The following is a 115,343-nucleotide window of genomic DNA, read 5'->3' as shown; positions in this document are numbered from 1 at the left end:
CGAGAAAGGCCATTGAAACTGAAATGGCAAGTATTAATCCCAATTAAAAATTATTGTTATGCCTAGCGGTAAAAAAAGAAAACGTCATAAGATGTCGACTCACAAGCGCAAAAAACGCTTGCGTAAAAACCGTCACAAGAAAAAATAAGCTTGAGATCTTAGGATCCCAAGATAACCGTAGCACCCTTATTCGAGGTGCTTTCGGTGTTTATACAATATAGGTTTGTTGACATGGCCTCTTTTATCCTTTAGATAAGAGGCCCTAATAACATTTAAGGTGAGTACAGAATTAGTAATTAATTCGCGTACTGCCGATTCTGTAGCGGTAGCGCTACTCAAGGAAGGTAGACTTTCGGAATTGCACTATGACAATACCGATGAGTTTGCGGTGGGGGACATTTATATGGGTAAGATCAAAAAGATCGTGCCCGGCTTAAATGCAGCATTCGTGGATGTAGGCTATGAAAAAGATGCCTTTTTACATTACCACGACCTTGGCCCTCAAATTAAATCGCTTCTCAAGTTTACCCGCAAAACGCAAACGGGAAAACAACGTTGGTCCTTGACCGATTTTGAACCCGAAGCGGATATAGATAAGAACGGCAGTATCGATAAGGTTCTGCGCGAAGGCCATAATATCCTGGTCCAAATCGCCAAAGAACCCATCTCTACGAAAGGGCCGCGTATTACCTCCGAGCTTTCCCTGGCCGGACGTTATGTGGTACTTGTACCTTTCTCCAAGAGAGTAAGCGTGAGCAGTAAGCTCCGCGATAAAGACGAAAAGGATCGCCTGCGCCGTTTGGTGAAGAGCATCCGTCCCAAAGGTTTTGGGATTATTGTGCGTACCGCCGCCGAAGATTGCCAAGTGGCAGACCTCGACAGCGATATTCAGGAGTTGATAGAAAAATGGAAACAACTCCATCGTAATATTCAAAGAGTACGCGCCCCTAAGCGTGCTTTGAGAGAAATTAACCGCGTATCAGCCTTGCTGCGCGACGTTTTAAACGATTCCTTCAATTCGATTGTGGTCGACGACATGGAACTTTTCAATGAAGTAAAAGAATACATGCGCAGTATCGAACCCGAGAAGGAAAAGATTGTAAAATATTACCAGGGCAGAATACCCGTGTTTGAACACTTTGGCGTGGAACGCCAAATTAAGTCAAGCTTTGGCCGCTCTGTAAGCATGGGCAAAGGTGCTTACCTGATTATTGAACATACGGAGGCCATGCACGTTATTGACGTGAATAGTGGAAACCGTACCAATTCATCCGAAAATCAGGAAGCGAATGCCTTGGCTGTAAACCTTTCTGCTGCCGAAGAAATTGCTCGCCAATTGCGCTTGCGCGATATGGGAGGAATTGTGGTAGTAGACTTTATCGATATGCACCGCAGTGAAAACCGTAAAACTCTTTACGAAAAGCTGAAGGAAGAAATGGCGACTGATCGCGCCAAGCATAAGATATTACCCCCCTCTAGATTTGGATTGGTTGAGATCACCCGCCAGCGTGTACGCCCGGAGATGGCCATTCAAACTCGAGAGGAAAACCCCGACGGAAACGGCGAGGTTGAAGCCCCCATCCTGATTATTGATGAGATCGAGAATAAACTCGAACTAATCGCTAAGCAAGAAAAAGACAAGACTATTTACTTACACCTCCACCCCTTTATTGCGGCTTATCTAACTAAAGGCTTGTTAAAGTCGATTCGCCGTAATTGGTCTAAGAGGTTTAAGCGGAATATTAAAGTGATTCCTCGTGACTCCTTTAAGTTCCTCGAATATCACTTTTTCAATGATAAAGACGAGAAATTCGAGTTTAATTAGAATCTATAAGGTTTTTCGCTTTTCTATTTATTGGTAGTTTTGCAACAATTAATGACTGTGATGAAAAAGGGAATTTTAATTTTAGGAAGTGCTTTAGTTCTGAGCTCCTGCGTGAGCAAGTCTAAGTACACCGCTTTACAAGATCAATACAATGAAACCAGCGATGAGCTGAGTAAAACGCGCATGGAGTTAGCCGCTTGTTTGGATAACAAGAAAAACGCGTCTAAAGAAATTGATTATCTGAAAAAGACCAATTACCAATTGTTGAAGAACATTGGCAATATGTCTACCCTCAGTAAAAAAGAAGCCGAAAACCTCGAACGTTCTTTAGAACAAATCAAGGAAAAGGACCTTACCATCCAAAGCTTACAAGACGCCATCAACAAGCGTGACTCCGTAACTTTTGCCTTAGTAACCAGCCTTAAAGGTGCTACTGTAGGTATTGATGATGAAGATATCAGCATCAATGTTGAGAAAGGAGTGGTTTATGTTTCCATCAGCGATAAGCTCCTCTTTACCAGCGGTAGCTCTAAGTTGAGTAAAGAAGCATTAGCCGTTTTAGGTAAAGTAGCTCAGGTATTGAAATCTCAGCCCGAACTCGAATTTATGGTAGAAGGCCATACGGATAACAAAGCCGTTCGCCAAGGTGCCTCATTCGAAGACAACTGGGAATTAAGTGCCGAACGTGCTGCCTCTGTAGTCCGCGTATTGGAAAAAGACTTTAACATTAAGCCCGAGCGTATGACCGTGGCTGGTAAAGGAGAATATGCTCCTGTTGCCAGTAACGACAGCGCTGAAGGCCGTGCACAAAACCGTCGCACACGTATCGTTATTCTTCCAAAATTAGACGAGTTCTACAGCCTGATTGAAGAAGGCATGGAAAAAGCGAAATAAGCTTTAAGCAAGAAATTGAAAAGCCTCTTCGGAAACGGAGAGGCTTTTTTTATGCTCGGAAGTCCTACAGCACTTCAAAAGAAAAACTACATGAGGCAGTTTTCATAATTAACAACTTGATGCCAGCAATTAAAATCTACAATGGAGCTAATAAGGCTCCGGCTAATCAAGTTTAACCACAGATTATGAAAAAAACACTTATCCTCAGTTTCTGTTTTCTTTGCGCTATTGGCTTAAAGGCTCAAATTGAAAAAGGTAATTTCTTAACCGGCATTGGCTCCCAAATTGTTTCAGGAGGAGCCCAAACTAATAGCATTAGCTTTACTACTTATACAGTTCGCTATTCAAATCCTGATCAAGATCTTTCTGATCAGGATAAATTAAGCAGCTTTCATATAAGTCCGCGAATCGGCTACTTTATTTTCGACCATTTCGCAACTGGTATTAATTTCAGCTATTACTATGCTAAGTCTGAAGTTCCTGACTGGTCAACAACTAAAACAAATCAATACTTAGTTGGGCCATTTGTACGATACTATTATCCCTTCGAAAAATTCTGGCTTTTCAGCGAAATTGATTGCGCCTTTGGAGGGACTAAGACTTCTTTTCAAGTCATTAATTATAATGAGCAAGAATACAATAGTACTTTATTCAAATATCAATTTGCGCTGGGTATAGCTATGCCTCTGCACGAAAAAATTAGCCTGGACTTAGGTTTCAGCTACAGTTCCAGCACTGCCGATGAACCTGATTTCCTTCCTTTATATGATAAAGTTCAAACCAGAGGCTTTGGTTTAAATCTGGGCCTAAGCATATTTCTAGGCCGCTAAAACTTCTCACCATTTTAAAACTAAGCCAGTTGTATTTCGAGCTGGCTTTTTCATTGGTACTAACCCGAATTCCATTATTGTATCAGAAGTTTTGCCATTTATCCAATACCTTCACAGCCACAAACAAATCCAATCATGAAAAAATATATCAGTCTCTTTCTTTTGGCTGGCTTTGGCCTGATGGGGCAAAATGAAGTGATGACCCCCAAGAAACTTTGGGAGTTGGGGCGAGTAAGCCTCGATGCCGTTTCACCCGATGGCAAAAGCATGGTCTATGGCGTGAGTCGCTACGATCTTGAGGCCAACTCTGGTAACCGCGATCTTTATTTAATGGATATCAAATCCGGTAAAATCACCCAATTAACCGATTTGGCAGGTGGTGAGTATGGAGCGCATTTCTTTAATAATGGAGTGGCTTTTAATCACCGTGGCCAATTACACTGGGTAGATCTAAATGGTCAATCTCAAAAACCTCTCACCAATATTGAAGGCGGAATCTCCGGCGCAAAGGCCTATAAATTGGCCGATGGCAGCGTGAAAATCCTTTTTAGCAAATCTTTTAAAACCGCTGAAACACCAGCCGAAATGTATCCGGATTTACCCAAAGCTGAATTCCGGGTAATGGACGATCTCATGTATCGCCATTGGGATTCCTGGGATGATTATGAGTCTATGCAAGTATGCATCAGTGACTACGAAAACGAAGCGGTTAGCAGTTTCAAAAACCTTATGGATGGCTCCAGCTTTGATTCTCCGGTTCCTCCCTTTGGTGGTTCGGAAAGCTATGTATTAAGTCCTGATGGCAAATACGTGGTTTATGAAAGCAAATACCTTAACGGAAAAGACTTTGCTGAACAAACCAATAGTGATCTCTACCTGGTAGACTTAAGTACCGGGCAAACCAGTAATATTTCGGATGGTATGATGGGTTACGATAAAAACCCTCAATTCTCTGCCGATGGAAGTAAAATTGCCTGGTTAAGCATGGCTACTAATGGTTATGAAAGTGATGTAAATGATCTGATCATTTTAGATCTAAAAAGCAAAGAAAAAACCCATGTGCTGAAGAGCAGCGGTAATTACGACACTTATACCTTAAACTCTTTTGCCTGGAATGGCTCCAATGAATTTGTAGTGGGTATCCCAACCATGGGAAGCAATCAAATTTTTGAACTAGAGCAGAAAGGTAAAAGCTGGAAGTTTGAGAAAATCAGCCAGGGCGATCACAATTACAATCACTTCGAAATCGCCAAAGGTGGTTTAGTGGTAGATCGTCAGGATATGAACAATGCCACCGAAATCTATTTCTTGAAGGACAATGGCAAGGCTACACAGCTCACCCATATTAATGATGAGCTCTACAGCAAGATTGGCAAGAGCAAGATTGAAAAACGCATGGTGAAAACCAGCGATGGCAAAGACATGCTTACCTGGGTTATTTATCCTCCCGATTTTGATCCCAATAAAAAATACCCTACCCTTTTATATTGTCAGGGGGGACCACAATCTCAAGTTTCACAATTCTACAGCTTCCGTTGGAACTTCCAGTTAATGGCTGCTCAAGGTTATATCGTAGTAGCACCAAACCGTAGAGGATTACCAGGCTTTGGCCGCGAATGGAATGAGAAAATCTCCAAAGATTGGGGTGGTCAACCGATGCGTGATTACTTAGCGGCTATCGACGATGTAGCTAAAGAACCCTTTGTAGATAATGACAATTTAGGTTGTATCGGCGCAAGCTACGGTGGCTATTCCGTTTATATGTTAGCTGGTATTCACGAAGGTCGCTTTAAGAGCTTCATTTCGCACTGTGGCTTATTCGACCTCGAAAGCTGGTACCTAAGCACCGAAGAAATGTTCTTTGCGAATTACGATTTAGGTGGCCCTTATTGGGATGAGGCCAATGCCGAAACCTACAGCAGTTTCGATCCTAAAGACTATGTGCAAAATTGGGATTCTCCGATTTTGGTAATTCACGGTGGAATGGATTTCCGGGTACCAATTAATCAGGGCATGGAAGCATTTCAGGCAGCTAAATTGCGCGGAGTACCTTCTCGCTTCCTTTACTTCCCAAATGAAGGCCACTGGATTTTAAGTCCACAAAATGGATTGGTATGGCACGATCAATTCTTTGGCTGGTTAGACCAATGGCTTAAGCAATAAGCATTCTTAAAAACAGAATACAAGAGCCGCTTCCAATGGGAGCGGCTTTTTTGTTTTGAAAAATGCCTTCCGGTTTATCCAGAAGATATTACGGTTCATCCTCCCCAACTACGACTCATCCAGATTCAATTTTCCTGGCCAGCCAGCCCCCCTAGTTTAGCTGGCAAATCAAGGAATCATGTATCGTCTTCTTCTTTTAGTAACTCTTTTAAGCACCAGCCTTAGCGCCCAAAACAAGCTCGAAGGTTGGGTTACAGACCCCCATGGGGAAGCTCTGGCCGGAGTAAATATCTACCTCAAAGGCAGCTTCATAGGCACCACCTCCGATGCGGATGGTTATTTCAAATTAGCTGACTTAAAACCCGAAGGCATTTTAGTTTTCAGCATGATGGGCTTTGAAAGCGTTGAACTGGCCCTTCAAAATCTGGACTTTGCCCAAAAACAAAAAATTCAACTCAAAGAGGCCTTTAATAAACTGGCTGCGGTAACGGTAAATGCCGGCAGCATTGAAGTGAGCGATAAAAAGCAATCGGTTGTCTTACGTCCACTAGATATTGTTACCACCTCCGGCGCGCTGGGAAATATAATCGGTGCCTTAAACACCTTGCCTGGTACCGCCAATAATGCCAATGATGGGCGCCTTTTCGTTCGTGGTGGCGCAGCCGATGAAACGGCTATTTTTATTGATGGCCTTCGCCTGGGCAATGCCTATGGCAGCAGCCTTAATGGCATTCCTACTCGTGGTCGCTTTAGTGCTCAAATATTTAAAGGCAGCTTTTTTAGCACCGGAGCTTATTCGGCTGAATATGGGCAGGCTCTATCCTCGGTTCTTTCCATGAACAGTCTCGACTTCCCCCTACGTCGTCAAACCGATCTGGGCATCTCCACTGTTGGTGGCTCTTTAAGCCATACCGAAGTGTGGGATCGTCAATCCATCACTGCCAGCCTCAACTATACCAATCTTAGCCCCTATATGGCGCTGGTACCCCAAAATTTAGAATTCACCAAAGCCCCTCAAGGCATTAGCTCCGAAATTCTCTTTCGCCAAAAAACCGGGAAACATGGCATGTTCAAAGCCTTCTATTCCTTCCAAAACTCTGATTTGGGAATACTACGCAGTCAGCCAGACAGCAATGCCCTGCAAGCAACCAAGCTGAAAAACAATTTCCATCACCTCAATCTTAATTACCGTCAAAATATTGGTAAGAAACATTTGCTCGATGGCGGTCTAAGCTTCACAGGCAACCTCGACGATATCCAATTGGATAGTCTGGCCATTCAACAGAAAGGGCAATTAGTACATGCCAAAATTCGCTATCAATACTTCCCCGCTGCCCGCATCAGTATTAAAAGTGGTCTTGAATTCTTCGACCAGCTTTATCGTGAAAAAATTCAAATCGGAGCTCGCCAGCAGGATGATCTTTTAGGGGCCGCTTTCGCGGAATGCGATTACCATTTTAGTAGCGACTTCCTGATTAAAGTGGGTCTCCGCTCATCTATCAACCAAAGCAGCTCCTACCTGATGCCTCGGGCCTCTGTTGCCTATCGACTCAATTTGAAATCACAATTTTCCCTAGCCTACGGCGACTATGTACAAGAGCAAGCTTCTAATATCCGTATCCAGGATGTGGATCTGCGCGCTGCCAAGGCTCAGCATTTAGTACTAAACTATATGTACAGCACTCCTAAGCTGACCTTCAGACTTGAGGCCTTTCAGAAAAATTACCATGAACTGCTTCGTAGCAATGCAGGCTACAACACTAATGGAAAAGGCTATGCTCGAGGTTTTGATTTATTCCTCCGCGATCGTAGCAGCATCCGCAATTTAGATTATTGGATCAGCTACTCCTTTGTGGATAGTAAAAGACATTGGCAAGCCTTCGAAGGCCAGGTTCAGCCACGCTTTGCTCCTCGCCATAATGCCTCTATTGTCGCCAAATACTGGCTCGGCGGCCTTCAATCCCAAGTAGGGTCCAGCTTTAGTATCAATGATGGATACACTTATGACAATCCTAATCTGGCTGGTGAAATGGAATCTCGTACCAAAGCCTTCCACAGCTTAAACCTCAGCTGGAGCTATTTACCACGTCCTAACCTGATCATCCATTTTGAAGTTACCAATCTATTGGGACGAGAAAATATCTTCAATTATCAATACAGTTCCAACCCTGGAAATGACGGACAATACAGCAGCATGGCCATACCTCAATCGGCCACCCGCTTCATCTTCCTGGGCATATTCTATACCCTGTCTACCGATAAAAATGCTAATCAACTCAACAATTTATAATTCCTAAAAATTCAGAATCATGAAAAAGTTAATTGCCCTTTGTTTCATCGCCATCATCAATTTTAAAGCCACTGCTCAAGATGCCGAAGCCTATCAAAAATATATGCAAGAAAGCATCGCCCTCTATGATAGCGTTAAAACCCTGGCCGACTATCAAGAAATTGCCAATCGCTTCGATCGTATATCGGCTACTGCCAGCTCGGAATGGCTACCCTTATATTATGCAGGCTTAACCCATATCTATATGAGTTTTGTAAAAGGACTCGAAGACGATACCCGAGATGAGCATATCGACAAAGCCCTGGATTATATTGATCGCGCCGAAGAAATAGCCGGTGAAAATTCCGAAACTGTAATCTTGCGTGGATACGCCTATATGGCCAAGGTGAGCGTTAGCCCGGCTTTAAGAGGCATGACTCTTTCCGCAAAGGTTACCGGACTATTCGAAAAAGGCTTAGTGATGGAACCAGAAAACCCCAGAGCCAATTTAATGTTGGGTCGTTGGAAATACGGCAGTGCTCAATTTTTTGGTCGCTCTACTGACGATGCTTGCGCTTACATGCAAAAGGCCTTAGCTATCTATAAAAATCAGGAGAAAGGCAATGGACTGGAGCCTGCCTGGGGTGAAAATCAAGCTCAGTCTATGTCCAAACGTTGTCAAGGAAAAAGTTAATTTCAAAGCATGGAAAGTACCTCTCCCTATTCGCGTCAAGAAATACTTCGATGGATAGGCATCAGTGCCTTGCTGGGCATAATCCTGCCAGTCTTTTACAGCTTCGAAAGCTATTGGACCTTGCAGGGCCTGAGCAAGATTTGGGATGATATGCTCTACTCCTTTATGATGTCTTTGGGCATCAGTCTCTCGGTAGGACTTAATGAGCATTTACTAGATCGACGTTTCCCCTGGTTAGAGCATCCGGGCAAGCGCTTAATTCTGGAAATCCTTGGCATTAGCCTCTTCGGTTTTAGCGCTTCCTTTTTGATGAACGTATTGTTCTTCACGCTCTTTGGCATGATTGATTACAACAATTTCCCTTGGGAGACAATGTTGAATAATGCCCTGATCCCACTCTATGTCGGCTATGTGATATCCGCCATTTTCATTAGCCGAGGCTTTTTAGGACGGGCAAAAGCCGAGGCGGTACGAGCCGAAAAACTACAAACCGAAAAATACCGTAGTGAAGTGCGGGTTTTAAGAGATCAACTCAATCCGCATTTCCTTTTTAACTCCCTAAATATCCTCACCAATATGGTTTATGAGGATGCCGATCGCTCCGCGGCTTATATCCGCCAATTGAGTAGATTCTATCGCTATGTTTTGGAAGTTCAAGATGAAGATACAGTTGAGCTAGAACGCGAGTTACAATTCATTCGCGATTATATCCAATTGCAGCAAGAACGCTTCGGTGGAGATGCTTTGCAATACAGCGAAAAGCTATTTCCAAATCCTGATTTCCAAATCCCTCCCCTGGCTTTGCAATTACTTCTGGAAAATGCGCTGAAGCATAACCGCTGTAGCAGTGCAGAACCACTTAAAATTGAAATCATCCAAGAAGGAAATAGCTTAATTATCCGCAACAACATTCAAAAGAGGTCCGTGCAATCCGAGCATTTAGGCATTGGGCTATCTAACTTAATTAGACGCTATGAGCTTCTAAAAGCCGACTTACCACAAATTAATAGTGACGAAGCCCATTTTACCGTAAAAATCCCTTTACTCCTAAAGGCATGAAGATCTTGATTATTGAAGATGAAAAGCCAGCCGCTCGCCAATTAGAACGGCTATTACAACGCAGCGAGGAATTTGAAGGCAGCATTCATGGCCCCTTGGAAAGCATCGCTCAAACAGTGGATCATTTAAGGGAGCACAGCAATTATGACCTTATTTTAATGGATATCCATCTGGCAGATGGACCGAGTTTTGAAATCTTTGAATCCGTTGATCCTTCTACCCCGATTATTTTTTGCACGGCTTATGACCAATATGCTTTGGAGGCATTTAAACTCAATAGCATCGACTATCTACTCAAACCCATTGAGCCCGCCGATTTAGATCGAGCCCTGCAGAAATACAAGAAACTACATGCCCAAAGGCAAACTCCTGAATTATCAGCGGCCGAAATTTTAAAGGCCCTTCAAAAACCAAAGGAGGAGTCTAAAAGCTACAAAGAACGCTTTATGATCAAGTTGGGGGATCGCATCATTAGCCGGGAAACCCGTGAGGTCCAGTTTTTCTATTCGGCCGAAAAAGCCAGCTTCCTTCAGGATCAAGATGGACGATCCTATCCGATCGAATACAGCCTCGATCAGGTCGAAGCTTCTGTTCCTAATCGGGACTTCTTCCGCATTAATCGCAAATACCTGATTCGTTTTGAAGCTATTCGTGAAATGCATAGCTATTCCGGCAGTCGTATCAAGCTTCACTTAATGCATTGTGATGACGATGATATCCTGGTAAGTCGTGATCGCACCGCCGAATTCAAGCATTGGTTAGATAGCTAGCCAACTCGCTTCCAATGCTTAGCTTTGCAGGCCCTTTAAAAAGCGCTATGCAGTTGGACATCTTCACCTTAAGTAATGGCATCCGAGTAGTACACCGCGAAATCAATCGTCCGGTGGCCCATTTGGGTTTATTGATTGCCGCCGGTTCGCGTGATGAACTGGAAGATGAACAGGGTTTAGCCCACTTTATTGAGCACTGCTTGTTTAAGGGCACTCAAAAGCGAAAAGCCTATCATATCCTCAGCCGCATGGAAGATGTGGGTGGTGAATTAAACGCTTTTACCAGCAAGGAAGAAACCGTAATTCACAGTAGCTTCTTAAGTGGTGATTATGCCCGAGCGGTAGACCTGATCTGCGACATTGCTTTTCGCAGCACCTTCCCTCCCAAAGAATGTGAGAAGGAAAAGGAAGTGATTATTGATGAAATCAATTCCTATAAAGACAGTCCATCCGACAGTATTTTCGATGACTTTGAAGAATTGGTATTCCCAAATCATAGCTTAGGTCGCAATATCCTGGGCACCCTGGAAAGTGTGAAGGGATTTGGCACCGAGGACATCCATAAATTCCTGAATCGCAATTATTCTGCCGATCGCATGGTATTTAGTTCGGTGGGGAATATAAGTGCCGCTCGCCTACGGAATCTCCTGGAAAAGCAAGTGGAAGACATTCAATTCCAGGCGGGAGAGAAAAGGGAACTGATTATGCCCGAGCCAACCCAGCCCATAAGGGATGAGCAAACGCGCAGTGGGTACCAAACTCACGTAGTTATGGGCAGTCCGGCCTATGCCGCGCGCCATGATCATATGCGTCCCCTAGCCTTGCTCAACAATATTTTAGGTGGCCCTGGAATGAACTCAAGGCTCAACCTTAATATTCGTGAACGTTACGGCTTCACCTATCATTTAGAGTCTTTTTACCATCCTTATTTAGATACCGGCTTATTCGGAATTTATCTGGGCACCGACCCTGGCACGGCAGATCGAGCCATGAACTTGATAGATAAGGAACTCAAAAAGCTACGCGATCAAAAATTGGGTGTATTACAACTCTCTAAGGCGAAAAAGCAAATCTTGGGTCAGTTTGCCATGGCACAGGAAAACAATGGGGCTTTGATGCTTTCCTTTGGTAAATCTTTGCTCTTGCACGATGAAATTGAAAGCTTCGAAGAGATCGTGCAAGATGTAGAAGCCATGAAAGCCGAAACCCTGCTCGAAGTGGCTAATGACATTCTGGTACCGGAAAAATTCAGTCGCTTAATCTTCCGGAACACGCAACCTTAACTTTCGGCAGCGGGATAATTTCCCTTTCTTTGATGAATGAGTCAAACGGATAAGATTGCTCCTGGTCCAGGTAGCTCCAAATCTCCTTCCGGATTCGGCACTTTTGCCGGAGTATTTACGCCCAGCATCCTAACTATTTTAGGGGTAATCATGTACCTGCGCTTCGGCTGGGTATTGGGTCAAGTGGGCCTGATGGGCACTTTGCTTATTGTTACCTTATCTACTTGCATCACCTTCTTTACGGCCCTAAGTATTGCCTCAATAGCCACCGATCAACATGTGCGTACTGGCGGAGCCTATTATATGATTAGTCGCTCCCTCGGCATTGAAACCGGTGGTGCAGTTGGCATTCCTCTATTTTTAGCTCAAGCTCTTTCCATCGCTTTGTATACCATCGGTTTTGCGGAAAGTGTATCCAGCGTATTTCCACAATTTGATTCGCGCTGGGTGGGTATGCTCACCACCTTAGGGGTAGGTGCTCTAGCCCTGTTTTCTGCTAAGATTGCCATCCGGAGCCAGTTCTTCATCATGGCTGCAATAGCCATTTCTTTAATCTCTTTAGTCTTTGGCAGCCCGGTCGAAAACGCGGATTTAAGCATCTGGCATGGCGAGGGCGAAGTTGGTTTCTGGAAGGTCTTTGCTGTTTTCTTCCCCGCGGTTACTGGTATTATGGCCGGGGTAAATATGTCGGGAGATCTTAAAGATGCCAAGCAATCTATACCGCGTGGAACCTTTATGGCCATTGCCGTGGGTTATCTTATTTACATGGGCTTACCCATAATTTTAAGTCAGCGCGCATCGGCCGAAAGCCTGATCAATGATCCTTTAATAATGCGGAAAATTTCCTTCTGGGGAGATGCCATTTTATTAGGGGTTTGGGGTGCCACCCTTAGTAGCGCTATCGGCAGCATTTTAGGAGCTCCACGAGTTTTGCAGGCCTTAGCTCGGGATCGTGTTTTACCAGCTTCCTTAAGTTGGCTGGGAAAAGGGAAAGGCGAAGACGACAACCCTCGGGCGGGAACCCTCTTTACCATAGGACTGGCGCTCCTGGCCGTTTACTTTGGAAATTTAAATCTGGTAGCTCCCATCCTTACCATGTTTTTCCTTACCACTTATGGTGTTCTAAATATCTCAGCCACCCTTGAGAAACTCCTGGGAAGTCCCTCCTTTAGACCCACCTTTAAAGTACATTGGATCTTCTCCTTGTTAGGAGCCCTGGCCTGTATCGCAGTGATGCTTTTAATTAATGCCTTTGCCACTACCATAGCCGTCATCTTCATGTTCCTACTTTTTATTTGGCTGCAAAGACGTGAACTGCAAACTACCTGGGGTGATGTAAGGCAGGGCCTTTGGATGGCAATAAGTAGAACAGCTTTATTGCGTATCCGTCGTACTGCTGATCCTAAAAACTGGCGTCCCCATTTATTGGTTCTTTCGGGAGCCCCAACCAAGCGTTGGCATTTGGTAGAGCTAGGTCATGACCTTAGTCAGAATCGAAGTTTAATGACCGTAGCCACAGCCATCACCAAAACCGATTTACCCATAGGCAGGCAAATTAAGATGGAGGGGAATATTAAGGACTATTTACTGCAAAGAGGCATCAATAGTCTGGTTAGAGTGTACTATGCCCAAAGAGTTCTGGAAGGAACTCAATCCCTGATTAGCACCTATGGTCTAGGGCAAATCACCCCCAATACCATTTTGATGGGTGCTTCTGAAAACCCGGATAATTTAGATGAGTACTGTCGCTTGATTGAATACTGTTATGCCTTGCGTAAAAATGTGCTCATTGCCCGAAATGCAGATCAACTGCATGAACAGAATTACAGTCGGATTGACATTTGGTGGGGCGGTTTAAAAGCCAATGGTGGATTGATGATTGTATTAGCTCATTTACTGCAAAGAAGCATAAACTGGAAGGGCACCCAGGTGAATGTGAAAATGCTATCTCGTAGTGAAAAAGCGGCCGATGGAGCTAGCCATAATCTATCCTCCTTACTCAAGGAAATGCGGGTAGATCACAATGAAAAAGTGATCTATGAAGCAGACAAAGATTTTTACGAAGTATTGGAGGAACACTCTGCCGGTGCCGATTTAATTATGCTGGGCATGGCTGTACCCCGTGAAGGCTTTGAATATCGTGCCTATTATGAGCAGCTATCCCAAAAAACAAAAAACCTCCCAAGTACACTATTTGTATTAGCGTCTCAGGAGGTGCAATTTGGTGAAGTACTGAGCTAATCGCTTAGCGATCTGCGTACATGTCTTTGTAATAGTTTTGGTAATCTCCAGAAGTAACACTGTTTAACCAATCTTCATTCTGTAAATACCAATCAATAGTTTCTCCCAAACCTTGCTCGAAGGTTACTGAAGGTTCCCATCCTAACTCTTTATTGATTTTAGTGGCATCAATGGCATAGCGGCGATCGTGACCAGGACGGTCCTTTACATAGCTAATCAAGCCCTCCGAAGTCCCTGCCGGACGACCGAGTTTCTCATCCATTTGCTTGCAAAGAACCTTGATCAAGTCTATATTTTGCCACTCATTAAAGCCCCCAATATTGTAGGTCTCCTTATTACGACCTTCGTGGTAAACGAGATCAATGGCGCGAGCATGATCAATCACATACAACCAATCGCGGGTGTACTTTCCATCGCCATAAACGGGCAAAGGCTTTTCATTGCGCACATTATGAATAAAGAGCGGAATCAGTTTCTCCGGAAATTGATTCGGGCCATAATTGTTAGAGCAATTGGTAATCACATAAGGCATTCCATAGGTCTCACCATAAGCCCGAACAAAATGATCGGAACTAGCTTTAGAAGCCGAATAAGGTGAATTCGGATCGTAGGAGGTAGTTTCCTCAAAAAGGCCTTCTGCACCTAAAGTACCATATACCTCATCAGTACTGATATGGTAAAAACGCTTACCCTCGAAATTATCCTTCCAGGTATCTCTAAAAGAATTGAGTAAGTTAACAGTACCAATTACATTGGTGCGAACAAAGGCTAGTGGATCAGTAATACTACGGTCCACATGACTTTCTGCTGCCAAGTGTAAAACCCCTTCGAAACGATGCTCCGCGAAAAGCTTGTTCATTGCTTCTGCATCAACAATATCAGCCTTTACAAAGTGATAATTCGGGGCATTCTCAATATCCTTCAAGTTCTCTAGGTTCCCTGCATAAGTAAGAACATCAAGATTGTAAATTTCATAGTCCGGATACTTATTCACGAATAGGCGCACCACATGGGATCCAATAAAGCCTGCTCCTCCGGTAATTAATATTTTCTTCGACATGGTTATTTTCTAATCTATGTTTCTGATTTTCTTTTCCCAGCGCCATGCATCCGCCATGGCATCGTCTAAGCTTTTTTCGGCCGTCCATCCCAAAACGGTATTGGCCTTGGTTGTATCAGCATAAGCTGCGGTAACATCACCAGGCCTACGCTCCACTATTTTATAATTCAGTTTGCTATTAGAAACGCGCTCAAATGATTGAATTACTTCCAATACGGTTGAACCGGTTCCGGTGCCTAGGTTAAATACTTCGTAGGCCCCCTCATTCTGGCGATTCAATAAGCGGTTTAAAGCTACCACATGTGCCTTCGCTACATCCACCACATGGATATAATCTCTTTCATTGGTGCCATCACGAGTTTCATAATCGCTACCAAAAACAGCTAATTGCTCACGAACCTTTGCTGCAGTTTGGGTTACGTAGGGCACCAAATTAAGAGGTACGCCCAAGGGTGATTCGCCAATCATAGCACTAGGATGAGCACCAATAGGATTGAAGTAACGCAATGAAATAGCATTAAATCCGTGGGCCTTTATAGCATCTTGGATTATCTCCTCTCCTACTTGCTTGGTATTTCCATAAGGGGAAATTGCGGCCTTCACCGGGCTATTCTCTGTGATTGGCAATTCATCTGCCTCACCATAAACTGTGCAACTACTGCTAAAGATTAAATTATCAATCTGCAGGTCGCGCATTTCCTGTAGCAGGTAAACCAAGGAGCCTAAATTATTCTCGTAATATTCTAAGGGCTTGTGAACCGATTCACCCACCGCCTTGAAAGCAGCAAAGTGAATGATTCCATCCAAAGAACTATAGCGACCAAAGAAATCTCGTACTTCAGCTTTCGATTTTAAATCGACTCTTTCAAATACGGGACGATGACCGGTTATTTCTTCAATTCCATCAAGAACCGAAGCGGTAGAATTACTAAGATCGTCTATCAGTACCGGCTCATGTCCGGCTTTGATTAATTCGACTGCAGTATGCGAGCCGATAAAACCTAATCCGCCGGTTACCAGAATCTGAGCCATATTTATTGCTTTTGGCGAATGTAATCTTTGAAGTCTTTATGCTCCTTTTTATAGAGTTCCTCAGTGGGTAAAGACTTGAAATATTCGTAGGTGATTTTTAATCCTTCAGAACGACTAACCTTTGGCTCCCAGCCCAAGAGTTCTTTGGCTTTGGTGATATCGGGTCGTCTTTGTGTAGGATCATCTTTTGGTAAGTCTTTATAGATCACCTTTTGATCCGTTCCCGTAAGCTTGATGATTTCCTCAGCAAATTCGCCAATGGTAATTTCATCTGGGTTACCAATATTCACCGGCCCGGCATAATCACTCATTAATAAGCGGTAAATACCTTCAACCAAATCGTCTACATAGCAAAAGGATCGAGTTTGCGATCCATCACCAAATACCGTTAAATCCTCGCCTCTTAAGGCCTGACCAATGAAAGCCGGTAATACCCGACCATCATTCAAGCGCATTCTGGGACCATAGGTATTAAAGATACGTACGATGCGAGTTTCTAATCCATGGTAGGTATGATAGGCCATGGTCATCGCTTCCTGGAATCGCTTGGCTTCATCATACACCCCCCTGGGGCCTACAGGGTTAACATGCCCCCAATATTCCTCAGTTTGCGGATGCACTTGTGGATCACCGTATACTTCTGAGGTAGAAGCAATGATCAGGCGGGCTCCTTTAGCCATTGCCAATCCCAAGCAATTGTGAATTCCTAAAGAACCTACTTTGAGGGTTTGAATCGGAATTTTCAAGTAATCGATAGGGCTGGCCGGAGAAGCAAAATGAAGGATATAATCAAGCTCTCCTGATACGTGAATGAATTTGGAAACATCGTGATGATAGAACTCAAATTCTTCTTTCGCAAAGAGATGCTCAATATTCTTAAGGTCACCTGTAATCAGGTTATCCATTCCTACCACTTGAAAGCCTTCAGCGATAAAGCGATCACATAAATGGGAACCTAAAAAACCGGCTGCACCGGTGATTAGAACTCTTTTCATAGAAAATTAGGATTTTACCCCAATACAGTGGTACTCAAATCCTAACTCAGCCATGCGGCTAATTTCGAAGATGTTTCGACCATCAAAAATAAGGGGGCTATTTAAGGAGTCTTTAATTTCCTCGAAGTCAGGAACTCTAAATTCACTCCATTCGGTTACCACTAAGAGGGCATCTGCACCCTTAATGGCCTCATATTCATTCTCAGCATAGGTGATGCGATCGCCTAAATCGTGCTTAGCTTCTTCCATAGCTACGGGATCGTAAGCAGATACAGTTGCACCTTCTGCCAGTAATTTCTCGATAATTACTACTGATGGTGCTTCACGCATATCATCAGTATTAGGCTTAAAAGAAAGACCCCATACGGCGAAATGCTTACCCTTTAGATCGCCATTAAAACGTTTCAATACCTTTTGGAAAAGAACTGATTTTTGGTCTTCGTTTACCTCTTCCACCGATTGTAAGATGCGCATTTCGTAGCCATTTTCACGAGCAGTGCGCACTAATGCCTTCACATCTTTAGGGAAACAGCTACCGCCATAACCAATTCCTGGGTAGATAAATTTGTTTCCAATTCGAGGATCAGATCCGATACCACGACGAACTAAGTTTACATCAGCACCCATAATCTCACAAAGGTTGGCTACGTCGTTCATAAATGAAATCTTAGTTGCCAACATCGCATTAGCAGCGTATTTGGTCATTTCGGCTGATGGAATATCCATGAAAATTACCGGGTGACCATTAAGGGTAAAGGGGTGATATAATTTTTCGAGAACCTTGCGAGCGCGCTCCGATTCAACTCCCACCACAATACGGTCGGGTTTCATAAAGTCATTTACCGCTGCCCCTTCTTTAAGGAACTCGGGGTTAGATGCCACATCAAAATCAATGCTCACACCACGACGATCTAAGGCATCTTTAATTTCCTTCTTAACTTTTGCAGCAGTTCCAACCGGCACAGTAGATTTGGTGATAATCACACCATAATCATTCATGTTTTCCCCGATCTCACGAGCTACGGTTAATACATATTTTAGGTCAGCGCTTCCATCTTCTCCGGGAGGGGTTCCAACCGCAATAAAGGCAGCATCAGCACCTTTAATGGCTTCTCCTAAATTGGTAGAAAACTGAAGACGATTTTTTTCATAGTTGCGATGTACCAGTTTATCCAAACCGGGTTCGTAAATAGGAAGAATTCCTTGCTTAAGGTTTTCGATTTTCTTTACATCGACATCAACGCAGGTCACATCAATACCTACTTCTGAAAGACAGGTACCTGTAACTAAACCTACATATCCTGTTCCAACTATAACTATTTTCATGTTTAATGGTTCTTGATGAAGTTAAGTACTTCGGAGGTTATATGTTCTAATTGATCTTTTTCTAGCTCAGTGTGCATGGGCAGCGAAAATACCCGACTCACCAAACGGTTGGTTATCGGAAAATCATCTTTTTGATAACGTTCGTCCTGATAAGCCTTTTGCATATGCAGTGCTACCGGATAGTAAATCATGGCCGGAATATCTTTGGTTTGGAGATACTCTACTAATTTATTGCGATCAATACCTTCTGCTAACTGCAGTGTGTACTGATGAAATACATGCTCAGATTTCGAATCGCGCACTGGTGTTTTTAATTCAGGGGTATTCGCAAAAGCCTGATCGTAATAATCAGCCACTGCTTGCCTGGCTTTTATGTACTCATCCAAATGAGGAAGTTTACATCTTAGAATTGCCGCCTGAATGGAATCCAACCGTGAGTTCACCCCTATCATATCATGGTAGTAGCGTACGGTTTGCCCATGATTGGCGATGATGCGGATTTTAGAAGCCAAATCATCATCATTAGTGAAAATCGCTCCACCATCTCCAAAGCAGCCTAAATTCTTGCTGGGAAAAAATGAGGTGGTTCCAATATCACCGATAGTACCAGCTTTAGCACTGCTTCCATTCTCAAAATAATAGCTAGAGCCAATGGCCTGAGCGGTATCTTCTACCACATACAAATTGTGCTCTTTGGCAATCTGCATAATGGTCTCTAAATCGGCACATTGCCCAAATAAGTGCACTGGAACAATTGCTTTGGTTTTAGGGCCAATTGCCTCACGAACCTGATCGGTATTTAATCCAAATGTATCTTCATCGACATCTACTAAAACCGGAGTCAGGCCTAAAAGCGCAATTACCTCAGCGGTAGCAACGTAGGTAAAAGTTGCTGTAATCACCTCATCTCCTGGCTTTAAACCCAGAGCCATCATAGCTATTTGCAGGGCATCGGTTCCATTAGCACAAGGAATCACATGTTTCACTCCTAAATAGCTTTCCAAATCACTTTGAAAGGCTTTAACCTCGGGTCCATTGATATAAGCAGAGGAACGCACAACATCAAGGATGGCCTTATCTACTTGATCCTGAATTTTTTGATATTGGCTGACCAAGTCAACCATTTGAATTTTTTTCATGGATTTTTTTATATCCTGATATGGGGTTTAAAGTAACAAAGATAAAGACCACTATGCAATAGGCGACCTAATTACAGTGGCAATAAAACAAATTAAAGTATTGGGTATTCCATCTCTTTAGGACTCCCCTTTTTTTTCTGAAAAAAACGAGATCGATTAAACAAAAAAAGCCCGGTATAAAACCGAGCCTGGAGAGAGGAGATGGAGAATATAAATTTTTAATTTTTTCCTATTTAAATCTTTTCTAGGATGCCACTATTTCTCTTGTCACCCTAAAGAATTTCTTCTTAAGCGAAGGTGTTAAAACCTCTTACTTCATGTAGACGATTAGAACCCATCCAAACTGTTACTGCACCTCTTTCACCGAAGAGTCTCACAACAGCACCGAAGCCAAATTTTCCTTTCACTCGCACCTTGACATTAGACCCTATAACGGTGGAATACAAACCGTTTGAATGCACCAAATTACCATCCTTATACACCAATATTGGATTATACCATTTGTAAACTAATTGCCACATAAACACAGAGAATAATACCGTCAATGGCACATAAAAATAAACCGTATCTACATCGAATGAATCCCAAATAAGAAACAGAATCATTCCAATTAAAAGCAAAGCCATGCTTTTCAAAATAAATTCCAATAAAACGAAAGAAAAACTCCTATAATGCATCATCACTTTTCCGATTTTGTTTAATTCGACTTATCCCTAATGCCGCTCCCCCAACTAAGAGGACTTCCACAAAGCCTATTGGGGTTGGAGCTCCCGGACCACCACCACTTGGTTGAGCAGAAACTTCCGTTAGGATCAAAATCATCAATATTGCAAAAGCAAAACCAATTTTCGATTTCATAAAATCAAAGTATTTTTATTTAAATTCCTTTCCTCTTAAATCATTAATCATCCATTTCCCCCAAGAATAAATGATAGTAATTATTAGCTATCAGCATTTGTTAATCACTTTAACTTCAAGGCTTAATAACTGTAACAAATTAAGAGGATAAACAAATCAAGACCCGTAACACTTCATGCCTATTAATTGTAGAACTTCGCCATCCAAGTGTAGCTTTAGTTCTACAAATAGTCTCAATTCGCCTCAAGGCTTGAAGACTGTAAAGGAAAATTCGATCCTGTTCCGAGATCTACTTGCTAGAAAGTCAAGGGATTGTAAAAGGAGAGGTAAAGGCCCTAATGAAAAAAGCTCAAAAGCTCAGATTTTGATTATTCATTCAGTTCGGCATAAAAGGGCAGACAAACCCTTACCTGGAGACCTTTTCCGGCAGCATTTTGAAATAGGAGTGTGCCGTTTAGCTGACCAATAATTTCTCTAACCATAGGCAGGCCTACCCCTAAACCTACTGCACCACGCTGACCACCTTTACTGCGCACCGCTACTCCACTATTAATGGCGTTCAGTCGCTTTTGATCCTGAATACCCGGCCCATCATCCGTCACCTCAAGACAAATCCTTTGATCTTCCTCGAAGATTCGAATCCAAATTTTATGGGCACAATATTTTATGGCATTCTCAACAATATTCTCGACTACTATTTCGAGAGCTTTGGGTCGTGTAGCAATTAGAAAGTCCTGTTTTAAATCCCAATCCACCAAAATGCGGTACTTCATTAATTCGGCTGCCTTACGATCCAGAACTTGATCTACGGCCTTACCTAATGGAAATTGATTTTCTGAATCCTTTAAATCCTGATTACGAATCCACTCCAAGATGGTATTCGCCGTTTCGTAGGCTCCCCGAGTAGAAGTACTTAATATCTCTAAATCTCGACTGAGATCTTCCATTCCCTTTGCCTGGGTTTTTTCCTTTATATCAAAGGCCACATCCGCCATAAAACGCAAGGGCCCCCTAATATCATGAGAGAATATAGTGATCATTCGGTCCCGAAGTCCAATAGCGCGATTCAATTGTTGCCGAGATTCCTGCAAATCAGCTACCGTATGGGCTAAACTCACATTATTCCGCGCTATTTCTTCGGTTCTTTTCTCAATTTCATCTTTTAACCGCTGTTGATAGGCTCGGTTTCTTCGCTGCACCAACTCAAACAATCCCAATATCAGGAACAAGGCTACCAAGCCCATGATTAAGAAGAAGGCCAATGTTTCATGAAAGCGAGGACCGACAGAAAATTGCCAAACTCTAAATATTCGAGCCTGCTTAGGCATAAAGGGCATATATATTTCGAGGCTGTAGCTACCATTGCTGGGTAAGCGATCAAAGAGCAATCCTTTTTCAAAATCTATTTCCCGCCATTCGGAGTTCAGTTCTGGCACCCGATAATAAACCGGACTATTCTCTTCATCCCCATAATAAGGATTCAAAAGCTTCACCATTAAATTCGAAAACAGAGGTGGTAATTCAGCGTTCTCAATAATGGACAAATTTTGACCATCCACATAGACCTCCTCTAAAATCAATTCGGCATGATATCGCGGCATAAAGCTTTTAAAATCCCCATCTAAATAGGTCACACCATCGGGATTAGGTATCACAAATTTTCCGTCTAGATTGGAAATTATTGGCTCAGAGGTACCACCACCATTAAACTCAAAATTCCTCAAGCCATCATGCGCACTAAAAGCCGTAAAAGTTGGAAAAGGAATCTGATCATCTAAATAGGCCTCAAAAAGCTCCTTTGGACTTACATACAAACCTTGATTAGTACTGAATAGCAAGCAATCTCCAACTTGCCTTATACCATGACAGGCCTCCATAGCCAAGTTTCCTTTCAAATCTAATTTGGACCAATGTTCATTTTCCCAAACATAAATTCCTTTTCCATAGGTCGTTAACAAGACCTTATCTCCTATTCGATACAAAAAGCGGGAATTAAAATCTTCACGCTCGCTAATTCTTACAACCCTGCCCTCTCGAGTTTTTAAATCGAAGATGACCATTTGCGCTTTAAAACCGTAGAGCATCCAAACGGTAGAATCGTTTAGAAAGAATAATTGGCCTGCATAATTCACTTCTCCTTTATCTGCGGGCACGGAAGCCAAACAAACCAAGCTATCGCCCTCCAAGCGCATTAAGCCAATCGATTCGATGAACATATACACATCTCCTCTTCTTTGAATAATATGCCCAGTTCGAACATTTGCCGAATCCACCGGCACTTTTAAATACCTGCGATCTCCATTCTCTAGGTCTATTAATAAGGGCCTCGAAGGCTCCTCCACCGCATAGATTTGCTTCAAACTTGAATTAAAACCCAGTAATCCGCTATAGGCACCATAGAAGGCCTCACATTCCACCTTGGAATTAGAATACAAAATACCCAAGGTTGATAGCACTGAATCCCGCCCGATAGCGGCCAGGGTATAATTGGGAACTCCTGCCGCACAAGTACTATCCGTAACCACTTGCCGAATAAATAGTGGAGACATTATCATCAATCCTTTTTTGCGGGTGCCCAGAAAAATACGCGCATCCTCTTTACTATACACGCAGGCAGAGTATTCTCCCTTCGGAATACCTCGGGCAATTAATTGCAAGTGCAAGCCCTCCTTCTCATTTGGGTAAAACTGATATAACTCTCCCTTTCGGTAGAGATAAGCTTTATTCTCCGCCGCATTCCAAAGCATCTGACTCAGGAGCGGATCTTCTGTCCATTTTTGAGGCCGCACTAAATCAGGCACAGAGCCAATGGTATCTACTAAAAGTCCGTTAATTCGGATAATTGCACCATCATCCTGCAGTACATACATGCTCTCTCCAAAAACCATTAGATGCTCACGGCTAAATACCGTTAGCTTATATGGCACTTCCTCCATCCCATATCCATCATTGTAATACAAGGCACTGGATTCCCCGTCATTATCAAAATAATACCGATTGGAGTCCACCAAGTATTGATGATACCCATGCCAACGAATCAAGTCGCTCTCCCCCACGCTACCATGGCGGAAAAACAAATAACCTCGATTATCTTCATTTTGATTGGTAAGCGTTCTTTGATCTTCTGACAATAATGAATATTGATAGTATTCATTCAAGGCTAGAATCCGATTGGATCGGGTACGGTAAAAATCCAAGATCCGCACCCCATTCATCAAGGAATCATTCTGAGGAAGAAAAGCCTTAAGCCGCCGACCTGAATACCGAAACAAACCCTGTTGGGTCCCTATCCAAAGTAAATGCTCCGGACTCATGTGAAGGGCGGTAACCTCATTCTGCATCAACCCGGAAGTATTGTCGATATATTCGATAGAGTAATTGAGGATTCGTAGCGGGGCTTCAACCCGAAGTCTCACTATTTCGGCATGAATAGGCATGCATGCTAAAAAAAGTAAGGCGTTTAAGAACACGCTATAGAAATACCTCTGTTTCAAAAAACTAGCAGTCAATTTAATAGAACTCCTTATTATTCCCCAAAGCTTTCTGCTGTAAAACCAGGGTCAAAAGCTTGGAAAAAATGCTCTCAAAAAAAACACAATTCTGAAGAGCAAAGAGTAGTACGAATAATATTAAATGTCATGTATGTTCTACATAACATTCTTATTCTGACAATTCCCCCTTTGAAAATACAAAATTCCCATCTATTGATTTTCAGAGGTAAAAACAAAAAAAGGCCCCGATCTTAATGACCGGAGCCTTTTAAGGCTTTAAGCATAAGAAGGCTATGCAAAGGTTTCGCTAATAAGCCGTATCAGATTTTCGTGCTCAGACTGTCAGATCGTAGGTCAAGAAAATTAATTGGAATATCAGCGCACTACTAACCACCATGGCTACTAAGCTTTTATTGTGCTTATTTGTCACTTCTCCTTAACCTTTTCTAATGAATTCAAGTCCCTTTTTAATTCTAAACTCCTCATATTGAGGCCTTACAACTTCAGCACCTTCTTGGTTAATAAATCCATACAGCCCATTTAACTCAACTAAGGCCCATCCATCGTGATATTCTCCAAAATTGAAAATTCTATCATACTGAGGCTTTACAACTTGGGCTCCATCTTTACCAATAAACCCATACAGCCCACCTACCTTAACTAAGGCCCATTTACCATGATATTCTCCAAACGGTGATATTTTATCATACTGAGGCTTTACAACTTGGGCTCCGTCTAGACCAATAAACCCATAAAGACCACCTACCTTAACCAAGGCCCATTTACCGTGATATTCTCCAAATTTGAAGATTTCATCATACTGAGGCTTTACAACTTGGGCTCCGTCTAGACCAATAAATCCATAAAGACCACCTACCTTAACCAAGGCCCATTTACCGTGATATTCTCCAAATTTGGAGATTTCATCATACTGAGGCTTTACCACTTCAACTCCATTTTTGTCAATAAACCCATACAGTCCACCTACCTCAACCAAGGCCCATTTACCGTGATATTCTCCAAATTTGGAGATTTTATCATACTGAGGCTTTACAACTTCAACTCCATTTTTGTCAATAAACCCATACAGCCCACCTACCTCAATTAAGGTCCATTTATCGTGGTATTCTCCAAATTTGGAAACTTTATCGTATTTATATTGTCCGTTTACCAACAATGAAATCGACATAAAAACAAATAACAATTGTATCCTTTTCATAGTAATCAATTTTAAATGTTAAAAATTAAATTTTTTCGATAATTAGCACAAATCCGATTTACCTATGCTTGAATACTTTCAAATTTTCGTTTAATTCCTGAGCACCATTACTAGCTTCGAGAGCAAGCACATAAATCCCAGAATTCTGATTTTGAAGAATTTGAAGATCTTGCTGAAGATTTTCCCATTTAAGCTTTTGCACCAACTTTCCACTTAAATCATAAATCTTAAGATTCATTTCAGTATTCGACCTTAAGTCAGACAGATAGTTTAAAAATACCTTTCCACCTTGATTATAAAATGAATAGTTAGAGATTTGTTTATCGACAACCGGTAATTCTCTTTGCCCTAACCTACCAGCAAACTTCAATCGGAATCGTCCGAGTTCGGTACTATCATGTACCAATGAATAAGAACTCTTAATTCTTAGATCCTGTCTAATGTCAAATTTCAAATCTTCCAGGTACACCTGGTCAAATGACATTAGTTCAGCTACATTGAAATCAAGATCAAGGGTATCACCTTGTTGGGCTACTAATTCCAAATCAACATAATAAGTGGAATCTGGATTAAAGGTTGCAATACTTAGGTTTCCTTCTGGACCGGGTATCGATACTCCGGGTTCTGCAAGACCTATCTCCCAAGCATCAAACTTCCGATCAAAGGCCTGACTTGCATCTTGGTGAAAGCCTACCCAAGCATCATCTTCTAAAGGAATGCTATCTCTTGTACTTAGCTTTACTCGAATTCCATCTGCTCCCGAATTGGCATTTTTAAAATATCGACCTCGATTCGCTCCTACTGCATTCCAAAGCGTCTCTTTATTAAAAGTCAAATTAGGATAGGTCAAAACATCATTCTGATCCAGTTGAATAAAAAAGGCTTGACCCGGAGCAAGATAGGGCGTCCCACCAGAGGTCGAAACGTCTGTAAAGGTGTTATAGGCAGAATAGCTTGAGCCGTTCCATAAGTATATGGACTTACCTGAGAGATTAGTTAGAAGATCACTAATCTTAATACTGTGGGTAAATGGATTGGCCAAGAAGTTCCATCCTTCCGTTGCTACCTGCGAGGTGCCTCCAACCCAGTTAATCGAACTACTTTGACCATCATTATAATGTATTGCTCTGCTGGGATTTTTAGTAGTGGGCAAGGCCCCTGTCAAAGTAATTACGCCGGATTGCCCGCTTTTGAGTAAGAAACGATCTGATGCATTGGTTCCTGCATATACGGCATAACCTCTACCTGGTTCAAATGGATCGGTGCTAGCCGGGCTTATCCAAGATGCATTGGACGCATCAACATACCATACTGTATTGTAGGAAGGATTAGTTCTTCCGGTGCGAATGGTGGTGTCTGCCGCTGAAATCAAATTAGCCATAGTTGCATCTTTAAACACATTCCCAAAGTGCACATATCGTCCATTTATTGCCGTATTCTCCAAATGGATATAATACTGCATACTTACATCGCCATTTACCGTCCCCAGGTTAACCAACTCGGCGAATTTGGCAGGACCTGCAGCTTTCAGCTTGAGGTAGTTGTTGGTGTTCAAAGTAGTTTGCGACTCTACAATTAAAATACTATCCAACTCTAATAAAGCGCCTTTAATGGTGGAAGTACCATTTCGATTAAAGTGTATTCTCCCGGGATTGACCAAGGCCCCATAGTTAAATAAATCCCCTGCGATGCTTATATCTTGGGCATTCATATTAAGGCTATGATTTGCATCTATAAGGAGCGATTTAGCTTGAAACGCAGCATTGGGACTGGTTGCTGATAAAACCTGTACGTTCTCCGACTTCGTTGTAGGAGCACCATTAGACCAAATCGCTCCATTCCAAATATTTCCAGGATTGAAGGCCCAGATATCATTCAGAGATTGATCGCCAGTTAAATTTGCAGTCCCCAATCCTGTTGCCAGATACGCAGTTTTGCCATCCCGCCAACTAATAGCATTGTATCGTGGTGCCGGTAAATTATCATAATCAAAATCCTTAGCCGACTCGTAAATTGGACTTTGATTATAACCAAAAGCATTTTGAGCACCTTTGAGCCAAGCCCAATTAGAACCATTCCATTCCCAGAGATTATTCGAATTGGTATAGGTAGAACCTCCCAAATGCTGTCTTCCTCCAAAAACGTAAAAAACACCATCGACCATCCAGGCTGTTGCACCTCTCAAATAACCCGGACTTACCGAGGAACTATTGAAGGTAGCAGCCCCATAACTTTGGGCAGGAGCACTGTTAACCGAAAACGTTTGTCCACTCATATAAGACCATTGATTTAGGCTAGCATCAAAATGCCATAACTGATTCGTATTTTCTAAAGCAGTGGTACCGAAATAGCCTTCACCACTAAAAACGAAAAATCCATTAGCATCTCCTGCCATACAGAAATTCGATCGACCGGAAGGAGTATAAGTGGATTGGTAATCGCCAGGAACACCAAAGACGCTATGCAAAGCCAAACTTGAATTGGTTCCATTTATCCAAACCCAATTGGTTCCGGTAAATTTCCACAAGGTATTTTGCGATACTAAGGCTCCGGAAGTATGCTGAGCAATACCACCAAACATATAGGCCTTACCAGCACTGTTGACCCAAACTCTCATCCCACTTAAACCCGGAGGATTATTTGTAGCAGCACCTGCGCCCTGACTGCCATAGACCCCTGTTTGGTTCACTAATTTAGAACCTTTGATCCAGGCCCATTTCCCATTAACGTAACAGAAAAGATCATTTAAGCGACCTAAACTTCCATTAGAATCATATCCATAACCGCCAAAGAGCCATAAGGTATCGCCCGCTGTATTAAACCACATTACAGACCCCATGCGAGACCCTGGTGTATTAGCAGTTGCCGACACACCTTGGGTACCATGAACCGGCAAGGTAGCGCTAGAAGCCCCCGCACCCGTTAACCAAACCCATTCTCCACCAGTATACTTCCATAAATTTGAAAAAAGCCCAGCTTCTTGATTATCACCGCCATACATATACAATTCTTTGCTAACTGAATTAAAGGCAGAAGCAGCTGAATAAAGGCCACCCGGTTTTGATATGGTCGAAGCAGTACCATTGCGATAGTTTCGGGCAGTATTACCCATTGTACTTACGAAGGCGAAATCTTCACCATCAAATTTGGATAATAATGAGGAGAACTCATTAGCCAAGCCTAAACCACCATAAAGGTAGATCTCATCATTCAGCTTTACCGACTTAATTTCACCCACCAAAGAACCCAAACAGGCCGTGCTGGAATATTCGGTACTGCTAATATTGTTGTAGGTTGATGCACAAGTTTTATAGGAAGACCAGGCAGAGCCATCCCACTTATAAATAGTTGAATTCGCCCAATAGCTAAATGGAAATAAGTTCACACTGATCATCCCACCAATCAGATAAATGTTTCCATTCGCTTCTGCCAAACTCGCGCCCGTTAGACCTCCGCTTAAACTGCCATTCGCATTGGACACACTACTGGGATCACCCGAAAGTACTGACCAGTTGATCCCATCAAACTTCCAGAAAGTTTGAGATCGAGCAACAACACCGGAACTCGTTACAGTCCAACCTCCATAGAAATAATGATTGCCATCACTTCCTAATACATGAGCAGCACCTGATTTTGATTCAGGATAGGTAAACACAGAGCCACTGGAAGTGGCTAGTGGATTTACCCCACTACTTCCCGAAATCCAAGACCATTGACCAGTTGAAATATTATAGCGCCATAAATCATTTTTATTCTGGGTAGGCCTGAGTGTTGGTCCCATCCAACCAATGTCAACCGCACTGGCCCCTCCGAATAGATACAAATAACCATCTTGATACCACATAGTGGCATTAGCTCTGGAACCGGGAGTAAAACTTGGCCCTTCCTGACCCAGGGTACCATAAACCCCACTTTGAGCTACCGAAACTGAATCCATCAATGAAACCCATTGACTTCCATTATACATCCACAAATCCTCCAGAGCGCCGGTTATTTTAGTACCGGAACTATTATAACCCAAGCCAAAGCCACCATACATAAACAATTGCCCGCTTGGGCTTTGAGCGGTCGCTGCCCCAGTACGGGCTCCAGGTAAATTTTTAGATGCAGCCACTCCCTTTTGACCATAAACCAATGAGGAAGTCCCGGATACATAGGGGGGACCATAACTGGTAGCAAATCCCGTGGATCCTGAAACCAAGGTCCATCCGGCAGCAGGAGTATAAGTCCACAATCGGTTATTGGCTCTTACCGTAAAATTATTGCTACTCGGATCTTTTGAAGAACCGCCAAACAAGTAAATGGTGCCATTATAAGACCACATGGCTTGTCCGGCCAAAGATTCTGGATGCGGGGTATTCACGACATTCTTCTGATAAAAAACCCCACTTTTATTGGCGGTAAAATCCCCACCAACATAAGCACTGGCCAATTGCTGAGCTTGAGCTTTAAATAGCCCCAATATAAATACGAGTAGAATAATCCTTTTAAAGTGCATAAATCAAGAATTTAGCTTGTGTTTCTTTGTAAACAATCAGATTCACCTCAGACTTAAACCCCTGAATAACAAGTCAGTCATGCGGCGAATCCCATTTCAATTTCTCAACACAAATGAATTACAGCCTAAATGCTTGATGAGTAAAACATTAGCAGATTAGTTGTAGAAAAGCAACTACAATTGTCGATCTATATCCACATTTAATTGAAATTCAAAACAGCAACCTAGAAGCCAAAGACATGAAGCACAATTACTTGAACCTTAAAAAGATGTATTCCAAAAAGAAATATTTCCTAAAGGAAGAAGAATCTTGCCTCCCAAACGTTAGTCAATAATCCGAAAAGAGAAACCTAAATTTTGATTCCAAGCCTATTCAAAGCAGGAATTCAATTCGATAGCGGAAAGATCATACTATGATGAAATAAAATACTTTTGCTCTTAATGAAAGCACTGCACTACTTACTGCTCACTTTATTTCTATTCAGCGCTCCTAAGCTATCGGGGCAAAACCAAAAATCTAAGCAAGCTGATCGCATGTGGCTCTTGGGAGCTCAGGCCAGTCTTAATTTTCCGGCAGGCGATTGGACTGATCGCTATTCTCAAAGCTTTAGTATTGGTGCTAATGTTGGACGTAAATTCCGCTCTAATCTCATTTTGAGTTTAGAGGGGGAATACCTTTTTGGAGGCGAAGTGCCAAACCGTCAAAATGCGCTCCGCAATGTTTTTACCGATAATGGAAATTTAATCAACACCACTGGAAATTATGCGGTGGTAAATATCAACCAGCGCGGCACCCATTTTCATTTAAGCTTGGAAAAGATTTTCCCTAAAACAGGCCCCAACCTTAACAGTGGCTTGGGTTTAGGCTTGGGCGCAGGTTATGGATTTTACTGGCTCAATATTGATAATGTCAATAATGACTCCCCCCAAATTTTAGATGAATACAAGAAAGGTTACGATCGCTTATCCAGCGGTTTTAGCCTGCGTCAAAACATCAGTTACCTCTACCTCTCACCAAATCACATGATTAACTTCAAACTATCCTTTGAAGTATCCGAAATCTGGACCCAAGATTTACGTAAATACTATTACCCTACCGGACTCCTGTCTTCTGAGCCCCAGCTTAATTTCATGTACAGTTTAAAACTGAAATGGTATATACCCATATATCTGGGTGGCTTAAAGGAGGAGTACTATCTTGACTAGCCTTCAAAGAATACTGTATCCCATTGTAATTAAGACTTATAAAGCCTTAATTCATTTAGCCGCCTTGCAATCTGATAAGGCTAAAAAATGGGTGGATGGCAGGCACTTATGGCGCGAAGAGCTACAGAAATTAGTAGATCCTGAAAAAAAGCGAATTCTGATTCATGCCGCCTCTTTGGGTGAGATGGAACAGGGAACCCCGGTATTGCGAAACTTACGTAAACAGTGGCCAGATCATCAAATTTTCGTGAGTTTCTTTTCCCCCAGTGGCTATGAGTATTTTAAAGAAACAGAGCTCTGTGACGCCATCATTTACTTGCCTTTGGACGAGAAAAAAAATAGCGCCGATTTTGCTGAGATCCTAAAGCCAGAGCTAGCACTATTTATCAAATATGAGATTTGGCCATTTTTACTTTCGGCATTAAAAAAGGTTAACACTAAACTAATTCTGGCTCCAGCCGTTTTCCGTGCTAATCAAATTTATTTCAAGGGTGATCAAAAGGCCTTTTTTCGAAAAGCCTTGCTGAAATTTGACCGAATTTTAGTTCAGGACTCCCCTAGCCTTGAAATCCTTAAAAAGGAAAAAATCAAGGGAATTGGCCTTTGTGGGGATAGTCGATTTGAGCGAGCCCTCGAAAACAAGGCAAAAGACTATGACACGACCTTTCTGAAGACCTTTATTAATGAAAAATTTTGCCTGATAGCCGGTAGTTCCTGGAAAAAAGAAGAAAACCTCCTGCTTAATTTATTGGAAGAGCATTCAGATTTCAAACTCATTTTGGCTCCGCACGATATTAGTGAAGGTAATATCCAGAGCATCCTTCAACGCTTTAGCAAATTTGGAATATCACCCTACAGCAAGAAGGAGCTCAATAGCCAAGACAGGGTCATTCTTATCGACTCCATCGGACAATTAAGATATATCTATCGAACTGCAGATCTGGCCTTAATAGGAGGAGGATTAGGCAAAGGGGTACACAATACTATTGAAGCCATTGTTTATCAAATACCCGTTCTATTTGGACCCAAGCGAAAAAAGTTTCCGGAAACCGAAGAAATGATTCAATTAGGTCTTGCGGCAGAAATTGAAAATTATCCGGATCTTAAAAAAGCATTTTTATCTTTCCAAGAGCAGACACCGGCATCCACTCGATTTGAAGATTATATCCAAACCAAATTGGGGGCCAGTCAAAAAATTAATGAAGCTATAAACGAGCTCCTAAGCAACCGTGAAAGTATCTAAGCAGCATATCCGATCCGAAATTTTAAATAAGCTACAGAGCTTGGATTCCCATCTTAAAGAAAAATGGGATCACGAACTGCAGAAAGTGCTTTTTAGCTTCATCGAGGATATTCAACCTCGGACTATTCACAGCTTCATCCCCATGGACCATGAAGTAAACCATTGGCCGGTTCTGGAGACCTTACATCAAAAAGGCATCACTATTATCATCCCCCAAATTGCCCCCAATCGGGTGCTAAAGCCAATCATTTATGAAGGGAAAGATCAATTAAAGCAAAGCAAATGGGGAACCTGGGAACCCTTGAAAGGAGAGTTATACGAGCAAAGCATCGATCTGATTATTTGTCCTGGCCTCGCTTTCGATCCTAAAGGGGGGAGATTAGGTTATGGAGGAGGATATTACGACCGGTTCCTAAAACTTCACCCTGAATCTCAAACACTTGCACTTTGCTACCCCTTCATGCTGCAAGCAGAAATCCCCACCGAAGCCCATGATATTCGCATTAAAACCATCCTGTGTAAGCCCTAAAATCTATTTACTCATCACTTTAATCACTCATTTTGAAGCGCTTTACTTTTTTGATTGGCGGTATAGTGATATTTTTAAAAGAATTTGAAATTAGGCTATGGCAGGCAATATCTTAATCGTTGACGATCATCCGGTAGTACAAATGGGAATGAGCTCTTTTATGGAGCGGAATAAATTATTCAGCCAAATTGATGTGGTGGGAACCGGGAAGGAAGCGGTTAAAAAAATCAAAGAGCATCAGTCAGATCCTGACTTTTACCAAATGGCGATCGTGGATATTAACCTACCGGATTACGAAGCTTTAGCCCTGGTAAAATTCATGCTTGATCGAGCACCGGAAATGGCCATCATGATGTTTTCTATGGAGCCACCCAAACTCTACATCAAGCGTTTGATCAAATTAGGGGTGAAAGGTTTTCTAAATAAAACCTCTACGGATGATGAAATGCTTTTTGCTATTCGCAGCATTATTTCCGGCAAATCCTATTTTTCCAGCGACATCTTAATGGAAGTGATGAACGATAAGGATGATGCGGATGAACTTAGCAACATATCCAACGATCTATCCGAAAGAGAATCGGAAATCTTGGGTTTGATGATTCGCGGTAAATCACCTAAAGAAATTTGTGAGCTATTGAATCTGCATAAAAGCTCTGTCGCAACCTACCGCACACGTATCTTCGACAAGATTGGTGTTAAGAGCAATTTTGAGCTCTATCAATGGGCCTTAAAAGAAGGGCTGATACATCCCTAAAAGAAGTGCCGGCATTTTTACCGGCACCATTGCTTCGGAAGGGAGGGATTCGGAGACATTGAGATCGAATCTAAAAGATCCCGAGAGCAATTCCTTTCCTGTTTAGTATTTGTTTTTTTGTTGGGTCAGCCTCAGCTAGCTTATTGGAGATGCTGTACTTGAATTATTGGCTTTGAGAAATGACAAAATTTCCGTCTTAATAAGCATTAGCCACTTGCGATTATTTTTACTGATATAGGACCAGTTCTTTAAACCTATATTCTCTTCCACCTCCATCAATCGTTCAAAGTCCGAGCTTACCACCACAACCTTAGTTTGTGGATACTTACGAACCTCTTTGAGAAAATCTAGACTGGTTCCCTGCTCCATATGAATATCTGAAATCAAAATGTCCGGTATTTGCTCTTTGAAGTACTTTTCCGCCTCGAATTGGTCCTTCACAATTAGCAATTCAGACTCGCTACTTTTTAAGGACGCAGTAATTATTGAGGCTATAAACTGGTTGTCTTCAAGAACTAATATTCGCACGACTTCATTTTTTTAATATCACAAACCTCATTAATCGGCGACTAGGATACTGTGGCTTTCGTTCGATTCTGCTGTAGAACTTAAACTAAAAGCACTGCTGCACCAAGTCCATTTTGCGACATGTAAAACATGTTCTACAATAAGAATCAGCTTTTTCTAAAATCTGAAAAGATGGAATTCTATTCCTTGCCGCAAATTCAATTCATGGGTAAACTTTTAATTGTCGATGATCACCCCGTAGTTCAAATGGGAGTTAAGTCATTTTGCGAGCGCAATAAGCTCTTCGACTCTTATCAAATTGCTGCAACAGGAAAAGAAGCGGTAAGCACCTGTCAGGAAATGGCCGATGCCCAAGATTTTCCGGATTTGATTTTGATGGACATCAATCTTCCAGATTTTGAAATCATCTCCCTGGTGCGCATTATCCGCAATTTGATTCCTAAAAGTCCCATTCTGATGTTCTCCATGGAACCCGCTAAGCTTTATATCAAACGTTTGGTAGATATTGGAATTAATGGCTTTATCGAAAAAACCTCCCCCGATGAAGAATTGCATTTTGCCATCATCAACCTCCTCAGTGGAAAGAATTATTTCTCCAGTGAAATATTAATGGAAAGTATTGCTTCCGGCTCCGACAACCGACAAACTATTAATTGCCTTTCCCAAAGAGAGTCAGAAGTACTTTCCCTTATGATTCAAGGCAAAACCTCTCGTGAAATAGCAGAAATCCTCAAGCTCCATAGTAGCTCCGTTGCCTCCTACCGCGCGCGAATTTTCCAAAAACTCGAATTAGAAACCAGTTTAGATCTTTATAAATGGGCCCTAAACGAAGGGCTTATCCTACCTAATTAGAATCAAAATTAGCTTCGCGCATTCTATGACAATTCAGCTAATAGCGCCTTTGTATCTTTAGGTCGGTCATTGGCCATTCGATTTACCCTAAGCCTGCTCCTTGAGCAAGATTTTCATGCCCTTTCATGAAGTTTAGCGCTCTATTCCTATTATTGACCTTTAGCTATCCAATCATTGCCCAGGAAATTCCATTGGAACTTGAGGCAAATTACATCAGTCAGTTTGGTTTGGAGAGTGACCTAGTCAGTTTTGTCCCCCTTTTTAAACTATCCAAAAATCAAATCAACAATCAGGAGCAAAGTGCTGATATTAAGCAACTCCCAAAGGGCATCAAGACCGAAAACACTGCCTATGGTTTTCTTTATTTCACCGGTCTAAAGCATTCTTCTTTTCCCAGAGAAATCTGTTTTCTGATTGAAGGCTATCAAGACTCAGTCGCCACTATTTACCTAGACCGAAATGGCAATTTAGATTTTAGTGATGATGGCAAGGCTATCTCCTATAAAAACAAGGAGACGTTTAGCCTGGCTAATGAAAATCATCAAAAGGCAATTCTTTACTATGAAATTGGCCGAAGTCAAATTTCCCCCAACAATGAATCCGCGCTCAAGTCTCGGTATCAATCCAAATATCCTAAAAGTGAAATCATAGGTCCAAGATTTTGGCTTACCGCCAAACGACTAAATCTACGACTGAGTCAGAATAGCTTGGAGGGGAAAGCCATCAGTATTTTACTTCTGGATAATTCGGCCGACGGTTGCTTTAGGATGGAAACGCATTCCCAAGGAGATCGCATTCTAATTTTAGAGGGAACATTTCAAGGTAATCAAGACTTTAGTTCCTTACTAAGACAAGCTCAGGTATTGGACCCCAATGCTGTTTTCAGTCTCTACAGCCAAGCATATTACTTAAAGAGTTTTAGTCCGGATGGCAGACAAATTTCCTTAGCCAAAACCAGCACTAAACCTGAGCCGGTTTTCATTGAAGGTGAAGATATATCTGACTTTTCAATTCAGCTTTTAGATGGCAGCAGTGCTAATGTGGGAAGTTTCCTAAAAGATGGGAAACCTCTAATTATTGATGTAGGTGGCACCTGGTGTGGGGGCTGCCTCAAGCAAGAACCAGAGATCAAAAAGATTTACGCCAGCACCAAAGTGGAAGTCATCGGAGTATTCGAGCACGACAATCAACAGAGTGTAGAGGTCTATCGCAAAAGCCATGATTTGCCCTGGACTTTAGCTTTAGCTGATGCTAAATTTCGGAAGCATTTCAATATCACTCTCTTTCCAAGCTATATTCTGGTTTCTCCAGAAGGAAAGATTATCAGCGTAGTCAATAATGCCAGGGACATATATTCTTCTTTAAGCCTTTAAGAATTTTGAAACAGGCGCTTTTCCTTCTGGATCAAATTCAACCAACAAACATTAATACCTGAAAATCAAAGCCCTAAGACTTTTCCGCACATTACTTAAATTTACAAACCCTTATTCCCGCTGCTGCAATGGAACCATTCTGGTATTGGTTGTATAAGGATTTTTAGCAACCCTATTTAAAACCCCATGATTCGCTTTATTAAACCGCTACTCCTATTAGCTTTCAGCTTAAGCCTTTTTTCTTGTACCAAACCGGATGATATCATCAATGATTTTGATGTGCATGTAAACCCCACTTTTTACCGCTATATTGCCATTACCGATTTGGTAGACGCCAATGATTCCACTACCGTTTTACCGGCGAACCTGCGTATTAAACTTAGTGGTCCCGATGCCAGCAAGATCTACGCTTTAGATGGAACTCAAAACATTCAAAACAGTGGTAAGCTTGTGCAATTAATGGTTCCCACTGAGCAGGAACCTGTTGCAGGTTCTCCCCTTCGATTTAGTATAAATGCTTCAGCCCCGGGCTATTTAGGCAGCAACCTCTCCTATGAGGTGAAAGAAGGCCAATACTATCAAAACAAGGAGTTAAGGTTATTGAACACTGCAAACCTTCCTTCCAATATTGCAGTGGGCACAGCTGGCTTCAGCACCAATCCCAGCACCGGAGAAACCAGCGACACCATTCAAGTTTCTGCCCAGAAAACCAATAGTAAAGTGGCCTTAACTATACCTCCAGGCACCAAGTTTTTAGATGAGCAAGGAAACGTTATCCTTGGCAAGAAGGCTAACCGTTTTGAAATTGAAATTATTGACGGCTCCGTTTTTATTGCTGTTTGGGATGGCGCTATAGACCTAGTCGTGCCAACAACAGGAGATGGAGGTGTTAGCTTGGGTGAAGGTGAAGATTTCTCATTTGCCGCAATTAATGAGAATGGCGGTTTAACCGAAATCCTGACCCCTCCGGGCCTCAATGCTACCGTTCGCTTGGATATAGATCCTAATCTCTACAATCCCGAAACGCTACAGCCCTTTGCGGTAGGTGATCGTGCTGGCGTAAAATACTTTGAACCCGAAGAACAGGTTTGGAAGTTTATGTCGAACCAGGATTTAGTGGTGAAGAAAGATGACAATGACGTTCTCTACATCGACATTTCAGTTGATCCCTTAAGCTATAGCACGGAAAGCAATGCTTACAGACTTTGGTATTCCCCTAAACTCACTCCTTCATACGAATATAGCATTAGCAGTAATTTAAAGAGCGCCAATGTACCGAGCGCTACCGGTAACTTAGAATTGGTTTTTGAAATTCTGAATACTAATATCCAATATGTGGTTGAGTTGGGAGGTTCTTTTAATTATGAGTCACCAAGCATTACTTCCTCCAATCCTCAACAAGATATTAAAGCCTTGCAACCCTTAGTATTAAAAGAGGTTAGAGCGAAATCCGGTAGCCTGAAAAACAGCAATTACAGCTTCAATGCCAGCGAAACCAGCAATGGCTGGAAAATTGAAATTGACTACAACAGCGCTATTGATCCGGTAACCTTAGCTTATCGCTTGCGCTGTGATGGCGCTTTCATCCAACCTCCAGTAGGGGTAGTGATGTACTACCGTGCTCATGATCCCAGCGATGAGGCTCCTTTTAGCGAACTCTATCGCTTTGTAAATAATACTGTAACCCAATACAGCTTTACCAGTCTGGAAGATGGCGCTTATTATGACTTCCGCGCACAGTATGGCCAAGACCAGATTGACACCATGAATGTGAAGGTGATTGATGGTCACACCTATGATATCAATCTACCACAATCCGTTTGTAATAAGATTGGATTCTAAAAAGGATTAAATATTATTTTTAAAGCAGGCTATTCAAGATTTGAGTAGCCTGCTTTTTTTTTGCTTAGTACTTAACTGGACTGATACTCATCAATGGTAAGCCTATAAACTTCCAGCGGCACCTCATTTACAAACTCCTTCCGGTAAAAGCTAAAGCCCAGCTTTTTCATAAGTCTTCTTGAAGCGAGGTTATCCCTTTCAAAAACCCCATGTATGCAGGGCAAGTCCCTTTCCTCGAATCCATACTTGATCATAGTGCTTAGCAATTCAGTGGCATAAGACTTTCCCCAAAAAGCAGATCTCAAATGACAACCAATATGCGTAATGGCCAAAGGTGCATAGGTATTGAGATTAACTGTACCTATAATTTGATCTGAGGCTTTCTCAACTGCCACCCAGAATCCCATTTCCTTTTGATTTTGCTGCTGCTTAGTCTGCAGGAAAATCAGATAAAACTCTGGCGATCGATCTTTAAGGGGAGCGATATATTTATTGGAATCGGGCTCTAAGTACATTTCTAAGAGCAGCTCAAAGTCGGAACTCTCCAAAGGCCTCAAATAAGCTCTTTTCGTACTAAGCATGGAACTAACTAAAAAGCTTTCGACTTCTGGCGTAGACCTTAAATCGCCAATACAATCCTACGGTTAAAATGTACTCTACCGCGATAAACCAAAATCCCGGATCGCTAAAAAAGCTAATATGATCACCTCCTTCAGGAATAATAAATAGGGGTACCGTGATAAGTGCATCCAATAGCATCGCGATGAAAAACATCCCAGTACCTAGCTTAAATCCATTAGTCTTGAGTCCACTCCGATAGTACAATTTAGCCCCCAAAATAGCACTGGGAATCAAGGCGAATGTGAGGACCAAATTGGCTTGTAAATTAGGATCTGCCATGAGATGGATAAAGAAGGATCCTGTATAAGCGCTTACACCTAATACCCATATTAAAACTGCCGAAAGCATTGCCCTTTTCAAATTCATGATTGTGTTTCTTTAATGATGCGGCAAAGATTGGCAGAAGCCTTAGCACCCATTGGTTTCAAAGGCACGATGATTGGTTCGAAAGGGAGCGTAAATGAGAAGACTTGATTTTGAAACTCAAAAGAGTTCACAGAAAGGTTTACCAACAAAAAAAGCGTCAACTTTCGTTAACGCTTTTTTCTGTTGTGCCCCAGGCGGGACTTGAACCCGCACGGCCGTTGCTGGCCACGGGATTTTAAGTCCCGCGTGTCTACCAATTCCACCACCAGGGCGGCTATGAAGAATTCAAATTTACATTCGAATTCCAGAACCATTTTCTGCGTTTCTAGGAAGCGCAAAAAAAAGCCCTCTTCAGGAGGGCCTCTGAGCGGGAGACGGGATTCGAACCCGCGACCCCAACCTTGGCAAGGTTGTGCTCTACCAACTGAGCTACTCTCGCAATTCTATTCTGTTAAAGAACTCCGCTGCTTTCGCTTTGGGTCGGCAAATATAATATCATTTCTTCAACCTGAGCAAGCCTAAGCACCAATTTTTTTCTTGATTTCATTAAGCTTCATCAAGGCCTCTACCGGTGTAAGGGTATTAATATCCAGATTCTCAATATCCTTGCGGATTTCATCCAAAATCGGATCATCCAATTGGAAGAAACTTAATTGCATTTCCTTAGCCTGATCATTCAAAGTTTCCGCCTCTCTGCCATTGGCTCTACTGGCCTCCAGCTCCGTTAAAATCTTTTGCGAGCGCGAAATCACCAATGCAGGCATCCCAGCCATTCGGGCTACATGGATACCAAAGCTGTGGGCACTACCTCCCTCACTCAGCTTGCGCATGAAGATGATCTTATCCCCCATTTCCTTTACACTCACATTAAAATTGCGAATGCGCTCGAAATTGCCTTCCATTTCATTCAATTCATGATAATGGGTTGCAAACAAGGTTTTCGCTCTGCTAGGATGCTCGTGTAAATACTCGGCAATGCTCCAGGCAATGCTTATCCCGTCATAAGTGCTGGTACCTCGACCAATCTCATCCAAGAGGATTAAACTTCGCTCAGAGAGGTTATTTAGAATGCTGGCGGTTTCATTCATCTCCACCATAAAGGTCGATTCCCCTTGTGAGATATTATCTGAAGCCCCAACTCTTACGAAGATCTTATCCAAATAACCCAGTTTGGCTGTACTGGCCGGAACAAAACTTCCGATCTGAGCCATCAGACTAATTAAAGCGGTTTGCCGCAATAAGGCCGACTTACCACTCATATTCGGACCGGTAATCATTAGGAGCTGCTGACTTTCACGATCCAATGTCACATCGTTGGCGACATATTCATCACCCGCCTTCAGGCTCTTTTCAATAACCGGATGCCGCCCGTCTTTAATCTCAATCTCATCACCCTCATTCATTTCAGGTCGATGGTAATCATTGCGTTGGGCCAGGTAAGCAAAGGCACTCAAACAATCCACTTCTGCTAATACTTGGGCATTGGATTGAATAAGCCCTAATTGAGCCAGTAAATCTTGTAGGAGTTGCTGATAAATCTCCTGCTCGAGAGAAACGATCTTTTCTTCGGCCTGCAGAATCTTTTGCTCATATTCCTTGAGTTCCTGTGTTATATAGCGCTCCGCACTTACCAGGGTTTGTTTGCGAATCCATTCTTCCGGAACCTTGTCCTTATGTGTATTACGCACTTCCAAATAGTACCCGAAGACATTATTAAAGGCAATCTTCAGATTGGCAATGCCAGTTTTTTCCGCTTCCCGCTGTTGTATCTCCAGCAATTTATCCTTGCCATTATACATCAACTCGCGGTATTCGTCTAGCTCTTCAGAAACGCCTTCCCGAACATACTCGCCCTTGGCCATATTGTTTTGAGGCTCATCCTTCAGGGTGCTTGCAATACGAGCAATTAAATCCTTGGCGGGATGGATTTTCCCTACTAAGGAATTGAAAGCTTCATCCTTCTCACAAAGGGCCTTAATATCATTGGCCAGCAACAAAGCACGCTTTAGTTGCACCAATTCCTTAGGCAATACCTTAGCAGTACTCACCTTAACCGCTAAACGCTCCAGATCATAAATCTCATTAAGCGCTTCACGCACGGAGGATATCAAATCAGGATTGCGATAAAAGGCTTCCACATGATCATGTCGCTTGCCTAATCTTTGCATATCTACCAGAGGCATAGCCAACCAGCGCTGCATTAATCTGGACCCCATGGGAGAGCAAGTCTCATTGATCACGCCTAAAAGGCTTTGTCCGCCGCGGCTATTGGATTCGAATAATTCCAGATTGCGAACGGTAAAACGATCCATCCAAACATATTCTCCATTATCCAGACGATTGATCGACTGAATATGGTCTAGGCGATTATGATGGGTTTCCTTTAGGTAATGGAATATGGCTCCCGAAGCAATTATGGCCTCTTCCATAGCCTCAATTCCAAAACCCTTTAAGGACTTTACTTTAAAATGGTCGAGTAAACTTTGCTCTGCAAATTCGAATTGGAAAATCCACTCATCCAAAGGGAACGAATAGGCCTGACTGGCGTATACATCTTCAAATACCCTGCGCTTACTCTTAGAATACAGAACCTCGGTGGGTCTTAAACTTTGCAGCAGTTTATCTACCTGCTCATGATTCCCTTGGGCCACCATAAACTCACCGGTAGAGAGATCGCAAAATGCCACCCCTTGAAGGCTAGCTCCCATATGCACCGCCGCCAGGAAGTTGTTTTCGCCGCTATTTAAAACCTGATCATGAGTGGTTAGACCTGGCGTTACCAGTTCAGTAATCCCACGCTTAACAATGGTCTTAGTTTGTTTGGGATCTTCTAATTGATCACAAATAGCTACCCGTCGTCCGGTTCTTACCAATTTAGGTAAATAAGTATCCAGAGAATGATGCGGAAAGCCCGCTAATTCAATTTCGGACGCTGAGCCATTGGCTCTTTTGGTTAATACTATTCCAAGGATACGACTAGCTGCAATAGCATCTTCCCCGAAGGTCTCATAGAAGTCCCCCACACGAAACAAGAGAATAGCATCGGGATGCTTCTGCTTGATCTCGTTGTACTGTTGCATTAAGGGGGTCTGAGTTTTCTTTTTAGCGGCCAATTTGAAGTAATTTGCGAGCGAGCTAAAATACAAAGGACAATGAGAAAGCTTCGAATGAGTGAGCTTAATAGACTAAGCGTTTCTGAATTTAAAGAGGAAGACAAATTCCCCTTTCGAATTGCTTTAGATGAAGTGCGAAGTTTACTTAATGTAGGATCCGTTTTCCGCACTGCTGATGCCTTCCGCTGTGAGAAAATCTATTTAGGCGGATTAAGCCCAACACCATCAAAGGAAATGCGAAAAACCGCTTTGGGAGCCACCGAATCGGTTAATTGGGAAAGCTTATCTGATGGCTTAGGCTCGCTTGAAACCCTGAAGAATGAAGGCTATCAAATTTGGGCCGTAGAACAATGTGAAGGCTCTGTTGATCTCCGCCATTGGGAACCGGACTTAAAGCAAAAGCAAATCTTTGTTTTTGGAAATGAAGTTAGCGGAGTAAGCGATGAAGTGCTCGCCTTCTGTGATGGCGCCATCGAAATCCCCCAATTTGGCACCAAGCATTCACTAAATATAGCAGTCAGCGCCGGAGTCGTACTCTGGGACTATGTACGACGCATCAAGGCATAAAAAAAGGCCTCCTTCTCAGGAGGCCTTTTTTATTGTTTTATATCGGCTTATTTAACCGCAACGTCTACACGACGATTGATGTTATTGTGACCTTTTGCTAAAGGATCACCTTCGCCTTTAGAGCTGGTTTCGATACGAGAAGCATCGATTCCGAACACTTGAACCAATTCTTGTTTTACTTCATCAGCACGACGCTGACCTAAAGTCTTGTTGTAATCTTCTGGACCGGAAGCATCAGTGTAACCGGTAAGAACGATTTTAACATTAGGATTAGACTTCAAGGTGCTAGCAATAGCAGCTAAACGCATGTAGTTAGCATCAGTTACAGTAGCACTGTTGAAGTTGAAGAATACTGAAGGTAAGTAAGCACCTACACCACCACCAGAAGAAGCACTGGCTACAGAAATACCTTTGAAGTTAACTAAGGCACCTTTAGGAGTATTAGGCTCTTGATCCATGTGATCACCTACACCGTCACCATCAGAGTCAACCATACGACCTTCGCCGTCAACTTTAGCTCCTTTAGGAGTAAATGGATCAGCATCTAAGTAATCAGGAATACCGTCACCATCAACATCAAGAGGAGCACCGTTAGGACCAACGTTTACGTCAGCTGGAGTGCTATTATCTTGATCGAAAAGGTTACTTACTCCGTCACCATCGTCATCATTAACTAATTTCTCATAGTTCTGCTTGATCTCGGTCATATCAGCAAATACGCCCTCGAAAGGACTGTAGTATACGATAGACTCTTTATCGTCAGAACCGAAGTTATAGGCAGCACCTACACCGAAGTAACCGAAGAAATCAGCAGTAGGAGGAACACTAAGACCATCTGCACCATCGATACCGGCAAAAGTGTGCTTATAAAGAATATCTAAATCCCAAGTTTGATTCAATTGACGCTTATAAGTCAATTGCAATGGAATAGTAGTAGTAAAGGCACGGTCAGGACCACCTGCACTCGAAACCAATAGACCTGCTTCATTATAACCGTCAGCTTCCAAAGAAGTAGCACCTAAACCAATGCTAAATAATAAAGCGTGCTTACGATCATAATCCTTTCCATAAAGGAACATGTTGCTTAAGTTGAAGTTCAAGCTTAAGTCAGCATCAATATAATTTCCTTCGAAATAGTAGTTCACATCTGTACCAGAAGTACTATGATACCCTGCAGATCCAGTTAAACCAATTGTTGGGCTAAACCAATAGTTCAGGTTACCGCGTAAACCAATTTCGAAACCACCTACACCAGAAGGCATAGCGTCAGTTTTTTCACCAAAGAAATAACTAGCAGCATCACCTAAAGAGGCTGTAGCTCCTACGTTCAGTCCAAGAGACCAATGTTTGAAATTGCTGCGGTGAGCTTCGGAAAGCCGAACCTCATTATCCTGGGCATTCATTCCACCAGCCATTAAGACACATCCGAAAAGTAATCCTAATCTTTTCATACAATTATAAAAGGTTAAGTAGTTGCTCTTATACAAATACTAGGCAAAAGTACTAAAAAGGGGGTAACAGCAAATAAAAATGAATGCTCGAAGAAAAATTAATAGCCCCTAAAATCTATTCAATTTCTAACTAAAGGCCTTTAATTCGATCTATGAGAGACTGGACGTCGGATTCGGAGTGTAAAAAATCCTGCAAATCAGCGTCAATTCTTAAAATATTACCGTCCCAGAAATTTTTTAAATACACTCCGTAACGCTCTGTTAACTTTAAAAGGTAATCCTCTTTCAAATTTTGTTCATAGCTGCGACCACGCTTCTTGATGTTTTGAATCAAATTTGGATTACTTCGATGCAGGTAAATAATCAGGTCCGGTTGACGGATTTTATTAAAGGCCATTTGCCAAAACTCACGGTACAAGCGGAACTCAGCCTCATTGAGATTATTCTGAGCAAAGATCAAACTCTTAAAGGGCGCATAATCTGCTATGATATAAGGCTGAAACAAATCGCCACTGCTTGGCAATTCCGATAATTGATGATAGCGATCCGCCAAAAAGGCCATCTCCACCGAAAAGGCATAACGCTCCGGATCTTTATAAAACTTCTCCAAAAAAGGATTGTCCGCAAATTCCTCTAAAATAAGGCGCCCCTTCAATTGCTTGGCTAAAAGCTTGGCCAGCGTTGTTTTCCCAGCCCCTATATTGCCCTCTATGGCGATGTACTTAATATCCTTCAAGCTTCTTGATCTTTTGACGCTCCTCATCTAAGCGTTCTAAATAATTCTCATAGGGAATATCGGTTCCGGGCTCTAGACATTTCGGCTGAAGCTCCAATAAAGGCATTAAAGCAAAAGCCCTTTGATGCAGAAATTTATGAGGCACCTGTAAGTCCGCACCTTGATAAACCTGACTTCCAAATAATAAAATATCAATGTCTATCAACCGGTCTTCATAACCTTGCCCTCCCTTACGCAAACGTCCTAAATCCCCTTCCACATCTAGGATTAATCTTAATAGCCCATCCGGATAAAGCTCGGTTTCCACTTCTAAAACTTGATTGTAAAACCAATTTTCACTCTCCATTTTCCAGGGCGCTGTAATAAACAGCGAGGATTTCCTACTAATAGTAATGGAAGAGTTCAGCAATTGGATTGCCCGCTGGAAGGTCTCTGGAGGATTTCCCAGATTCGCGCCTAAGAGCAGATAAACGCCCTGAACAACTTTCGACAAATCTCAGTATTACTTAATATTGCTAATGCAACGCAAAACTAAATTTCTAAAATGAAATCTTTCCTCAAAATGTTGGTGGCTTCCATCTTAGGTGGTGGAATCTTAATTTTTATCATTTTCATCTTCTTTGCCTCCCTGGCCTCCATTCAGAGCCCGGAGCTAGAAGTATTGGATAACACTGTTTTACGTATCGACATGAATACTCGATATGTAGAAAGAGCACAGAACAATCCCTTTGACAGCTTCGATCCCTTTTCGGGTGAACTGGAATCTGCCGTGGGTCTCGACCATGTAATCGCAGCCTTAAAAGCAGCTAAGGATGATCCGAAAATCAAAGGCGTATTCCTGGATGGCGGAATTCCCATGGCTGGAAGTGCTACCTTAAAAGATATCCGAGAAGCGATTCTGGACTTCAAAAGCAGTGGCAAATTCGTGTATGGCTACTCTGAAGTTCTCACTCAAAAAGGATTATACCTTGCTTCGGTTGCCGATAGCTTTATGGTAAACCCAGAGGGTATCATCGAATTCTCAGGAATGAGTGCAAATGTTACCTATTACCGCCAAGCTTTGGATAATATCGGCGTTAAGCCTGTTGTACTTCGTGCTACCGGAAATAAGTTTAAATCGGCAGTTGAGCCCTTCCTTTCTGATTCCATGAGTACGGCGAACCGCATGCAATTAACCGAATTACTTGGTTCCGTTTGGGGGCAATACCTTTCTGATATTTCGGCCAGCACCGGTATCTCTGTTGAGCAACTCAATTCTATGGCCGATAATCTTCTAACCGACCCTAAAGTGGCTGCGGAAGCTGGCTTAATCCAAGGCCTAGCTTATCAAGACCAGGTAGATGAAATGTTGAGCAAGGCCGTGGCCGTAGATAAAATCTCATCCGTTAACTTCATTAAGCCTGCTAAATATGCCAGTAAATTAGATTTGAATGGCAATTCCGGTTACAATGATAATCGTGTTGCGGTAATCGTTGCTCAAGGGGAGATTCAAAGTGGCGAAGGTGATGAGTACACCATCGGATCTGAACGTATCGCCCGAGCCATTCGCAAGGCGCGCGAAAGTGATAAGGTAAAAGCCATCGTTCTGCGGGTAAATAGCCCTGGAGGTAGTGCTTTGGCATCTGAAATTATTTGGCGTGAAATGGATTTAGCCCGTCAGGTTAAACCCGTAATTGCTTCTATGGGTGATGTGGCTGCCAGTGGTGGATACTACATCGCTTGTTACGCTGATACGATCTTAGCCCAAGAAAACACCGTAACTGGAAGTATTGGTGCCTTTGGACTTTTCTTTACCGCTGAAGAATTACTACACGATAAATTGGGTATCAATATCGAAACCGTTGCCACCAATAAGCACTCCGATTTAGGAGTTATGGATCGCGATCTCACTCCTTCCGAGAAACGTATTTTGATCGCTCAGGTAGACCAAATTTATGGCACCTTTAAAGAAAGAGTGGCTACAGGCCGTGGCATGGACATTAGTTATGTAGACAGCATTGGTCAGGGTCGCGTTTACTCCGGGCAACAAGCTTTAAACCTAGGCTTAGTAGACATGATGGGTGGTTTAGATGAAGCCGTAGCCTTAGCGGCAGAAAAAGCGGGAATCTCTGCCGACTACGGAGTTATTAGCTATCCTGAACTTGAAGATCCTTTACAAGCCTTCTTAAAAGAATTGAACCAGGGATTTGGATCGGCTCAAATCAAAAAGGAATTAGGTCAATATGCCTACTACCTCGATTTGATTCAGAATGCTGAAAAACGTCAAGGTTTCCAAACTCGATTAGAGTTCGACTTGCAAATTGATTAATGAGCGAAACACTCAATAAAAAACAACATAAGCACGCCGGGATCATCTTCGTGGTCCTGGCGGCTTTGTTTATTGCGGCCCTGATTACTTGTAATCTAGTGGCTAATAAATTTGTGGAAGTTGATTTAGGCTTCAAAACCTTTATCGTTTCTGCCGGGGTAATTCCCTATCCCCTCACCTTTTTAATTACCGATATCCTCAGTGAGATATATGGCCGCCGTAATACCGGCTTAGTAGTATTAAGCGGTTTTTTCGCTTCCCTGCTGGTTTTACTAATCCTTTACCTGGGGCATATCTTTCCTGCCATTGATGGCTCACCAGTAAGTGATGAGTATTTCGATACCGTATTCCAAAACTCCTGGCGCGTTATTGCTTCCAGCATGATCGCCTACCTGGTAGCCCAATTTGTGGATGTGCGTATTTTCCACCTCATCAAACAAAAAACCAAGGGCAATCACCTTTGGTTGCGGAACAATTTCTCGACTATCTTCTCGCAATTGGTAGACACCGTTCTGGTAATCAGTGTAATCTTCTGGGGATTGAAAAGCTTTGATGAAATGCTACCCTTAATCGGGGATGGCTGGTTATTCAAAGTTCTCTTTGCCGCTGCCGACACTTTGGTCATTTATCCTCTGGTTCTTTGGATTCGCGCCCATTTTAAATTGCAGCGCGGAGAAGAAATCGCATTATGGTAGGCAAGGCTTTCTTCTGGTCCCTAAAAGTCCTGCTCCTTAGCTTGGCCTTTTACTTTTTATATTTAAAACTCGACTCCATTGAGCTCGATCATTTACAGTGGAACTGGACCCATCACAGTCTTTACTACCTATCGGGCTTCCTTCTTTTGTGGTTTCTAAATCTGCTTTTTGATGCCCAGGCCTGGAGTATCGTTCAAAGTATATTACATCCCATCAGCCTCAAAACAGCCCTGGTTCATAATTTAAAATGCTACGGCTTGGCATTTATATCACCTATGAATAGTGGCGAAATTGCTGGGCGTTACCTTATTCAAGAAAAACCTTACGATCGAAAGAAAGCCTTATTTCTCACCTTCTGGACTCATGCTCCTAAGCTCTTTTCCAAGGCCATTGTAAGCTTTGGGATTTTAGCCTTTATGTTACCCAATCAAGGCTTAGGATTGCAATACAGCCTTTTAGCCCTTTTAGCAATTCTGATTAGCCTGGCTCTATATCTACGCTTGGAAAGGGTGATCAGCCTTTTGCATGAAAAGGAATTGTGGAATCGTCCCTTAAAGGACTATCTCATTAAAGGCAAACCCACTATCCAGCAGAAGCTAGCCGTATTAGCTATCAATGCCTTGCGTTTTCTGCTATTCTCCTCCCAAATGGCATTGGTGTTATTGGCCTTTAAACCGGAACTCCTCACCTGGCAATTGTACTGGTCTATACCGCTGTATTATTTTATTTCGGCCTTAATCCCCAGTTATACAGGAATCGACTTCATCATTAAGGGCACCTTGGCCTTGTATTTCTTCGATGTATTTGAGACCGATGCCCTAAGCTTCACTTTGGCCAGCACCGCAGTATGGTTCTTCAACTGGGCCATTCCGGCCATTGTTGGCCTAAGCAGTCTTAAAAAAGTAGAGATCGATCGACTTAAGCGAAAGAGAGCTTAACGCGATAGCCTGTATTGGCACGCACATTCAGCACCCGTCCCCCTTCAAAAATGAGGTACTGCCCGCGTATGCCTTTGAGCACTGCTTCAATTTGAGGTTCCTTATCCAGATTTATGGATTTCACTTTGGTAGGATATTCCAGCACTGGGTAATCTATCTTCCAAAGCTGATCATCACTGGAATAGAATTGCGCTAAATCGCCTTCCAATTTTGATTTCAAGTTTTGCTTTTCTTCCAGCAGATTAATTTCGGGAATCTCATTTTTCAGCATTCGCTGCCAGGGAGTTTTATCCCCCAAATGCGATTTCATAGCTACTTCAATTTGCCCGGCTTGATAGCGATTTTCGGTCTCGGCAAAAACAATGGCCTCCGAAGCCCCTTGATCAATCCAGCGGGTAGGTCTTTGTCCCATGCGCGTAACCCCTACCTTAATATCACCACTATTGGCTAAATACACCAAATGGGGCTGTAGCTGATAGGATTTTTCAAATTCCAAATCGCGATCTTCAATCCCTTCGTGGGCACGACTCAACTCTGGTCTAATAATGCTTTCGCCCGCCTGTGGCGAGGTAAAGAAACAATTCTGACAAAATCCCATCCGGTATAATTGCTCAAAGCGATTCCCACAATTGGCGCAATACTTCTCATTCACGAATTCTATCGTAATTTGCTGCCCAAGGAGGCGTTGTAACTGAATGAAATCCTGATCGGCCTTTAAGATGTAAGTGGCTTGCCCTTCATCATTTAGCCAGGCCGGCATTTTTTCCAGAGTTAGCGTTAATTCCATAGCTGTAAATCTAGTACAAAACAACCGCAACCCATGAAGCTCGATCTGGTAAATTCCTTCTTAAGCTGGCGCATGAAAAAACGCTATCATCAGTTGGAGTTATTCATGAAATACCCGCATGAAGTGCAGGCCGAAGTGCTGCAAAATCTATTGGGTACTGCTGCGCAAACCGAATGGGGAAAACGCTACGATTTCAAGTCGATTGGCAGCAATGAAGAGTTTCGCGATCGTATTCCCCTGCATCGCTATGAAGATATTGAACCGGAGGTGCAACGCATTCGCGATGGTGCGGATAATGTAATGTGGCCCGGTGATATTCGCTGGTTCGCCAAATCAAGTGGCACCACCAATGCCAAGAGTAAATTCCTTCCGGTAAGCAATGAGCATATCGAAGATTGCCACTTTAAAGGAGGCAAAGACCTGCTCAGCATTTATTGCAACCTCTATCCCGAAACCACCATTTTCAGCGGCATGAACCTGCGATTGGGTGGTAGCACCTTTGTGGATAATGAAGAGATCAACTCCTATTACGGAGATGTATCGGCCATCATCATCGAAAACCTCCCCTTCTGGGTGGAAATGCGCAGTACGCCCAGCAATAAAATTTCTTTGATGCAGGAGTGGGAAGCCAAAATCGAGGCCATGTCTACCACCTCCATGCGCGAAGATGTAACCTCATTAGCAGGGGTCCCATCCTGGATGATGGTTTTACTCGAAAGAGTGCTCGACATCAGTGGCAAAAAACACATTATTGATGTATGGCCCAATCTCGAACTCTATATGCATGGTGGCGTTAGCTTCGCCCCCTACCGCAGTCAGTTTAAAGAACTGATAGGCAAAGACATCAACTACCTCGAAACCTATAATGCTTCCGAAGGCTTCTTTGGCATTCAGGATCAGAAGGAAAGTGAGGATATGCTCCTGATGTTAGACTATGGCATCTATTATGAGTTTATCCCCATGGATCAATTTGATGGCACCAATTCCAAAACCATTGGCCTGGAAGAGGTAAAGCTCAACACCAATTATGCGGTGGTAATATCCACCAATGCCGGCTTGTGGCGCTATCTGATTGGAGATACCATCCGCTTTAGCTCCATTAGCCCCTATCGTTTCCGCATTAGCGGAAGAACCAAGCATTTTATAAATGTTTTTGGAGAAGAATTGATTATCGAAAATGCCGAATCTGCCCTAACTGCGACATGCAACGAAATGGGTGCACGCATTCATGAATACACCGCCGCGCCCATCTTTATGCAGCGCAAAGAAAGTGGTGCCCATCAATGGCTAATCGAATTTGAACAAGAGCCTAATAGTCTGGAAGAATTCGCGCAATTGTTGGATCAAAAGCTCTGCGGCCTCAACAGCGACTACGAAGCCAAAAGACATAAAGGCATGGCCCTAAAACCCCTGGAAGTAATCTCCGCTCGCAAAGGACTATTCTACGATTGGCTCAAGCAAAAAGGCAAATTGGGCGGCCAAAACAAAGTGCCACGTCTCAGCAATAGTCGCGAGCATATCGAAGAACTTTTAGCCCTGCAAACATGAAAGCTATCCTCTATATTTTAAGTATCCTGCTGTGCTTAAACTTAGAGGGCCAGGAATTAGAAAGGCTAAATAGCATCCCGCTTAAAGCTCAGGCCGACTTCATTCAGGTAGACCAATTTGGAAGCATCTATTTGGTGTTGGATAATGAACTGCGCAAGCTCAATAATAAAGGTGAGTATCAGGCCAGCTACAGCGACCCACTGCAAGGAAGCATATCCGATGTAGACCTGCTCAATCCCATGAATCCCATTGTTTATTTCCAGAATTCGAATGAGCTACGGATTCTGGATAACCGCCTTAATCAAAGTCGGGAGCTAAACCTAGCTTACACCTTTAACGACCCCAGCAGCATTGCCGCAGCGGCCGAAAACAGTATCTGGCTCTACGATCAAAATGCCGATCAAATGATTCGCTATTCCTTTGTGGAGAATCGCATCCTGAATCGCAGTCCCATCATTAGTCAGATATTGAATGATGATCAAGCAGAGGTACTCAGTTTCAAAGCAGGCTTTGATCAATTGGTAGTTCACATCAAACAAGCGGAAAAAGAATCCTTCCTACTTTTCGACGCCCAGGGCTCCTATCAAAAAAAGCTTTCCTTAGATACTAGCCTGAGCTCCTATTCTTATTTCAACCAAAAGCTCAGTGTATTGCTAAGCAATGGCCTCTTGCGCATCTACAATTTAAACCTCCAAAATCATTGGGATTTAATATGCCCGGTCGAATCCGCTCGCCAGGTATTTTACTTTCATCCCCAATTGTATTTATACGATGGTGATAAGCTCCATCAATACCGTGTCCAAAGCCCAAGTAAAAGCCCGAACAAGCCCTAAAATATTTTAGATTTGTGGGCTAAAATTAGCAATCATGCATATTGCCGTTTCCGGAAACATCGGATCAGGAAAAACCACCTTAACTCGTTTGCTTGCCAAACACTATAAGTGGACCCCCCATTTTGAAGACGTTGAGGACAATCCTTACCTGGACGATTTTTACCGCGAAATGCAACGCTGGTCCTTTAACCTGCAGATCTACTTCCTAAACAGTCGTTTTCGTCAGGTGAAGGAAATTCGCGATGGCGGTCAGGATATTATTCAGGATCGGACTATCTACGAAGATGCCCACATCTTTGCACCCAACCTGCACGCCATGGGATTAATGCCCAGCCGCGACTTTGAAAATTACATCTCGCTTTTCGAATTAATGGAGTCCTTCGTGGAGCCACCCGATTTACTCATTTACCTCCGTGCCTCCATCCCTACTCTGGTAGATCAAATTCAGAAGCGCGGTCGCGATTACGAGAACAATATTCGCATCGATTACCTCAACCGACTCAACGAGCGCTACGAGGCCTGGATTTCTGGATACGACAAAGGCAAATTACTGATCATCAATGTAGATGAAAACAAGTTTGCCAACAATCCTGAAGATTTAGGAAGCATCATCAATAATATCGACGCCGAACTCAACGGTTTATTTTAATTAAGCTTCTTTAGGCTGCCTTGCGGGCTTTACGCTGCAAGTCCTCACTGCAAAGCATGCTTCGCCTAAGCTTTTGCGGTGGCTTCCTGTGGTCGCCCCTCAAAGCCTGGCTGCGCAATGCTTTTCGCTGCGGGCTTTACGCTGCAATCCCGGGCAGAAAAAAACCCCGACCTTATTCAGATCGGGGCTTCCAAAATATCTAAAGCTTAGTCTAGCCAAACATGGCTAAAGAAGCACTGATTTTATTCTTACCTAATACGCTTACACGTAATTGAGCTGGAATGGCATTACCATCTAAAATCAGGTAAGCACGGCCACTAAAACGACCATCCGCATTTAGTCGCATTTCCTCAGAACGTACTACGGCTTCATTTACTTCAGACTGAAGGATATTACCTAATTCCTCATTGTTCAATAACATTTGGAAGTCGATAATCATCTCACCTTCGGGGAAGTCGAAACGAAAAGCACGTGCATTCAAAGTGCCACCAAAGTTCTCTGGTCCTAAAAAGTCAATAGTCCCTACTGTAGTTCCTTCGGCGGTCATTACATTATCGCTGGCCAATTTTGCCATTTCCTCTTGACCTAAAGGCATATCATTAGCTGCATGGTGACCACCACCTACATGAATGTGAGGAGCGATAACTAAAGAAACGATCGACATCAATTTGATCAAGATGTTCATAGAAGGACCTGAGGTATCTTTAAAAGGATCACCTACAGTATCACCAGTTACTGAAGCTTTGTGAGCATCAGAACCTTTGTACTCCATCTTACCATCGATCTCAACACCAGCTTCGAAAGATTTTTTAGCATTATCCCAGGCACCACCAGCATTGTTCTGGAAGATTCCCATCAATACACCACTTACGGTAACACCGGCTAATAAACCTCCTAACATTTCGGCGGAAGAAGTTCCTTCGAACACTCCATTAAAACCGAAACCAACTAATACCGGAGTAATTAAGGCGATCGCACCGGGTAACATCATTTCGCGGATCGAAGCTTTGGTAGAAATTTCCACACACTTCTCATACTCAGGCTCCGCTTTGTATTCCATAATACCTGGAATCTCTTTAAACTGACGACGTACCTCATGTACCATCGCCATGGCCGCGCGACCTACCGCCGAAATAGCCAAAGAAGAGAAGATAAAAGGAATCATACCACCGATGAACAACATCGCTAATACGGGAGCTTTGTAAATATCAATCGCATCGATACCGGCAATACCTACGAAGGCGGCAAATAAAGCCAAGGCAGTAAGTGCGGCAGAAGCAATCGCGAAACCTTTACCGGTAGCAGCAGTAGTGTTACCTACGGCATCCAGATTATCGGTACGACCACGAACCTCTTCAGGCAACTGGCTCATCTCAGCAATACCACCCGCGTTATCCGCAATAGGACCGAAAGCATCAATTGCCAACTGCATTGCAGTAGTAGCCATCATACCGGCAGCAGCGATAGCCACCCCGTATAATCCAGCGAACATATAAGACAAGATAATACCGGCAGCAAGAATAATGATTGGGATAACAGTAGACTGCATACCCATTGCTAAACCACCAATAATATTGGTCGCATGACCAGTTGAAGATTGTTGTACGATAGAGTTAACCGGCTTCTTACCCATAGCGGTATAGAACTCGGTAATCCAGCTCATTAAGGCACCTACTACTGATCCTACTAAAATGGCCATGAACACATCCATAGCACCAAATTCGTAGCCACGTAATACCATGCTCTCGGGCAACATCCACATACTTAATGGATAGGATACGATCACTACCATAATGATAGAAGACCAGTTACCCATGTTTAAGGCTTTCTGTACCGAGCTATTCTCATTGCTAATACGTACTAAAGCCATAGAGATAATGGAGAAGATCAAGCCTAAACCGGCAATCACCATTGGTAATAAGATTGGAGCCATACCACCGAATTCATCGAGGCTGTTAATCTCCTGACCCAATACCATAGTAGCTAAGATTGTCGCTACATAAGATCCGAAAAGGTCGGCACCCATACCGGCAACATCACCTACGTTATCACCTACGTTATCGGCAATAGTAGCAGGGTTACGGGGATCATCTTCTGGAATACCAGCTTCCACTTTACCTACCAAGTCAGCACCTACGTCGGCAGCCTTAGTATAAATACCACCACCTACACGGGCGAATAATGCGATAGATTCTGCACCTAAGGAGAAACCTGCCAATACTTCGATTGCAGTTTTCATTTCGTCGCCAGTAATGGCAGCACCCTCGGGCACGAACATATTGAAGAATATGATAAATAAGCTACCTAAACCTAAAACGGCCAGGCCGGCTACACCTAATCCCATTACCGAACCACCGGTAAATGAAACTTTAAGGGCAGCTACTAAACTGGTACGAGCGGCTTCGGTAGTACGAACGTTTGCTTTGGTTGCAATGCGCATTCCGATATATCCTGCCAAGGCAGAAAAAACGGCACCAATAACAAAGGCCACCGCAATGATGGGGTGAGAGTGCTCTACCAAGGTTCCGGAGAAACCTAATAATAAGGCGGCGATCACTACAAAGTAGCTCATGATCTTCCATTCGGCTTTCAAGAAAGACATTGCACCATCTGCAATGTGTCCTGCAAGCTCAGACATTTTCGCATCTCCTGAGCTTTGTTTGCTCACCCAGGAAGACTTCGCCAACATGATCAGGATTCCAATAAGGCCAAGGCCTGGAACCGCATACATTAACCAGTCGTTCATAGTTGTATTGATTGATTTGTTCTCTTAATAAGGGGCGCAAAAGTAATCTAAAATGCCAATCAGCCAAAGGCATAGCCCCTGATTATGAGCACAAGCAAGAAAAATAGGGACAAAAAAAAGTCCCGACTGAGCGGGACTTTAATGCTGAATTAAGCAGCTATTATTTTTTGTACATCACTTCCTTAACGGCAGTAATTACTCTGGCAGCATTCGGAAGGAACTCTTCCACCAAGGTAGGCGCATAGGCCATTGGGGTATCTGCAGTGTTGATTCTCAAAATAGGAGCATCCAAGTAATCAAAGGCGTGCTGCTGGCAATGCGCAATAATCTCTGTTGAGATATTTCCCAAAGGCCAAGCCTCTTCCAAAATTACCATACGATTGGTTTTCTTCAAGGAGTTCACCACCGCGGCATAGTCAATCGGACGAACTGTGCGCAAGTCGATGATCTCACATTCGATGCCATCCTTCGCTAATTCTTCAGCGGCTTTATCCGCTTCTTTAATGATCTTACCAAAGGAAACGATGGTTACATCTGAACCTTCACGACGAATGGAAGCTTTTCCAATTTCGATTAGGTATTCCTCTTCCGGAACCTCAGCTTTATCACCATACATCTGCTCACTCTCCATAAAGATCACCGGATCATTATCACGAATGGCGCTTTTCAATAAACCTTTTGCATCGTAAGGATTGCTAGGTACAATCACCTTTAAACCCGGACAGTTGGCATACCAGCTTTCAAAAGCCTGGCTGTGTGTTGCCGCTAGCTGACCCGCAGAAGCGGTTGGCCCGCGGAATACGATAGGTACATTAAATTGACCACCGCTCATCTGGAACATCTTGGCGGCATTATTAATGATCTGATCGATGGCTACCATCGAAAAGTTGAAGGTCATAAATTCTACGATCGGACGTAAGCCGTTCATAGCAGAACCCACACCAATACCGGCAAATCCTAGCTCGGCAATAGGGGTATCCAAAACGCGCTTCGGACCAAACTCATCCAGCATGCCTTTAGAGGCTTTGTAGGCACCATTGTATTCGGCAACCTCTTCACCCATTAAATATACGCGCTCATCGCGACGCATTTCTTCACTCATGGCCTCGGCAACGGCCTCACGGAACTGTATAATTCTGCCCATCATTCAGATTTTGCAGGGCCAAAAGTACTAAAGAGCTTGCAATATGCAGACTAAAATGCACGCATACCCTGAAAATGAAATTAGTATGCATGCATAATATTTTGACCGCGGCTTTTTTTAGGCTATTTTCGCGGCATAGACAATATCACTCTCAGAATAAACACATATGAAGGTACTAGTTTGTATTAGTCACGTACCCGACACAACTTCTAAAATCAACTTCACTGCCGATAACAGTGCTTTTGATAAAAACGGAGTTCAGTACGTAATTAATCCCTATGACGAATTTGGCTTAACCCGTGCGGTTTGGCTTAAGGAAAAGCAGGGTGCTTCCATCACCGTGCTTAATGTAGGAAACAAAGAAACCGAGCCCACTCTGCGCAAAGCTTTAGCGATTGGAGCCGATACGGCCATCCGCGTTGAAGCTGAACCCACCGATGCTTATTTCGTTGCCCAGCAAATTGCTGCTGTAGCTAAAGAAGGTGGATATGATATGATCATTGCCGGTCGTGAATCGATCGACTACAATGGCGGTCAGGTGCCAGGTATGGTAGCCGCTTTATTAGGCTGGCCTTTTGTAAATGCCTGCGCTGGAATGGAAGCCAATGGCGATACTTATGATTTCGTGCGTGAAATCGATGGTGGTAAAGAAAAACTAAGCGCTTCTGCTCCTTTTGTGGTAGCAGGACAAAAAGGCTTGGTTGAAGAAAAAGATCTTCGCATCCCCAACATGCGTGGTATTATGCAAGCCCGTACCAAACCATTGGAAGTTAAAGCTCCGGTAGAGGCGGCCAACAAGACGCAAACCGGCGCCTTTAGCAAGCCTGCTCCTAAGAGTGCAGTGAAAATGGTTGATGCCGAAAACATGGCCGAATTGGTTCGCATGCTCCACGAAGAAGCGAAAGTGATCTAATCAAAAAAATTGGAAGAATGTCTGTATTAGTATATCTAGAATCCTGGGAAGGGAAATTTAAGAAGAACACTTGGGAAGCGGCCACTTATGCGGCCAAAACCGCTTCAATGTTAGGTACCGAAGCCATTGGTTTATGCATTGGCAAATTGGACGAAGACGCTAGCGAAGCCGGTAATTACGGTCTTTCCAAAGTTTTAAAGCTCGAAGGTGATGCCTTCAATCAATTCGACGCCAATGTTTACGGTGCTGCAATTGCAGAAGTAGCCGCTGCTCAATCTGCCAATACGGTAATTGTAAGTGCTACCTTCAATGGCAAAGCCCTAGCTCCAGCTTTGAGCATTCAAGCAGATGCTGCACTTTTAAGCAATGTTGTAGCCCTACCTGAAAATGCCAGTCCATTTAGCGTGAAGCGCGGTGTATTCTCTGGTAAAGGATTTAATATTTTGACTAGCGATGCTGCCAAGCGCATTGTACTCTTTGTTCCTAACTCTATTGCTCCAGAAGCTACCGGCGGTAGCGCGAGTGTAGAAGGAACCTCAGCTGGTCAAGGTTCTATAAGCCCTGTAGCAGTTAAGGAAGTTGACCGTGTTAAGGGTAAAATTCCATTACCCGAAGCGGAGCGCGTAATTAGCGGTGGTCGTGGATTGAAAGGTCCTGAGAACTGGGGCATGATCGAAGAACTTGCCGAAGTATTAGACGCAGGTACTGCTTGTAGCAAGCCTGTTTCGGATATGGATTGGCGTCCTCATAGCGAGCACGTTGGACAAACCGGCATCGCTATTAAACCAAATTTATACGTAGCCGTTGGAATTTCGGGCGCAATTCAACACCTTGCCGGGGTGAGCGCTTCAAAAACCATCGTGGTAATTAATAAAGATCCTGAAGCCCCCTTCTTTAAAGCCGCAGATTACGGCGTGGTGGGCGATGCTTTTGAAGTTGTTCCTAAATTAACTGAGGAAATCAAAAAATTCAAGGCGGCAAATTAATGCAGCAAATCAGGCTTTATGTAAAAGGGCTTTCCTACAGCCAAACCCAAAGTGGTGCTTATGCTTTGGTCTTGGGAGAAGAAAGCGGAGAACGGCGTTTGCCCATTATCATTGGGGGATTCGAGGCGCAAAGTATTGCTATTGCCCTCGAGAAGGATATGAATCCGCCCCGGCCTTTAACACATGACCTATTTAAGAATTTTGCCGATCAGTTTAAGATCACTTTAAAAGAAGTACTGATTCACAAATTACAAGATGGAGTATTTTACTCCATCTTGGTTTGTGAACGCGAGGGGGAAACCCATAGCCTGGATGCCCGGACCTCGGATGCAGTGGCACTGGCTATTCGTTTTAAAACCCCCATCTTCACCTACGAAGAAATACTGGACAAAGCCGGGGTTATCCTTGGCGAAGGTCAGGCGGATACCGAAAAAGGTAAAAGCAGCAAAGCAAAGTCTACTGAAAAAAGTAGCAGCAGCCCCGGACTCCTCTCTACCCAAAGTCTGGATAGCTTAAAAAAACAAATGGATGAAGCGGTTCGTAATGAAGACTACGAGCGCGCTGCCCGACTCCGGGACGAAATTGAAAAACGGGAAGGAAATAAAGACTAATTCAAGGTCTTAATTACCTATTTTCACCAGCCGAGATGAAGCAAAAATCAACACTATTTGGGATCCTGTTCGCTCTCGTGCTGTTCTGGGGCCATACCACCAAGGCACAAAGTGCAATTGGAAACTGGGCATTTCATGAAATCCTTTCTGCAGAAGGGGAAAGTCTCTTCCCAATTGCCGCTCAAGATTCTTTCTTCATTTTCCCAAATGATAGTTTCGCTTATCAATTGCAAGCCAAATCTTTGCAAGCTTATGGCAGCTATGTTCTTCGCAATGACAGCTTACATTTCCACTATTCAGCCCCAAACGATGGTCTGCGCTCTTACGCCATTCATATCCTGAATGACAGTCTCTTAGATATTGAAGAAAAAGGTGTGCATTATCGTTTTAGCCGCAGAGATAGCGATAGCAGCACTGCCCTAATAGCGATGCAAGAAAGCGGTCCACAAGGCCTGCCTTTGAATTACGATTTTAGTCAGAGTGAATTTAAACTAGCTTCCCTCGCCCGCGGTCTATTAGGCCTAACAGTATTACTAGCCCTTACCTTTTTAATGTCTTCCAAGCGCCGATCCATTAACTGGCGCCAGGTTTTTAGTGGCTTGTTGATTCAGATCATATTCGCCTTTGCCATTTTAAAAGTTCCATTTATCCGCGGGGCCTTTGATTGGATCAGCGAGAAATTTGTGATCCTCCTGAGCTTTACCAATGTGGGCGCCAAATTCCTCTTTGGAGAGCTTATCAACGACTCCTCTTCCTTGGGCTATATTTTTGCTTTTAAAGTATTGCCCACGGTAATCTTTTTCTCGGCCTTAACCTCTCTTCTATTCTATTATGGAGTGATGCAGAAAATCGTTTATGCTTTTGCCTGGGTAATGAAGCACACCCTGCGCCTTAGTGGTGCGGAAAGTCTTTCGGCGGCAGGGAATATCTTCTTAGGTCAAACCGAATCCCCTTTATTGGTGAAACCCTATATCAATAAAATGACCCGCAGCGAATTGCTTTGTGTGATGAGTGGCGGTATGGCAACCATTGCCGGTGGGGTTTTAGCCGCCTATATTGGCTTTTTAGGAGGTGGTGATATTATGCAACAAACCTTCTTTGCCAAGCATTTAATTGCGGCATCGGTAATGAGTGCACCGGCTGCAGTGGTAGCAGCAAAAATTCTCCTCCCTGAAACCAAGGAGGTGAATAATGAGATGCATATTGAGTCGACCAAAATTGGCGGCAATGCACTGGAAGCGATCACCAATGGAACTACCGAGGGCTTAAAACTAGCCGTAAATGTTGGAGCAATGCTCCTGGTTTTCATTGCACTGGTGGCGATGTTAAATGCTATCCTCACCAATTTTATTGGCGATGTTACCGGATTAAACGCCTGGGTATCGGATCTTACTGATGGTCAGTATGACGGATTCTCAATGGAGTTCATTCTGGGTTATACGCTGGCCCCTATTACCTGGTTAATGGGTGTTGCAAAGGAGGACATTTTCTTAGTAGGGCAATTGCTGGGAGAGAAAACCATTCTTAATGAATTTGTGGCCTATGTTTCTCTTGGCGATCTAATGCAAGGCGGGGCCTTCAAATCCCAGAAATCGATTATTATCGCAACCTACATTCTTTGTGGTTTCTCCAACTTTGCCAGTATTGGTATTCAGATTGGAGGTATCGGCTCCTTAGCACCATCGCGTCGTGGAGACCTTTCCAAACTCGGCTTTAAGGCCTTGATCGCAGGTACTATGGCCAGCCTCTTTACCGCGGTGATTGTAGGGATGATTATCTGATTTAATTACCTTTTGGCAAAGCAAATTCCCTTGTCTAAATCTGTCTATCTAGTCCTTGCCCTTTTCGGCTTTACGGCCTGCCAGAATTCAGGGGCCGACACTGAGCTGCCTAGCAGTCAAACATCCGCCGAAAGGCAAGAACCAAGCCCTGAAAAAATAAGCAGTCCGCCCCCACGCGATACCCTTTGGCATTGGGAAGTACCTAGTTCTTATGCGGATAATCTAATTTACCTCAGCGACAGCGCAAATAGCTGGAAACTCATCCCTATCAATAAGTCAGACTTTGAACGCTATGAAAAGCTTTATAAAAGTCAGAACTTATTTAAGGCGGAAGCAGCCCTTTATGAGGAGTACAACAATTTCTGGATTCCCACTCAAAAGCACTTTGTGCACTACGACAGCCGGGTTCAAAATCCAAATTGGCACTCCAAGGATTGGTATTACTACTATTTTGGCTATGCTCAGAACTTAAAACTTCACTTTGCAGCCAGAAGCAGGATTGTTGCGCAAAGCCTGATCCTTGATAGCATCAGCGGAAAGCAATTTGTGTTAAATGGCAATTACGATGGGGCCTGGACTCAGTTAATCCCAGCCCCGGGAAAGGATCAATTTATGCTATTAGGTGAAGACACTTATAGCGGCCAGGGCTTTAGTTTAGTGCAGGCACAAATGATCAGAGCTGGTGATAGCCTGCAGTTTCGCAAAGCAGGGCAATTTCAAACTAATCAATTCTATCCCTTGGAATTGGTATGGATCAATCGCAGAGACTGGGCCCTAAAATGCTTGGAATATCAAGCGGATATGTATCCTGATAAAAGCGATCCTGATACGCTCTATTTTAAATCTATCCGAAACTAGGCTAGGGCCTTCTGATAAGCCTTTTCATATTCGGGCAAGAGTTGTTTCCAATCAAATCGCTCAGAAAAATCTTCAGCTCGATTTCTTTGGATAATGCGATAGCGCCGACTTAATTTCACGAAGTCGAGCAGGTAATTGGCCAAATCTTCGATCGACTGAGACTCCGTACGACCTTCCCTCCGCAATACATGCACCCCATGATCTACCCCACCGGTATCTTGAGCACTTACATAGTTTCCAAAACCGGAAAGGTCGGAGGTTACGGTGGCCACTCCTCTTGCTATGCATTCTAAAGGAGTATAACCCCAGGGCTCATAATAAGAGGGGAAAATTCCGAGATGACAACCGCGCACAAAATTGCCGTAATCGATACCAAACAAGGGATTAGTGCTATTGATAAACTCTGGATGGTATACCACCTTTACTTTATCCTTAGGACTATTGAATAGCTTTTTAGCCCGCATCTCATTTAGGATATCATCATTTTGATCATCCTTTAAATTATGAGTGGTGATATAGGGCCATTCATCACTTTTCCAGGATTGGATGGTACGACGGTAGCGTAGTTTCCAATAATCATCGACCATGGCCGATGTATCCGGTAAACGATGATCATCGTCAGAACCTACGGCCGATTCATAAAGCCGCTTTCCAATTTGCTTTTGAATTTCACCTACGCATTTCTGGATTTCGCGCAGCACCCCATTGGATTGTAAGACCTTAGGGTTGATAGACCAGGTTTCTTTATTGGTCACAAAAAACATCACCACCGTTACGTCCAGCTTCTCTTGCTTCATACGCTCATTTAACAAAGCCAAAGCTCGCAGGGTAACATCATAACCCTTATTACTAAACTCATAGCGCCCAGAGGTAAAAAAGTAGAGGGTCCGATCCAAATCAAAATGATAACTGGGAAAGAAATGGCCAATGGTGAAATCATGCAATACATCTTTAAACTCCTGATGCTTTACCTGGACCTCATGCATGGCTACATAGCGCTTAATATTCAAGCCGTTGGGAGTAATAAGCTCCGGCTCTTTCCCTAAAAGGTATTTACATTCTTTAGCGGTAATTTCACTAACGGTACTAAAGCAATTACTGTACTTAGCGCTCAATCTTTCTATTTGCACCATAGGCAAAATCCCAAAATGCCGGGCTTCTTTCTCCCAATCATAACTGGGTAAACGCTTGTAAAAAGAGGCATAGTTTGAGGCGAGATAGCGACCCAATAAAGTTGCATGGGTAGTAAATACTGTGCGTATATCCGGATGATTTTTATTCAAATCCAAAATCGGCAAAGAAGCCATCCATTCATGGAAATGGGCAATCATTTTAGCGCCATTACCCAATTCTTTATTCAAGGCTTCCAGAAAACGATAGTTTAAGCGCGACCATACGATCATTTCATTGAGGAGATCGTTTTTCGGATCCTTCTCTATCCCATAAAGCTTTTGGTAATGCTCCTGATATTGCGCTAATTTCTCTGCTCCCAAATCAGGCTTTATTAGTACTACTTTGGGGCGACCGGTAACTAACCAACGGGCGTATCTGACCTCGAGGCCCTCCTTTTGCAAAAGCTTTACCGCCCGAGCTATTGCATCATCCGCATCGTGAATATCTTCCAATTCAGCATCAATACCTTTCGCCACCAATGGCCCTAAAAGGGTATAATCATCCCCGTATTGTTCGATCATCGCGGGGACCTTAGACCGTAAAACGGTGTAGATTCCGCCAATCTGATTACATACTTCCCAGGAACATTCTATCAGGGGGACATTAAGCTTAGGCATAGTGTAGATTTTACAGCATTAAAGTTGCCCATTTTTAGGGACAATGCCTGAGCCAGACAAAAGAAATTAACAAGCTTCTTTTTTCATCCACAGGCTTTGAGGTCTATCGACAGAGAGCCCTTATTTTTACTTCAAATTATCAGGCCATGCAGCAGTATCACGATTTGATGCGTCATATTTTGGATCAAGGAACGCTTAAAGAAAACCGCACCGGGATTAATACTATTTCCGTTTTTGGTTATCAGATGCGTTTCAATCTTCAAGAGGGCTTTCCTCTGGTAACTACCAAAAAGGTGCACCTCAAATCGATTATTCATGAACTGCTCTGGTTTATCGCAGGCGACACCAATATTCGCTATTTGGTAGAAAATGGAGTGAATATCTGGAATGAATGGCCCTTCCAAAATTACCTGAATGAAAAAGGCTTAAGCAATAAACTGCCTAAGTACAGTGATGCCTGGAAAGCGGAATTGCAAAATTTCAAAGAGCAAATTATTACCGATGAGAGCTTCGCTAAAGAATGGGGGGAGCTAGGTCCGGTTTACGGACGCCAATGGCGAAACTTTGAGGGAATTGACCAAATGGCACAATTGATTGAAGATATTAAGCGCAATCCTAATAGTCGCCGACATATCATTTCTGCCTGGAATCCTAAGGATATTCCGGTTATGGCCAAATCAGGTTTACCGCCCTGCCACACCCTATTCCAGTTTTATGTAGCTGATAATAAATTAAGTTGCCAGCTTTACCAACGTTCAGCCGATGTATTTTTGGGAGTACCCTTTAACATTGCCTCTTACGCTTTACTTACTATGATGGTAGCTCAGGTTTGTGATCTAGAATTAGGAGATTTCGTGCACACCTTTGGCGATGCCCATTTGTATGAAAACCATCTGGATCAGACCAAGGAGCAATTAAGTCGCAACTTCCGAGCCCTTCCGCAAATGAAGATTAATCCCGAAGTAAAGGATTTCTTCTCCTTTAAGTTTGAAGATTTTGAATTAGTGAATTACGATCCGCATCCTGCCATTCGTGCACAGGTGGCGGTTTAAACCCAAAGCATGAAAAAGACCCTTTTAATCTGCCTGCTAAGTATCGCATTCCAAAGTTGGAGCCAAGCACAAGTGTTTCCCATCAGGGGCTGTGCTGATGAAGCCTGTAGTGAACAACGTTATCAAGCTCTGATGAATAGCGTTGCTCATGGCATTTATCAAGGAACTGGTTTTGAATACAACGACAGCATCAGCCTTAGCTTAAAGGTTGATGAAAACAGACAGCTTGAATTAACAAAATCTTTTGCCTGGATTAACGAAGCAGCTCCTATCCGCTATTTTAGTGCCTTGAAAAGCTTGGCCGATAGTGCCGCTCTCATTCCTGGACAAGAATTTCAATTGCACTGGAAACAAGAATTCAATTCCAAAGACCTTACAGTTCCCGAAATTGATATCAACAGCGCATTTCCAACCGCTAATGCCTGCAGTCAATTCAATCGAAAGGCCCAATTGGGCTGTGCAAAATATGTAATCTCTTATCAATTGGATGAAGCCACTAAGATTACTATTCCAGAAGATGAATTAAAAGCAGAACTGCATTACAGCAGAGGAAGACTACGGCGCGTGTTTATCAGTAGAGCTCCCATTTCACAAAAAAATGTTTTAACTGCCTTTCAAGGTTTCCCAGTATATGATACGGTAAACTTTAACAAGCACAGTTTGCCTGGTGCAGGCGAATACCACATCAAGTACTCTCGTCCCTTTCAAATAGATCCCCAAAAGCTTAAAGCCCATATCCAAGATAGCTATGGCTTTTACATTCAAAACCAATTATGGTCGCAATTGCGATTGGCTATTGACCCTAATCATCAAATTCCTGAAATCGACACACTGTCTTTTAATAAGAAGTACACAATTGCTTTACTGGAATACCTTGAAGCTGAATTACAAAATGGAAGTATCCCTTCTCAGATGTGGGCTGTGAAGAAAAAAAAGGAGCTTAATGATTCTTCTGAGGAAAAAAAAGATATTCCAATATACTCTGGATGTGACCCAGATTTGGAGCGTGACAAACAAATAGTTTGCTTTCAAAGAGGCATTATGGGATTCATCACGCAAAACTTTGAATTCCCTGAAATTTGCAAACAAAACGGCCAGGGAGGAAGAATTTATGTGGAATTCCGAATTGAAGAGGATGGTTCGATTTCTACCATCGAAGTAAATAAGAAATCCTTTCCCTTATTAGATATAGAAGGTATAAGGGTAATATCCATCTTACCCAATTTTAGTTCTCCGATACCAGGCGGTAAAATCACACCATTTGATTTTATACTGCCAATAAATGCAAAATTGCAATAAAAGCTTAAAGGGCTAAATTTGAGTAATGAAGCTTCAGTTCCTCCCCCTTCTATTCCTCGTCTTTCTTTCGCCAGCTCAGGTAATTCCATTCAAAGGATGTTCGGAACCGGAATGCAGTCAAGAGCGCTATTTTGCCATCATGGCTGAAGTAGAAGCCCAGATCTATGCTCAATACGGATTTGAATACAATGACAGTCTTAGCTTTGATTTCAAACTTGATGATGGAGGAGAATTAAGTCTTCTGAAATCCTATGCCTGGATTAATGAAGACGCAATCAGCGTTTATGCCAAGGCTCTAAAAGAGCAGATTAATACGGCAGAAATGGAAGCCGGACAGGACTTTAGCTTAAATTATCGGCAGGACTTTAGTCCCGAGGAACTTTCTGCACCGGAACTCAGCCTTTCCAGTCCCCATCCCGAAGCTCGGGAATGCCGCAAGTTTAATGAAGCTGCTCAATTGGCCTGTGCGAAGTACTTTATCTCCTACGAGCTGGATCAAGCGCTGGACTTCGACACTTTTAAAGACGACCTCTCCGCTGATTTGTTTTACCAATATGGAAAATTAAGTCGCGTGAATATTAGTCGAGCTCCATTAGTAAACAAGAGGCTAATCGACGCATTGCAGCAATTCCCCCTTTTTGATGATCAAAACTTCAAAAAGAAGAGTCTCGAAAAATCAGGTGAATTTATCTACCATTATAAGCACATTGGCCTCACAGACAGCGCCCAAGCTCCAAGCTATTTTGATCAGCGCTATGGTGAATATATCCGCAGTGAAAATTGGTCACAATTAAGAAGGGCAATTGATCCTACTCGTGCTACCCCGCTTATAGACACCTTATTGCAATTGCACTTTTACAATGAATTCTTGCTCCGCTATTTGGAAGAACAATTAAGCGCAGGGAATATTCCCCAAAGAATGTGGACCACCGAACGCTATCCACAGGCCGATAATTCTTCTTCCGATGAAAAGGCGACAAGTTTAAGCAAGGAACAGTCTGCGGAATTGGAAAAGGTCCCCGTTTTTAAAGATTGTAATCCAGAATGGAGCAATGAGGTATTAAAAACCTGCTTCGAATACCAGATGGTGAAATACATCTCAGAATCTTACAACTATCCTCGTAAAGCTATTTTCCTAGGTTTAGAAGGTAAGGTCTATGTGTACTTTGTGGTTGAAAAAACTGGTGAACTAAGTGGAATTGAAGTTCGAACCAAAACTTATCCTTTATTGGACCTGGAAGCCATTCGGGTAATCTCAGAAACACCTAAGCTTAGGCCCGCCACGCAAAAAGGCAAGGCGGTTCGCATGAGTTTTACCCAGCCGATAAACCTCAAGTTGAATTAGAATCTATAATTCTAATATCCTCTATCTTCGCCGCATCGCGAATTCGCCTCAGCAAATTTTAACACAGAAAGTCCAGGATTATGAATCTAACTCTTATTGCCGCCATGGCTCAAAATCGAGTAATTGGCAAAGACAATGATTTGATTTGGCATTTCCCGGAAGATCTTAAGCGTTTTAAAAAGCTGACCAGCGGCCATGCCATCATTATGGGCCGTAAAACCTATGAGAGCCTGGGGCGCCCTTTACCCAATCGCAAGAATATTGTGATCACCAGACAAGCCGACTATAAAGCAGAAGGCTGCCTAATGGCTTCCAACATGGAGTCGGCAATAGAACTGGCGAAGGAGGACAATCAACCTTTTATTGTTGGTGGTGCTGAGATCTATAAACAAGCTTTGCCTTTCGCAAAGACCATTGAGCTTACCTTAATTAAGGCCGATTACGAAGGCGACACTTATTTCCCTGAATTTGATCCGGAAGTTTGGAAATTGGCTCGGGGTGAAAAAAAAGAGGCGGACGATAAACACGCCCACCCCTTTGAATTTCAGACTTATAAAAAAATCAAGCTCTAGCTAACGGCCTTAAGGGCATTCATCGACATTTTATCGATGCGTTTCTTGGCATAGGCTTGATCTACTACCAATTGATGGTTCTGCTCTACCTCACCGGGCAATTCGAACATGGCATCGGTAAGGATGGTCTCGATAATTGAGCGTAAACCTCGTGCTCCTAATTTGAACTCCATGGCCTTATCTACTACATAGTCGATGGCCTCTTCTTTAAAATCAAGGCTAATATCGTCCATGCGCAGTAATTCTTCGTACTGCTTGATAATGGCATTCTTTGGCTCGGTTAAAATCAGTTTTAAGGCATCTGCATCCAGAGGATTTAAATGCGTTAACACTGGAATACGACCAATTAACTCAGGGATTAAGCCAAAGCTCTTCAGGTCTTGAGGTGCTACATACTGCAGCATATTATTCTTATCCAAAGCTTCACGATCCTTAGAAGAATGGAAACCTACGGATTGCGTATTTAAACGATTGGCAATATTGCGTTGAATGCCATCAAAGGCACCACCGGCAATGAATAAAATATTGCGAGTATCTACTTCAATAAATTTCTGATCGGGATGCTTACGACCACCTTGTGGGGGAACATTCACCTTGGTGCCTTCCAATAATTTCAAAAGGGCTTGCTGTACCCCCTCACCACTCACATCACGAGTAATGGAAGGGTTATCACTCTTACGGGCAATTTTGTCGATCTCATCAATAAAGATGATCCCGCGCTCTGCCGCCTTCTGATCGTAATTGGAAGCTTGCAATAAGCGAGTTAAAATACTTTCCACATCCTCACCTACATAGCCGGCCTCGGTTAATACCGTGGCATCCACAATGGTAAAAGGAACGTTTAGCATTTTAGCGATGGTGCGCGCCAGAAGGGTTTTACCAGTACCAGTTTCACCAACCATCATGATATTGGATTTATCAATTTCGATGGCATCTTCCTTCAGCTCGCTTTTATCAGCGCTTAAGCGTTTATAGTGATTATATACTGCCACAGAAAGGATACGCTTGGCTTCATCCTGACCAATTACATATTGATCGAGGAATTTCTTAATCTCTCTGGGCTTAACGATTCGCATGGAACGACTAAGTTCCTTGCGCTCTTTCATGTCCATTTCCTCTACCACAATGCCATAGGCCTGGCGAATACAATGGTCACAGATATGTCCATTAATACCGGCGATCAGAACATTGGTGTCCTTTTTTTCACGCCCACAAAATGAACAACTTAAACTTTCTTTATTACTGGAACTCATAGCCTTATTCTGCTGCAAAAATACGGAATCCGTTTCAGAGCATACTGAAACGGATTCCAAATGATTGACTCTTACTAGAGAAACGTTCTTAAGCGGGCTTGCGTTTGGTATCTAAAACCTCATCGATCATACCGTAATCTTTCGCTTCTTGAGAATTCATCCAGTAATCACGATCCGAGTCTTTTTCTACCTTCTCGAAATCTTTACCACTGTGGTTAGAGATAATCTGATAAAGCTCTTTCTTCATCTTCAGCACCTCTTTTACTGCGATTTCCATATCGGAAGCTTGACCTTGGGCACCGCTCATTGGCTGGTGAATCATCACGCGACTATGCTTTAAGGCGGAACGCTTACCATCGGCTCCAGCACATAATAATACCGCTCCCATTGAAGCTGCCATACCGGTACAAATAGTAGCCACATCAGGCTTTACTAATTGCATGGTATCGTAAATTCCTAAACCGGCATATACCGATCCACCAGGGCTGTTCAAGTAAATTTGAATGTCTTTGGTAGAGTCTGCTGATTCTAAGAAGAGCAACTGAGCTTGTACGATATTGGCTACCTGGTCATTGATACCGGTACCCAAAAAGATGATACGGTCCATCATCAGACGTGAGAACACATCCATCTGGGCCACATTCATCTGACGTTCTTCAATAATGTAGGGAGTTAAGGAAGATTGAAGGTAATTCCCCACGTGCATGGAGTTTAAACCTTGATCCTTAACCGCGTATTGCATAAATTCTTTTCCGAAATCCATTAGTTACGTTTTAAGGGAGATAATATTAACAAAAAAAGGCTCGACAATGATCGAGCCTTTTTTTGTTTTATGACAGTATTGCAGTTAATTCCCGTAGAAGGATTTAACGAACTCTCCATAAGTCACCTCTTGCTCATCAAGCTTGAAGGTATCTTTAAAGAACTGCAATAATTTTTGCTGGAACAATTGATCATTAATACGCTGAGCTTCCTCGCGGTTACCCAATACATTATGAGCAATCTTATCTAAGTCCATTCCTTCTGGGAACTGACCGTATTGTGCCATTTGCTGAAGAACCATTTGCTTGGTGTATTCCACCATTTCCTCATGCTCCACTTTAATATCGTTCTCACGAATCACGCGGTTCTCGATAATCTGCCAACGCATATCATCTTTCATCTGAGGGAATTTTTCTTCGATCTCCTCTTCTGACATTGGCTCTTCAGTGGCCGTTTTCATCCACTTCTTTAAGAACAAATCAGGTAATTCGAACTGATATTTATCTAAAAGCTTATCGCGAACATCCTGATAGAACTTGCGATCTGAATCACCCACGAATACACGCTCAGCATCAGCTTTAATGCGCGCACGGAACTCTTCTTCGCTACTTACAGTGCCTTCACCAAATACCTTATCAAAAAGCTCTTGGTTCAATTCGGCCGGATCTAATTTGCTCAATTCAGTGATCTCAAGCTCGAAGCGGTAGCTGGAATTCTCCAAAACCTCATCTTCCACTTTCAATACACCTGCTAAACGGAAATCATCTTTAAAATCCTTTTTAGCGAGCACTACTTTATCGCCTACCTTCTTACCTAAAACAGATTTAGCTGCTTTATCAGTAAGGGCCTCAAGGGCGATGGTGCTTTCGGCTTCAATTCCACCTTCTACTGCAAGATCCTTTTTGTCAACCTCAACAAATTTGGCTTTAAGGATGGCATTTTCTTCTACAGTTTCAGGATAAGACATAGTGCCAAAACGACGGGCATAATCAGTCACATAGCGATCGATCATCTCATCATCGGCAATTACCTTATTAAAAGGAATCTTGGTACGAGCATTCAGCTTTAATTCAAATTCTGGCGCCAAGCCTAATTCGTAATCAAACTGGAATTCCTTCTGCCCATCCCAATCGATATCGCTCTGCTCCACTGGCATTGGATTTCCAAGGATATCCAATTTCTCTTCCTGAATATGGTCATAAACCGCATGCTGAAGAATATGGTTGATCTCTTCAATCAAAACCGACTTTCCAAACTGCTTTTTGATCAAACCGGCAGGCACATGCCCCGGACGGAAGCCAGGAATGCTTGCTTTTTTACGGTAATCCTTTAAAGTCTTATCTACCTTTTCACGGTAATCTGATTCCTCGATAGCCACTGTCAGTACGGCATTCAAGTCATCTTTCTTTTGGACATTAACCTTCATAAATTCCTTCTATTCAGTATGTTCTTAAAAAGGGAGCGCAAAAGTAGACATTATTCCTTAGCTGAGAAATCAAGAAGTGAAGGTTTCGAATTATTAACAAGCTGATTTAGCATTTTTGAAATGAAAAAAAATCGCAAATCATTAATTGTTCTATTTTTACGGGAAATTGGATAAAGTCTTTATTTATAATTAACTCGCTTTATGAAAAAAATTACTAGCCTTTTCACCTTAGCGTTTCTGGCAGGATTGAGTTTAAATGCTCAAAACAAGTTTTCTGCCAATATTGAATTCGGCTTAGGTATTCCATTTGTAGAGCTCAATCAAAATACCTACCCTGGCTACAAACCCAATTTGGGGATTAATGCTGGTATCGGTTACCAATTCGATAAAGCTTCTCGCTTACGCGGTGATATAATGGCTGGGCAATTTAATGGCAACAATGCAACGGCCTATTTCCAAGCCAACTCTTATGAGGGTAGCCTTTCTTATGAATACAACCTCCTACATATTTTCGGCCCGGTTAGCAATAACTTTAAATTGAACGCCCGTATCGGTATTGGAGCCGGAATGATGAACTCCTACCTATATGATATTACTACTCGTCGTCGCTTAGCCGAAGTACCTAACTCTGCTGTATCTGGCGATGCGTTCTCGGTTCAAACCTTTATTCTAGGTGGCGCCAATGCTGGTATTCCCATTAACAAGAAAATGGATATTAATATTGGGTATGCCCATCGTTTGTTATTCTTCCAACCTTGGGTAGATGCCTACGATCCCAATTCATTCGATACTTATGGTTATGTAACTGCTGGTGTAACATTCTACTTAAAATCCGATAAGGATGAATCCAAAATTGAAGTAGACCCTAAAAAATTCCAAGCTCTTCAAATGAAAGCCGATAGCAGTGATGCATTTGCAGCCCAAGCCAATCGTAACAATGAAAAGGTGGCACGTTTAGAAATGAGCAATCAGGAAAAGGACATGCAATTGGAAATGATGCGCTCAGAATTAGATAGTTTAAAAGCCAATCCGGTTGTGGTTTCTAAAGAAGTGAAACCCGGCAAAGGTGAGCGTATGGTAGTTCGCGAAAGTGGCTCGGATCAAGGAGCCGGCGCTGCTAATGCCGATTTAGGTCCCGTAAGATATAGAGTAGTAGTAGTATCATCACCCACCCAAGCCGGTGCCCAGCGTTTTATCGATCGCTGTAAACTGGATAAGAGTGAAATGATGATTGCCTATATCGAAAAACTGGATACCTACCGAGTAATTTACAAATCAAGTGAAAGCCTTGACTCGGCTAAAAAAGCTGCTCAAGAAGCCCGTCAATATTATTCAGATGCTTGGATTGCTAAGTTCTAAGTAACTGAATCTGACTAAGAAATAGAAAGCCCGCTGGTCGGGCTTTTTTTGTGGTCTCGATTTTTGATGATAATTTTGTAAAATGAATTTCCGCAAAATATTTGCTCTTCTTTTAATTCCAGCGCTCTTATGGGCAGGCATGGGCTTTTCACTCAGCCGCCATTTTTGCATGGATTTATTGGTAGATGAGTATCTCTATTTTGCCAAAGATTCTTGCGACATGGCCTTTATGGAGGCCGAAGAATGCGAATCTCCGGAAAATGAGAATTCATGGGGCGAAAAAGATTGCTGCCGCAATGAATGGATTCAAATCTGCCCGGTTGACACGCTTAACCAAGAGCAGAAAGCCAGCCAGCTTATTCTTATCTCTCCCTTGCAATTTAAGAATCAGGAAAGCCTGGTTTTAGTTTGGAACTCTACCGAAAACGAACCAGACTCTGAGATTTTTTCAGATCCACCGGATCTCTATCAGGCCCGGAAATTCAGAGCTCAAATCCAACGCTATCAGATTTAGGATTTACTAATAAGCCGTTCATTTTTAAATTATTAGTAAAAAATCCAAAATCATGAAAAACAGCATTTTAATATTAATTCTCTTAGTAAGCGGATTCAGCTTACAAGCACAATCCACCACCGATACCACCATTGTTGTAAACGGAGTTTGTGGCATGTGTAAAAACACCATCGAAAAAGCCGCCAAGATTGAAGGTGTAAGCTTTGCCGAATGGAATGTGGAATCATTAGAATTGAAACTAAAATTCGATCCCGCATTAACAGATCTCGAAAAGATCAATAATTCGGTTGTAGCATCAGGTTACGACACTGAATTTAAAACGGCTAGCGATTCCAGCTACTACAGTCTATCGCCTTGTTGCTATTATCGGGACCCTAACAATTCCCATAAAAAGCAATAGCAGCCATGAGACATTTTTATTTTGTATTAGCACTCCTTCTTGGAAGTGCTAATTTACTCGTGGCCCAAATCGATGGTTACGTATATCTCTACGAAGACAATGTACAAGTACCTGCACCCAATGCTGCGGTTTATTGGGAAGGTACTTCAACCGGAACTACTACTGATGACAAAGGATATTTCAGCCTGGAAAAAGTGCCGGGTCATAATACCTTAATCGCGAGTTTCACTGGATATCAAAATCTTTCCAAAGTAATTATCTCCCGGAAGGGAAGCACCAACTTTGTATTGATTCCTGAGTCTACCGAATTGGAAGATGTAACGGTTACCGGTGAAGCCCTAGCTACTCAGGTGAATGCCAAAGCGGCTGGCTTGCATTTTGAGATCAACAATAAAGAGCTGCGCAAGGCGGCCTGCTGTAATCTTTCGGAAAGCTTTGAAACCAATGCCAGCATTGACGTTTCCTTTAATGATGGAATTACCGGTACCAAGCAAATCGAAATGCTAGGACTGGCGGGGAAATATGCTTTGATTCAAAGGGAGAATGTTCCTTTCGCCCGTGGCCTTAATGCTCAAAATGGCCTATCCTATGTACCTGGTCCCTTTATCGAAAGTATCCAGGTTACCAAAGGCCTGAGTTCTGTTCTTAATGGATATGAAAGTATCACTGGGCAGATCAATGTAGAGTATTACAAACCGGAAAATGCCCCCCGCCTTTTGATCAATGTCTTTGGCAATACCGGTGGTCGTAATGAAATCAATGCCCTTATTCGCGATAGCTGGAGTGATGCCGCCAAAGCTCACAACAGTACCATGCTACACTTTAGCAGTGTGCCCTATGCGCAGGATCGTAATGGTGATCAATTTGCAGACCTTACCATGGGTCGCCAATTTAACGCTATGCATCGCGTCCATTATAAACTTAATCCCAACTGGGAAGGACAATTTGGTTTGGTACTGGTAGATGATTTAAGAGAAGGTGGCCAGATGAGTGCTTTGGAAAATGTGGATCCTTTTGGCTGGAGCTTTAGCAGTCGGGACAAACGTTATGGCTTCTTTGGTAAAAATGGCTATATCTTTCCTGATAAAGAAATCCGAAGCATTGGCATTATCTACAATGGCAGCTACCAGGAACGAAACAGTACATACGGGAACCGTGGCACCAAATTGCATCAGGGTAATTTCTACTTGAACACCATTTTGCAGGATTATATCGGAAACTTAGAACATCAGTTTAAAACCGGTATCTCCTTAAACGTAGATCAAGTAAGTGAGCAGTTATACCTGATCGGGCGAGACAGTAGTTTGTACCAGCATCAAAGAAATGAAATTGTGCCGGGTGCTTATTTCGAATACAGCTATGAGCCTGCCGATGATTTTAGTTTGGTAGCCGGAATTCGCAGCGATTACAATAGCTATTTTGATAAACTCTATTTCAGTCCTCGATTACAAGCGCGTTATCAGCTTTCTCCAAACACCACCTTTCGCTTAAGCGGAGGACGTGGACAACGCAGCCCCAATCGATTGGCTGAAAGCAGCTCTGCCTTGGCTTCTTCCAGAGACCTTCAATTTGTGGATACTTACCGTTTCCCGGAAATCGCCTGGAACGCAGGTTTTAGCTGGAGCCAAAATATCATTCTTGGCGAAAATGTCCTGCGCTGGAATACGGACCTCTTCTACACCTGGTTTGAAAGCAAATTGGTGATGGATCTGGACTATGACCCTCTAAAAGCCTATATCCTAAATCGAAGTGGCTCTCAATCTTGGTCCTTACTCAGTCAAATGGATTATAGTTTGGGTAAAAACTTCGATATCCGTTTAGCCTATAAGTATTTGAATAGTCAAGATAAGTTCCTGGAAGGCTTGGATTTAAGCTATCAGATCCCAGTGCACCGAGCCTTTTTAAACCTAGCTTATGCCACAGAAAAGGAATGGAAGTTTGATGCCACCCTGAATTGGTTTGGCAAAAAACGTCAGCCTAATACCAGCTTAAGTCCCGCTGAATTTCAACAGCTAGACTGGTCGCCTGACTATTTCACGGTCAATCTTCAGGTGAACAAAGTTTGGCGCCGATTTGAATTCTTCGCCGGAGTGGATAACCTATTTAACTACAAACAGGAAAACCCTATTGTAAATCCATCACAGGCCTTTTCAAATTACTTTGATAGTAATTTTGTGTGGGGTCCGATTTTCGGGAGAAACATTTACGCAGGCCTCTATTATCGCCTGCCTTAAAACAGAAAAGCCCTGCAAATGCAGGGCTTTTTTTTTAATCTTCTTCTTCGTAATACAGTTTGTAAAACTGCCTACCGTCTTCATCCACTCCCTTTTCAATTTTAGAGCGATCACCATGAACATAGATATGGAAGTTCTTATCCAATTTGATCACACTTTTAAAGACGCGACCTTTCTTTTTCACCGCCTCTTCTGAAACCGCGAAATTTTCATCCAATTCCAAATTTTGCAGATCACGGCTGCGCACGTATTCGCGAAAGCGATCGGCCACTGCCTCATCTTCAAACACCTGTTTGCTATAGGTTTCCGGATTATACTCTTCTTCCAATTCGAAATAATCTTTGGAGCGTCCGATATACTCCATGCTTTCGGTCTTCTCCAATGGAGTTTCATCACCCAAATCCTGATCGATAAAGCTTTTGGTCACTTTAATGATCTCCGAAGTTTTGGTAAATTCTGTGGAGCGCATTTGTATCCGCAGGAACTGCTCAAACCAAAATTTAGCTTCTTCTCCTTTATTGATATTATCAACGGCCATTACCTGATATCCTTCAGATTCCTCCTGGGCAAAGATGAGTGCTGCTTTATCCACTTTAGAAGGATTGATACCCTGATAGCTATAAAGTTCGATGTTCTGAGCTTCCTCCTCGGTAAATAAAAAAGGCTGCTTCTTTTCGGATTTAAACAGGGCTAAAGCTGGTCCTTCAACCTGAGCATGCCTTAAATGACTAAAATAGATCACCAGCAATTCACCAGAGCGCACCTGTGGATGATCAGATACTTCATATAAAAGCTGGGCCACCTTTTGAGAGGCCGACAAAAAACTCTGAGGATTATTGAAGAGAGACTTAGCTACCTGAAACACGGAGTTAAACTCCAAACCACTGGGATGGTGAAAGCGATAAAAATCCAGATCGCGAAAGGCACTTTGAAGATAGTGCCAGATAATATTGATGGTTGGTTGATCCAAGCCACTTTGGGAGGCACTTAAAATCAATTCCTCCTCCTTGCTTTTGTTCCCTACCAAATGCACCGCGAGATGCTCCAAATTGCTTAAAGTCTTTTCGAACATGCTATAAAATCTGCTCCAAAAATATTGAATACTTAGACCTTAAACAGCAAGGCCCCCTAAATAGGAGGCCTTAAAAAATATTGATCAATGAAAACTAGCTCCAATGTCTTTGCAGGCTCATCCAGCCTCCGCCGTTCATACATTCGATTCCTTGACTTTTCATCATAGCAGTAGCCTGTCCGCTACGCATTCCTGATGCACAGCAGAAAACTACTGGTTTTCCCATTTTTTTGATTTCAGCAACTTTGGAAGACAATCCTGGTAAAGGCATATTCTTCGCATTCTTGATATGGCCACCGCGAAATTCTTCCTTGCTGCGAACGTCAATCACCACCGCTCCACGGCTTTTAAAATCTTGAATTTTATCACCCTTCTTCGTGAGAAATGAAAATAATCCCATATTGTGTTTTTATTAGGCTGGCAAAGCAAGCACTAATTGTAAATATAAAGAGTGACTGCCATCACGACTTAAGCCGGCTGATCATAATTAAAGTGAACGGAGGCCTGACGGTCCTCAATTTTGTGGGAAGCTTCATTATACACTTCCCAATGTCGAATCTTATCGGCATAGAAATGCAAGATTACCGTGCGTCCTTGAGAGGTATTCTTAAAACGATGAAATCCTAAATCATCATTTAAAAAACCTTGGGATCCACCAGGGTAATCGTAACTAAAGCGCAGTTTAGGTTCGCCCTTTTCAAGGTTAAAGTGTTCGATCTCTATCGCACCTTGTAAAACCTTAAACCAACCCAGCGAATTATGAAAGTCGTGAATTTGACCAATTTGTCCTGGCTCCCAACAGGTGAGAACCGCTTCAACTACATTCGTATCATAGAGGCGCACCCTTTGATAGGAATGGGGATCGAAATGCAGGAAAGGCTGCAGGGCTTCTTTGTCTAAATCAACCGCTTTCAGCAGCTCGCTATAACCCCCGTAACCCGGGCCCAATGTCAGATTATAGCGAAGTCTTTCAACCGATTTTATAGTTTCCATTTTACTTCAATATTAAAGATCAATGTAAACTATAGCCCTGATTTAAAGTATGATATTTATCACCTAAAAGTCAAGAAGCTCAACTTTATTCCGCATTAATCGCACCTTACCGATTTTCTCCAACTGCTTGAGCAAACGGGAAATAACTTCTCGTGAAGAATGCAGCTCTTCGGCTAATCGCTTGTGAGTTACCTCAACAGCGGTACTACCTAAAGCAATACTTTTATCACGCAAAAGTCCGATCAAACGTTCATCTAACTTCTGAAATGCAATGGCATCAATGGTAGCCAATAAGTTTTCGTAGCGCTCATTGTAAGATTCGAGCGTAAACTGACGCCATTCTTCAAATTCGAGCATCCATTGTGGCAGGGCTTTTCGAGGAAGGCCAATAAATTCGGTACCGGCTTCTGCGATGGCTCTAACTTCACTGGGTTTATCGACCATACAGCAGTTCAAAGTCATGGCACAGGTTTGACCTGGATAGAGGTAATACAGGAAAATTTCGCCTCCTTCGGTATCAGCACGACTAATTTTAATCGCCCCTTTTATCACCAAAGGAATCCATTTTGGAAAATCGCCTAATTCCACTACTACGCTTTCTTCATCATTGTGAAAAACGCGTGCCTCCTTGGCGATTCTATCCAACAATTGGTCATTGTGGAAGACCGGGAAGTTTTGCTTTAAGACCTCCTTTATGCTTTGTTGGGTTTCCTGATTATCTGCCATGTTACTATTTGCTCTTGATTGCCATTTTTTGAAAGGCCTGCTAATTTACGAAGGAGGTGATGAATTTCAGCTATCGCTAGTTAACAAAGCCCAATATTCAAGAATAGCAAATACTCCCCTCAGGCTCCATAATTCCAGCAAATCAACACATGAATTCCCTAAAAAACACCAATTGTCGAGATAGGCAAATCAGCTACTAATTCAAACCTCACTTTTAATCAATTTCAAGACCGGAATTAGCAGATTATCAGGAAACAACGCTATTTTAGTAACGAAGAACCCAAGATGTAGATTCTAATGAAAGGAAAATTACTCCCCGTCCTCCTTACCCTGATACTCGGCTTCCTGACTTTGAATCTTCAAGGACAGTGCAATACCCCCACTAATGTGAGGCTGGTTGCCTATGGTCCAGATTTCATAACTATCGACTGGGATAACACCACAGCCGGTTCCTTCCAATACAGATATGTAACTCAAGGAGGGAGTTTAGTTACCGCTACGATTAACACCACTAGCAACAAACCACTCACCATTAGTGGACTCAGTGCAAGCACTTTTTACGTAGTTCAAGTAAGGGAGTTATGCTCACCCGGTCCAAATCCTTGGCCCGCTTTTTTGGCCGCCGGTACCAGTTGTGCGGTGGTCAACCCTCCTTTCAGCTCCAATTTTAATGGTGCCGCCTGGACAGTGGGTGCCATCAACACCGCCGGGAGTATCAATGCTTGCTGGCAAAGAAATGCGACAACCGGTTATATCTGGAAACCCGGCCCACCGGCCTTTGTGAGTAATTTCACCGGTGCCAGCAGTGATAAATCTGGGAACGGAAAATACGTTCAGATTGATCAAATCAGCTTCCCAATCAATCCTACCGATTCGGCAGATTTTGTTTCCCCACTTTTCGATTTAGGTACTTTAACCAATCCACAAATGAGCTTTTGGTACCACATGTTTGGTGCCGATATTGAAAAGCTTAAAGTGTATATCAGTACAGATTTTGGTCTTAACTACAGCCTGCTACAAACGATTAGCGGTCAACAACAAAGCTCCAATACCGATGCCTGGAAGGAAAGCATTTTAAACCTTAGTGCTTATGCAAATGATACGGTTCGGATTCTATTCCGCTCTGTGGAGCAAACAGTAGGTTTTCAAAATGCGATTTGCATCGATGATGTGAGTATTGAAGAAGCCCCCAGCTGCCCTAAGCCTTCCAACCTTCAACTGGTGTTTGCTGGTTTCAATTCAGCTCGATTATCCTGGACCAGCGGAGGCGCCAGCGACTGGGAATTATCCTATGGAACGCCAGGCTTTTCTCCCAATAGCGGAACCATCATTCCCCAAAATTCCAATCCCGGTGAATTAACCGGATTAAGCCCAAACACCAACTATCAGGTATATGTGCGAGATAGCTGTGGACCCGGAGATGTATCGGACTGGTTTGGCCCAATCGCTTTCCGCACAGCCTGCAACCCAGTTGCCACTCCCTACTCTGAAAATTTTGACGCCAATGGATTTGTCACCAGCCCTACCTTTAACGGTTTAGGCAACATAAACAGCTGCTGGCAAAGAACCCCCACTACTATTTACGCCTGGAAAACCGGACCACCCCAATTTAGCCCTACAAACACTGGCCCCACTGGTGACCATACCACAGGAAGTGCTCAATTTATGTACACCGAAGTAATCGCAGGTGGCAGCTCTGACTCTACAATTCTTCAAAGTCCCTTAATTGACCTTAATGGCTTAAGTGTACCCGAATTAAAATTCTATGTACACATGTTCGGGGCTAATATCAGTCAGCTTAAAGTGTATATCTCCAATGGAGGAGCCTATCAGCTTCTAAACACCCAAAGTGGGCAACAACAAAACAGTAAAAACCAAAGCTGGAAAGAGGTTATAGCGCCTTTGAGTGCCTACCTAAACGATACTATTCAGTTGCGTTTTGTTGGTTTCCGCTCTGCTAATGGCTTCGCTGCCGACATTAGTATTGATGATATAACCATTGATGAGGCACCCAGTTGCCCTCGTCCCCAAAACCTGGCTGCCATTAGTATTGGAACCACCACAGCAAACCTAGGATGGACCACCGGCGGAGCTACTAACTGGAATGTTTCTTACGGGGCTCCTGGCACTGCCGCTAATGCAGGAACTATTGTAAATGCCAGCTCAAATCCATTTAATTTATCCGGACTTAGCGCTAATACCTCCTACGACATTTATGTTCGAGACAGTTGCGGTCCTGGAGATGTTTCCATTTGGACCGGTCCTCTGCGCATTCAAACTGAATGTAATGCCGTTGCCGCACCCTATTTTGAGAACTTCGATGGTACTGATTTTGTACCCGGTGCCTTTAATGCTCCCGGCACGCTAAATAGTTGCTGGAGTAGGGACACCGCGGTTAATTACCAATGGTCGGTAGAAGACGGCCCTCCCGGAACTTTCAATTCTGGGCCTAATGCCGATCATACTACCGGATCCGGGCAATACATTTTTTCACAAGCAATATTTACTGTTGGTATCGGCCAGGTAACATCCACAGCGGTGGAGTCACCACTAGTGGACCTAAGCCCATTAACAATCCCAGAATTGCGCTTTTGGTATCACATGTACGGTCAAGGTGTAGATTCTTTGGGAGTGGAAGTAAATAATGGCAGTGGCTACCAGCATGTTTGGAGCATCAGCGGACAGCAACAAACGGCCAGCAGCGACCCTTGGGCTGAAGCTATTATTCCTTTAGCCAACTTTGCGAATGACACCATTTCTGTGCGCATAATTGCTTATCGGAACTCCCCTTTTAGTAACCAGGCACCAATTGGCGTAGATGATTTCCGCATTGATGAGCAACCGAGCTGCCCACAACCAAGCAATTTAAGTATCACTGCTGTGGGATCTACCAGTATTACCTTAAACTGGACCACAGGTGGCGCTAGCGATTGGCAAATAGAATATGGTGCCCCAGGATTTTCAGCCGGTAGCGGCACACTGGTAAATGCCAGTAGCAATCCATTTGTATTGAACGGATTGACTCCAAACACCCCCTATCAATTTATCGTAAGAGACAGTTGTGGTTTAGGGAATGTGAGTTTCTGGTCAAGTTTTGTTCAAGGTCGTACTGCTTGCACCGTGAGCATTGCTCCTTATTTCGAAGATTTTGATAATGGACTTTGGAATGACCCTTCAGTCTTTAATGATCCAGGGAATATTGATCCATGCTGGTCTCGCTCCGACACTACCACTTATTATTGGCGCGGCAACCAAGGTGCAGGTGATGGCTTCAACACCGGACCAGATGCAGACCATACTTCAGGGAATGGTTTTTACGCCTATACCATTCGAGAAGGAATCTTCAATAGCTATTTCAGCACCGACCTATTCACTCCCTTGGTTAGTTTAGACACTCTCAGTAGTCCAGAATTACGTTTTTGGTATCATATGTTTGGTCAGGATATTGACAAACTAGTGATAGCTGTTAATGCCGGTTCAGGATGGTCTAATGTAAACACCATTAGTGGCCAGCAACAAACAAGTGCCTCCGCCGCTTGGTTGGAAAAGGTTGTTAGCTTAAGCTCCTATATTGGCGATACTATTCAAATTCGTTTTAGAGCTTTCCGCTCAACTGGAACCGCCTTTAGGGCCAGTATGGCTATTGATGACATCAGAATAGACAATACCCCTACCTGTCCAAATCCTACCAATATTCAGCAAACGGCTAATAGCCAAACAACGCTCACACTTGACTGGACTAGCGGTGGCGCAACAAATTGGCAAATCCAATACCGTCCGGCAGGATCAACCGGGGCCTTTAACCTGGTATCCGTTACCAGCAAGCCTTTTGTATTAAATGGGCTTAATCCCAATACCAACTACGAGATTTTTGTTCGCGATAGTTGTGGAGCCAACGATGTTAGTTGGTGGGAAGGTCCATTTATCGGAAACACTGCCTGTGGAATATCTTCTTTACCCTTTAATGAGAATTTCGATAATATCCCTTGGCAAGAAGGCCTTGGATTCTTTAATACCAACGATCAAATTAGCCCCTGCTGGACTCGCAACCGACAAACCAGCAATGACAAGTGGGGTGTTGGTGCAGGAACCACCCCAAGCTTTGCTACCGGACCACAGGAAGATGCTTTGGGTTCTGGTAATTACATTTATTTCGAAAGTGACTTTAGCACCACCGCTAATCCTGCTTTAATGACCAGTCCGGAAATTGCCCTGGTAAACACTTCTACCCCTAAGCTTTATTATAGCTATCACATGTTTGGCAATAATATCAACTCGCTTAAGGTGCAGATTAATACCCGCAATAATGGCAATAACATAACCCTAAGAACCTGGACCGGCCAACAACAATTTAGCAATGGCGCGGCCTGGAAAGAAGACTCTCTCGACTTAAGCGCCTATGTTGGCGATACCATTGAAATAGTGTTCCGAGCCGTTTCTAGTGGTGGCCAGGGTGATATTGCGGTAGATGATGTATCTGTTCGCTCCAGTGGCCCCTCCTGCGGTATACCTTATAATTTACAGGTGCAAAACCAGGGTTACACCAGCCTGAGCTTTAGCTGGCAAAACAGCAATACCGGAAACTCGGTTACTACCTTGCGTTGGTATGATGCCGCATTGGGAATTGGCAGCGCTACCGTGGTGCCGAATGTAAGCAGCCCTTACTCCATTAATAATCTCAACTCAAGTAGTCAATATGTTATTGAGCTATTTGACAGCTGTACCACCACCATTAGCGCCAGCTTAATCGACACGCTTTCCACATTGGTTTGCGATAGCGTGACTGCTAATTTCACCTATACCAGTCGATTCTTACGCCGCAATTTCACATCTGGAGCCAGCAATGCTGATAGCCTAAAATGGTATTTCGGTAATGGTGATAGCAGTGCCCTTACTAATCCTGTCTACTTCTATTCTACTCCAGGCACATATTCTGTTACGCTCATAGCATCCAATAACTGTGGAAACAGCGATACCATAGTGCAAATATTAGAGGTTTGCGACACTTTAAGAGCCAACTTCAATTGGACTCAAAGCACCGATAGCACACACTTCACGGCCAACCCAGGTAATAATGCGAGTGGCTATTCTTGGGATCTAGGCAATGGCACTTTTGCTAGCGGCAGCACTGCCTCCGCTTTTTATTCAGATACCTTAGACAAATTCGTTACCCTAACAAGCTGGAATAATTGTGGGGATACTGTTCGCAATACCCGGAGAGTAGAAGCTTGTGATCCTCCGAGGGCAGACTGGACCTATACCGTTCTCAGTCCGATTAACTCAGGATTACGAATTCAATTTGATGGCACAATATCTACCGGAGCAACATCTTATAGTTGGGACTTTGGTGATGGCACAACCGGAACCGGACCCATGCCAATCCATATTTACAGTACACCAGGACTGTTCTATAAGGTAACCCTAACCATTAATGGTGTCTGTGGAAGCTCCACTCGAAGCTTTAAGCTCAATCAGCTGGGGCTGGATGCAGCGGAAATACCAGATCCGAATGTATATCCCAACCCTGTAGAACGCTATTTGAGAATTGAATGGCCAGAGGAAGCCAAAAGCCCTGATCTCTTAGTTATATATAATAGTACCGGTCAAGTAATTCGGAATATCGCAACTGAAGAAATAAATAAAGCGATTGACCTAAGCGACTTGGTACCTGGATATTATCACTTGGTCATTAAAGGATCATTTGGTGAACTACATTATCCTTTGATAAAAGACTAAACTAAAGCCGGCACAACGCCGGCTTTTTTTAGGTCTAATGCCACGCTTCTCACATTAAAGAAGTCTTTAAAAATGTAAATTGCTGCCAAACTCTGATAAAGGGATGGAGAATAAAAAGAATCCAAAATTAGACCTCGAAAAATACCGCACCCACTTTTTACTGGCGGGTGTTGCACTCTCATTATTTATTGTTATCCAACTATTTAACATCAATTTCTCGGAACCTGAAATTGAAAAGCCTCAACAAATTGTAGTGGATGGAGATGATATTGTAATACCCATTACGGTGAGACCTCCTAAAACAGTTAAGATAGAACAACCAAAAGAGCTTCCAAGTGAACTCAATGTTGTTGATGACAACACAGTCGTAGATAATGAGCTCGATATGAGCGCTACTGAAACAGACGAAGACGAATATCTAATCTCCGAGAATCAAGATGTAAGGTATGTAGAAGGTGAGGTAGAAATAGTAGGCGAAGAAGCTGAAGACCTTGAAGAATTGGAAGACCCCATTCCCTTTGCGGTAGTAGAAACCGTGCCCATCTTCCCAGGTTGCGAAAGCTTTGCTACTAATGACGAGCGTAAGACTTGCTTTCAAACTCAATTACTGCAATACGTAAGTCAAAACTTTGTATACAGCGAAACGGCCCGCCGCCTTAAAATAGAAGGTCGGGTAATTGTAAGTTTTGTAGTTGAGAAAAACGGTCAGGTATCCAATGTTCAGGTCATGCGCAGTGTAGATCCTTATTTGGATAATGAAGCATTACGAGTAATTTCAGGATTACCACAAATTGAACCCGCCAAACAACGTGGAAAAGCGGTTCGGATGAGCTTTGTGGTGCCCATCAAAATTGAATTAAAAGAATAATTTAAAATCCAGGTTAATGAGAAAGCTCTACACTTTATTAAGTCTGATCCTCATCAGTCAAATAGTATCGGCCCAAGCTGCCCTAAACCTGGATGGAACTGACGATCATATAAGTTCTAATTATTCCGGCGTCACTGGCTCTGGCGAGCGCACTGTTGAAGCTTGGATTCGCACCACCGCTAATTCCATTCCCGGGCAGGGCGGCCAAAAGGTATTAGTAAACTGGGGCAGCATGACCACCGGTACTCGATTTACATTTTGCCTGCTTTGGAATAATGCCATTCGCCTCGAAATTGGAGGTTCCGGCCTAAGCGGAAATACTGCCGTAAATGATGGCACCTGGCATCATGTTGCTGCTACCTATAAATCAGGATTGGTAAGCTTGTATGTGGATGGTGTTTTAGATACTAGTGGAAGCCTCAGCGGGGTAAATACCAGTTCCGGCAGCTTTGTGATTGGGCGACGTGTAGATGGTGTAAATTACTTTGATGGTGATATTGATGAAATTCGAGTTTGGAACACCGCTTTAACTCCAAGTCAATTAGCCTTAAAAGACAGCAGTGAATATTGTATATCGCCAAACAATTTGGTGGCTTACTATAAATGTAATGATGGCAATCCTCAGGCGAATAATAGTGCTATTAGCGCAATCATTGATCATTCCGCCAATGGTAATAATGGCAGCCTCCAAAACTTCGCCTTGGCAGGAAGTAGCTCTAATTTTGTAGCTTCTCCCGTTCAAGGTGCTGGACTAAATTTAGCTTTAAGCATTAATTCTTGCGGTCCCTATACCGCGCCTAATGGCATTACCTATAATACAAGTGGTCATTATCAAGACACTATTAACTCCCCTTCCGGTTGTGATACCATAATAGACCTAAACTTAAATGTGACCAATCTTAATTCGGCAGCCAACCGCATATCAGCTAATCAATTAGAAGCTTTGGAATCGGACACCAATGCTCAATTCCAATGGTTAAACTGCAATAACAATTTCAGTAAAATAAGCGGTGCAACTGGCAAAGTCTTCACCTTCGTGCAAAATGGATATTACGCCGTGGAGGTAAGTTTAAACGGCTGTGTTGATACCTCGGCCTGCATCCTGGTTAGCAATGTTGGACTCCAAAGTTTTGAAGATTCCGAAATTCAGGTTTATCCTAACCCAGCTACTAGCAAGCTTCAAATCAGCGTTAAAGCAGGAGATTACAATCGCTATTATCTGCTCGATTTACAAGGGAGACTGATCCTTGGTGGCGACTTAGATCTTAATGGACAAAGTGATATAAGCCTCCCTAAAGTACCGGATGGAATTTACCTTCTCCGGCTAGAGGGCAAAGAGCAAAGGACTCAAAAGAAATTGCAAGTAGTGCATTAAACAGAAAAAGGCTTGATTCAAATGAACCAAGCCTTTTCTTTTACGGTGCGGGCGGGGAGACTCGAACTCCCACACCTCGCGGCACTAGATCCTAAGTCTAGCGTGTCTACCAATTCCACCACGCCCGCATTGCCCATTTCTGGGGCGGCAAATATATAAATTTTGCTTTTCCCTATCTAAAAAATCTCAACTAAGGAAATAAACGCTTCGGTAACGTTTATACCGGAAGAGCCGAACCTAATTAGTTACTTTTGCCCCTTTAGATTTTTAATATGAAATCATTTGATCTGAAAGAGCTCCCATCGAAGGAAGCACATGGTCATTTATTGGCCGCTGTAGGGCCACGTCCCATTGCATTTGCAAGCACTGTGGATCAAGATGGTAATCCCAATCTTAGTCCCTTTAGCTTCTTTAATGTATTTGGAAGTAATCCTCCAATTTTAGTTTTTTCACCCTCACGCAGGGTTCGAGATAACACCACCAAAGACACCCTCCACAATGCGCAAGCAACGAAAGAAGTGGTGATTAATGTGGTAAATTATGACATTGTTCAACAGATGTCCCTGGCTTCTACCGAGTACGCCACCGGTGTTGATGAGTTCAAAAAAGCCGGCTTAACCGCCATTGAATCCGACATTGTGAAGCCCTTACGGGTGAAGGAATCTCCGGTTCAATTTGAGTGTAAGGTGAATGAAATCATTAGCTTAGGCGAAAATGGCGGAGCCGGTAATATGATTATCTGCGAAGTACTACGCATGCATGTGGATGAATCGGTTTTAAACGAAGCCGGATTAACCGACAGCACCAAATTAGATTTAGTAGCTCGCATGGGAGCCAATTGGTATTGCCGAGCGAACCACGAATCGATGTTTGAAGTAGAGAAACCCCTTGCCACCTTAGGCATCGGGGTAGATCAAATTCCGGATCGTATCCGTAAAAGCATTTTCCTGGATGGCAATGACCTAGGTAAATTAGGTAATGTGGAACGCTTGCCTAATGATGCGGAATTGGAAGAATTTGCCAAAGGCAGTCGTATTCGCGGCATCTTTGAAGAATCAGACAATGGTATGGAAGCCCGCGAGCTTCTGCACCAATACGCAAAAGAATTATTAAATACCAATGAAGTGAGTGAAGCTTGGAAAGCTTTGCTTTGCGATAAATTAAACAGAGTTTAATACAGAATGGAAGTAAGCGGAATCGTAAAACGCGTTGGCGGCACCCAACAGATCAGTGCCAGTTTCAAGAAAAGAGAAGTAGTGGTAACTACCGAAGAGCAGTATCCACAGCATATCTCTATCGAGTTTGTACAAGATAAGACCGATCTCCTCGACAGTGTTCGTGAAGGTGAAAAGGTAACCATCGGTATTAACCTTAGAGGTCGTGAATGGACCTCTCCTCAAGGTGAAGTAAAGTATTTCAATACTATTCAGGGATGGAGAATAGATAAGAGCAGTCCTGCTCCCGCTCCTTCTAATCCTGCGCCTCAAGGTGGAGCTGCGCCTAGCACCGATTTCGGAACTCCTCCCAGCATGACCCCTTATGAGGAAGACGACGACGATCTGCCTTTTTAAATAGCTTATGAGTTTCGCAAAGCGCTTCGAGAAAGTATTTCGACTTCTTTTACCCTCGCCCTTTGCGATAGCTCTTTTACTTACAATTTTCAGCTTCGGGCTGTTTTGGCTTTATGCCGATGGGCCCTGGCTCTCCCGATTGGGAAACTCTATTGATTACTGGCAAGCGGGACTGTGGAACGGTCCCCTGCTGGTTTTCATGGTTCAAATGATGTTGATCTTGGTTTTAGGCCATACCCTGGCCTTAGCCAAACCGGTAACTCTCTTCGTCAATTGGATACTTTCTTTAAGTCGTGATCCGGCTAAAAACACCGCCCTTATTAGTTTTTTCACCTTAGTCCTGGCCTTTTTAAATTGGGGCCTGGCCTTGGTTTTTGGCGCAGTGATGGCCCGCAAAGCAGCGGAAAACTTAAGTGCCCGAGGCCAGGTTTTTAATTATGGACTTTTGGGTGCGGCTGGCTATAGCGGATTAATGGTTTGGCACGGAGGCATTAGTGGCAGCGCCCCAATTAAAGCAGCAGAACCTGGCCATGTGCAAAGTCTGGTAAATAGCCAAATAAACGCTATGCCGGATCGCATTGCTTGGGAAGAAACCATTTTCAGCCCAATGAACGGAACAGCTAGTTTGTTCCTATTGATTCTTATCCCTCTCTTATTGTATTGGGTGGCTCGAAAAGCCCCCGGTCAAAAGGAAAATATTCAAGCTCAAAATAGCAGCATTGAGACTAGTGAACATCAGGGTGCCGAAAAACTGGATCATTCGCCCTGGTTCGGTTTGATCATTGGCCTGCTTATCCTGATTATTGGCTTACGTAGCGCTTGGAATAGTGAAGGTTTAAACTTCCTCACTCCCAACTTCATCAACCTCGCTTTACTAGCCTTGGGCTTAGCCTTTCATGGCAGCCTCCAAAACTTCTTAAATGCCCTGGATGATGCCATTCATGGAGCCGCGGGAATCTTATTGCAGTTCCCCTTATACTTCGGTATTATGGGCTTAATGCGCGATGGCGGATTAATTGAAGCCATGAGCAATTATTTCAGTGCCAATAGCACGGCCTTTAGCTTTCCTCTTTGGACATTTTTCAGCGCTGGCATTATAAACATCTTTGTTCCGAGTGGAGGAGGTCAATGGGCCATCCAAGGGCCAGTATTGCTGGAAACCGCTCAATCACTGGGCATCCCTTATGGAAAAGCAATTATGGCCATGGCCTATGGTGATCAGTTAACCAATATGCTACAACCCTTCTGGGCCCTACCCCTATTGGGAATCACCGGTTTAAAAGCTCGCAGAATTGTTCCCTACACTTTGCTTTTGATGCTATTAGGAGCTGTGGTATTTTTAGGGGTATTAATGCTTTTCTAAATGCCAATCTACCAATTAGACAGCCAATCGATGTGGTTCCCTACACCCGACCTTTGGGAGCCCGATGAAGGTATTGTGGCGGTGGGAGGCGATTTAAGTCCAAAGCGACTGGAAGCGGCCTATGATCAGGGAATATTTCCTTGGAATGAACCGGAGTCCGATCTGCTTTGGTGGTGTCCTTTAGAGCGCATGGTCTTACGTCCCAAAGAAGTGCATATCAGTAAAAGCTCTCGCAACCTGATCAATCAACAACGCTTTCAAATTAGTTTTAATAAAGACTTTGATGCGGTGATTGAAGCTTGCAAAGAAGTGAATCGCCCCGGTCAGGAAGGGACTTGGATAACCGATGAGCATATTGCGAGTTTTAAACAGTTACATCGCGAAGGCAGAGCCTTTAGTGTGGAAGCCTGGCAGGATGAACAGCTGGTGGGCGGCTTATACGGACTTAGCACCGGGGCATGCTTTAGCGGTGAATCTATGTTTTCCAAGCAAAGTAATGCTGGTAAAATCTGCTTCATTGAACTTTGTAAACGTCTCGACTTCTGGGGTATTCACTTAATCGACTGCCAGATCTATAATAGCTACCTGGCCAGCTTGGGAGCCTACCGCATTAGCCGCGAAAGCTTTTTAAAAGCTCTGGACTTCTGCCGCAGCGAGCATCCTGATTGGGAAGAAATATTCTCCTAAGCGAACAATTTAAAGCTCAGCTCATTATCGATGCTATGAAAAGCTGGCTCCTACTCCTCTTAATTTCCATAAGCACATCTGTCTTAAAGGCACAAGTAAGTCCTCAACAAATCATTGATTTTAATGAGGAGCGAGAATTGAAGAATAAAAAGGGCATGATGATTTTAGGCTCTTGGGCCTTGGTGAATATCGGACTAAGCGCGACCAAGCTTAAAAGCATTGATCCCAAAACTCGATCCTATCACCAAATGAATCTGGCCTGGAATAGTGTTAATCTAGGGATCGCTATTTATGGCTTTTACCAGGCCTCCACCGCAAACTATGGTCTCAATCTTATGGAAAGCCTGGAAGCCCAGGAACGCATTCAACAAATACTGCTGATTAATGCCGGCCTGGACCTACTTTATATTGGCAGTGGCTTCGCGCTCAATCACTGGGGGAATAAAGGAGAAAAGGCGCTACGTAATCAAGGTTTTGGCCAGGCTATCGCGGTAAACGGTGCCTTTTTACTGGCCTTTGACCTCTTGTTTTATTGGATGCATCGGCAAGATCAATTGGAGTTTCTAAAAGCGATTCCTGCCGATTTGAGAGTCAGTGCTCAAAGCTTAAGTCTTCATTTAAGCTTTTAAGTACTGCGAATATCAAGAACATCCCGCAAGGCATTGCCGATAAACATAAAGGCCAATACCAAAAACATAATCGCCATTCCAGGAATGATAGCCAAGTAAGCCTTATCTACGATGAGATAGGCATAATGATCCTTAATCATAGTACCCCAGGTAGGACTTGGAGGCTGCGCTCCTAAGCCTAAAAAACTCAATCCGCTTTCTATCAAAATGGCAGCGGCAAAATTTGCGGCCGAAATAACAATAAGCGGCGCAAAAGCATTAGGCAAAATATGTCGAAAAATGATCCGCATATCTGAAAAAGCCAGCACTCGAGCGGCCTGGATATACTCTTTCTCCTTAATGCTTAGAATCTGCCCCCTTATTACCCGGGCCACCTCTACCCACATGGTAAAGCCTATCGCCACATACACCTGCCACAGTCCTTTACCTAAGGCAAGGGTAATGGCAATCACTAATAGTAAGCCGGGAATAGACCAAACCACATTGATTAACCAGAGTATCAGTTTATCCACCCAGCCTCCATAATAAGCGGCCAGCGATCCGATGGGGATTCCGATAATTAAGGAAATAAGGACCGCTAAAAAACCTACGGAAAAGGAAACTCGTGCACCTAAAACCAAGCGGCTAAACAAATCCCGACCAAAGCGATCTGAGCCAAAAAGAAAATATTTGGTTTGTAAGTACTCCTTATTGCGGATAGCTTCCAAACTATAATAGTTCGAAAGGGCTAAAACCTGGGGATCAGAATCGGCTGCCTGACCAAATTCACGATAGTAAAGGCTATCCCATTTTTGTTTGTGCCATTGCAATGGGATGCGTTGAAATTGAGGGTCCTTTCCATTCTGAAGGACATCCCACCACGACTGTTCCTTTGATTCACGAGGCAAGGCCAGCATTTCCGCTTCAAAGCCGGGAGCCTGATTGGCCAAAGCCAAATGCATTTCATTGGCATTAGGACTATTATCCTCAATGAAGGTATAAGCAAAAAGCGCCATGATGGCGCTTATGCTGATTATCAGAAGCCCGGCTGCTCCCAGCGGGTCCTTGCCTATGCCTTTTAATATTCTCAAGGAGTATAATTAGCGCTCAAGTCCAAAGCTACTAAATAGGCTTCGCTTAAGTACAAGTCCTTTTTAAGTCCTTTATGCCAGTTATCTCTTTTTTCGAGGTTCTCTTCCGATGAATTAATTTCTGCCAAATCTGCTTTATTGGAGCTTACTGTCAATTCGGTTTGACTCTTACGCATCCCTTGATATTGCTTTGCTTCCGCGCGATAATCTTCTTGATACTTGCGGAAATCTTCCAATTTCAAAGGAATTAAGGTATGCTCTTGCTCTTCTTTAATCCAACGCGCATACTCTTCGATCATGGCAAAATGCGAATTGGTATCCATGCGGCTTTTGCTGCGCGCGATAATTCCGGGATAAGCAGATACACCAGGTTTCCATAAATCGTAATCGGCTGGTTCAATCTCATCGTAAGGCAAAGCATAGTCTTGCTCTTTCTCACCATAAGGGATGTACATATAATTATCCGGAGTTACGATATCGGCTTGCACTCCTTTCAATTGAGGTGTTCCGCCATTAATACGATAGTACTTCTGAATAGTAAGTTTTAGGGCACCTAAGGGTTTCAGGTCATTATAGGCCAAATTCACGGTGCGGTCCATGTCTACCACATTTTGCACAGTTCCTTTACCGAAGGTAGAATTGCTACCTATGATAATCCCTCTTTTGTAATCTTGGATGGCCGCTGCAAAAATCTCAGAAGCCGAGGCACTGAATTTATTGACCATCACTACCAAAGGTCCGTCATAAACAACACCACCCTTGGAATCGGATAATACTTTTGGCCTTTGGCCCGATGCCTTCACTTGTACTACCGGACCTTTATCAATAAAGAGACCTACGATATCAATTACACCTTGCAAGCTACCTCCGCCATTATTGCGAAGATCGAGAACCACGCTTTTAACGCCTTCCGCTTTTAGCTTCTCTAATTCCTTCGCAACATCTTCGGCACAATCGTGATTTTCATCGCCATAGAAATTCACGTAAAACTTAGGTAGACGGATATAACCCACCTTGTCTTCGCCCTCACCAATTACGGTAGACTTGGCAAAAGTTGACTCCAATTCTACAATATCGCGGGTAATGGGAATATCCATTTTACTACCATCCAATTTGCGAACGGTTAATTTCACTACTGTACCTTTTGGACCGCGAATATGTTTTACTGCCTTACGAACACTAATGCCAACCAGGTCTACTACCTCGCCATCTTCTTGCTCTACTTTCAAAATTTTATCCCCTACTTCCAGGTCACCTTGTTTCCAACAGGGACTACCTACAATCACTTTAGAGATAGTTACATAGTCGCCTTTCTGTTGTAATTGAGCACCAATTCCTTGGAGCTGACCGGTCATGTTAATTTCAAAATCCTCCTTCTTTTCAGGCGGGAAGTATTGGGTATGAGGATCATACAATGCGGTAATGGCATTCATGTAAGTGGAAACCCAATCGATGCGCTCCAGATCATCCAAGCTATTGAACCAATCATCATGCATTTCTAATTCCTTGCTCCGCGCTTTCTCCTCCATTTGCGCTAGGGTCAATACCTCCGTTTCACTATCGGTAGAGTCGTTCTCCTGATCCGTCATCATATCATCCATACGCAGTAAAATGCGATACTTCAGATACTGACGCCAGCGATCTTTAAGCTCCTCCATGCTGCTAGCGTAGCTTAATTTATCATCATCAGTTTCCAAACTTTCCTCTACTTCCAAATCCATAGGCTGGGCCAGGATTTCCTTGTAAAAGCCCTTTACCTCTGTGTAGCGTTTTTGATAGCGACTAAAAGCATCATCGAAAAAACTGAGATCAGAACTACGAATCTCATCATCAATCTTAAGTCGATAGGATTCCAATTGATCCACATCTTCTTGAATAAGAAAACGCTTATTGTAATCGAGGTTTTCGAGGAAACCATCATATACTTTCCCAGAGAAGTCATCATCTAAGGATTGGGGCGAAAAATGGTTCGTCCGCAATACCTGATAAATGATGTTCATTATCAGTTTGTCTTTTTCATCGGCCTTGGGAACGGGTGGGTAAAATGCTAAACCCAAACCAATGGCGGCCACCAATATTATGATTCTGTAACGATTCAGATTCTTAAGAACTGACATATAATATCTTGCTTAATTCTTTGTTAAACTCAACAAATTCTACAAAGGGCTTTTGAAATGACTTTACTTTTGCCGCTTCATAAAGGAATTCAGGCTAAAATAAGCTCTTTTTTTAAGCTTAGTCTGACGCAACGAACTAAACTAAAGTTAAAATGAAAAGAGCTTTGCTCTTTTGCCTTATCCTGCTATCTAACGCAGCAATAGGGCAAAATGATCTATTCACCTTAAGCGGATATATCCGCGATGCCGGAACCGGCGAAGAACTAATTGGAGTAAACATTGTGGTCCCCGAAAAGGGCACTGGCACCTCCACCAACAGCTACGGCTATTATTCCATTTCCTTACCTCCGGGCACTTACACCTTTAGTGTTCAGTACATTGGATATACCAGCCAAGAGCGAAAAATCACTCTCGACAAAAATCTAAAACTCAATTGGGAGCTCAAAGAAAGCAGCACTCAATTGGATGAAGTTGTAGTTGAATCAGAGAAGATTGACCGCAATGTGAGCAGCGTCGAAATGAGTGTGGCGCAACTCGATGTAAAGGATGTGAAGAAAATGCCTGCCCTTTTGGGTGAGGTAGATATCATCCGCAGCTTAACCCTTTTGCCAGGTATTAGCACAGTGGGGGAAGCCTCAAACGGTTTCAATGTTCGAGGTGGTAATACCGATCAAAACTTGATTCTTTTGGATGAAGCTCCTATTTACAATTCCTCACACCTCTTTGGTTTCTTCTCCATCTTTAATGCTGATGCCGTTAAGGATGTTAAGCTTTACAAAGGTGGAATCCCCTCTCGCTATGGTGGACGATTAAGCTCGGTGGTTGATGTACGTCAGAAGGATGGCAATAACCGTGAGTTTTCCGGCACCGGCGGTATTGGATTGCTCTCTTCACGTCTTTTGGTGGAGGGTCCCCTGGTAAAAGAAAAGTCTGCTTTTATGTTTGCCGGCCGCCGCTCTTATGCCGATATCTTTTTAGGACTAAGCCCTAATGAAGCCCTTTCGCAAAACACTTTGTATTTCTACGACTTCAATGCCAAACTGAATTACATTCTGGGCGATAAAGACCGTCTCTACCTCAGTGGTTATTATGGTCGAGATATTTTTGAAATTAATGATCTCTTTGGTTTTAATTGGGGGAATGCTACCACTTCCTTACGCTGGAATCACCTCTTTAGTGATCAGTTATTCTCCAACTTCACTTTGATATTTAGTGATTACACCTATGCCCTGGGTACCCCGGAAGATGATGCCTTTAATTTTCGTTTAGAATCTACCATTCAGGATTACCATTTCAAAAATCAATATACCTGGTATGCCAATGCCAAGAGCGAATTCGAATTTGGTATGGAAGGTATTTACTACCGCTTCAAGCCTGGCACCATCACTGGTACGGTAGAAATGAAATTACAAGAGGAATATGCTTTGGAGCCTTCCTTGTATTTCAGTCATGAGTACAAATTCAGCCCGCTCTTCACCTTGCAATATGGCTTGCGTTACTCCTCTTTCTACAACCTGGGCTCGCAGGTAAAGAATATCTACCAAAATCAGGATTTACCAGAAGTAGATGAAGTTGTTGAAACTCGCACTTATGGATCAGGTGAAGTGATTAAAGCCTATAATGGCTTGGAAGGTTTGGAACCACGTATTGCTTTGAACTATCGCATTGATGACGAAAAAAGTGTGAAGCTGAGCTATAACCGTACCCGTCAGTACATACACCTTATCAGCAATACCACCGCTCCTACTCCGGTAGATTTATATCGTCCGGCGGGAATGCATATTAAACCCGCTACGGTAAATCAGGTGGCCGCAGGCTATTTCCAGAACTTCATGGACAATCAATATGAGTTCTCCCTTGAAGGCTATTACAAGGATTTTCAAAATATTGTGGATTATCGCAATGGTGCAGAACTCATCTTCAATGAAACCATTGAAACCGAGATTCTTTCCGGTATTGGCAGATCCTACGGTTTGGAGTTTTATCTGCGCAAGCAACAAGGTCGCCTAAAAGGCTGGGTGAGCTATACCCTTTCTAAAACCGAATTAAAGGTAGAAGGAGTTAATCCTATGCAGGCTATTAATGCCGGCGAATGGTATCCTGCCAATTACGATAAGCGCCATGATATCTCCGTGGTATTGAATTATCAGTTGACCAAGAAATGGGATATTGGCTTAAACTTCACTTACCAAACCGGTCGCCCAATTACCCCTCCAGAGGGTAAATTCCAAATTGAAGACTATGTGGTTCCGATTTACCGCGACCGCAATTCGTATCGCATTCCGGACTACCATCGCTTGGACCTTTCAGCAAACTATACTCCTCCTAAGGTGGAAGGCAAAAAATTCTATTCATCCTGGTCGATTGGTATTTACAATGTTTACGCTCGCCGAAATGCTTATTCGATTTACTTCGAACAACAAGATAATGCCAACGGCGCAACCACTACCAATTTGAATACGCAAGCGGTGCAATTATCCATCTTCGGCACCATCATCCCATCAGTAACCTGGAACTTTAACTTCTAATCATGAAAAGGTTTTCCTTATTCCTATTCGTATTCACAGTATTGATCAGCATTTCGGCTTGTACCGATGTGGTGGAACTTGATGTGGATTCTTCAGAACCCGAATTGGTGGTAGATGGTGTGATTACCAATGATCGCAATGTATTTGTGAAATTGAGTCAAACTGCTGCTTATTTCGATAATAATCCCTTCATCCCTGTTAAGGAGGCGCGCGTTAGTCTTCTAAAAGATGGCCAAGAAATAGTTGTGCTTGATGAAAGCACCAGCACTCCCGGTTTATATGAGAGTACCACCTTGGGCGAATTCAATGCTACTTACCAGATTAAAGTTGAGATCAGTGGTGATGTGCCGGACAAGATTGCGGGCACCTGGATTAGTGCAGCAGATACCTTGAGACCAGTACCTCCTATTGATTCGATGAAGCAAAGAACCCTCAATCGCAATACGACTCCGCAAGCCTTTTTTGAAGGCGATTATGCCTTGATGTATTTCGGCGACCTTCCTGGAGAAGGCGATTACTACCGGGTGATTCGCAATTTGAATGACTCCATTTTCGCTCAAGAAAATAACTTCATTTCCGATGAAGGTTTTGATGGGATTTATTTCGGTCAAGGCTTTATTCCTCCCATCGCCATTTACGGACCCTTCGATGAACCAGAAGCTGGTGAAGAAGCGGATAGTTTAGGTGTCTTATTGCAATCTGTTTCTCCGGAGTTTTTCGATTATATGCAAGTATTGAATTCGCAAGTGCAAACCGGCTCTCCTTTCGATGCTCCTCCTGCCTTGGTATTGGGGAATATTCACAAGGAAAACGAACCTAACACTTATGCTTTCGGATACTTTCAGGTGGTAGGAAGCAGCCGTAATGGAATTCGCTATCAGCCCTAAAATTGTAGCTTTGCTCAAAGCTTTCGCATGAATGATAAAGTAGTGCTAAACCATTGGGCACATGAGTGGTTGGCCGGTTTGGGATTAGGTACCAATTGGGTGGAATACATCACCTTAGGTATCGATATTATTTTAGTGCTGCTTCTTAGCTTGGTAGTGGATTTCATTGCCCGCAAAGTCATTTTGCGAATCGTTACCCGCTATGTAAAGCGTTCTAAAAACCAATACGATGATATTTTACTCGAGAAGCGAGTATTTAGATCGCTGGCTCATATCATGCCGGCCTTGGTGATCTATTATTCACTTCCCTATTTATTTGATGAATCGGTTGGCCTGATTCAATTCCTGCAAAAATTGGTGGTCACCTATATGATCATCAACATCATAAATGTGGGGCATAAATTCCTGAAGGCCTTAGAGCACATCGGCCTTAGCTCTCCTCGATTTGAAGGCAAGCCGGTAAGCAGCTATATTCAGGTGGCGATGATCTGCATGTACATTGCCGGAGGTGTTTTCATCTTATCGAATCTGGTGGATAAAAGTGCAACGGCCATCCTCACCACCTTTGGCGCGGCCACCGCAGTTATTCTGCTCATCTTCCGAGATACGATCTTAGGCTTGGTAGCCAGCATCCAGATTTCGGGTAATGATATGGTGCGTATTGGCGATTGGGTAAGTATGCCCAAATATGGCGCTGATGGGGATGTTACGGAAATCAACCTTACTACGGTAAAGGTTCGAAATTGGGATAAGACTATATCAACAGTACCCACCTATGCTTTTATCAGCGACAGCTTTGTGAACTGGCGCGGCATGACTTCTCAGGGGGTTCGGCGGATCAAGCGTAGTCTTAATATTGACATCCACAGTATCAAGTTTGTAGATGATGAGCTTTACAAAAAGCTGCTGAAGGTGGAACGCATCAAGACTTATTTGGAAAAACGTCATGAGGAAATCCGCCTATCCAATGAAAGCAAAAAGGTGGATAAATCGGTTTTGGTAAATGGCAGGCATCTCACCAATATTGGTGTTTTCCGGATTTATATGGAAAGCTATCTAGCGGAACACCCTAGTATTGCTCAGGATCAAACTTTAATGGTGCGCCAATTACAGCCTACGGAATTAGGAGTGCCATTGGAGATTTATTGCTTTAGCAATGATATTGCCTGGCTCAATTATGAGCAGATTCAAAGCAATATTATGGATCACCTCATGGCTGCCGTTGATCATTTTGAGCTTCATATCTTCCAAAACCCGAGTGGTTCTGATTTTAGAGGCTTAAGAGGCTAACCATTTCTTCTTAGACGAAAAGGGCATTAACAGGATGACCAGGGCAATAAAAAAGGGATAGAGCAAGGCTAAAATTAAATAGCCTCGTAATAAGCCCGATCCGCCGTAAAGGGCGGCAAATCGTTGCAATAAAAAGGCATCCCAGCCAATTTTATACAGCCAGAAGTACCAAAGGAATCCGTTTATTTCAAAGAAGGGCGATAGGATAATCCCTAGCACGATTCCGAGATTTATTAAAGCCACAGAGGCGGCTAAACTTTTAGCCAATAGGCTAGGGTAATCCACACTCTTAGCGCCCCAGCGAATTCGCTGTCTTACTAAGGCCTTAAAGTTTTCTGGAGCAGGAGTGTTCACCCCATAATGAGGCTCGGCTACAATTTTAGCACCTTCCTTAGCCATAGCCTGAGTAAAGAATGTATCCTCTCCCCCGGCCCAGGCCTTCCCGAGTTCTTGATGCCGTAAATAATCTTTGGGACGATAAGCCATTGCCGCTCCGGCAGCCATTACCAGCTTCCCTTGATTTAGGGCACTAAAGGTTACCAATTGCAGGGCCATATGATCTAATGCCGCCAGCCTCGACCACCAATTTCTAGTGGGGAACATTCGCACTCTGGCTACAATCACATCCGGCTCCTGTCTAGCCAAATGAGCTTCAATCGCAATAAGAAAATCCGAATCGACTTCACAATCTGCATCGGTTTGCAAAACAAATTCCTCCTTCATCTGCGGTAAGAACCAGGCCAATGCATTCTTCTTCCCGGCTAGAGCTTCACTTGGAACAATCTTCACCTCAAAATTCTGACGAATCTTTTCCAGCTCTTTTGTATACTGACTAGAGCTATGGTCGTCCAGCACATAAATGGGCCATTTCGATGAGGGTTTTTCGGCCTCTTGCAAATGCTTTAAACAAGAAACCAGAGCTTCCGGTTCATTGCGATGCACAATGAGTATGGCCACAGAAGTTTGAGCCATCTCAATTCTCTTGATTTTAGGAATCCGCGTTCGTAATCCCCATGCCAAAAAAACAATTTGCGCATGATATAAGAAGCTAAGGCCCAAAAGGATGAGAAGGAGCATCAGTATAGAGTGCTAGGTGCTCAAAGGTAAAGCATTAAATTTGGCCTGATGAGCAAGGAAAAGATCATTCTCGGCATTGACCCAGGAACCCAAATCATGGGCTACGGAATTATTGAAGTACAAGGGAAATCCTTTAAGATGATTGATTTGGGAAGTATCAAGTTCAAACTGGCAGACACCCCCATTCTACGTCTCAAACAAATCTTTGAGAGCAGTTCCGAGATTATTGAAAAATTCCTTCCCGATGAAATGGCGGTAGAAGCACCTTTCTTTGGTAAGAACGTGCAGAGTATGCTTAAATTAGGTCGGGCTCAAGGAGTGGTAATGGCCGCTGCGCTTTCTAAAAATATTCCGGTAGAAGAATATTCGCCTCGTAAAATCAAACAAAGTATTACTGGTAAGGGAAGTGCGAGTAAGGAGCAAGTATATGCAATGCTGGAGCGCAGTTTCGGACATAAAATTGAAACGCGCTATTTAGATGCTTCGGATGCCTTAGCCGTAGCGCTTTGCCATCACTATCAGGCCAGCAATCCTGTTTTAGGAGGGACTAAGGCGAAAAACTGGGAGCAATTCTTACGCGCTAATCCGGATCGTAAGGCTTAGTCGAGATAGGATTTAATCTTAGTGGCCACCGCTTCCATTTCCTCAGCACTAAACTGCATTTTGGGACGACTAAAGTCGATGTCGCTCACATTATCTATGGGAATAAGATGTACGTGAGCATGAGGAACCTCGAGACCAATTACGGCTACCCCAACTCTTTTGCAGGGTACGGCTTTGCCAACTGCATGAGCCACTTTCTTGGAAAAGGCCATTAAAGCTTGGTAATCCTGATCTGGCAGATCGAAAAGGTAATCGACTTCCTTTTTCGGCACTACCAAAGTATGACCGGAATGCAAAGGAGAGATATCTAAAAATGCGTAGGCTTCTTCGGTTTCTCCGATTTTGTAGGAAGGCAATTCACCTTGAATAATTCTGCTAAAGATGCTGGGCATATTAATCGAATTTGATATCTAATATCTCAAATTCCATTTTACCAGCAGGGGTTTGGATCTCTGCAGTTTCACCAACATGCTTACCAGAAAGACCTTTGCCAATAGGGCTGCTGATGGAAATCTTACCGCTTTTAAGATCGGCCTCACTTTCGCTAACCAGCTTGTAAGTCATTTGCGCACCATTACGCTTGTTTTTGATGGTCACCGTAGACAATACCATTACTTTGCTGGTATCGATCTTTGAGGTGTCCATTAAACGCGCATTAGACAAGGTTTCTTCCAGCTTGCTAATCTTCATTTCCAGCAAACCTTGAGCTTCTTTAGCAGCATCGTATTCGGCGTTCTCAGAAAGATCACCCTTATCTCTGGCTTCAGCGATTTGCTGAGAGATTTTGGGACGCTCAATACTCTTCATCTGCTCTAATTCCTTTTTGAGCTTCTCTAAACCTTCTTTACTGTAATAACTTACTCCCATTCTTCTATAGATTAAAACGCAGAAAAGACCTCAATGAGGTCTTTTCTGCTTGGCAAAGATATCTAAAATTATTCGATTCTTTCCGCTGCTAATTAGAGCAGGATGGATACTCCGATGCTATGAACTCCACTAAAGAAGTCGGTGCTACGGTAAGCGTAATCCAATTGGAAAGAATTGTCATTGTCTTTGGATAGTGGAATATCGAAGGATAATCCAGCAGTGATTCCATTAAACACAGTAGTGCTTTTTGCGTAAGAACGGTCATCGAAGAAATTATAACCGGCTCGAACCGATACAATCTCCTTGAATGAATATTCAGCACCAAAGGTATAAATGTCCTTCTCGAAAGAGTTAGACTGGAAAGCACCGGCTACAGTTAATCGCTGTTGATCGAATTCGAAATCATAGCTACCACCGATAGATAGGGTAGCTGGTAATTCGAAGGACTCACTGCGTTCATTGTATTCCTGAGAATAACCTCCCTGAGGCACTACTAAAGTGAGGGACTGTCCTTCACCATCGTAACGAGCCGCAGGACCGATATTCTTCAAGGTAATACCAAATTTCACCTGATCACGGGCACCAGTTACATATTGTACACCGGCATCTACGCTGGCAGAGGTTACACTCATATCCACAATACTGGTAGTGTAGATTTTAATGTTTACCCCACCACGAATAGACTCCGTAAACTTCTGGGCATAACCCAAACCGATAATGGCTGTAGAAGGACTAACCTCACCTACTCCACCTTCAGGGTTATTAACGGTAGTACGTTGCCAGGAACCGTAGTCAAAGGATACGAAATTGGCGGCTAAAACCCCATTATCACCAACAGACTGATTAAAGCCCGCAGCATTAATACCAATTCCGGCACCTACTAACCATTGGGTGTTCACAAAGGAAACCTCGGTTCCATTTGTATTTGCAATTCCAGCAATGTTTAAAAAACTGGACTCCACACCAGATACTCCAGCAATGTTAACTCCACCCCAACCAGAGGAACGAGCCCAAGGGTTGATTAATAATTCGGGAGCACCTGCTTGTCCTGCACGTTGGGGGTTACCCGCATACGCGCTTCCAACGAGGCCAAGGAGACAAACTGAGGTTGCGATCTTTCGAAAATATTTCATTGGTCGTTACTCGTTAATTCGTTCTTAGAATGCATTCAGGTCAATTGGACGTAAACTTCCCATCCATTTCACCACCTTCTGACCAATTGGTCCGGCATCGATATGGATCAGATAAACTCCACTAGCAATGGGTACATTGAAGTCATTCTTCAAATCCCACTCTGTAAAGGTCAAGGAGTTATCCTTGGAAATGGTACGTACCAAAGTACCGTTAGGCATAAAGATGTTAATGGTACAACGCTGTGGTAAGTTGGTGATCTTAACGATATTATCCAACTGTCCATCTTCGTAAGCGGATGAACCATAATAAGGGTTAGGTACAACCCGAATGTTATCTAAGGCACTTTCAGCAATGCTTAAGTTGTTCAACTCGGCATTGTAAGGATCTAAATCGAACTCATACATTGGGCGTCCTTCATTTCCAGAAGTTGCGGTAACGCCAAATGGACTTTGAACACGAATCTCAACTAAGGCTTCGGTAGGAATGTCACGGTAATCAGTAAACTGATACTCATTACTGCTCAACATTCCGATAGAACACCAAGTCATGGCACCCCAAACATCGGTGCGGGTAAGAGCACTGCTCATATTCTCAATCTCCTCCTTCATTGGGTAGTCATCGATAGCATCACCTTGGTAAGTAAGATCCTTCATCGTACCACGGAAGGTAGATGAGTCGGCTAATACATACACTACGTGCATACCACCTAAGGCGATTGTACCGAGTTTCTGAGTATAGTTAGCGGTAGGGTTCCACTTCATATCATCACCGAACTCGCTCTTTAACCAAGAGTTCTCAGCGATTACTAAGTTTAAGCGGTTTCCAGTTTCCACATTATAAGCGTATCCTGGGAAATAACTCCATCCGGTTGATCCATTAGGATCAGGAACTAATTCACCATTCGAAGTTTTCATCAAACTGGTGCCCGAGCGTAAACGGAAGGTTTGAACTCCACCCTCATTCGCATCCGCATAATTACCCATTTCCAATACTGGCACACGAGACCATTTTGCAGGATCTGGAGATAATACCACATTGATGTTTGGTAATTGATCAATAGGATACATGCGGTTAAAGTTGGAACCGTCACGTAATGGATATCCAGGACTCTGGCGTCTTGCAGGTTCATCTGCTGGAATTCCGGCAAAAGGAACATTACTAGCCAGGGCTACAGGACCCCAAGTACCTCCAATGATATTCTCGAACTCACCTAATGGATCCACATTATTATCACCAGTGGTATGGTCATTATAGTATACCGTTGGCAAGTTGTCGTTATCGTCGATTTCATTAGATCCCGCCAAAATCCAGTTGGTAGGATTTTCGTTGTCGGTATCTGCCACACCAGTTAACCAAGGCTTAGTAGGATCTGCAAAGGTTACAGAACCACCAATTACACCATTATTAGTTGAATTTGGCAATTCATATCCTGGTGCAACAGGTTCCTTAACGTTAATGGAGAAGCCAAGACTCTCACCTTCTGAATTGAATATGATCTGCTCGGTACGGAAATCAATTTCCGTTTCAGCAACATCAATCACAGAATCGTTCAAATCGGTAAGAATCCATTTACGACTGGTATCCAAATCAGTAAAGTACAAACGGTACTTTCCAGTGCGCTTAGTTCCTACTAAGTATGGATCTACAATTTTAACTTCCACTGGAGAAGATCCAGCGAGATACTCAATCTCGTTTGTTCCTCCGGTTTGTAAAATACGATCTTCAGTTTCAGAGCTTACCCGTAAATAAGCACTACCGTTACCATTACCACTTAAGCGAGTAACACTTACCAAATCACCCCACTGGGCATTCAAACGAGTACCGTTGTTACGGTTTTCAGTACGGCTAGGAGTTCCTTTATAAGGTTTAGATCCATCACCAATGTTACGACGACCCGCTAAGTAAGGAGTCTTTTGAGCATTGGAGTTGTCTCCGGTGCTTCCAGGACTGAAGGTCTTGTAATTGTTATGCGCATAAGTAATTAAGTAGAAGTAGTAATCTTTGTTATTGATCAAAGCACGATTACCTTCTGCAAAAGCATCTTCCAGTACACGGTAACTTAATACGATTCCGTCGTCATTTGCCTCCAAAGTCATATCGGTTGGAGTAAGAGGGTTACCGATTAAGTCAGGACTTTCAGTATAGTTAACCAACTGACCGATTCCATTTTTAAGGTCAGACTGCGCAATAAGACGAGATTGAGCTACATCATAAAGATCATCAACACCCACATCAGCGTTCGCCACTTGGAATAATTGGAATCCTTCAAACAGGTAGTTAAAGTATCCCGCTTGTAATGCTGAATCCAATTGAGTAGAAGTCCAGTTCGGATCGGGTGGAATACGTGGATCACGTTGTTTGTATCCAATAGTATTTTCAGTGAAAGGACTCAGAATGTTGATTACCAATTCCTGATCCATTTCAATGATCTCTAAATCCGGAGTAAAAGGACCGTCCAATACTTGGAAACAGTTATCAAAAAGCTGTTGAGCCTTATCATCTGCCACAATTACATCATTTACAGATGCAAATAAGTCTTGAGAAGCGAAGTTACGCGCCCAAACTGCACCAGTGGTAATGAAGTTCAATGCACCAGGAGCCAAAGAGAAAGGACCCGCACAGTGTAGACCGCGCTTATCAGCCTGGTTGTTTGGAGATTCCCACCAATCTACCGGAGTGAAAGGCTCATAGGCACCAGTCGTATCGATAGAAACACCTGGATAGGCAAACTTTGTTGGTACTAAGGCTGGATCCAAAGAGTAACCATCACCATTACCAGTATTACCTTTTCCGGCAGGGCTTTCAATCACCAATGGACGACCATCTTTCCAGATACTGTTCAATAAATTATAGAATTCCTGAGCATTGTTAGGGTCGGTAGTACCTGAAGGTCCATTAAAGTTGGATGCATTATTGTAATACATGAAACCCGACATAATGATACGCTCATTAATGTTTGAGTTTGGATCTTCAGCCACGCATACCCCGTCAATACGAACACCATCAACACAACCGTCACGGTCATCGTCAATACCGTTAAAATAATCAGCGAACGGACCTTGGAAGAAGTCAAATCCAATAGCGGGAGGATTTGCACCATAGCCTAAGGCACCTTCATCATCATTATCACCATTGTATACATAACCCAAACCACGAGCAATATCACTACCAATGATATCATCGTAAGGGTTACCCAAATCCGCGTCAAACCAAGTTCCGAAGTAAGTATCACGTAAACGGAAGGTAGAGCGGTTTAAAATGCGGTAGTTGTTAAAGGTCATGTTGTTCACCTCGTCATTCGCGGTAAAGGCAAAAGCCTGCGCACGAATTTCAAAACCTAATGCAGAAGCATTGGTTTCCGTGTGAATGTTTCCTTTATCATTATATACCCACCAGATAGTTTGATCACCATATAATAGGTCAACGTCTTTTGACTGACAGTCGGCCTCACGTGTGAAATCGTAACCTGGATAATCCCACTCATATTCGTAGAATCCTGGGATACCATTTGTATCCGACTCAACGTATGGAGCTAAGCTTGTAGGTAAAAGTCCATCAGCACCATTTCCTGGCCATTCTTGAATACTCTCGGGAATATTTCCTGAGTAACCAGGGTAGCGAGTTTCAGGATCACAGGTTGGATCTTCTTTACAGGCAATCCAAGCCGCGTGTAATTCTACTTCACTACGATAAACCATCCAGTGACGGTCGTATTGCTGACAAGTAGCTTCATCAATCGAGGCATTGTCATCCAATGGACCAGGCCAGTAATCCACACCATCTTGACGATAAGTCATAGCAGCTAACTTCAATTGGTCGGCATCATCAATACCACCTAACCAAAGTGCACCAGCAAACATGGAGTGCTTATTAGAACCTTTAGGTACCTCGTACTGGGCATCGTTAAGGTCCCACCACATATCCCCACCACCGAGGATACGGGCCCGAACGTTGTTAATATTCAGGTCGGTTTGGGCAGTAGCAGGGGCACAACCCTCTGCCAATGCCTCTAGGGCCGACTTGTTTTTGTTATTCTTCGCTGGTTTCTCCTTTGCACTTAATCCGGTAATGCTTACCGAAAAAACCAAGGCGAATGTTAAAAAGCTTCTGATTTTCATACAGCTATTTACTTATTTCTGATCTAGAAGTTATAGGCAATTCCTAAGCGGAAACGACGAGGCAAGGAGTAGTTGAAAGGACTCGCCATACGACGATTGTACAAATCAACATAAGCTTGCTCACTAATCTGACCTTGAATTTGCGCTTGACCTGCTTGAGAAGCAAGGAAGCCGTCATCATCAGGACTACCAGTAAATGGATATACGGAAACAATGTTACGAGTATCCAAAAGGTTCAAAATCTGAAGGTATACATCAAGGCTCTTGCTACCCTTCTTGTCCAACATGAAAGTCTTGTTGATACGGGCATCAAAGTTTACTTGCCATGGCAAGCGAGAACCATTGATCTGACCAGCAGTTTGTGCCGAAGACGATGCAGATGCAGTAACAGCATAAGCACGATCACGACGAGTATATGGACGTCCGGAAAGCGCATTACAAGTAATGTTCACACCGAAGTTTTCCAGAATGTTCTTACCATTGATTTTAGGACCGTCATATTGTAAGCCACGGCTATAACGCCAGTCAAGACGAACCAAAATCTGGTGACGGTTATCGTAGTCAAATGGTAAAAGAGTACGAAGTGATGCAGCACCTACACGAGCAAGGTTAGCTCCGGTGGTAGCACTTGATCCAGTACCACTGGCAAACTGCAAGGTGTAGTTCGCATCAATTTTAATATTCTTAGTACGACGTAATTCGTATTCAAGGGTAAATCCTTTTACAGTACCAAAGTCACGGTTACCGTAAGCAACATATGTAATAGGATAGGCTTCTGGGTAGTTTACGGCTTGTAATAAGTCACGCAACTCACGATAGAAGGCCGCCAATTTCAATGCAGACTTCTTAGAAAGCATTTGCTTAAAGGCCATTTCATATTCGGTAGTACGCTGTGGCAACAGATTTGGATTGTTTAATACTCCACCATTACGCAAGTAAGTAAGACCTAAGTAAGAGAATGGATCCAAACGTGATAAGCCAGTAGTAGGACGCTGTGCCAATACATCGTAGTGGAAGATAAAGATCGCCTCATCAGTAATAGGGAAGTTGAAAGCTACACGAGGCATAACCACCACCTGAGGATCATAATCTACGAAAGACTCAGAAGGGATATCACCACCGGTAGAACCATCTCCGGGAGGAGTAACAAGGAATGGTTTAATACCACCACCTGCTTTATCTGATAATTCACCTGGATCACTTAAAGGCTCACCATTTTCATTGTAGAACTGATCACCGCTACGGTATCCAACAATTTTGGCTTTAGTATAGTCGAAATCACTAACGTATACCGCATAATCTTGACCTACTGAAGCAGGAACATTATTTAATTCAGTTTCAGAAAGTGGAGAACTAGGTAAACCACTTACAGTATAATAAGGATACAATACATAAGGATCACGTAATACATCCTGGTTCATATCGAAACGGTCTACACGGATACCTACGTTAAAAGTAAGATCGCGGAAAGTAAACTGATCCTGAACATAACCGGCAATATAGATCGGTTGGAAAGGTGCAACCGGACGGGTATAGCGGCCGTTCTCATCGCGAGCTGTAAAGAACTCAGAGATGCTTGGGTTACCATCCTGAATGTTTCCGGTATAATCGTAACCATAGTAACTTACACTGGCAGAACCGTTAGGGTTGATTAATTCATCGGCTGAGAACATATCCAAGGAGAAAGTACTTGGATCCATGTTATCGATATTGATTTGCTCAACTCCGTAAGGGTTTAATCCTAAGGCGCGACGAATCTCTTCAGAGAATTGAGAAGCGTCTTGAGGGTTGTATGCGTAATTGTAGTTAATGGTATCCTGATAGTTACCGAATTGATCATATACAGGAATTGGGTTTGCAATATCTAACTGAGAGTTAGGCTGGTTTTGCAATAAGCGCATACGAGTCCATAAACCTTGTGCACCTAAACCGTAGGCACGGTCGATACGTTGCTCATACTCGAATCCCATAATCAGCGAGTGGTCCTTGATATCGAAGTTGGTCGATGCAGTTACACGGAACTGGCTGGTACGACCCACATTATATCCACCTTGCTGAGAACCCACATTGGTCCAAAGACCATATACACTACGAGGGTTAAAACCGTTAATCGGCATTCCATAACCAAGAACATCATCTAAAGTACGGCTATTGATACCGGAGTTATCGGCCGCAATGTCGAAGAATGAACTGATATAGTTATCACGTACAGGGTTTAAACCACCAGGGGTATAATTAATTCCCGCGTCAAAATCACCTACGTAGCGATATCCACTAAGACCGGTGGTAGTATCAGTACCATATACATAAGCCGGAGTAGTTAATACATCGTACTTACCAGTATAACCATAGTTGAAGAAGTTCTTACCGTGTACTTCATCCATAGTCTCACCGAAGGTACGGGTGTAATCCACCTGAACAGTGTAGTAGGCGTTCTTAATTAAATTACTTTCTCCTTCCTTTTCTTCAGGATTGCGGAAAGTCTGTTGGAAACGCAAGTAAGCTTGCCAATCCGAATTGATAGAACGCATATTATTATTATAGTTGAAGATATGGCTAGCATAGCTGGAAGACATATCATCGCTGTACACCAAACGACCACCTAAGGTTAAGGTAGTAGTTTCAGTAGTTTTAAACTGAATATTACCACTTAAACGCAGGTTATTAGTGTAGGAGTTAGGACGTTGCCAAACATTGGAAAGATCGTCCTCAGTAACAAATTCTGAGTTGATGTTAATAGCACGACCACCTGGATCCATACTAATAGGATTCTGCTCCAAACTTGCTAATACATCAGGATCTAATTGAATGTATGGGATATCAGATGGAACTGGACGAGGCTCTTCTACATATTGGAATTCTGAACTGAATAAGAATCCAATTACAGTCTCTTGACGCTCAGCACCTGCAGCAGTAGTGCGTTTACGTTTCCAAATTGGACCACCTAAGGTAAAGGCACCCAAATTGTAGTTCTGACCATCGAGAATTGGAGTACCATCCGCCTTAGTCATATATTTAAATGGCATAGAGGTTAGGATCTCCGCAGTACCGAAGAACTCACTGGAAGGCCCACGAGTAGTAGTGTTAATTACCCCACCAATCGCATCACCATATTGAGCAGGAAGTCCACCGGTAATTACCTCGGTCTGTGCAATAGCCGCCTGTGGGATTCCCACATTACCACGCACTTTAACCCCATCAATAAAGTAAACAGTACCCTCACCACGAGCACCACGAATACTGGTGTTTCCATTAGCATCTTGAGTTACACCTGCAGCCTGACCAGCAACAGAAGTAATATCACGAACCGCCATATTCTGAATGTCTTCAGCAGTAGTCACTTTGGTCGACTTAGCCTTATCGATCAAGGGGGGTTCATACTCAAGTACCACTTCTCCGAGCATCTCAGAAGCAGGGTGCATTTTAAAGTCTTGTAGTGTTGGAGTGTTAGGGGAGATTAATACACCCTTTAATGAAACCGTAGAGAAACCTACAAAAGTTACCTCTACAGTATAAGTTCCGGGAGGAACTGGGTTGATATTAAACTTTCCATCGAAGTCTGTTGACCCTCCGGTTACAAATGAACCGGCACCATCTTTGATTGCAATGTTAGCCAACGGTATAGTTTCGCCTGTGCTGGCGTCAGTCACTGTTCCTTTTAAAGAACCTGGGCGTTGTTGCGCAAAAGCAACGGTGCTGAAAGTGACGAATAGCAGTAAGAGTATTTTCTTTCCCATACTATTTTTCGGTTATTAAGATCCCTCCTGGATTTAAAAGGCCGTAAATATAAGTTAAAACGTGGTCGGCGGCAAAGCCCAAAATCCGAGGTATCAGTGTGTTTTCTAATAATTTCTTGAAAATGAACCCTTAAGTGTTAACATTATTTTAAGAATAAGTTCATAGGCCATAAAATTTTAACGTTGTTTCAGAGTTATTTTGCAGAAATGCTTCATTCCGTGTTCCAGAACAAGCGCCTTTCACTTCTTTTGACCCTGATTTTTCTATCGGTTGCCTCCGCATGCAAAAAAAACCAGCAAAGGGATTTCCCTCTGGTTAGTTTTGATCAGTACATCTACCTGAATAACCCCTCAAATATCGAATTACAAAGCCCTGGGGGAGCCGTTTACTTTAATGGCGGATATCGAGGCTTAATCATATTCCGCCGCTATGGTAACAATCAAGTAGATGATTTTGCAGCTTTCGATCGCGCTTGCCCCAAGCATTATTCGGAAGATTGTTCCCAACTGGAATTAAGTGATGATCGAGTTTTCGCTGAATGCCCCTGCCACGGCGAAAAATATTTACTCTTTGATGGATCTCCGGGTGAGGGTGCTACCATTTCCATGGTGGAGTATCGTTGCACTTTTGATGGAGCGGTAATCCGAGCCCGGAATTAAGGCATAAAAAAACCCCGGTTTATTGCTAAACCAGGGTTCACTATATAATAAGGTGTGTGGGTGTGGATATTAATCTGCTAATAAAATCACACGATCTTTTTGCACTTCAACAACGCCACCTTTCACTTGCATACGCAAAACTTTATCGTTGCTTTTATCGGTTTCAATAGTACCGTGTAAGCCATCGATAGTTTTAGAAGAAGTGGGAATATCGATCTTCACTTCTCCTGCACGCAAGGTGCTAATCATTGGAGCGTGTCCGTTTAAAATCTGGAAGAGACCTTCTTTACCGGGCAAACGCACGGCATCAGCTTCGCCTTCAAAGATTCTAGATTCGGGAGTGATGATTTCTAAAGTCATGTCTTGTGCTTAGATAGATTAGGCCTGAGCTTCGGCTAACATCTTCTCACCAGCTTCACGCACTTCTTCGATAGTACCTTTTAAGTTGAAAGCTGCTTCAGGATAAGCATCCATCTCACCATCCATGATCATATTAAATCCTTTGATAGTATCTTCAATGCTTACGAATACTCCAGGAATACCGGTAAACTGCTCCGCTACGTGGAATGGTTGAGACAAGAAACGCTGAACCTTACGAGCACGAGCTACAACCATCTTATCCTCTTCAGACAATTCGTCCATACCAAGGATGGCGATGATATCTTGTAATTCTTTATAACGCTGTAAGATCACTTTTACGCGCTGGGCACAGTTGTAGTGCTCATCACCAATAATCTCAGGAGCCAAAATACGTGAGGTAGAGTCCAATGGATCTACCGCTGGGTAAATACCCAAGGCAGCCAATTTACGAGACAATACAGTAGTAGCATCCAAGTGAGCAAAGGTAGTTGCAGGAGCCGGGTCAGTTAAGTCATCCGCAGGTACGTAAACCGCCTGTACAGAAGTAATAGATCCGTTTTTAGTAGAAGTAATACGTTCCTGCATCGCACCCATCTCAGTAGCCAAAGTAGGTTGATAACCTACCGCTGATGGCATACGACCTAAAAGTGCTGATACCTCAGAACCAGCCTGAGTGAATCGGAAGATATTATCTACGAAGAAAAGGATATCACGACCAGCGCCATCACCTTCGCCATCACGATAGTATTCGGCAAGGGTCAAACCAGAAAGGGCAACACGGGCACGTGCACCGGGAGGCTCATTCATCTGACCGAATACGAAGGAAGCTTTGGATTCTTTCATATCCTCGGGGCTTACCTTACTCAGGTCCCAGCCACCGTTTTCCATAGACTCAATAAAGCCTTCGCCGTATTTAATAATACCAGACTCGAGCATCTCACGTAAAAGGTCATTACCCTCACGAGTACGCTCACCTACTCCGGCAAATACCGAAAGACCACCGTGACCTTTCGCAATGTTGTTAATCAATTCCTGGATCAATACGGTTTTACCAACACCGGCACCACCGAATAAACCAATTTTACCACCCTTTGCATAAGGCTCGATCAAGTCGATTACCTTAATACCGGTGAAAAGAATCTCAGTAGCTGTAGAAAGATCTTCGAATTTTGGTGCTTCACGGTGAATAGGTAAACCAGTTTCGGTGGGCAATTGCTCCAATCCGTCGATGGCCTCTCCAATCACATTAAATAAGCGACCACGAATACCTTCACCTGCAGGCATCTTAATAGGACTTCCGGTAGCTTTTACTTCCTGACCGCGTTGCATACCGTCGGTAGAATCCATGGCAATAGCACGAACGGTATCTTCACCAATGTGCTGCTGGGTTTCTAATACCAAACGAGTTCCGTCAGGACGAACTACATGAAGTGCATCGTAAATCTTAGGAAGCTCAGCATTGGTGGTGTCGAAGTATACGTCAACTACCGGTCCGATGATCTGAGCAATTTTTCCAACTACTTGAGACATGAGTTACAATTTTTGAGGCGAGAGCCTTTGTCTTAATTTGCGGGCAAAATTAGTCCATTTTATATTAATTAACAGAAGCTGGTTGGAAATTTAATTTGGCTAATTTTGAACAGGTAACTAACAGGGAGGAAATGCCCCTCTCTACACGTTCTAAAACACTGAAAATTTGAAGGTTTACTATTCGATCGATGACTTTCAAAAACTGGAGAAAGCGGTGGTCACAACTGGTACTTTCGACGGCGTTCATCATGGTCATCGCAAAATCCTGGCTCAACTCAACAATGTTGCCCATACTATTGGAGGCGAAAGTGTACTCCTCACCTTCTTTCCGCATCCGCGGTTGGTTTTACAACCCGATCTTGATTTAAAGTTGATCAATTCTCAAACAGAAAAAATTGAGCTTTTAAAATCAACTGGTCTAGATCATCTCATCATACACCCCTTTACCACCGAATTTTCTCGTACCAGTTCCTTGGATTTTGTACGCAATATTTTGGTGAATCAAATTGGCGCCAAAAAACTGGTAATTGGTTACGATCATCATTTTGGCCGAAATCGCGAAGGCAGCTTTGAGCATCTAAAAGAATATGGTCCTCTTTATGGTTTTGATGTAGAGGAAATCCCGGCGCAGGATATTCAAGACACCACCGTAAGCAGCACTAAAATTCGCAAGGCCATTGAAGAAGGCACCATTGAAATAGCTAATGAATACCTGGAATACGCCTTTCCTTTAACTGGCAAAGTTGTAGAAGGTGAGCACATTGGTCATACTATCGGCTTCCCCACCGCCAATATTCGGGTAAAGGACAGTTATAAAATTGTTCCGGCCAATGGTGTTTATGCCATTACGGTAAGCTTCCCCAATCAAAGTGAAAAGGCTCCGCAAAAAGCAATGTGTAATATTGGCATTCGCCCCACTTTCGGTGGAAAATTCCAAACCATAGAAGCCCATCTCTTTGATTTTAACGAGGACCTTTATGGACAGGAACTCAGCTTGCACTTCCATAAATGCTTACGAAATGAAATGAAGTTTAATGGACCGGAAGCTTTAAAAGCCCAATTGCAGAAAGATGAAGAAGCTGCTCGCGCTGTACTTGCTCATCTTTAGCCTTTCGGCGGAAGGGCAATCCAGATTAAAACATTTCCTAGCCGATAGTAATCGCTCCTCAATCGAAACACTCGACTTAAGTCGTTGCGATTTAACTAGCCTTCCGGCTGAATTAAAAGATTGCCTTCAGCTCAAAGAACTGGACCTTTCTAAGAATGAATTAGACTCCTTACCTACCTGGTTCGGCCTCTTTACAGATTTAGAAGTTTTGCATCTATCCAGCAATCAATTTAAACACCTTCCTCAAGTATTGCAGCAATGCCAGCATTTGAAAGAATTGCATTTAGATCAAAACCCAATAGACAGTTTGAATGCCGGTGTACTAAAGCTTAGTCAATTGAAATGGCTGGATCTTTGGGACTGTGAAATCAAATACATCAGCCCTGAGCTATGCCAGCACAGCGGTCTTCGCAAAATTGATTTGAGGCGAAATTTCTTGGGCACCCGTGACCTTAAATGGCTTTATGAATGTGCATCAAATTGGGATATAGAATCTACCTGGGGCTGCGATTGCGATTAGGACTTATAGCCAAATCGGTTTAAGTCGCGATCATTACTACGCCAGTCTTTTCGCACCTTCACAAATAAATCTAGGAAAACCTTTTTCTTAAAAAAGGACTCCATTTTCTTGCGAGCACCGGTTCCGGTTTTCTTAATCATACTGCCTTTGGCACCCACCAAAATTCCCTTTTGGGTATTGCGCTCTACATAGATATTTGCGCGAATCCTGATGATCGACTCCTCTTCTTTAAACTCTTCCACTTTCACCTCAACAGCGTAGGGAATCTCTTTAGAGTAATTGAACAGGATTTGCTCACGCACCATCTCTTCCACAAAGAAACGCTCATTGCGGTCGCTTAAATCTTCCTTATCGTAATAGGGCGGGCTCTCCGGTAAAAGGTCTTTCAGGCGATCGGTTAAAACATCAATATTAAATTGATTTAAAGCCGAGAGCGGCAAGATCGCAGCGTCCGGAAATTCGGAATGCCAGTATTCCACTTCCTCCTCCAAACGAGTTTGATCGATGGTATCAATTTTATTGAGAATGATAAACACCGGCTCCTTCACCCTTTTCAGCTTTTCATAGACTTGCTCGTCTTTTAAAGAGCGAATACCCGGCTCCACCAGATAAAGAAACACATCAGCATCCTCGAAAGTGGAATGCACAAAATCCATCATACGCTCCTGAAGCGTATAAGCCGGTTTAATGATTCCTGGAGTATCTGAAAAAACAATCTGATAATCTTCACCATTTAAAAAGCCCAAAATCCGATGACGGGTAGTTTGGGCCTTTGGAGTGGTAATCGATAACTGCTCTCCTAATAGGGCATTCAATAAAGTGGATTTACCCACATTAGGGTTACCGATAATATTTACGTAGCCAGCACGATGTTTCATTCTTTTGGTGTCAATTGTATTTTCAGTCCTCTAAAAGCCCTATTGTAAAGCTCCTCTACTTCCTTTGCGTCAGCGCCTACCAGAAAATGATTCGGCACCGAAACCTGAACAATCAAACCTATCTGATTGGGAGAATAGCGTTTCTCAATAAGCTCAAAGCGGAAAACCTTCCCATTATAGCTTTCGGGCCGATCTAGGGTATATTCAAA

The 115,343-nt window shown here is 43.1% G+C and carries 93 protein-coding genes and 3 tRNA genes (2 of these 96 running past the window's edge); 53 read left to right on the top strand and 43 right to left on the bottom strand.

Translation table 11 applies throughout. From position 1 onward, the window contains the following. From H4K34_RS12085 to H4K34_RS12035, 11 genes are all read left to right on the top strand, one after another. Nucleotides 1-47: the end of a tetratricopeptide repeat protein gene (locus H4K34_RS12085; protein WP_210757649.1), read on the top strand. Its footprint begins 472 nt before the window's first position; the window shows 47 of its 519 coding nt (coding positions 473-519); the start codon falls outside the window, past its left edge; its stop codon occupies nucleotides 45-47. A 230-nt stretch (nucleotides 48-277) separates the two neighbouring features. Further along, the gene (locus H4K34_RS12080) at nucleotides 278-1,825 is read left to right on the top strand and encodes an Rne/Rng family ribonuclease (protein ID WP_210757648.1); all 1,548 of its coding nucleotides are present in this window, start codon (nucleotides 278-280) and stop codon (nucleotides 1,823-1,825) included. Nucleotides 1,826-1,885: 60 nt separating this feature from the next. Beyond that, on the top strand, nucleotides 1,886-2,719 hold the full coding sequence (locus H4K34_RS12075) for an OmpA/MotB family protein (protein WP_210757647.1): 834 nt from the start codon (nucleotides 1,886-1,888) through the stop codon (nucleotides 2,717-2,719). Nucleotides 2,720-2,904: 185 nt separating this feature from the next. Beyond that, nucleotides 2,905-3,549: an outer membrane beta-barrel protein gene (locus tag H4K34_RS12070; protein WP_210757646.1), complete on the top strand. Its 645-nt coding sequence runs from the start codon at nucleotides 2,905-2,907 to the stop codon at nucleotides 3,547-3,549. A gap of 135 nt (nucleotides 3,550-3,684) precedes the next feature. Next, nucleotides 3,685-5,712 carry a S9 family peptidase gene (locus H4K34_RS12065; protein ID WP_210757645.1) on the top strand — a complete coding sequence of 676 codons (2,028 nt, stop codon included), beginning with the start codon at nucleotides 3,685-3,687 and terminating at the stop codon, nucleotides 5,710-5,712. A 178-nt stretch (nucleotides 5,713-5,890) separates the two neighbouring features. After that, the gene (locus H4K34_RS12060) at nucleotides 5,891-8,002 is read left to right on the top strand and encodes a TonB-dependent receptor (protein WP_210757644.1); all 2,112 of its coding nucleotides are present in this window, start codon (nucleotides 5,891-5,893) and stop codon (nucleotides 8,000-8,002) included. Nucleotides 8,003-8,021: 19 nt separating this feature from the next. Further along, nucleotides 8,022-8,675 carry a tetratricopeptide repeat protein gene (locus H4K34_RS12055; protein ID WP_210757643.1) on the top strand — a complete coding sequence of 218 codons (654 nt, stop codon included), beginning with the start codon at nucleotides 8,022-8,024 and terminating at the stop codon, nucleotides 8,673-8,675. Between the two features lie 9 nt (nucleotides 8,676-8,684). Continuing rightward, a complete protein-coding gene (locus H4K34_RS12050; RefSeq protein ID WP_210757642.1) occupies nucleotides 8,685-9,734 on the top strand; it encodes a sensor histidine kinase in 1,050 nt (349 codons plus the stop codon). Continuing rightward, a complete protein-coding gene (locus tag H4K34_RS12045; RefSeq protein WP_210757641.1) occupies nucleotides 9,731-10,504 on the top strand; it encodes a LytR/AlgR family response regulator transcription factor in 774 nt (257 codons plus the stop codon). The genes H4K34_RS12050 and H4K34_RS12045 overlap by 4 nt, the downstream gene beginning before the upstream one ends. 14 nt (nucleotides 10,505-10,518) lie before the next feature. Further along, complete coding sequence (locus H4K34_RS12040; RefSeq protein ID WP_246452103.1) at nucleotides 10,519-11,787, top strand: M16 family metallopeptidase; 1,269 nt, start codon at nucleotides 10,519-10,521, stop codon at nucleotides 11,785-11,787. A gap of 36 nt (nucleotides 11,788-11,823) precedes the next feature. Further along, nucleotides 11,824-14,028, top strand: coding sequence for an amino acid permease (locus H4K34_RS12035; RefSeq protein WP_210757640.1), 2,205 nt, complete (start codon nucleotides 11,824-11,826; stop codon nucleotides 14,026-14,028). Between the two features lie 4 nt (nucleotides 14,029-14,032). Here the strand turns inward: H4K34_RS12035 and rfbB are convergent, their stop codons facing one another. The 10 genes from rfbB to H4K34_RS11985 all read right to left on the bottom strand — a co-directional run bounded on the left by rfbB (nucleotide 14,033) and on the right by H4K34_RS11985 (nucleotide 29,646). Further along, the gene (rfbB, locus tag H4K34_RS12030) at nucleotides 14,033-15,088 is read right to left on the bottom strand and encodes a dTDP-glucose 4,6-dehydratase (RefSeq protein WP_210757639.1); all 1,056 of its coding nucleotides are present in this window, start codon (nucleotides 15,086-15,088) and stop codon (nucleotides 14,033-14,035) included. 9 nt (nucleotides 15,089-15,097) lie between these two features. Beyond that, entirely contained in the window at nucleotides 15,098-16,120 is a 1,023-nt protein-coding gene (galE, locus tag H4K34_RS12025; protein WP_210757638.1) for a UDP-glucose 4-epimerase GalE, read from the bottom strand. 2 nt (nucleotides 16,121-16,122) lie between these two features. Next, nucleotides 16,123-17,115 (bottom strand): UDP-glucuronic acid decarboxylase family protein, encoded by a 993-nt coding sequence (locus H4K34_RS12020; protein WP_210757637.1) that lies wholly within the window; start codon nucleotides 17,113-17,115, stop codon nucleotides 16,123-16,125. Between the two features lie 6 nt (nucleotides 17,116-17,121). Beyond that, nucleotides 17,122-18,441, bottom strand: coding sequence for a UDP-glucose dehydrogenase family protein (locus H4K34_RS12015; protein ID WP_210757636.1), 1,320 nt, complete (start codon nucleotides 18,439-18,441; stop codon nucleotides 17,122-17,124). 2 nt (nucleotides 18,442-18,443) lie between these two features. Then, complete coding sequence (locus tag H4K34_RS12010) at nucleotides 18,444-19,580, bottom strand: DegT/DnrJ/EryC1/StrS family aminotransferase (protein ID WP_210757635.1); 1,137 nt, start codon at nucleotides 19,578-19,580, stop codon at nucleotides 18,444-18,446. A gap of 287 nt (nucleotides 19,581-19,867) precedes the next feature. After that, nucleotides 19,868-20,260 carry a hypothetical protein gene (locus tag H4K34_RS12005; RefSeq protein WP_210757634.1) on the bottom strand — a complete coding sequence of 131 codons (393 nt, stop codon included), beginning with the start codon at nucleotides 20,258-20,260 and terminating at the stop codon, nucleotides 19,868-19,870. Next, on the bottom strand, nucleotides 20,247-20,438 hold the full coding sequence (locus H4K34_RS12000; protein WP_210757633.1) for a hypothetical protein: 192 nt from the start codon (nucleotides 20,436-20,438) through the stop codon (nucleotides 20,247-20,249). The genes H4K34_RS12005 and H4K34_RS12000 overlap by 14 nt, the downstream gene beginning before the upstream one ends. A gap of 368 nt (nucleotides 20,439-20,806) precedes the next feature. Beyond that, a complete protein-coding gene (locus H4K34_RS11995) occupies nucleotides 20,807-23,875 on the bottom strand; it encodes a sensor histidine kinase (RefSeq protein WP_210757632.1) in 3,069 nt (1,022 codons plus the stop codon). A gap of 490 nt (nucleotides 23,876-24,365) precedes the next feature. Beyond that, complete coding sequence (locus tag H4K34_RS11990) at nucleotides 24,366-25,148, bottom strand: WG repeat-containing protein (RefSeq protein ID WP_210757631.1); 783 nt, start codon at nucleotides 25,146-25,148, stop codon at nucleotides 24,366-24,368. A 58-nt stretch (nucleotides 25,149-25,206) separates the two neighbouring features. Next, on the bottom strand, nucleotides 25,207-29,646 hold the full coding sequence (locus tag H4K34_RS11985) for a kelch repeat-containing protein (protein ID WP_210757630.1): 4,440 nt from the start codon (nucleotides 29,644-29,646) through the stop codon (nucleotides 25,207-25,209). A gap of 441 nt (nucleotides 29,647-30,087) precedes the next feature. Here H4K34_RS11985 and H4K34_RS11980 point away from each other — a divergent pair, with 441 nt between their 5' ends. The 4 genes from H4K34_RS11980 (at nucleotide 30,088) to H4K34_RS11965 (ending at nucleotide 33,378) form a co-directional block, all read left to right on the top strand. Further along, the gene (locus H4K34_RS11980; RefSeq protein ID WP_210757629.1) at nucleotides 30,088-30,852 is read left to right on the top strand and encodes a hypothetical protein; all 765 of its coding nucleotides are present in this window, start codon (nucleotides 30,088-30,090) and stop codon (nucleotides 30,850-30,852) included. Continuing rightward, nucleotides 30,845-32,095: a 3-deoxy-D-manno-octulosonic acid transferase gene (locus H4K34_RS11975; protein ID WP_210757628.1), complete on the top strand. Its 1,251-nt coding sequence runs from the start codon at nucleotides 30,845-30,847 to the stop codon at nucleotides 32,093-32,095. Before H4K34_RS11980 ends, H4K34_RS11975 begins: the two co-directional genes overlap by 8 nt. Continuing rightward, nucleotides 32,082-32,624 (top strand): 5-formyltetrahydrofolate cyclo-ligase, encoded by a 543-nt coding sequence (locus H4K34_RS11970; protein ID WP_210757627.1) that lies wholly within the window; start codon nucleotides 32,082-32,084, stop codon nucleotides 32,622-32,624. Before H4K34_RS11975 ends, H4K34_RS11970 begins: the two co-directional genes overlap by 14 nt. Before the next feature lie 97 nt (nucleotides 32,625-32,721). Further along, entirely contained in the window at nucleotides 32,722-33,378 is a 657-nt protein-coding gene (locus H4K34_RS11965) for a response regulator (RefSeq protein WP_210757626.1), read from the top strand. A 135-nt stretch (nucleotides 33,379-33,513) separates the two neighbouring features. Here the strand turns inward: H4K34_RS11965 and H4K34_RS11960 are convergent, their stop codons facing one another. Then, complete coding sequence (locus H4K34_RS11960) at nucleotides 33,514-33,906, bottom strand: response regulator (RefSeq protein WP_210757625.1); 393 nt, start codon at nucleotides 33,904-33,906, stop codon at nucleotides 33,514-33,516. Nucleotides 33,907-34,110: 204 nt separating this feature from the next. Between H4K34_RS11960 and H4K34_RS11955 the strand changes: the two genes are divergently transcribed. From H4K34_RS11955 to H4K34_RS11945, 3 genes are all read left to right on the top strand, one after another. After that, nucleotides 34,111-34,758 (top strand): response regulator transcription factor, encoded by a 648-nt coding sequence (locus H4K34_RS11955; protein WP_210757624.1) that lies wholly within the window; start codon nucleotides 34,111-34,113, stop codon nucleotides 34,756-34,758. A gap of 125 nt (nucleotides 34,759-34,883) precedes the next feature. Then, nucleotides 34,884-36,131 carry a TlpA family protein disulfide reductase gene (locus H4K34_RS11950; protein WP_210757623.1) on the top strand — a complete coding sequence of 416 codons (1,248 nt, stop codon included), beginning with the start codon at nucleotides 34,884-34,886 and terminating at the stop codon, nucleotides 36,129-36,131. Nucleotides 36,132-36,317: 186 nt separating this feature from the next. Continuing rightward, nucleotides 36,318-37,973, top strand: coding sequence for a hypothetical protein (locus H4K34_RS11945; protein ID WP_210757622.1), 1,656 nt, complete (start codon nucleotides 36,318-36,320; stop codon nucleotides 37,971-37,973). A gap of 71 nt (nucleotides 37,974-38,044) precedes the next feature. Here the strand turns inward: H4K34_RS11945 and H4K34_RS11940 are convergent, their stop codons facing one another. The 5 genes from H4K34_RS11940 to mutS form a co-directional block, all read right to left on the bottom strand. Then, nucleotides 38,045-38,554, bottom strand: coding sequence for a GNAT family N-acetyltransferase (locus H4K34_RS11940; protein ID WP_210757621.1), 510 nt, complete (start codon nucleotides 38,552-38,554; stop codon nucleotides 38,045-38,047). Nucleotides 38,555-38,558: 4 nt separating this feature from the next. Beyond that, nucleotides 38,559-38,960, bottom strand: coding sequence for a DUF5367 family protein (locus H4K34_RS11935; protein WP_210757620.1), 402 nt, complete (start codon nucleotides 38,958-38,960; stop codon nucleotides 38,559-38,561). A 186-nt stretch (nucleotides 38,961-39,146) separates the two neighbouring features. Further along, nucleotides 39,147-39,232 (bottom strand) — tRNA-Leu (locus H4K34_RS11930). Between the two features lie 94 nt (nucleotides 39,233-39,326). Next, nucleotides 39,327-39,399 (bottom strand) — tRNA-Gly (locus tag H4K34_RS11925). A gap of 79 nt (nucleotides 39,400-39,478) precedes the next feature. Beyond that, nucleotides 39,479-42,040 carry a DNA mismatch repair protein MutS gene (gene mutS / locus H4K34_RS11920; protein ID WP_210757619.1) on the bottom strand — a complete coding sequence of 854 codons (2,562 nt, stop codon included), beginning with the start codon at nucleotides 42,038-42,040 and terminating at the stop codon, nucleotides 39,479-39,481. A 72-nt stretch (nucleotides 42,041-42,112) separates the two neighbouring features. Between mutS and H4K34_RS11915 the strand changes: the two genes are divergently transcribed. Continuing rightward, complete coding sequence (locus tag H4K34_RS11915) at nucleotides 42,113-42,640, top strand: TrmH family RNA methyltransferase (RefSeq protein WP_210757618.1); 528 nt, start codon at nucleotides 42,113-42,115, stop codon at nucleotides 42,638-42,640. Between the two features lie 47 nt (nucleotides 42,641-42,687). Here H4K34_RS11915 and H4K34_RS11910 read toward each other — a convergent pair whose 3' ends face one another. From H4K34_RS11910 to folK, 3 genes are all read right to left on the bottom strand, one after another. Next, complete coding sequence (locus H4K34_RS11910; protein WP_210757617.1) at nucleotides 42,688-44,091, bottom strand: OmpA family protein; 1,404 nt, start codon at nucleotides 44,089-44,091, stop codon at nucleotides 42,688-42,690. 130 nt (nucleotides 44,092-44,221) lie between these two features. Beyond that, complete coding sequence (locus tag H4K34_RS11905; protein WP_210757616.1) at nucleotides 44,222-44,827, bottom strand: deoxynucleoside kinase; 606 nt, start codon at nucleotides 44,825-44,827, stop codon at nucleotides 44,222-44,224. Next, the gene (gene folK / locus H4K34_RS11900; protein ID WP_210757615.1) at nucleotides 44,814-45,320 is read right to left on the bottom strand and encodes a 2-amino-4-hydroxy-6-hydroxymethyldihydropteridine diphosphokinase; all 507 of its coding nucleotides are present in this window, start codon (nucleotides 45,318-45,320) and stop codon (nucleotides 44,814-44,816) included. Before folK ends, H4K34_RS11905 begins: the two co-directional genes overlap by 14 nt. A gap of 51 nt (nucleotides 45,321-45,371) precedes the next feature. Here folK and sppA point away from each other — a divergent pair, with 51 nt between their 5' ends. From sppA to H4K34_RS11885, 3 genes are read left to right on the top strand one after another with little or no spacing between them, the layout of a single operon-like run. Continuing rightward, nucleotides 45,372-47,135: a signal peptide peptidase SppA gene (gene sppA / locus H4K34_RS11895; protein ID WP_210757614.1), complete on the top strand. Its 1,764-nt coding sequence runs from the start codon at nucleotides 45,372-45,374 to the stop codon at nucleotides 47,133-47,135. After that, nucleotides 47,135-47,830, top strand: a complete 696-nt coding sequence (locus tag H4K34_RS11890; protein WP_210757613.1) for a queuosine precursor transporter — start codon at nucleotides 47,135-47,137, stop codon at nucleotides 47,828-47,830. Before sppA ends, H4K34_RS11890 begins: the two co-directional genes overlap by 1 nt. Then, nucleotides 47,824-48,768, top strand: a complete 945-nt coding sequence (locus tag H4K34_RS11885; RefSeq protein ID WP_210757612.1) for a lysylphosphatidylglycerol synthase domain-containing protein — start codon at nucleotides 47,824-47,826, stop codon at nucleotides 48,766-48,768. Before H4K34_RS11890 ends, H4K34_RS11885 begins: the two co-directional genes overlap by 7 nt. Here the strand turns inward: H4K34_RS11885 and H4K34_RS11880 are convergent. Beyond that, nucleotides 48,749-49,555 carry a DUF2797 domain-containing protein gene (locus H4K34_RS11880; protein WP_210757611.1) on the bottom strand — a complete coding sequence of 269 codons (807 nt, stop codon included), beginning with the start codon at nucleotides 49,553-49,555 and terminating at the stop codon, nucleotides 48,749-48,751. The two genes, H4K34_RS11885 and H4K34_RS11880, sit on opposite strands and share 20 nt — an antisense overlap. 33 nt (nucleotides 49,556-49,588) lie before the next feature. Between H4K34_RS11880 and H4K34_RS11875 the strand changes: the two genes are divergently transcribed. Genes H4K34_RS11875 through H4K34_RS11865 form a run of 3 tightly spaced genes read left to right on the top strand, consistent with a single transcriptional unit; the run spans nucleotide 49,589 to nucleotide 52,585 of the window. Then, complete coding sequence (locus tag H4K34_RS11875; protein ID WP_210757610.1) at nucleotides 49,589-51,103, top strand: GH3 auxin-responsive promoter family protein; 1,515 nt, start codon at nucleotides 49,589-49,591, stop codon at nucleotides 51,101-51,103. Further along, nucleotides 51,100-51,936, top strand: coding sequence for a hypothetical protein (locus H4K34_RS11870; protein WP_210757609.1), 837 nt, complete (start codon nucleotides 51,100-51,102; stop codon nucleotides 51,934-51,936). Before H4K34_RS11875 ends, H4K34_RS11870 begins: the two co-directional genes overlap by 4 nt. 34 nt (nucleotides 51,937-51,970) lie before the next feature. Further along, nucleotides 51,971-52,585, top strand: coding sequence for a deoxynucleoside kinase (locus H4K34_RS11865; protein ID WP_210757608.1), 615 nt, complete (start codon nucleotides 51,971-51,973; stop codon nucleotides 52,583-52,585). A 211-nt stretch (nucleotides 52,586-52,796) separates the two neighbouring features. Here the strand turns inward: H4K34_RS11865 and H4K34_RS11860 are convergent, their stop codons facing one another. After that, nucleotides 52,797-55,331, bottom strand: coding sequence for a sodium-translocating pyrophosphatase (locus tag H4K34_RS11860; RefSeq protein WP_246452101.1), 2,535 nt, complete (start codon nucleotides 55,329-55,331; stop codon nucleotides 52,797-52,799). 160 nt (nucleotides 55,332-55,491) lie between these two features. Beyond that, a complete protein-coding gene (locus tag H4K34_RS11855; RefSeq protein ID WP_210760580.1) occupies nucleotides 55,492-56,475 on the bottom strand; it encodes a pyruvate dehydrogenase complex E1 component subunit beta in 984 nt (327 codons plus the stop codon). Between the two features lie 166 nt (nucleotides 56,476-56,641). On the opposite strand from H4K34_RS11855, the gene H4K34_RS11850 reads away from it, so the two are divergent. From H4K34_RS11850 to H4K34_RS11830, 5 genes are read left to right on the top strand one after another with little or no spacing between them, the layout of a single operon-like run. Continuing rightward, nucleotides 56,642-57,388 carry an electron transfer flavoprotein subunit beta/FixA family protein gene (locus H4K34_RS11850; RefSeq protein WP_210757607.1) on the top strand — a complete coding sequence of 249 codons (747 nt, stop codon included), beginning with the start codon at nucleotides 56,642-56,644 and terminating at the stop codon, nucleotides 57,386-57,388. 17 nt (nucleotides 57,389-57,405) lie between these two features. Continuing rightward, nucleotides 57,406-58,374: an electron transfer flavoprotein subunit alpha/FixB family protein gene (locus H4K34_RS11845; RefSeq protein ID WP_210757606.1), complete on the top strand. Its 969-nt coding sequence runs from the start codon at nucleotides 57,406-57,408 to the stop codon at nucleotides 58,372-58,374. Next, nucleotides 58,374-58,985 (top strand): bifunctional nuclease family protein, encoded by a 612-nt coding sequence (locus H4K34_RS11840; protein WP_210757605.1) that lies wholly within the window; start codon nucleotides 58,374-58,376, stop codon nucleotides 58,983-58,985. Before H4K34_RS11845 ends, H4K34_RS11840 begins: the two co-directional genes overlap by 1 nt. Before the next feature lie 35 nt (nucleotides 58,986-59,020). Beyond that, complete coding sequence (locus H4K34_RS11835) at nucleotides 59,021-60,766, top strand: NupC/NupG family nucleoside CNT transporter (protein ID WP_210757604.1); 1,746 nt, start codon at nucleotides 59,021-59,023, stop codon at nucleotides 60,764-60,766. A gap of 30 nt (nucleotides 60,767-60,796) precedes the next feature. Continuing rightward, a complete protein-coding gene (locus H4K34_RS11830; RefSeq protein ID WP_210757603.1) occupies nucleotides 60,797-61,624 on the top strand; it encodes a hypothetical protein in 828 nt (275 codons plus the stop codon). Here H4K34_RS11830 and H4K34_RS11825 read toward each other — a convergent pair. Continuing rightward, nucleotides 61,621-63,414, bottom strand: coding sequence for a glycosyltransferase (locus tag H4K34_RS11825; protein ID WP_210757602.1), 1,794 nt, complete (start codon nucleotides 63,412-63,414; stop codon nucleotides 61,621-61,623). The genes H4K34_RS11830 and H4K34_RS11825 overlap by 4 nt on opposite strands. 146 nt (nucleotides 63,415-63,560) lie before the next feature. On the opposite strand from H4K34_RS11825, the gene thyA reads away from it, so the two are divergent. From thyA to H4K34_RS11805, 4 genes are all read left to right on the top strand, one after another. Continuing rightward, a complete protein-coding gene (gene thyA / locus H4K34_RS11820) occupies nucleotides 63,561-64,466 on the top strand; it encodes a thymidylate synthase (RefSeq protein ID WP_210757601.1) in 906 nt (301 codons plus the stop codon). Between the two features lie 9 nt (nucleotides 64,467-64,475). Continuing rightward, complete coding sequence (locus tag H4K34_RS11815; RefSeq protein WP_210757600.1) at nucleotides 64,476-65,765, top strand: energy transducer TonB; 1,290 nt, start codon at nucleotides 64,476-64,478, stop codon at nucleotides 65,763-65,765. Between the two features lie 25 nt (nucleotides 65,766-65,790). Further along, nucleotides 65,791-67,110, top strand: a complete 1,320-nt coding sequence (locus H4K34_RS11810) for an energy transducer TonB (RefSeq protein WP_210757599.1) — start codon at nucleotides 65,791-65,793, stop codon at nucleotides 67,108-67,110. Nucleotides 67,111-67,190: 80 nt separating this feature from the next. Then, entirely contained in the window at nucleotides 67,191-67,682 is a 492-nt protein-coding gene (locus H4K34_RS11805; RefSeq protein ID WP_210757598.1) for a dihydrofolate reductase, read from the top strand. On the opposite strand, the gene clpX is transcribed toward H4K34_RS11805, so the two are convergent. The 3 genes from clpX to tig all read right to left on the bottom strand — a co-directional run bounded on the left by clpX (nucleotide 67,679) and on the right by tig (nucleotide 71,123). Further along, nucleotides 67,679-68,935 carry an ATP-dependent Clp protease ATP-binding subunit ClpX gene (gene clpX / locus H4K34_RS11800; protein WP_210757597.1) on the bottom strand — a complete coding sequence of 419 codons (1,257 nt, stop codon included), beginning with the start codon at nucleotides 68,933-68,935 and terminating at the stop codon, nucleotides 67,679-67,681. The genes H4K34_RS11805 and clpX overlap by 4 nt on opposite strands. 88 nt (nucleotides 68,936-69,023) lie before the next feature. Continuing rightward, on the bottom strand, nucleotides 69,024-69,698 hold the full coding sequence (gene clpP, locus H4K34_RS11795; RefSeq protein WP_210757596.1) for an ATP-dependent Clp endopeptidase proteolytic subunit ClpP: 675 nt from the start codon (nucleotides 69,696-69,698) through the stop codon (nucleotides 69,024-69,026). Between the two features lie 84 nt (nucleotides 69,699-69,782). Then, nucleotides 69,783-71,123 (bottom strand): trigger factor, encoded by a 1,341-nt coding sequence (tig, locus tag H4K34_RS11790; RefSeq protein WP_210757595.1) that lies wholly within the window; start codon nucleotides 71,121-71,123, stop codon nucleotides 69,783-69,785. 201 nt (nucleotides 71,124-71,324) lie between these two features. Here tig and H4K34_RS11785 point away from each other — a divergent pair, with 201 nt between their 5' ends. The 4 genes from H4K34_RS11785 (at nucleotide 71,325) to H4K34_RS11770 (ending at nucleotide 75,630) form a co-directional block, all read left to right on the top strand. Then, nucleotides 71,325-72,482 (top strand): hypothetical protein, encoded by a 1,158-nt coding sequence (locus tag H4K34_RS11785; protein ID WP_210757594.1) that lies wholly within the window; start codon nucleotides 71,325-71,327, stop codon nucleotides 72,480-72,482. A gap of 82 nt (nucleotides 72,483-72,564) precedes the next feature. After that, nucleotides 72,565-72,996, top strand: coding sequence for an HYC_CC_PP family protein (locus tag H4K34_RS11780; protein WP_210757593.1), 432 nt, complete (start codon nucleotides 72,565-72,567; stop codon nucleotides 72,994-72,996). A gap of 52 nt (nucleotides 72,997-73,048) precedes the next feature. Then, complete coding sequence (locus tag H4K34_RS11775; protein WP_210757592.1) at nucleotides 73,049-73,396, top strand: heavy-metal-associated domain-containing protein; 348 nt, start codon at nucleotides 73,049-73,051, stop codon at nucleotides 73,394-73,396. A gap of 5 nt (nucleotides 73,397-73,401) precedes the next feature. After that, a complete protein-coding gene (locus H4K34_RS11770) occupies nucleotides 73,402-75,630 on the top strand; it encodes a TonB-dependent receptor (RefSeq protein WP_210757591.1) in 2,229 nt (742 codons plus the stop codon). A 34-nt stretch (nucleotides 75,631-75,664) separates the two neighbouring features. Here H4K34_RS11770 and H4K34_RS11765 read toward each other — a convergent pair whose 3' ends face one another. From H4K34_RS11765 to H4K34_RS11750, 4 genes are all read right to left on the bottom strand, one after another. Next, the gene (locus H4K34_RS11765) at nucleotides 75,665-76,702 is read right to left on the bottom strand and encodes a nucleoid-associated protein (protein WP_210757590.1); all 1,038 of its coding nucleotides are present in this window, start codon (nucleotides 76,700-76,702) and stop codon (nucleotides 75,665-75,667) included. Nucleotides 76,703-76,796: 94 nt separating this feature from the next. Further along, on the bottom strand, nucleotides 76,797-77,102 hold the full coding sequence (locus H4K34_RS11760) for a rhodanese-like domain-containing protein (protein WP_210757589.1): 306 nt from the start codon (nucleotides 77,100-77,102) through the stop codon (nucleotides 76,797-76,799). 68 nt (nucleotides 77,103-77,170) lie between these two features. After that, nucleotides 77,171-77,695, bottom strand: a complete 525-nt coding sequence (locus tag H4K34_RS11755; protein ID WP_210757588.1) for a cysteine dioxygenase — start codon at nucleotides 77,693-77,695, stop codon at nucleotides 77,171-77,173. A 63-nt stretch (nucleotides 77,696-77,758) separates the two neighbouring features. Then, nucleotides 77,759-78,421 carry a Crp/Fnr family transcriptional regulator gene (locus H4K34_RS11750; protein WP_210757587.1) on the bottom strand — a complete coding sequence of 221 codons (663 nt, stop codon included), beginning with the start codon at nucleotides 78,419-78,421 and terminating at the stop codon, nucleotides 77,759-77,761. Between the two features lie 297 nt (nucleotides 78,422-78,718). Between H4K34_RS11750 and H4K34_RS11745 the strand changes: the two genes are divergently transcribed. The 3 genes from H4K34_RS11745 to H4K34_RS11735 all read left to right on the top strand — a co-directional run bounded on the left by H4K34_RS11745 (nucleotide 78,719) and on the right by H4K34_RS11735 (nucleotide 86,400). Further along, nucleotides 78,719-84,157 carry a fibronectin type III domain-containing protein gene (locus H4K34_RS11745; protein WP_210757586.1) on the top strand — a complete coding sequence of 1,813 codons (5,439 nt, stop codon included), beginning with the start codon at nucleotides 78,719-78,721 and terminating at the stop codon, nucleotides 84,155-84,157. Nucleotides 84,158-84,260: 103 nt separating this feature from the next. Further along, nucleotides 84,261-85,025 carry an energy transducer TonB gene (locus H4K34_RS11740; protein WP_210757585.1) on the top strand — a complete coding sequence of 255 codons (765 nt, stop codon included), beginning with the start codon at nucleotides 84,261-84,263 and terminating at the stop codon, nucleotides 85,023-85,025. A 16-nt stretch (nucleotides 85,026-85,041) separates the two neighbouring features. Then, nucleotides 85,042-86,400 (top strand): LamG-like jellyroll fold domain-containing protein, encoded by a 1,359-nt coding sequence (locus H4K34_RS11735; protein ID WP_210757584.1) that lies wholly within the window; start codon nucleotides 85,042-85,044, stop codon nucleotides 86,398-86,400. Between the two features lie 46 nt (nucleotides 86,401-86,446). Here H4K34_RS11735 and H4K34_RS11730 read toward each other — a convergent pair. Next, nucleotides 86,447-86,528 (bottom strand) — tRNA-Leu (locus H4K34_RS11730). Nucleotides 86,529-86,672: 144 nt separating this feature from the next. Between H4K34_RS11730 and H4K34_RS11725 the strand changes: the two genes are divergently transcribed. From H4K34_RS11725 to H4K34_RS11705, 5 genes are read left to right on the top strand one after another with little or no spacing between them, the layout of a single operon-like run. Next, nucleotides 86,673-87,575 (top strand): flavin reductase family protein, encoded by a 903-nt coding sequence (locus H4K34_RS11725; protein ID WP_210757583.1) that lies wholly within the window; start codon nucleotides 86,673-86,675, stop codon nucleotides 87,573-87,575. A 6-nt stretch (nucleotides 87,576-87,581) separates the two neighbouring features. Further along, nucleotides 87,582-87,971 (top strand): DUF3127 domain-containing protein, encoded by a 390-nt coding sequence (locus H4K34_RS11720; protein WP_210757582.1) that lies wholly within the window; start codon nucleotides 87,582-87,584, stop codon nucleotides 87,969-87,971. 7 nt (nucleotides 87,972-87,978) lie between these two features. Continuing rightward, entirely contained in the window at nucleotides 87,979-89,334 is a 1,356-nt protein-coding gene (locus tag H4K34_RS11715; RefSeq protein WP_210757581.1) for a TIGR00366 family protein, read from the top strand. Further along, the gene (aat, locus tag H4K34_RS11710; protein WP_210757580.1) at nucleotides 89,335-90,021 is read left to right on the top strand and encodes a leucyl/phenylalanyl-tRNA--protein transferase; all 687 of its coding nucleotides are present in this window, start codon (nucleotides 89,335-89,337) and stop codon (nucleotides 90,019-90,021) included. A 35-nt stretch (nucleotides 90,022-90,056) separates the two neighbouring features. Beyond that, on the top strand, nucleotides 90,057-90,650 hold the full coding sequence (locus H4K34_RS11705; protein WP_210757579.1) for a DUF6992 family protein: 594 nt from the start codon (nucleotides 90,057-90,059) through the stop codon (nucleotides 90,648-90,650). Here the strand turns inward: H4K34_RS11705 and H4K34_RS11700 are convergent. Continuing rightward, a complete protein-coding gene (locus H4K34_RS11700) occupies nucleotides 90,647-91,720 on the bottom strand; it encodes an ABC transporter permease (RefSeq protein ID WP_246452099.1) in 1,074 nt (357 codons plus the stop codon). The two genes, H4K34_RS11705 and H4K34_RS11700, sit on opposite strands and share 4 nt — an antisense overlap. Then, entirely contained in the window at nucleotides 91,717-93,837 is a 2,121-nt protein-coding gene (locus tag H4K34_RS11695; RefSeq protein WP_210757578.1) for a carboxy terminal-processing peptidase, read from the bottom strand. Before H4K34_RS11695 ends, H4K34_RS11700 begins: the two co-directional genes overlap by 4 nt. A gap of 152 nt (nucleotides 93,838-93,989) precedes the next feature. Here H4K34_RS11695 and H4K34_RS11690 point away from each other — a divergent pair, with 152 nt between their 5' ends. From H4K34_RS11690 to H4K34_RS11680, 3 genes are read left to right on the top strand one after another with little or no spacing between them, the layout of a single operon-like run. Next, nucleotides 93,990-96,365, top strand: a complete 2,376-nt coding sequence (locus H4K34_RS11690; RefSeq protein ID WP_210757577.1) for a TonB-dependent receptor — start codon at nucleotides 93,990-93,992, stop codon at nucleotides 96,363-96,365. 2 nt (nucleotides 96,366-96,367) lie between these two features. Then, the gene (locus H4K34_RS11685) at nucleotides 96,368-97,252 is read left to right on the top strand and encodes a DUF4249 domain-containing protein (protein ID WP_210757576.1); all 885 of its coding nucleotides are present in this window, start codon (nucleotides 96,368-96,370) and stop codon (nucleotides 97,250-97,252) included. A gap of 27 nt (nucleotides 97,253-97,279) precedes the next feature. Then, nucleotides 97,280-98,542 (top strand): mechanosensitive ion channel family protein, encoded by a 1,263-nt coding sequence (locus H4K34_RS11680; protein WP_210757575.1) that lies wholly within the window; start codon nucleotides 97,280-97,282, stop codon nucleotides 98,540-98,542. Here the strand turns inward: H4K34_RS11680 and H4K34_RS11675 are convergent. Then, on the bottom strand, nucleotides 98,531-99,514 hold the full coding sequence (locus H4K34_RS11675) for a glycosyltransferase family 2 protein (RefSeq protein ID WP_210757574.1): 984 nt from the start codon (nucleotides 99,512-99,514) through the stop codon (nucleotides 98,531-98,533). The two genes, H4K34_RS11680 and H4K34_RS11675, sit on opposite strands and share 12 nt — an antisense overlap. A 153-nt stretch (nucleotides 99,515-99,667) precedes the next feature. Between H4K34_RS11675 and ruvC the strand changes: the two genes are divergently transcribed. Next, entirely contained in the window at nucleotides 99,668-100,222 is a 555-nt protein-coding gene (gene ruvC / locus H4K34_RS11670) for a crossover junction endodeoxyribonuclease RuvC (protein WP_210757573.1), read from the top strand. Here ruvC and H4K34_RS11665 read toward each other — a convergent pair. The 5 genes from H4K34_RS11665 to H4K34_RS11645 all read right to left on the bottom strand — a co-directional run bounded on the left by H4K34_RS11665 (nucleotide 100,219) and on the right by H4K34_RS11645 (nucleotide 110,078). Further along, nucleotides 100,219-100,614, bottom strand: a complete 396-nt coding sequence (locus H4K34_RS11665; RefSeq protein WP_210757572.1) for an HIT family protein — start codon at nucleotides 100,612-100,614, stop codon at nucleotides 100,219-100,221. The genes ruvC and H4K34_RS11665 overlap by 4 nt on opposite strands. A gap of 1 nt (nucleotide 100,615) precedes the next feature. After that, nucleotides 100,616-101,089, bottom strand: coding sequence for a transcription elongation factor GreA (gene greA, locus H4K34_RS11660; RefSeq protein WP_210757571.1), 474 nt, complete (start codon nucleotides 101,087-101,089; stop codon nucleotides 100,616-100,618). 92 nt (nucleotides 101,090-101,181) lie between these two features. Continuing rightward, a complete protein-coding gene (locus tag H4K34_RS11655; protein WP_210757570.1) occupies nucleotides 101,182-102,222 on the bottom strand; it encodes a PorV/PorQ family protein in 1,041 nt (346 codons plus the stop codon). Between the two features lie 24 nt (nucleotides 102,223-102,246). Next, nucleotides 102,247-106,341 (bottom strand): hypothetical protein, encoded by a 4,095-nt coding sequence (locus H4K34_RS11650; protein ID WP_210757569.1) that lies wholly within the window; start codon nucleotides 106,339-106,341, stop codon nucleotides 102,247-102,249. A 23-nt stretch (nucleotides 106,342-106,364) separates the two neighbouring features. Further along, complete coding sequence (locus tag H4K34_RS11645; RefSeq protein WP_210757568.1) at nucleotides 106,365-110,078, bottom strand: carboxypeptidase regulatory-like domain-containing protein; 3,714 nt, start codon at nucleotides 110,076-110,078, stop codon at nucleotides 106,365-106,367. Between the two features lie 249 nt (nucleotides 110,079-110,327). On the opposite strand from H4K34_RS11645, the gene H4K34_RS11640 reads away from it, so the two are divergent. Further along, nucleotides 110,328-110,738, top strand: coding sequence for a Rieske (2Fe-2S) protein (locus tag H4K34_RS11640; protein ID WP_210757567.1), 411 nt, complete (start codon nucleotides 110,328-110,330; stop codon nucleotides 110,736-110,738). 69 nt (nucleotides 110,739-110,807) lie between these two features. Here the strand turns inward: H4K34_RS11640 and H4K34_RS11635 are convergent, their stop codons facing one another. Beyond that, nucleotides 110,808-111,098, bottom strand: coding sequence for a F0F1 ATP synthase subunit epsilon (locus H4K34_RS11635; RefSeq protein ID WP_210757566.1), 291 nt, complete (start codon nucleotides 111,096-111,098; stop codon nucleotides 110,808-110,810). An 18-nt stretch (nucleotides 111,099-111,116) separates the two neighbouring features. Beyond that, the gene (atpD, locus tag H4K34_RS11630; protein ID WP_210757565.1) at nucleotides 111,117-112,628 is read right to left on the bottom strand and encodes a F0F1 ATP synthase subunit beta; all 1,512 of its coding nucleotides are present in this window, start codon (nucleotides 112,626-112,628) and stop codon (nucleotides 111,117-111,119) included. 166 nt (nucleotides 112,629-112,794) lie between these two features. Here atpD and H4K34_RS11625 point away from each other — a divergent pair, with 166 nt between their 5' ends. Both H4K34_RS11625 and H4K34_RS11620 read left to right on the top strand, forming a co-directional pair. Beyond that, the gene (locus tag H4K34_RS11625; protein WP_210757564.1) at nucleotides 112,795-113,736 is read left to right on the top strand and encodes a bifunctional riboflavin kinase/FAD synthetase; all 942 of its coding nucleotides are present in this window, start codon (nucleotides 112,795-112,797) and stop codon (nucleotides 113,734-113,736) included. Then, nucleotides 113,699-114,256: a leucine-rich repeat domain-containing protein gene (locus tag H4K34_RS11620; protein ID WP_210757563.1), complete on the top strand. Its 558-nt coding sequence runs from the start codon at nucleotides 113,699-113,701 to the stop codon at nucleotides 114,254-114,256. The genes H4K34_RS11625 and H4K34_RS11620 overlap by 38 nt, the downstream gene beginning before the upstream one ends. On the opposite strand, the gene era is transcribed toward H4K34_RS11620, so the two are convergent. Together era and H4K34_RS11610 are read right to left on the bottom strand one after the other, a co-directional pair. Beyond that, on the bottom strand, nucleotides 114,253-115,134 hold the full coding sequence (era, locus tag H4K34_RS11615; RefSeq protein ID WP_210757562.1) for a GTPase Era: 882 nt from the start codon (nucleotides 115,132-115,134) through the stop codon (nucleotides 114,253-114,255). The genes H4K34_RS11620 and era overlap by 4 nt on opposite strands. Then, nucleotides 115,131-115,343, bottom strand: the final stretch of a protein-coding gene (locus H4K34_RS11610) for a hypothetical protein (RefSeq protein WP_210757561.1). 1,803 nt of this gene lie beyond the right edge of the window; only the last 213 of its 2,016 coding nucleotides appear in the window; the start codon falls outside the window, past its right edge; the stop codon is at nucleotides 115,131-115,133. Before H4K34_RS11610 ends, era begins: the two co-directional genes overlap by 4 nt.

It is taken from the genome of Croceimicrobium hydrocarbonivorans, from assembly GCF_014524565.1.
Classification (GTDB): domain Bacteria; phylum Bacteroidota; class Bacteroidia; order Flavobacteriales; family Schleiferiaceae; genus Croceimicrobium; species Croceimicrobium hydrocarbonivorans.
This window is presented reverse-complemented; position numbering and strand designations above follow the sequence as displayed.

Bases quoted from the DNA above. Each gene is read 5' to 3' on its own strand.
- H4K34_RS12075 (WP_210757647.1), top strand. From the start codon at position 1,886: ATGAAAAAGGGAATTTTAATTTTAGGAAGTGCTTTAGTTCTGAGCTCC.
- H4K34_RS12070 (WP_210757646.1), top strand. From the start codon at position 2,905: ATGAAAAAAACACTTATCCTCAGTTTCTGTTTTCTTTGCGCTATTGGC.
- H4K34_RS12065 (WP_210757645.1), top strand. From the start codon at position 3,685: ATGAAAAAATATATCAGTCTCTTTCTTTTGGCTGGCTTTGGCCTGATG.
- H4K34_RS12060 (WP_210757644.1), top strand. From the start codon at position 5,891: ATGTATCGTCTTCTTCTTTTAGTAACTCTTTTAAGCACCAGCCTTAGC.
- H4K34_RS12055 (WP_210757643.1), top strand. From the start codon at position 8,022: ATGAAAAAGTTAATTGCCCTTTGTTTCATCGCCATCATCAATTTTAAA.
- H4K34_RS12050 (WP_210757642.1), top strand. From the start codon at position 8,685: ATGGAAAGTACCTCTCCCTATTCGCGTCAAGAAATACTTCGATGGATA.
- H4K34_RS12045 (WP_210757641.1), top strand. From the start codon at position 9,731: ATGAAGATCTTGATTATTGAAGATGAAAAGCCAGCCGCTCGCCAATTA.
- H4K34_RS12040 (WP_246452103.1), top strand. From the start codon at position 10,519: ATGCTTAGCTTTGCAGGCCCTTTAAAAAGCGCTATGCAGTTGGACATC.
- H4K34_RS12035 (WP_210757640.1), top strand. From the start codon at position 11,824: ATGAGTCAAACGGATAAGATTGCTCCTGGTCCAGGTAGCTCCAAATCT.
- rfbB (WP_210757639.1), bottom strand. From the start codon at position 15,088: ATGTCGAAGAAAATATTAATTACCGGAGGAGCAGGCTTTATTGGATCC.
- galE (WP_210757638.1), bottom strand. From the start codon at position 16,120: ATGGCTCAGATTCTGGTAACCGGCGGATTAGGTTTTATCGGCTCGCAT.
- H4K34_RS12020 (WP_210757637.1), bottom strand. From the start codon at position 17,115: ATGAAAAGAGTTCTAATCACCGGTGCAGCCGGTTTTTTAGGTTCCCAT.
- H4K34_RS12015 (WP_210757636.1), bottom strand. From the start codon at position 18,441: ATGAAAATAGTTATAGTTGGAACAGGATATGTAGGTTTAGTTACAGGT.
- H4K34_RS12010 (WP_210757635.1), bottom strand. From the start codon at position 19,580: ATGAAAAAAATTCAAATGGTTGACTTGGTCAGCCAATATCAAAAAATT.
- H4K34_RS12005 (WP_210757634.1), bottom strand. From the start codon at position 20,260: ATGATGCATTATAGGAGTTTTTCTTTCGTTTTATTGGAATTTATTTTG.
- H4K34_RS12000 (WP_210757633.1), bottom strand. From the start codon at position 20,438: ATGAAATCGAAAATTGGTTTTGCTTTTGCAATATTGATGATTTTGATC.
- H4K34_RS11995 (WP_210757632.1), bottom strand. From the start codon at position 23,875: ATGCCTATTCATGCCGAAATAGTGAGACTTCGGGTTGAAGCCCCGCTA.
- H4K34_RS11990 (WP_210757631.1), bottom strand. From the start codon at position 25,148: ATGAAAAGGATACAATTGTTATTTGTTTTTATGTCGATTTCATTGTTG.
- H4K34_RS11985 (WP_210757630.1), bottom strand. From the start codon at position 29,646: ATGCACTTTAAAAGGATTATTCTACTCGTATTTATATTGGGGCTATTT.
- H4K34_RS11980 (WP_210757629.1), top strand. From the start codon at position 30,088: ATGAAAGCACTGCACTACTTACTGCTCACTTTATTTCTATTCAGCGCT.
- H4K34_RS11965 (WP_210757626.1), top strand. From the start codon at position 32,722: ATGGCAGGCAATATCTTAATCGTTGACGATCATCCGGTAGTACAAATG.
- H4K34_RS11955 (WP_210757624.1), top strand. From the start codon at position 34,111: ATGGGTAAACTTTTAATTGTCGATGATCACCCCGTAGTTCAAATGGGA.
- H4K34_RS11950 (WP_210757623.1), top strand. From the start codon at position 34,884: ATGAAGTTTAGCGCTCTATTCCTATTATTGACCTTTAGCTATCCAATC.
- H4K34_RS11945 (WP_210757622.1), top strand. From the start codon at position 36,318: ATGATTCGCTTTATTAAACCGCTACTCCTATTAGCTTTCAGCTTAAGC.
- H4K34_RS11940 (WP_210757621.1), bottom strand. From the start codon at position 38,554: ATGCTTAGTACGAAAAGAGCTTATTTGAGGCCTTTGGAGAGTTCCGAC.
- H4K34_RS11935 (WP_210757620.1), bottom strand. From the start codon at position 38,960: ATGAATTTGAAAAGGGCAATGCTTTCGGCAGTTTTAATATGGGTATTA.
- mutS (WP_210757619.1), bottom strand. From the start codon at position 42,040: ATGCAACAGTACAACGAGATCAAGCAGAAGCATCCCGATGCTATTCTC.
- H4K34_RS11915 (WP_210757618.1), top strand. From the start codon at position 42,113: ATGAGAAAGCTTCGAATGAGTGAGCTTAATAGACTAAGCGTTTCTGAA.
- H4K34_RS11910 (WP_210757617.1), bottom strand. From the start codon at position 44,091: ATGAAAAGATTAGGATTACTTTTCGGATGTGTCTTAATGGCTGGTGGA.
- sppA (WP_210757614.1), top strand. From the start codon at position 45,372: ATGAAATCTTTCCTCAAAATGTTGGTGGCTTCCATCTTAGGTGGTGGA.
- H4K34_RS11890 (WP_210757613.1), top strand. From the start codon at position 47,135: ATGAGCGAAACACTCAATAAAAAACAACATAAGCACGCCGGGATCATC.
- H4K34_RS11885 (WP_210757612.1), top strand. From the start codon at position 47,824: ATGGTAGGCAAGGCTTTCTTCTGGTCCCTAAAAGTCCTGCTCCTTAGC.
- H4K34_RS11880 (WP_210757611.1), bottom strand. From the start codon at position 49,555: ATGGAATTAACGCTAACTCTGGAAAAAATGCCGGCCTGGCTAAATGAT.
- H4K34_RS11875 (WP_210757610.1), top strand. From the start codon at position 49,589: ATGAAGCTCGATCTGGTAAATTCCTTCTTAAGCTGGCGCATGAAAAAA.
- H4K34_RS11870 (WP_210757609.1), top strand. From the start codon at position 51,100: ATGAAAGCTATCCTCTATATTTTAAGTATCCTGCTGTGCTTAAACTTA.
- H4K34_RS11865 (WP_210757608.1), top strand. From the start codon at position 51,971: ATGCATATTGCCGTTTCCGGAAACATCGGATCAGGAAAAACCACCTTA.
- H4K34_RS11860 (WP_246452101.1), bottom strand. From the start codon at position 55,331: ATGAACGACTGGTTAATGTATGCGGTTCCAGGCCTTGGCCTTATTGGA.
- H4K34_RS11855 (WP_210760580.1), bottom strand. From the start codon at position 56,475: ATGGGCAGAATTATACAGTTCCGTGAGGCCGTTGCCGAGGCCATGAGT.
- H4K34_RS11850 (WP_210757607.1), top strand. From the start codon at position 56,642: ATGAAGGTACTAGTTTGTATTAGTCACGTACCCGACACAACTTCTAAA.
- H4K34_RS11845 (WP_210757606.1), top strand. From the start codon at position 57,406: ATGTCTGTATTAGTATATCTAGAATCCTGGGAAGGGAAATTTAAGAAG.
- H4K34_RS11840 (WP_210757605.1), top strand. From the start codon at position 58,374: ATGCAGCAAATCAGGCTTTATGTAAAAGGGCTTTCCTACAGCCAAACC.
- H4K34_RS11835 (WP_210757604.1), top strand. From the start codon at position 59,021: ATGAAGCAAAAATCAACACTATTTGGGATCCTGTTCGCTCTCGTGCTG.
- H4K34_RS11825 (WP_210757602.1), bottom strand. From the start codon at position 63,414: ATGCCTAAGCTTAATGTCCCCCTGATAGAATGTTCCTGGGAAGTATGT.
- thyA (WP_210757601.1), top strand. From the start codon at position 63,561: ATGCAGCAGTATCACGATTTGATGCGTCATATTTTGGATCAAGGAACG.
- H4K34_RS11815 (WP_210757600.1), top strand. From the start codon at position 64,476: ATGAAAAAGACCCTTTTAATCTGCCTGCTAAGTATCGCATTCCAAAGT.
- H4K34_RS11810 (WP_210757599.1), top strand. From the start codon at position 65,791: ATGAAGCTTCAGTTCCTCCCCCTTCTATTCCTCGTCTTTCTTTCGCCA.
- H4K34_RS11805 (WP_210757598.1), top strand. From the start codon at position 67,191: ATGAATCTAACTCTTATTGCCGCCATGGCTCAAAATCGAGTAATTGGC.
- clpX (WP_210757597.1), bottom strand. From the start codon at position 68,935: ATGAGTTCCAGTAATAAAGAAAGTTTAAGTTGTTCATTTTGTGGGCGT.
- clpP (WP_210757596.1), bottom strand. From the start codon at position 69,698: ATGGATTTCGGAAAAGAATTTATGCAATACGCGGTTAAGGATCAAGGT.
- tig (WP_210757595.1), bottom strand. From the start codon at position 71,123: ATGAAGGTTAATGTCCAAAAGAAAGATGACTTGAATGCCGTACTGACA.
- H4K34_RS11785 (WP_210757594.1), top strand. From the start codon at position 71,325: ATGAAAAAAATTACTAGCCTTTTCACCTTAGCGTTTCTGGCAGGATTG.
- H4K34_RS11780 (WP_210757593.1), top strand. From the start codon at position 72,565: ATGAATTTCCGCAAAATATTTGCTCTTCTTTTAATTCCAGCGCTCTTA.
- H4K34_RS11775 (WP_210757592.1), top strand. From the start codon at position 73,049: ATGAAAAACAGCATTTTAATATTAATTCTCTTAGTAAGCGGATTCAGC.
- H4K34_RS11770 (WP_210757591.1), top strand. From the start codon at position 73,402: ATGAGACATTTTTATTTTGTATTAGCACTCCTTCTTGGAAGTGCTAAT.
- H4K34_RS11765 (WP_210757590.1), bottom strand. From the start codon at position 76,702: ATGTTCGAAAAGACTTTAAGCAATTTGGAGCATCTCGCGGTGCATTTG.
- H4K34_RS11760 (WP_210757589.1), bottom strand. From the start codon at position 77,102: ATGGGATTATTTTCATTTCTCACGAAGAAGGGTGATAAAATTCAAGAT.
- H4K34_RS11755 (WP_210757588.1), bottom strand. From the start codon at position 77,695: ATGGAAACTATAAAATCGGTTGAAAGACTTCGCTATAATCTGACATTG.
- H4K34_RS11750 (WP_210757587.1), bottom strand. From the start codon at position 78,421: ATGGCAGATAATCAGGAAACCCAACAAAGCATAAAGGAGGTCTTAAAG.
- H4K34_RS11745 (WP_210757586.1), top strand. From the start codon at position 78,719: ATGAAAGGAAAATTACTCCCCGTCCTCCTTACCCTGATACTCGGCTTC.
- H4K34_RS11740 (WP_210757585.1), top strand. From the start codon at position 84,261: ATGGAGAATAAAAAGAATCCAAAATTAGACCTCGAAAAATACCGCACC.
- H4K34_RS11735 (WP_210757584.1), top strand. From the start codon at position 85,042: ATGAGAAAGCTCTACACTTTATTAAGTCTGATCCTCATCAGTCAAATA.
- H4K34_RS11725 (WP_210757583.1), top strand. From the start codon at position 86,673: ATGAAATCATTTGATCTGAAAGAGCTCCCATCGAAGGAAGCACATGGT.
- H4K34_RS11720 (WP_210757582.1), top strand. From the start codon at position 87,582: ATGGAAGTAAGCGGAATCGTAAAACGCGTTGGCGGCACCCAACAGATC.
- H4K34_RS11715 (WP_210757581.1), top strand. From the start codon at position 87,979: ATGAGTTTCGCAAAGCGCTTCGAGAAAGTATTTCGACTTCTTTTACCC.
- aat (WP_210757580.1), top strand. From the start codon at position 89,335: ATGCCAATCTACCAATTAGACAGCCAATCGATGTGGTTCCCTACACCC.
- H4K34_RS11705 (WP_210757579.1), top strand. From the start codon at position 90,057: ATGAAAAGCTGGCTCCTACTCCTCTTAATTTCCATAAGCACATCTGTC.
- H4K34_RS11695 (WP_210757578.1), bottom strand. From the start codon at position 93,837: ATGTCAGTTCTTAAGAATCTGAATCGTTACAGAATCATAATATTGGTG.
- H4K34_RS11690 (WP_210757577.1), top strand. From the start codon at position 93,990: ATGAAAAGAGCTTTGCTCTTTTGCCTTATCCTGCTATCTAACGCAGCA.
- H4K34_RS11685 (WP_210757576.1), top strand. From the start codon at position 96,368: ATGAAAAGGTTTTCCTTATTCCTATTCGTATTCACAGTATTGATCAGC.
- H4K34_RS11680 (WP_210757575.1), top strand. From the start codon at position 97,280: ATGAATGATAAAGTAGTGCTAAACCATTGGGCACATGAGTGGTTGGCC.
- H4K34_RS11675 (WP_210757574.1), bottom strand. From the start codon at position 99,514: ATGGCTCAAACTTCTGTGGCCATACTCATTGTGCATCGCAATGAACCG.
- ruvC (WP_210757573.1), top strand. From the start codon at position 99,668: ATGAGCAAGGAAAAGATCATTCTCGGCATTGACCCAGGAACCCAAATC.
- H4K34_RS11665 (WP_210757572.1), bottom strand. From the start codon at position 100,614: ATGCCCAGCATCTTTAGCAGAATTATTCAAGGTGAATTGCCTTCCTAC.
- greA (WP_210757571.1), bottom strand. From the start codon at position 101,089: ATGGGAGTAAGTTATTACAGTAAAGAAGGTTTAGAGAAGCTCAAAAAG.
- H4K34_RS11655 (WP_210757570.1), bottom strand. From the start codon at position 102,222: ATGAAATATTTTCGAAAGATCGCAACCTCAGTTTGTCTCCTTGGCCTC.
- H4K34_RS11650 (WP_210757569.1), bottom strand. From the start codon at position 106,341: ATGAAAATCAGAAGCTTTTTAACATTCGCCTTGGTTTTTTCGGTAAGC.
- H4K34_RS11645 (WP_210757568.1), bottom strand. From the start codon at position 110,078: ATGGGAAAGAAAATACTCTTACTGCTATTCGTCACTTTCAGCACCGTT.
- H4K34_RS11635 (WP_210757566.1), bottom strand. From the start codon at position 111,098: ATGACTTTAGAAATCATCACTCCCGAATCTAGAATCTTTGAAGGCGAA.
- atpD (WP_210757565.1), bottom strand. From the start codon at position 112,628: ATGTCTCAAGTAGTTGGAAAAATTGCTCAGATCATCGGACCGGTAGTT.
- H4K34_RS11620 (WP_210757563.1), top strand. From the start codon at position 113,699: ATGAAGAAGCTGCTCGCGCTGTACTTGCTCATCTTTAGCCTTTCGGCG.
- era (WP_210757562.1), bottom strand. From the start codon at position 115,134: ATGAAACATCGTGCTGGCTACGTAAATATTATCGGTAACCCTAATGTG.